Origin of the sequence: Bacillus sp. NEAU-242-2 (assembly GCF_027853835.1) — a bacterium.
Taxonomy (GTDB): Bacteria; Bacillota; Bacilli; order Bacillales; family Bacillaceae; genus Bacillus; species Bacillus velezensis.
The window spans coordinates 345,477-460,819 of the sequence record NZ_JAPNNY010000001.1; the positions used below are offsets into that span (position 1 = coordinate 345,477).

The 115,343-nt window shown below is 47.4% G+C and carries 112 protein-coding genes and 2 riboswitches (2 of these 114 cut by a window edge); of the genes, 2 read left to right on the forward strand and 110 right to left on the reverse strand.

What is annotated here, in order from left to right:
* The 48 genes from OWN49_RS01145 to OWN49_RS01380 form a co-directional block, all read right to left on the reverse strand.
* Positions 1-205, reverse strand: the 5' portion of a protein-coding gene (locus OWN49_RS01145) for a flagellar FlbD family protein (RefSeq protein ID WP_003154243.1). 11 nt of this gene lie to the left of the window's left edge; the window shows 205 of its 216 coding nt (coding positions 1-205); its start codon is at positions 203-205; its stop codon lies off the left edge, out of view.
* A 39-nt stretch (positions 206-244) separates the two neighbouring features.
* The gene (gene flgG, locus OWN49_RS01150; RefSeq protein ID WP_003154244.1) at positions 245-1,021 is read right to left on the reverse strand and encodes a flagellar basal body rod protein FlgG; all 777 of its coding nucleotides are present in this window, start codon (positions 1,019-1,021) and stop codon (positions 245-247) included.
* A 24-nt stretch (positions 1,022-1,045) separates the two neighbouring features.
* Positions 1,046-1,486 (reverse strand): flagellar hook assembly protein FlgD, encoded by a 441-nt coding sequence (gene flgD, locus OWN49_RS01155; protein WP_003154247.1) that lies wholly within the window; start codon positions 1,484-1,486, stop codon positions 1,046-1,048.
* Entirely contained in the window at positions 1,487-2,830 is a 1,344-nt protein-coding gene (locus OWN49_RS01160) for a flagellar hook-length control protein FliK (protein ID WP_077722195.1), read from the reverse strand. It lies immediately after the preceding gene.
* Positions 2,831-2,836: 6 nt separating this feature from the next.
* A complete protein-coding gene (locus OWN49_RS01165) occupies positions 2,837-3,451 on the reverse strand; it encodes a MotE family protein (RefSeq protein WP_015388236.1) in 615 nt (204 codons plus the stop codon).
* 11 nt (positions 3,452-3,462) lie between these two features.
* Positions 3,463-3,906: a flagellar export protein FliJ gene (gene fliJ / locus OWN49_RS01170; protein ID WP_003154253.1), complete on the reverse strand. Its 444-nt coding sequence runs from the start codon at positions 3,904-3,906 to the stop codon at positions 3,463-3,465.
* Between the two features lie 5 nt (positions 3,907-3,911).
* A complete protein-coding gene (gene fliI / locus OWN49_RS01175; protein WP_031379121.1) occupies positions 3,912-5,228 on the reverse strand; it encodes a flagellar protein export ATPase FliI in 1,317 nt (438 codons plus the stop codon).
* Positions 5,225-5,980 (reverse strand): flagellar assembly protein FliH, encoded by a 756-nt coding sequence (gene fliH / locus OWN49_RS01180; protein ID WP_077722194.1) that lies wholly within the window; start codon positions 5,978-5,980, stop codon positions 5,225-5,227. Before fliH ends, fliI begins: the two co-directional genes overlap by 4 nt.
* A complete protein-coding gene (fliG, locus tag OWN49_RS01185; protein WP_003154256.1) occupies positions 5,973-6,989 on the reverse strand; it encodes a flagellar motor switch protein FliG in 1,017 nt (338 codons plus the stop codon). The genes fliH and fliG overlap by 8 nt, the downstream gene beginning before the upstream one ends.
* A 12-nt stretch (positions 6,990-7,001) precedes the next feature.
* Complete coding sequence (gene fliF, locus OWN49_RS01190; protein ID WP_062623353.1) at positions 7,002-8,612, reverse strand: flagellar basal-body MS-ring/collar protein FliF; 1,611 nt, start codon at positions 8,610-8,612, stop codon at positions 7,002-7,004.
* Between the two features lie 42 nt (positions 8,613-8,654).
* Entirely contained in the window at positions 8,655-8,975 is a 321-nt protein-coding gene (fliE, locus tag OWN49_RS01195; RefSeq protein WP_007409777.1) for a flagellar hook-basal body complex protein FliE, read from the reverse strand.
* Between the two features lie 10 nt (positions 8,976-8,985).
* Positions 8,986-9,438: a flagellar basal body rod protein FlgC gene (gene flgC, locus OWN49_RS01200; protein WP_003154259.1), complete on the reverse strand. Its 453-nt coding sequence runs from the start codon at positions 9,436-9,438 to the stop codon at positions 8,986-8,988.
* A complete protein-coding gene (flgB, locus tag OWN49_RS01205; protein WP_176283317.1) occupies positions 9,438-9,827 on the reverse strand; it encodes a flagellar basal body rod protein FlgB in 390 nt (129 codons plus the stop codon). Before flgB ends, flgC begins: the two co-directional genes overlap by 1 nt.
* Before the next feature lie 351 nt (positions 9,828-10,178).
* Positions 10,179-10,958 carry a GTP-sensing pleiotropic transcriptional regulator CodY gene (gene codY / locus OWN49_RS01210; RefSeq protein WP_003154263.1) on the reverse strand — a complete coding sequence of 260 codons (780 nt, stop codon included), beginning with the start codon at positions 10,956-10,958 and terminating at the stop codon, positions 10,179-10,181.
* 37 nt (positions 10,959-10,995) lie between these two features.
* On the reverse strand, positions 10,996-12,399 hold the full coding sequence (gene hslU, locus OWN49_RS01215) for an HslU--HslV peptidase ATPase subunit (protein ID WP_069448731.1): 1,404 nt from the start codon (positions 12,397-12,399) through the stop codon (positions 10,996-10,998).
* 16 nt (positions 12,400-12,415) lie between these two features.
* Positions 12,416-12,961 carry an ATP-dependent protease subunit HslV gene (gene hslV, locus OWN49_RS01220; protein ID WP_003154267.1) on the reverse strand — a complete coding sequence of 182 codons (546 nt, stop codon included), beginning with the start codon at positions 12,959-12,961 and terminating at the stop codon, positions 12,416-12,418.
* A gap of 15 nt (positions 12,962-12,976) precedes the next feature.
* Complete coding sequence (gene xerC / locus OWN49_RS01225; RefSeq protein WP_007409774.1) at positions 12,977-13,894, reverse strand: tyrosine recombinase XerC; 918 nt, start codon at positions 13,892-13,894, stop codon at positions 12,977-12,979.
* 69 nt (positions 13,895-13,963) lie between these two features.
* The gene (gene trmFO / locus OWN49_RS01230; protein WP_012117550.1) at positions 13,964-15,271 is read right to left on the reverse strand and encodes an FADH(2)-oxidizing methylenetetrahydrofolate--tRNA-(uracil(54)-C(5))-methyltransferase TrmFO; all 1,308 of its coding nucleotides are present in this window, start codon (positions 15,269-15,271) and stop codon (positions 13,964-13,966) included.
* A 64-nt stretch (positions 15,272-15,335) separates the two neighbouring features.
* Positions 15,336-17,411, reverse strand: coding sequence for a type I DNA topoisomerase (gene topA / locus OWN49_RS01235; protein ID WP_176283316.1), 2,076 nt, complete (start codon positions 17,409-17,411; stop codon positions 15,336-15,338).
* Between the two features lie 181 nt (positions 17,412-17,592).
* The gene (gene dprA, locus OWN49_RS01240; protein ID WP_165409041.1) at positions 17,593-18,492 is read right to left on the reverse strand and encodes a DNA-processing protein DprA; all 900 of its coding nucleotides are present in this window, start codon (positions 18,490-18,492) and stop codon (positions 17,593-17,595) included.
* Between the two features lie 64 nt (positions 18,493-18,556).
* Positions 18,557-19,459: a succinate--CoA ligase subunit alpha gene (gene sucD, locus OWN49_RS01245; RefSeq protein WP_003154281.1), complete on the reverse strand. Its 903-nt coding sequence runs from the start codon at positions 19,457-19,459 to the stop codon at positions 18,557-18,559.
* Positions 19,460-19,487: 28 nt separating this feature from the next.
* Positions 19,488-20,645, reverse strand: a complete 1,158-nt coding sequence (sucC, locus tag OWN49_RS01250; protein WP_003154283.1) for an ADP-forming succinate--CoA ligase subunit beta — start codon at positions 20,643-20,645, stop codon at positions 19,488-19,490.
* Between the two features lie 174 nt (positions 20,646-20,819).
* Positions 20,820-21,101 carry a FlhB-like flagellar biosynthesis protein gene (locus tag OWN49_RS01255; RefSeq protein WP_007409769.1) on the reverse strand — a complete coding sequence of 94 codons (282 nt, stop codon included), beginning with the start codon at positions 21,099-21,101 and terminating at the stop codon, positions 20,820-20,822.
* Positions 21,098-22,801, reverse strand: a complete 1,704-nt coding sequence (locus OWN49_RS01260) for a glycosyl transferase (protein WP_077722192.1) — start codon at positions 22,799-22,801, stop codon at positions 21,098-21,100. Before OWN49_RS01260 ends, OWN49_RS01255 begins: the two co-directional genes overlap by 4 nt.
* 16 nt (positions 22,802-22,817) lie before the next feature.
* Complete coding sequence (locus OWN49_RS01265; protein WP_007611398.1) at positions 22,818-23,585, reverse strand: ribonuclease HII; 768 nt, start codon at positions 23,583-23,585, stop codon at positions 22,818-22,820.
* 72 nt (positions 23,586-23,657) lie between these two features.
* Complete coding sequence (gene ylqF / locus OWN49_RS01270; RefSeq protein ID WP_070081818.1) at positions 23,658-24,506, reverse strand: ribosome biogenesis GTPase YlqF; 849 nt, start codon at positions 24,504-24,506, stop codon at positions 23,658-23,660.
* A gap of 142 nt (positions 24,507-24,648) precedes the next feature.
* The gene (gene rplS, locus OWN49_RS01275; protein WP_003154288.1) at positions 24,649-24,996 is read right to left on the reverse strand and encodes a 50S ribosomal protein L19; all 348 of its coding nucleotides are present in this window, start codon (positions 24,994-24,996) and stop codon (positions 24,649-24,651) included.
* A 140-nt stretch (positions 24,997-25,136) separates the two neighbouring features.
* Positions 25,137-25,868, reverse strand: a complete 732-nt coding sequence (gene trmD / locus OWN49_RS01280) for a tRNA (guanosine(37)-N1)-methyltransferase TrmD (protein ID WP_003154289.1) — start codon at positions 25,866-25,868, stop codon at positions 25,137-25,139.
* Positions 25,865-26,389: a ribosome maturation factor RimM gene (gene rimM / locus OWN49_RS01285; protein ID WP_003154290.1), complete on the reverse strand. Its 525-nt coding sequence runs from the start codon at positions 26,387-26,389 to the stop codon at positions 25,865-25,867. Before rimM ends, trmD begins: the two co-directional genes overlap by 4 nt.
* Before the next feature lie 4 nt (positions 26,390-26,393).
* Entirely contained in the window at positions 26,394-26,780 is a 387-nt protein-coding gene (locus OWN49_RS01290) for a YlqD family protein (protein WP_003154291.1), read from the reverse strand.
* 90 nt (positions 26,781-26,870) lie between these two features.
* The gene (locus tag OWN49_RS01295; RefSeq protein WP_007611392.1) at positions 26,871-27,116 is read right to left on the reverse strand and encodes a KH domain-containing protein; all 246 of its coding nucleotides are present in this window, start codon (positions 27,114-27,116) and stop codon (positions 26,871-26,873) included.
* Entirely contained in the window at positions 27,116-27,388 is a 273-nt protein-coding gene (gene rpsP / locus OWN49_RS01300; protein WP_003154296.1) for a 30S ribosomal protein S16, read from the reverse strand. Before rpsP ends, OWN49_RS01295 begins: the two co-directional genes overlap by 1 nt.
* A gap of 105 nt (positions 27,389-27,493) precedes the next feature.
* Positions 27,494-28,834 (reverse strand): signal recognition particle protein, encoded by a 1,341-nt coding sequence (ffh, locus tag OWN49_RS01305; protein ID WP_003154298.1) that lies wholly within the window; start codon positions 28,832-28,834, stop codon positions 27,494-27,496.
* A 13-nt stretch (positions 28,835-28,847) separates the two neighbouring features.
* Entirely contained in the window at positions 28,848-29,180 is a 333-nt protein-coding gene (locus OWN49_RS01310; RefSeq protein ID WP_003154299.1) for a putative DNA-binding protein, read from the reverse strand.
* A 119-nt stretch (positions 29,181-29,299) separates the two neighbouring features.
* Entirely contained in the window at positions 29,300-30,070 is a 771-nt protein-coding gene (locus OWN49_RS01315; protein WP_070081816.1) for a phosphotransferase family protein, read from the reverse strand.
* 83 nt (positions 30,071-30,153) lie between these two features.
* Complete coding sequence (gene ftsY / locus OWN49_RS01320; protein WP_003154301.1) at positions 30,154-31,143, reverse strand: signal recognition particle-docking protein FtsY; 990 nt, start codon at positions 31,141-31,143, stop codon at positions 30,154-30,156.
* A gap of 19 nt (positions 31,144-31,162) precedes the next feature.
* Positions 31,163-34,723 carry a chromosome segregation protein SMC gene (gene smc, locus OWN49_RS01325; protein WP_070081815.1) on the reverse strand — a complete coding sequence of 1,187 codons (3,561 nt, stop codon included), beginning with the start codon at positions 34,721-34,723 and terminating at the stop codon, positions 31,163-31,165.
* Between the two features lie 101 nt (positions 34,724-34,824).
* The gene (gene rncS, locus OWN49_RS01330; RefSeq protein WP_003154303.1) at positions 34,825-35,574 is read right to left on the reverse strand and encodes a ribonuclease III; all 750 of its coding nucleotides are present in this window, start codon (positions 35,572-35,574) and stop codon (positions 34,825-34,827) included.
* Positions 35,575-35,712: 138 nt separating this feature from the next.
* On the reverse strand, positions 35,713-35,946 hold the full coding sequence (acpP, locus tag OWN49_RS01335; RefSeq protein ID WP_003154310.1) for an acyl carrier protein: 234 nt from the start codon (positions 35,944-35,946) through the stop codon (positions 35,713-35,715).
* Between the two features lie 84 nt (positions 35,947-36,030).
* Positions 36,031-36,771 (reverse strand): 3-oxoacyl-[acyl-carrier-protein] reductase, encoded by a 741-nt coding sequence (fabG, locus tag OWN49_RS01340; RefSeq protein ID WP_003154312.1) that lies wholly within the window; start codon positions 36,769-36,771, stop codon positions 36,031-36,033.
* Positions 36,764-37,717, reverse strand: coding sequence for an ACP S-malonyltransferase (fabD, locus tag OWN49_RS01345; protein WP_077722189.1), 954 nt, complete (start codon positions 37,715-37,717; stop codon positions 36,764-36,766). The genes fabG and fabD overlap by 8 nt, the downstream gene beginning before the upstream one ends.
* 18 nt (positions 37,718-37,735) lie before the next feature.
* Complete coding sequence (gene plsX / locus OWN49_RS01350) at positions 37,736-38,734, reverse strand: phosphate acyltransferase PlsX (protein WP_003154319.1); 999 nt, start codon at positions 38,732-38,734, stop codon at positions 37,736-37,738.
* A 13-nt stretch (positions 38,735-38,747) separates the two neighbouring features.
* Positions 38,748-39,314 (reverse strand): transcription factor FapR, encoded by a 567-nt coding sequence (gene fapR, locus OWN49_RS01355; protein ID WP_003154320.1) that lies wholly within the window; start codon positions 39,312-39,314, stop codon positions 38,748-38,750.
* A gap of 106 nt (positions 39,315-39,420) precedes the next feature.
* Positions 39,421-41,469 carry an ATP-dependent DNA helicase RecG gene (gene recG, locus OWN49_RS01360; RefSeq protein WP_176283315.1) on the reverse strand — a complete coding sequence of 683 codons (2,049 nt, stop codon included), beginning with the start codon at positions 41,467-41,469 and terminating at the stop codon, positions 39,421-39,423.
* Positions 41,447-42,349 (reverse strand): L-serine ammonia-lyase, iron-sulfur-dependent, subunit alpha, encoded by a 903-nt coding sequence (sdaAA, locus tag OWN49_RS01365; protein ID WP_003154324.1) that lies wholly within the window; start codon positions 42,347-42,349, stop codon positions 41,447-41,449. The genes recG and sdaAA overlap by 23 nt, the downstream gene beginning before the upstream one ends.
* Before the next feature lie 20 nt (positions 42,350-42,369).
* Positions 42,370-43,032, reverse strand: a complete 663-nt coding sequence (sdaAB, locus tag OWN49_RS01370; RefSeq protein WP_003154325.1) for an L-serine ammonia-lyase, iron-sulfur-dependent subunit beta — start codon at positions 43,030-43,032, stop codon at positions 42,370-42,372.
* 142 nt (positions 43,033-43,174) lie between these two features.
* The gene (locus tag OWN49_RS01375) at positions 43,175-44,842 is read right to left on the reverse strand and encodes a DAK2 domain-containing protein (protein WP_070081813.1); all 1,668 of its coding nucleotides are present in this window, start codon (positions 44,840-44,842) and stop codon (positions 43,175-43,177) included.
* 15 nt (positions 44,843-44,857) lie between these two features.
* Positions 44,858-45,220, reverse strand: coding sequence for an Asp23/Gls24 family envelope stress response protein (locus tag OWN49_RS01380; RefSeq protein WP_003154327.1), 363 nt, complete (start codon positions 45,218-45,220; stop codon positions 44,858-44,860).
* Positions 45,221-45,478: 258 nt separating this feature from the next.
* Between OWN49_RS01380 and rpmB the strand changes: the two genes are divergently transcribed.
* On the forward strand, positions 45,479-45,667 hold the full coding sequence (gene rpmB / locus OWN49_RS01385; RefSeq protein WP_003154328.1) for a 50S ribosomal protein L28: 189 nt from the start codon (positions 45,479-45,481) through the stop codon (positions 45,665-45,667).
* A gap of 77 nt (positions 45,668-45,744) precedes the next feature.
* On the opposite strand, the gene spoVM is transcribed toward rpmB, so the two are convergent.
* The 17 genes from spoVM to OWN49_RS01470 form a co-directional block, all read right to left on the reverse strand.
* Positions 45,745-45,825 carry a stage V sporulation protein SpoVM gene (gene spoVM / locus OWN49_RS01390; RefSeq protein ID WP_003154329.1) on the reverse strand — a complete coding sequence of 27 codons (81 nt, stop codon included), beginning with the start codon at positions 45,823-45,825 and terminating at the stop codon, positions 45,745-45,747.
* A gap of 86 nt (positions 45,826-45,911) precedes the next feature.
* Positions 45,912-46,556, reverse strand: a complete 645-nt coding sequence (locus tag OWN49_RS01395) for a thiamine diphosphokinase (protein WP_031378749.1) — start codon at positions 46,554-46,556, stop codon at positions 45,912-45,914.
* 65 nt (positions 46,557-46,621) lie between these two features.
* Positions 46,622-47,275 (reverse strand): ribulose-phosphate 3-epimerase, encoded by a 654-nt coding sequence (gene rpe, locus OWN49_RS01400; RefSeq protein ID WP_003154331.1) that lies wholly within the window; start codon positions 47,273-47,275, stop codon positions 46,622-46,624.
* A gap of 1 nt (position 47,276) precedes the next feature.
* Positions 47,277-48,167 (reverse strand): ribosome small subunit-dependent GTPase A, encoded by an 891-nt coding sequence (gene rsgA, locus OWN49_RS01405; RefSeq protein ID WP_007409752.1) that lies wholly within the window; start codon positions 48,165-48,167, stop codon positions 47,277-47,279.
* Between the two features lie 14 nt (positions 48,168-48,181).
* Positions 48,182-50,125, reverse strand: a complete 1,944-nt coding sequence (gene pknB, locus OWN49_RS01410; RefSeq protein ID WP_077722187.1) for a Stk1 family PASTA domain-containing Ser/Thr kinase — start codon at positions 50,123-50,125, stop codon at positions 48,182-48,184.
* Positions 50,119-50,880 carry a Stp1/IreP family PP2C-type Ser/Thr phosphatase gene (locus OWN49_RS01415; RefSeq protein WP_071391846.1) on the reverse strand — a complete coding sequence of 254 codons (762 nt, stop codon included), beginning with the start codon at positions 50,878-50,880 and terminating at the stop codon, positions 50,119-50,121. The genes pknB and OWN49_RS01415 overlap by 7 nt, the downstream gene beginning before the upstream one ends.
* A 5-nt stretch (positions 50,881-50,885) precedes the next feature.
* A complete protein-coding gene (gene rlmN / locus OWN49_RS01420) occupies positions 50,886-51,977 on the reverse strand; it encodes a 23S rRNA (adenine(2503)-C(2))-methyltransferase RlmN (RefSeq protein WP_003154339.1) in 1,092 nt (363 codons plus the stop codon).
* A gap of 3 nt (positions 51,978-51,980) precedes the next feature.
* Positions 51,981-53,324 (reverse strand): 16S rRNA (cytosine(967)-C(5))-methyltransferase RsmB, encoded by a 1,344-nt coding sequence (gene rsmB, locus OWN49_RS01425; protein WP_003154341.1) that lies wholly within the window; start codon positions 53,322-53,324, stop codon positions 51,981-51,983.
* Positions 53,311-54,264 (reverse strand): methionyl-tRNA formyltransferase, encoded by a 954-nt coding sequence (fmt, locus tag OWN49_RS01430; RefSeq protein ID WP_077722186.1) that lies wholly within the window; start codon positions 54,262-54,264, stop codon positions 53,311-53,313. The genes rsmB and fmt overlap by 14 nt, the downstream gene beginning before the upstream one ends.
* 4 nt (positions 54,265-54,268) lie before the next feature.
* Complete coding sequence (def, locus tag OWN49_RS01435) at positions 54,269-54,751, reverse strand: peptide deformylase (protein WP_003154343.1); 483 nt, start codon at positions 54,749-54,751, stop codon at positions 54,269-54,271.
* Positions 54,752-54,775: 24 nt separating this feature from the next.
* Positions 54,776-57,187 (reverse strand): primosomal protein N', encoded by a 2,412-nt coding sequence (gene priA, locus OWN49_RS01440; protein WP_176283314.1) that lies wholly within the window; start codon positions 57,185-57,187, stop codon positions 54,776-54,778.
* Positions 57,184-58,404 carry a bifunctional phosphopantothenoylcysteine decarboxylase/phosphopantothenate--cysteine ligase CoaBC gene (coaBC, locus tag OWN49_RS01445; RefSeq protein ID WP_176283313.1) on the reverse strand — a complete coding sequence of 407 codons (1,221 nt, stop codon included), beginning with the start codon at positions 58,402-58,404 and terminating at the stop codon, positions 57,184-57,186. The genes priA and coaBC overlap by 4 nt, the downstream gene beginning before the upstream one ends.
* Positions 58,405-58,494: 90 nt before the next feature.
* On the reverse strand, positions 58,495-58,698 hold the full coding sequence (gene rpoZ, locus OWN49_RS01450; protein WP_003154346.1) for a DNA-directed RNA polymerase subunit omega: 204 nt from the start codon (positions 58,696-58,698) through the stop codon (positions 58,495-58,497).
* A 3-nt stretch (positions 58,699-58,701) separates the two neighbouring features.
* Positions 58,702-59,316, reverse strand: a complete 615-nt coding sequence (gene gmk / locus OWN49_RS01455; RefSeq protein ID WP_025851320.1) for a guanylate kinase — start codon at positions 59,314-59,316, stop codon at positions 58,702-58,704.
* Positions 59,317-59,323: 7 nt separating this feature from the next.
* Entirely contained in the window at positions 59,324-59,593 is a 270-nt protein-coding gene (remA, locus tag OWN49_RS01460; RefSeq protein WP_003154355.1) for an extracellular matrix/biofilm regulator RemA, read from the reverse strand.
* A gap of 76 nt (positions 59,594-59,669) precedes the next feature.
* Entirely contained in the window at positions 59,670-60,545 is an 876-nt protein-coding gene (locus OWN49_RS01465; RefSeq protein ID WP_077723154.1) for a YicC/YloC family endoribonuclease, read from the reverse strand.
* Positions 60,546-60,626: 81 nt separating this feature from the next.
* A complete protein-coding gene (locus OWN49_RS01470; protein ID WP_077722185.1) occupies positions 60,627-63,299 on the reverse strand; it encodes a calcium-translocating P-type ATPase, SERCA-type in 2,673 nt (890 codons plus the stop codon).
* 119 nt (positions 63,300-63,418) lie between these two features.
* Here OWN49_RS01470 and OWN49_RS01475 point away from each other — a divergent pair, with 119 nt between their 5' ends.
* Positions 63,419-65,125: an Rqc2 family fibronectin-binding protein gene (locus OWN49_RS01475; RefSeq protein WP_077723153.1), complete on the forward strand. Its 1,707-nt coding sequence runs from the start codon at positions 63,419-63,421 to the stop codon at positions 65,123-65,125.
* A 106-nt stretch (positions 65,126-65,231) separates the two neighbouring features.
* On the opposite strand, the gene OWN49_RS01480 is transcribed toward OWN49_RS01475, so the two are convergent.
* From OWN49_RS01480 to OWN49_RS01700, 45 genes are all read right to left on the reverse strand, one after another.
* Entirely contained in the window at positions 65,232-65,540 is a 309-nt protein-coding gene (locus OWN49_RS01480) for a hypothetical protein (protein WP_229154048.1), read from the reverse strand.
* Positions 65,518-66,006 (reverse strand): precorrin-2 dehydrogenase/sirohydrochlorin ferrochelatase family protein, encoded by a 489-nt coding sequence (locus tag OWN49_RS01485; protein WP_077722184.1) that lies wholly within the window; start codon positions 66,004-66,006, stop codon positions 65,518-65,520. The genes OWN49_RS01480 and OWN49_RS01485 overlap by 23 nt, the downstream gene beginning before the upstream one ends.
* Positions 65,987-66,772 (reverse strand): sirohydrochlorin chelatase, encoded by a 786-nt coding sequence (locus OWN49_RS01490; RefSeq protein WP_077722183.1) that lies wholly within the window; start codon positions 66,770-66,772, stop codon positions 65,987-65,989. The genes OWN49_RS01485 and OWN49_RS01490 overlap by 20 nt, the downstream gene beginning before the upstream one ends.
* Positions 66,773-67,546, reverse strand: a complete 774-nt coding sequence (gene cobA, locus OWN49_RS01495; RefSeq protein ID WP_077722182.1) for a uroporphyrinogen-III C-methyltransferase — start codon at positions 67,544-67,546, stop codon at positions 66,773-66,775.
* Positions 67,547-67,670: 124 nt separating this feature from the next.
* Positions 67,671-68,264: an adenylyl-sulfate kinase gene (gene cysC / locus OWN49_RS01500; RefSeq protein ID WP_003154363.1), complete on the reverse strand. Its 594-nt coding sequence runs from the start codon at positions 68,262-68,264 to the stop codon at positions 67,671-67,673.
* A gap of 13 nt (positions 68,265-68,277) precedes the next feature.
* A complete protein-coding gene (gene sat / locus OWN49_RS01505) occupies positions 68,278-69,426 on the reverse strand; it encodes a sulfate adenylyltransferase (protein WP_024085289.1) in 1,149 nt (382 codons plus the stop codon).
* A gap of 48 nt (positions 69,427-69,474) precedes the next feature.
* Positions 69,475-70,539 (reverse strand): inorganic phosphate transporter, encoded by a 1,065-nt coding sequence (locus OWN49_RS01510; RefSeq protein WP_003154367.1) that lies wholly within the window; start codon positions 70,537-70,539, stop codon positions 69,475-69,477.
* Positions 70,540-70,551: 12 nt separating this feature from the next.
* Positions 70,552-71,253, reverse strand: a complete 702-nt coding sequence (locus OWN49_RS01515) for a phosphoadenylyl-sulfate reductase (RefSeq protein WP_003154369.1) — start codon at positions 71,251-71,253, stop codon at positions 70,552-70,554.
* Positions 71,254-71,380: 127 nt separating this feature from the next.
* Positions 71,381-71,485: riboswitch (SAM riboswitch) on the reverse strand.
* Between the two features lie 101 nt (positions 71,486-71,586).
* The gene (gene pyrE, locus OWN49_RS01520; RefSeq protein WP_007611309.1) at positions 71,587-72,219 is read right to left on the reverse strand and encodes an orotate phosphoribosyltransferase; all 633 of its coding nucleotides are present in this window, start codon (positions 72,217-72,219) and stop codon (positions 71,587-71,589) included.
* Positions 72,216-72,935, reverse strand: coding sequence for an orotidine-5'-phosphate decarboxylase (pyrF, locus tag OWN49_RS01525; protein WP_077722181.1), 720 nt, complete (start codon positions 72,933-72,935; stop codon positions 72,216-72,218). The genes pyrE and pyrF overlap by 4 nt, the downstream gene beginning before the upstream one ends.
* Positions 72,904-73,839, reverse strand: a complete 936-nt coding sequence (locus OWN49_RS01530) for a dihydroorotate dehydrogenase (protein ID WP_003154377.1) — start codon at positions 73,837-73,839, stop codon at positions 72,904-72,906. Before OWN49_RS01530 ends, pyrF begins: the two co-directional genes overlap by 32 nt.
* On the reverse strand, positions 73,839-74,609 hold the full coding sequence (locus tag OWN49_RS01535) for a dihydroorotate dehydrogenase electron transfer subunit (protein WP_003154380.1): 771 nt from the start codon (positions 74,607-74,609) through the stop codon (positions 73,839-73,841). Before OWN49_RS01535 ends, OWN49_RS01530 begins: the two co-directional genes overlap by 1 nt.
* Complete coding sequence (gene carB, locus OWN49_RS01540; protein WP_071391856.1) at positions 74,606-77,821, reverse strand: carbamoyl-phosphate synthase (glutamine-hydrolyzing) large subunit; 3,216 nt, start codon at positions 77,819-77,821, stop codon at positions 74,606-74,608. The genes OWN49_RS01535 and carB overlap by 4 nt, the downstream gene beginning before the upstream one ends.
* On the reverse strand, positions 77,806-78,900 hold the full coding sequence (locus tag OWN49_RS01545) for a carbamoyl phosphate synthase small subunit (protein WP_077722180.1): 1,095 nt from the start codon (positions 78,898-78,900) through the stop codon (positions 77,806-77,808). Before OWN49_RS01545 ends, carB begins: the two co-directional genes overlap by 16 nt.
* Positions 78,897-80,183, reverse strand: coding sequence for a dihydroorotase (locus tag OWN49_RS01550; RefSeq protein ID WP_176283312.1), 1,287 nt, complete (start codon positions 80,181-80,183; stop codon positions 78,897-78,899). The genes OWN49_RS01545 and OWN49_RS01550 overlap by 4 nt, the downstream gene beginning before the upstream one ends.
* Positions 80,167-81,081 (reverse strand): aspartate carbamoyltransferase catalytic subunit, encoded by a 915-nt coding sequence (locus OWN49_RS01555; RefSeq protein WP_070081798.1) that lies wholly within the window; start codon positions 81,079-81,081, stop codon positions 80,167-80,169. The genes OWN49_RS01550 and OWN49_RS01555 overlap by 17 nt, the downstream gene beginning before the upstream one ends.
* Positions 81,082-81,222: 141 nt before the next feature.
* A complete protein-coding gene (gene pyrP / locus OWN49_RS01560) occupies positions 81,223-82,533 on the reverse strand; it encodes a uracil permease PyrP (RefSeq protein ID WP_007409727.1) in 1,311 nt (436 codons plus the stop codon).
* Between the two features lie 154 nt (positions 82,534-82,687).
* Positions 82,688-83,233, reverse strand: coding sequence for a bifunctional pyrimidine operon transcriptional regulator/uracil phosphoribosyltransferase (pyrR, locus tag OWN49_RS01565; protein ID WP_003154392.1), 546 nt, complete (start codon positions 83,231-83,233; stop codon positions 82,688-82,690).
* A 188-nt stretch (positions 83,234-83,421) separates the two neighbouring features.
* A complete protein-coding gene (locus OWN49_RS01570; RefSeq protein WP_003154395.1) occupies positions 83,422-84,336 on the reverse strand; it encodes an RluA family pseudouridine synthase in 915 nt (304 codons plus the stop codon).
* A gap of 1 nt (position 84,337) precedes the next feature.
* Positions 84,338-84,799, reverse strand: coding sequence for a signal peptidase II (lspA, locus tag OWN49_RS01575; RefSeq protein WP_003154398.1), 462 nt, complete (start codon positions 84,797-84,799; stop codon positions 84,338-84,340).
* Between the two features lie 101 nt (positions 84,800-84,900).
* Positions 84,901-85,272 (reverse strand): TraR/DksA family transcriptional regulator, encoded by a 372-nt coding sequence (locus OWN49_RS01580; protein ID WP_003154399.1) that lies wholly within the window; start codon positions 85,270-85,272, stop codon positions 84,901-84,903.
* Between the two features lie 149 nt (positions 85,273-85,421).
* Positions 85,422-88,187 (reverse strand): isoleucine--tRNA ligase, encoded by a 2,766-nt coding sequence (ileS, locus tag OWN49_RS01585; protein ID WP_077722179.1) that lies wholly within the window; start codon positions 88,185-88,187, stop codon positions 85,422-85,424.
* A 341-nt stretch (positions 88,188-88,528) separates the two neighbouring features.
* Positions 88,529-89,023 (reverse strand): septum site-determining protein DivIVA, encoded by a 495-nt coding sequence (gene divIVA / locus OWN49_RS01590; RefSeq protein ID WP_003154406.1) that lies wholly within the window; start codon positions 89,021-89,023, stop codon positions 88,529-88,531.
* 94 nt (positions 89,024-89,117) lie between these two features.
* Positions 89,118-89,888 carry a YlmH family RNA-binding protein gene (locus tag OWN49_RS01595; protein ID WP_015388260.1) on the reverse strand — a complete coding sequence of 257 codons (771 nt, stop codon included), beginning with the start codon at positions 89,886-89,888 and terminating at the stop codon, positions 89,118-89,120.
* A 61-nt stretch (positions 89,889-89,949) separates the two neighbouring features.
* Positions 89,950-90,228 carry a YggT family protein gene (locus tag OWN49_RS01600; RefSeq protein ID WP_003154408.1) on the reverse strand — a complete coding sequence of 93 codons (279 nt, stop codon included), beginning with the start codon at positions 90,226-90,228 and terminating at the stop codon, positions 89,950-89,952.
* Positions 90,229-90,234: 6 nt separating this feature from the next.
* Positions 90,235-90,693 carry a cell division protein SepF gene (gene sepF / locus OWN49_RS01605; RefSeq protein WP_003154410.1) on the reverse strand — a complete coding sequence of 153 codons (459 nt, stop codon included), beginning with the start codon at positions 90,691-90,693 and terminating at the stop codon, positions 90,235-90,237.
* A complete protein-coding gene (locus OWN49_RS01610) occupies positions 90,690-91,382 on the reverse strand; it encodes a YggS family pyridoxal phosphate-dependent enzyme (protein ID WP_077722178.1) in 693 nt (230 codons plus the stop codon). Before OWN49_RS01610 ends, sepF begins: the two co-directional genes overlap by 4 nt.
* A gap of 4 nt (positions 91,383-91,386) precedes the next feature.
* Entirely contained in the window at positions 91,387-92,223 is an 837-nt protein-coding gene (gene pgeF / locus OWN49_RS01615; RefSeq protein ID WP_032868803.1) for a peptidoglycan editing factor PgeF, read from the reverse strand.
* Between the two features lie 154 nt (positions 92,224-92,377).
* Complete coding sequence (locus OWN49_RS01620) at positions 92,378-92,629, reverse strand: YlmC/YmxH family sporulation protein (protein WP_003154415.1); 252 nt, start codon at positions 92,627-92,629, stop codon at positions 92,378-92,380.
* Positions 92,630-92,689: 60 nt separating this feature from the next.
* Positions 92,690-93,970 carry an acetylornithine deacetylase gene (locus tag OWN49_RS01625; protein WP_032868823.1) on the reverse strand — a complete coding sequence of 427 codons (1,281 nt, stop codon included), beginning with the start codon at positions 93,968-93,970 and terminating at the stop codon, positions 92,690-92,692.
* A 73-nt stretch (positions 93,971-94,043) separates the two neighbouring features.
* Positions 94,044-94,151, reverse strand: a riboswitch (TPP riboswitch).
* 4 nt (positions 94,152-94,155) lie between these two features.
* Positions 94,156-94,953 (reverse strand): ABC transporter ATP-binding protein, encoded by a 798-nt coding sequence (locus tag OWN49_RS01630; protein ID WP_031378757.1) that lies wholly within the window; start codon positions 94,951-94,953, stop codon positions 94,156-94,158.
* Between the two features lie 128 nt (positions 94,954-95,081).
* Positions 95,082-95,864, reverse strand: coding sequence for an RNA polymerase sporulation sigma factor SigG (gene sigG / locus OWN49_RS01635; protein ID WP_003154420.1), 783 nt, complete (start codon positions 95,862-95,864; stop codon positions 95,082-95,084).
* A gap of 140 nt (positions 95,865-96,004) precedes the next feature.
* Entirely contained in the window at positions 96,005-96,724 is a 720-nt protein-coding gene (gene sigE, locus OWN49_RS01640; RefSeq protein WP_007409714.1) for an RNA polymerase sporulation sigma factor SigE, read from the reverse strand.
* A gap of 57 nt (positions 96,725-96,781) precedes the next feature.
* Positions 96,782-97,711, reverse strand: coding sequence for a sigma-E processing peptidase SpoIIGA (gene spoIIGA / locus OWN49_RS01645; RefSeq protein ID WP_003154422.1), 930 nt, complete (start codon positions 97,709-97,711; stop codon positions 96,782-96,784).
* A 215-nt stretch (positions 97,712-97,926) separates the two neighbouring features.
* Positions 97,927-102,222, reverse strand: a complete 4,296-nt coding sequence (locus OWN49_RS01650; protein ID WP_077722177.1) for a S8 family peptidase — start codon at positions 102,220-102,222, stop codon at positions 97,927-97,929.
* Between the two features lie 275 nt (positions 102,223-102,497).
* Positions 102,498-103,646, reverse strand: coding sequence for a cell division protein FtsZ (gene ftsZ / locus OWN49_RS01655; protein WP_070081790.1), 1,149 nt, complete (start codon positions 103,644-103,646; stop codon positions 102,498-102,500).
* A gap of 35 nt (positions 103,647-103,681) precedes the next feature.
* Entirely contained in the window at positions 103,682-104,995 is a 1,314-nt protein-coding gene (gene ftsA / locus OWN49_RS01660; RefSeq protein WP_077722176.1) for a cell division protein FtsA, read from the reverse strand.
* 548 nt (positions 104,996-105,543) lie between these two features.
* The gene (locus OWN49_RS01665) at positions 105,544-106,332 is read right to left on the reverse strand and encodes a cell division protein FtsQ/DivIB (RefSeq protein ID WP_024085278.1); all 789 of its coding nucleotides are present in this window, start codon (positions 106,330-106,332) and stop codon (positions 105,544-105,546) included.
* 129 nt (positions 106,333-106,461) lie between these two features.
* Positions 106,462-107,373 (reverse strand): UDP-N-acetylmuramate dehydrogenase, encoded by a 912-nt coding sequence (murB, locus tag OWN49_RS01670; RefSeq protein WP_015388267.1) that lies wholly within the window; start codon positions 107,371-107,373, stop codon positions 106,462-106,464.
* A gap of 25 nt (positions 107,374-107,398) precedes the next feature.
* On the reverse strand, positions 107,399-108,490 hold the full coding sequence (gene murG / locus OWN49_RS01675; RefSeq protein ID WP_003154428.1) for an undecaprenyldiphospho-muramoylpentapeptide beta-N-acetylglucosaminyltransferase: 1,092 nt from the start codon (positions 108,488-108,490) through the stop codon (positions 107,399-107,401).
* Between the two features lie 116 nt (positions 108,491-108,606).
* Positions 108,607-109,707 (reverse strand): stage V sporulation protein E, encoded by a 1,101-nt coding sequence (gene spoVE / locus OWN49_RS01680; RefSeq protein ID WP_003154430.1) that lies wholly within the window; start codon positions 109,705-109,707, stop codon positions 108,607-108,609.
* A gap of 58 nt (positions 109,708-109,765) precedes the next feature.
* Complete coding sequence (gene murD, locus OWN49_RS01685) at positions 109,766-111,121, reverse strand: UDP-N-acetylmuramoyl-L-alanine--D-glutamate ligase (RefSeq protein WP_015388268.1); 1,356 nt, start codon at positions 111,119-111,121, stop codon at positions 109,766-109,768.
* The gene (mraY, locus tag OWN49_RS01690; RefSeq protein WP_007409707.1) at positions 111,122-112,096 is read right to left on the reverse strand and encodes a phospho-N-acetylmuramoyl-pentapeptide-transferase; all 975 of its coding nucleotides are present in this window, start codon (positions 112,094-112,096) and stop codon (positions 111,122-111,124) included. It abuts the gene before it with no gap.
* Between the two features lie 107 nt (positions 112,097-112,203).
* Complete coding sequence (locus OWN49_RS01695; protein ID WP_014417717.1) at positions 112,204-113,676, reverse strand: UDP-N-acetylmuramoyl-L-alanyl-D-glutamate--2,6-diaminopimelate ligase; 1,473 nt, start codon at positions 113,674-113,676, stop codon at positions 112,204-112,206.
* Positions 113,677-113,871: 195 nt separating this feature from the next.
* Positions 113,872-115,343 carry the 3' portion of a stage V sporulation protein D gene (locus OWN49_RS01700; RefSeq protein WP_003154438.1) on the reverse strand. Its footprint extends 448 nt past the window's final position, so only the last 1,472 of its 1,920 coding nucleotides appear in the window; its start codon lies beyond the right edge, outside the window; it ends in the stop codon at positions 113,872-113,874.

Sequence of the window (115,343 nt, forward strand, 5' to 3'; positions counted from 1 at the left end):
CCTCTATTCCCTGATCCAGTGAAAATATTTGTATGCTATGGTAAAACGATATGACTTTTTTGAGAACTGCTTCTTCCGGTTCTTTCACTACGAACTTTTTGCCGTTGGACAGTGTAATCGTCGTGTCGGGGAAGCACTCAATCTGTTCGATAAACAGCGCATTCAGCGTAAAAGGCTGGCCGTTTAAACGGGTGACTTGAATCATGCAATCCGGAGAAGCGGCCTAACCGCCTCTCCTCCCTCCTTACCGTTTCAGATTAACCAGCTCCTGAAGGATTTCATCTGAAGTCGTAATGATTTTTGAGTTTGATTGGAAACCGCGCTGAGCAACGATCATTTCGGTAAATTCATCTGTCAGATCTACGTTTGACATTTCAAGATAGCCTGCCAAAAGCTTACCCGTTCCGTTTTCGCCCGGAGTGGTGACTGCGCTCGCAGCTCCTGAACTTAATGATTCTCTGTAAAGATTGCCTCCGATTTTTTCCAGACCGGCGCTGTTAGGGAACGTGACCAGACCGATTTGTCCGGCATCATGAACCGCATCCCCTGCATCAGTGTATGTAACGGTTCCGTCTGCACCGATGCTGTAATCTTTCGCATCAGTCGGAATATTGATTTTGCCGCCTCCGATTTTTTCAAGGTAGTACCCGTCAGTCGTAACAAGGTTGCCTTGATTGTCCTTTCCGAAATTCCCCGCACGTGTGTAAACGATTCCCGAACCTGTATTAATCTGAAAGTATCCGTCTCCGTCAATGGCTAGGTCGGTTTTATTCTGTGTAGCCTGCGGGGCGCCGGTTGAATGAACGACATCAATGGAAGAAGTCGCGGCACCCAAGCCGATTTGTTTTGAATTGGTCACGTTTGAACCGCCGGCGACTGTCTGGCTGATCATATCTTTAAATGTAACGCGGCTTTTCTTAAATCCCACTGTGTTGACGTTGGCGATGTTATTGCCGATTACATCTAGTTTTGTCTGAAAGTTTTTCATGCCGCTGATACCGGAATACAATGAACGTAACATGTTAAATTCCCCCTGGGTTTCTTTTTATTTAGATGTTTCGCTGACGGCCGTGACATTCCACGGACTGACCTCTTTGCCATTTTCAAGCACGAGCACGTAATTGCCGTTTGAATGCTTGACTGAATTGACTGGGCTTGTCTGATCCTTCCCGTCGCTGTCGCTGAATGTGACATTTTTGCCGATCCAGTTCACATACATCGTAAACGGATCTTGATTTTCTACAAATTTAGTCATCGTCGTATTCATATTCATCATTTGCTCCAATGAAGAAAATGTCGCCATCTGGCTGATGAATTCTTTGTCATCAACCGGATTGAGCGGGTCCTGGTTTTGAACCTGTGTCATTAAGATCTTCAGAAATTCGTCTTTCCCTAAATTCGTACTGCTGTTTACTGCGGAGGTGCTCTTCGCGTTTGAAGTGGTTGAAGCGCCCGCCGCGGCATAATCCGAGTTTACTGATGTCAACTATTCTTCCTCCATTTCATTGAGAGAAAGCTCCTCCAGCATATCTCCGAAATCGCCTGACTGCTGCTGGTTCTTCTGCTCTCTCTGTCCCTGATGCTGCTGTTTATTGTGATCTGCCGTCTGCCCGTAAACAGGCTGCTGATCCCCGCTTTGAAGCGGGACTGTAAAACGGTCGACCTGGACCGACATATTCGGAAGCGACTGTTTCAGCTGAGGAAGATGCTGTTCCAGCAGCTCTTTCGCGGACTGGCTGGATGCGATTATTTTGCTTTGAAACATCCCGTTTTCGTTTGTCACCTTAATTGTGACAAATCCGAGGTTCTCGGGATTAAGACGAATCGTAAAGCTTCCGGTTGCTTTCCCGAAAGGCGTGTATTTCATCTGTTTCCAGCCGCTGATAACCTGATCCGTTAACGGTTTATTTTCTGCCGGCTGCTGTTCAGCTCCTGCGGACGCTTGCTGAATGCCGGCAAGGCTTCTCGTTCCCGAAAACAGTATATGTGCAGACAATTTGCTGTCAGGCGCCTTTGCTTGAGAAACCGTGCCGCCGTTTTGCTGTTCCGTTTTCCCGGCTGACTCTTGGGATGATTCAGATGATTGAGATAACACAAAAGCTTTCAGCTCAGTTTCAGCCATATCCCATTCCTTTGTTCCCTTTTGAGAAAGGCCCGCAAGCTGCTCCGCGACGCTTTGAAAGCTCTTCAGCTCAGCGGCTGTCATGGCGTAAAGTTTAGATGCAGATTCGTTTTTCGGAAAAAATGTCTGCCGCAGGTCTTGAATCACGCGGTCCGGAACGCCTTGTTTTTTCAATGCCTCTAATAAACGGGCGCCTTCCCGGTAAACCGCCTTTGCCTGCGTGCTGTCAGGCAGTTCCTGCTGAGATGTGAAGAGCTGGGATACGGCTTCTTGAATGAAAAGCAAGCCCTTCTCAAGCGCATCCTTGACGGAATCCCCGTCTTTTGCGGAAGAATCCGGCTCATTCGTTTCAGGCTTCGCCCCCTGCTGTTTTCCCGCTAACATGTCTTCAACGGATTCGGCAAGCTGTTTCAATAAAGGAAGAGCTGTTTCAGCCGTCTGCTTTCCTTCAAGAGCTTTTACCGCCTCAAGCAGCTGTTTAAGCTGCAATTCTTTATCTTCCGGGCCGGCTTTCAGCCAATCACCGATTTTCGATAGGGCATCATTCAGCTCTGCGTCACTTGTTTTTGTTTCATCTCCGGGCTGCCGGGGAGAAGTGATTTCCGACAGGAGCCAGTTCTGAAATAGACCTAAGCTGTTTACATTCGTCTTCACATTGCTGTTTTGCGCAGTCTGCGTACGATTACCCGTTAATTCAAGCAGCTTCAACTTACATCACTCCTTATTTCCGTCAGCGGATAGTTTTTCTGTATATTTAGCCGCTTGTTCAGGAGTCATTTTCGTCAAGATTTCAGCAAGTTGCTTTTTACTTAATCCATTTAAAATATCGAGGGCTTCTTTTTCTTTCAGCTTTACGATAATGCTTGCCGCTTTACCGCTGTCCATACTTTTATAGATGTTGATCATTTTATCTTTTCCGGCTGAATCCGAAGCGTCTTTTTTTGTTTCATCCGTCTTCGTTTTCTGCTGCTGTTCAGCTTCCTGTTTCAGCGAACGGATTTTCTGATTCAGATTATCGATTTCGGACTTGCTTGTGTCTAAATCTTTATTCAAAATGTTAATTTCACTTTTTTGTTCCTTTATGGTCTTTTCAAGAGAAGCCGTTCTGTCTTCCTTCTGCTTTTCCGCCGCGCTTTTCATTTCTTTCGTTTCGGGAACCAATTCTTTTAAAACAGGCGTTTTAGCGGCTGTTTCCTGAATCGGCTTCATCACATCAACGCCGGCAGCCCAAAGGATGATGCTTGCGACGATGATCAGAAAAATCAGCGGGATCATGATAAAAAGCAGGATTGAACCGAACTTTCCAGATCTCTTTTCTTTATCGGCCATTTCATTCGCTCCTAATGCCCCTGAATCATAAACTGCTTGATTGAAATGTCGTCCATTTCCCTCATCTCTGCAGCTTTATCTTCAAGTGCGAACATATTAAATTGTTTTTCCCGCATTTTTTCAAATTTCTTTACTTCAATGTTTTTTTCGGTGAGCTGTTCCTGCTTCTCATTCATTTCATTTCGTTTCATAATGACAAGCTTTTGATAATGATAGATGGTGTTCTCAAGATTGGAAACGAATTGCTGATAATGTCTCATTTCCTGAACGCTCATCCCGCATTTCAGCTTTGATTCTTTGTCTTTTTCGAGCAATTCTTTTTTGCTCATATTTTCATATAGTTTTTCAGCCACTGTCTCAAATTCAGAAACCGATTGTCTGTATTCAGTCAATGTTTGGTCTTTTTCATTTTCTTTTAATTCCAGCAGCTTTTGAAATCTGAATTGGTAAGCCATGATGTTTATTCCTCATTTCCTGTCAGACTCGTCAATGCCGCAATGCTGTCTTCCAGTTGAGCAGGTTCTTCCGTTCCTTGTTTTAAAAATTGAATAAGCTGCGGATAAAACTGAATCGCTTCATCAATTTCTCTTGATGACCCTCTTTTGTAAGCTCCGATATTAATGAGATCTTCAGAGTTTTGATAAGTTGACAGAAGATCGCGGAATTTGTTGGCCGCCTCTATGTGCGCTGTATCTGAAATATTAGACATGACCCTGCTGATGCTTTTCAGGATGTTCACGGCCGGGAACTGCCCCTTGTTGGCAAGCGCCCGGTCGAGAACGATATGCCCGTCTAATATTCCGCGCACCGTATCGGCAATCGGTTCGTTCATGTCATCTCCGTCAACGAGAACCGTATAAAAAGCGGTTATCGTTCCTTGTTCATTCGCGCCCGTTCTTTCCAGCAAACGGGGCAAAATAGCGAACACAGAAGGTGTATATCCTTTTGTTGTCGGCGGTTCTCCCGCTGCCAGGCCGATTTCCCGCTGAGCCATCGCGACCCTCGTGACGGAGTCCATCATGAACATCACATTCCGGCCTTTATCGCGGAAATACTCCGCAATGGCGGTGGCCGTATACGCCGCTTTCAATCGCATTAACGCAGGCTGATCAGAGGTCGCGACTACGACTATCGAGCGTTTCAGGCCTTCTTCGCCTAAATCCTTCTCAATGAACTCACGCACCTCGCGCCCCCGTTCACCGACAAGTGCGATAATGTTTAAATCAGCTTCAGTCTGCTTCGCAATCATTCCCATCAAGGTGCTTTTCCCGACTCCGCTTCCGGCAAAAATCCCGATTCTCTGCCCTTTTCCTACCGTCAGCAGACTGTCAATCGATCTGACGCCGACACCCATCTTTTCCCGTATCGGCGGGCGTTTCATCGGGTTTGGCGGCTGCTGTTCTGTCGAAACGGGGGACAAACCTTTCGGAAGCGCCCGGCCGTCAAGAGGTTCGCCGAACGCGTCGACAACTTGTCCGATTAACCCCGCCCCTACTTTGATGCGGAGCGACTCGCCAGTGGCCTCCACAATGCTGCCCGGCGCGATACTGGCTGCTTCCAGATAAGGCATTAACAGAATGTTTTCATCCTGGAAGCCTACAACCTCAGCTTTAATCGCTTTTTTTGCATGGCCTTTCGGATAAATGAGACAAACATCTCCGATTGAGCTTTCGGGCCCTTTTGATTCAATCATCAGCCCGATGACCCGTTTAACCTTGCCGTAGCGTTTGTACGGATCCGCTGTTTCAATTGAGTCTATTAAATACTGTGTCTTCATTGCTCCGCTCCCGCCTCAAGCGCCGTTAAAAGCTTTTGCTTTAATTGCATCAGCTGAGTGTCTATGCCTGCATCAACACGTCCGAACGGAGTTTCTATCGAGCACGTTCCCTTCGCGGCTTTTTCATCGGCATATAAGCTTAATCTGCATTCTTTGTATAACAGCTGCTGAATTTCGTCCATATGCTGATGAACCGTCTCATAATATTCAGGGTCCACATAGATGGAGATGTCATCATAATCTTTTACTTCGGCTACTACCTGTTTGACCAGCAGAAGGAAAGCCTCTTTATCGTCACTTTTTTGCCGCCATACTTTTTTAGCGAGCGCAACGGAAAGCTCAATAATTTCTTCCTCAGCGCTTTCCAGTTTTTCCTCGACTGACTGTCTCGCCATTCCCATAACGGCATTGGCCCGGCTGATGAGATTGGCATATTCAGCTTGAGCCTCGGCTTTTCCCAATGCTATGCCTTCTTTATATCCTTCTGCCTTCGCTTCTTCCATCAATCTTTGTTTTTCTTCCGCCCAGCGGTTTTTCTCTTCTTCAATCTGCCGAAGAGTGTGATCCAATTGACTTTTCGCTTCTTCAGACACCCTGTCGGCTTCGGCCTTGGCAAAGGCCATGAGCGCCTCCGGATTTTCAAGTTCCTCCCGGTCTGGCTGGGAATGTGTTTTCCTGACTTCCTGCAAGGAAAGCTTGCGCCGTTTTTGTTCAGGAGAAAATGATGATTGCTGTTTAATGATATTAGACAATAATATCGTCTCCTCCGCCTCGCGCGATTACAATTTCTCCGGCTTCTTCCAGCTTGCGGACGACGCCCACGATTCTTGATTGCGCCTCTTCCACATCACGCAAACGCACAGGCCCCATAATTTCCATTTCCTCTTTAAACGTTTCAACCATACGCTGTGACATATTGCTGAAGACGATCTCTTTGACTTCCTCGCTCGCAACCTTCAATGAAAGCAGGAGGTCGTCGTTTTCAACGTCTCTGATCACGCGCTGAATCGCACGGTTATCAAGGGTGACAATATCTTCAAAGACAAACATCCGTTTTTTGATTTCATCCGCCAATTCAGGATCTTGGATTTCTAATGAATCAAGGATCGTTTTTTCCGTTCCTCTGTCTACGCCGTTTAACACTTCAACAACGGCTTCTATGCCGCCGGTCTGCGTATAATCCTGCGTAAAGGAGGAGGACAGCTTTTGTTCAAGGACCCGCTCCACTTCATTTATGATTTCGGGAGACGTTCTGTCCATAACCGCAATCCTTCTTGCCACCTCAGCCTGAACGTCCGGGTTCAGCTCAGACAAAATCTGTCCGGCCTGCACCGGGTCAAGGTAGGATAAAATCAGTGCCATCGTTTGCGGATGTTCCTGCTGAATGAAATTTAAAATCTGTTCGGGCTCCGCTTTTCTTGCAAAATCAAACGGCTTTACCTGCAAAGAAGAGGTGAGCCTGTTTAAAATGCTTACCGCTTTATCTTCTCCGAGCGCTTTTTCAAGCACTTGGCGGGCGTAATTTAAACCGCCTTGTGAAATATAGTCCTGAGCGATTGCGATATTATGAAATTCTTCAATGATTTCATCTTTTCTTTGATGATCGACGCTTCTGACTCCCGAAATCTCGAGAGTCAATCTTTCAATTTCTTCTTCAGACAAATGCTTGTACACAGAAGCTGATACATCAAGGCCTAAGGAAATCATGAGGATGGCTGCTTTTTGTTTTCCTGTAAGCTTGTTCTGATCACGTTTCGCCATTTTCCATTCCCCCTAATCCTCGTCCAGCCAGCTTCGAAGCAATTTAGCAAAGTCTTCCGGTTTTTCTTTAGCCATTTTTTCAAGCTGTTTTCGTCTGACTGTTTCTTCCGTTTCAATTTTCTCTTCGTTGATATCAGGCAATCGAACCGGCTCCGGCGGTGTTTCATATTCATATTCTTCGTATTCATCCTCTTGTGAGCGTTTCTTTCTGATGAGGAGAATAATAAGCAGAATAATGGCCGCAAGCAGTACGCCGCCTGTAATGTATACCCAGATCGGAAGACCTGAAGATTGTGCCGAATCTGTGTTCAGGCTTGTTTTTCCGTCAAACGGCTGAACGGATACAACGATTTTATTGTTGATATCATTGTCTGTCAGGTTTTGATTTTGCGTTTCGTTTTTATCAAGAGACGTTCTGACGACCGTTCCTAAAATCTTCTGTATATCAGCCTGTCTCTGTGCTGATAAGGAAGCGGCATTTTTCGGATTAGGCGGCTCCACCATGACCTGAATGCCTAAATCACGCACTTTATACGGGCTTTCCGCGATTTCTTTATGAATGCGGTTGACTTCATAGTTGATTTTATTGCTGCTTTTTTCGTAGTCCCCGCTGTTTGAACCGCCGTTTGTCTCGGCATAGTTCGCGGTGTCATTGCTTCCCGTTCCGGCCGTGCCGCCGTTGGCTGCGCCGTCGCCTTTATACGTTTCCGCAACTTTTTCGGCGCTTACCGCTATGCCTTCCATGTTATCTTTATCGACAGGTTCAACAGTGTCTTCAGTGCGTTTTTCCTTCGTAAAGTCAATATCCGCCGTTACGGAAACAACGACCTTATCCTGCCCCATCATTGTGCCGAGCAGTGACTGAACATGTTTTTGAATGTCCTTTTCGACCTGCGACTTAATACCTTGCTGAGATGCATAACTGTCAGAAACGGACCCTGCACCGCTGTCACTTTTGTCATAATATGTAGAATTTTGATCCATTATGACGATATTATCTTCTTTTAAGTTCGGAACACTTTTAGAAACGAGATGGTACAGCCCGTTGATCTGGTTTTGATCAAGCGAGTAGCCCGGTTTCATCTGCAAAACGATGGATGCGGACGCTGCCGGCTGATCTTCACCGACGAACACGGCTTCTTTCGGCATATTGATCATGACCTTCGAGTTTTTAATACCGTCCATTTCATTTATCAGGTTTGACAATTCGGTCTGAGTCGCCTCAACCTTTAAAACGTCAAACTCATTATCTGTCAGGCCGAAGCCCGCATTTTGTCCGAAAAACGAATAATCAATTGATCCCGTTTTCGGCAGGCCTTCCGCGGCAAGCTGGACTTTAAGCGAATCCACTTGGCTCTCAGGAACCTTTATGACCGTGCCGCCGTCAGCAAGTTCAGAAGACACCTTTTTCGTATCGAGCTCTTCTTTAATCTTCCCCGCTTCTTCCGCGGACAAATCTTTATAAAGAGGCACCATCTTTTCAGACGAAGTAAAAATAATAACGACGATGAGTAAAATAATGAATGCGGCCAAGCCGCTTACCATGAGTATCTTCTGTGTTTTTGATCTGTTGTTCCAAAACGCTGCCGTTTTGGTTTTCATTTGCATTAGAGTACGATTCATGTTAACCCCCGGTCATTCCAGTCATTCTCTTCAATCTGACCACTACATCTGCATTCTCATGATTTCCTGATAGGCTTCCACGGCTTTATTGCGGAATTCGGTAGCGGCCGTCAGAGAGATATTTGCTTTTTGGGCAGCGATCATGACCTCGTCAAGGTTTACATCCTTTCCTGCAGCCAGTTCGTTCGTTATTTGGTCAGATTTTACTTGTGACTCATTTAACGAATCAATAGAGTTTTTTAAAAGCTCCGAAAAGCTTGTTTGGTTTGAAGAATCAGTTTTTTGAGTTTGGTTTAATTGATTCGTTACGTTTTGAGTGTTTTGGGTTTGTTGAAGCTGAAAAGGAGTAATAGCGTTAACCACTTACATCACCTTACTTTCCGATTTCTAAAGCCTTCAAAAGCATGCCTTTGGAGGCGTTTAATGCAGTTACGTTTGCTTCATATGATCTCGTGCTGCTGACAAGATCCACCATTTCTTTTAATGGGTCTACATTTGGTTTTTGCACATATCCGTCTTTATTCGCATCAGGATTCTCCGGATCATAAACGAGATTAAAAGCGGACGGGTCTTCCGTAACGCCAGATACCTTTACGCCATTTCCAGCGCTTCCTGTTCCGTTCATCTTGGAATGTAAAAGGGACGAAAATGACTCGCCTCCCGATTGGAGAGATACCAGCTTTCTTCTGTAAGGCACCCATTCGCCATTTACCTGCTTCGCTCTCGTTGTATCCATATTGGCCAGGTTGGACGATACGACGTCCATCCGGACACGCTGTGCAGTTAAAGCGGAGCCCGAAATATTTAAGCTTTGAAAGCCACTCATTATTTTCCTCCTGTCAAGACGGTTTTCAGAGAATTGAATTTGCCGCTCATTCTTTCAACCAAAGCCTGATAATTAATTTGGTTTTCGGCTAAATCTGTCATTTCTTTGTCGATATCGACATTGTTTCCGTTTTGCTGGTACGATGTATCACTGCTGGACACGATAGAATAATCGTCCCCTGAACCCGTAAAGTCAACGTGCCGATAGTCGGTTTTTACCGCCTCACGATTGGATGTTTCCTGATCTAACAAATTTCGGAAAGAGACTTTTTTTGCCTTATAGTTCGGTGTATCTATATTGGCGATGTTATTAGTTAAGACTTTTTGCTTAATGTCCGCTCTCCCCAAGGCATTCTCAAGATTTTGTATAGTTCCAGAAAATAAGTCCAAATCCACTTACCTCCATTTCAGATATTTTTCTCCTAAAAATCCTTGTCGAGAATTGTAAAACCATATGCTTATTGTAAGAAATAACAGGCTTAAAGTCTATGAAGTTAGGCTAAAAAAAGTGCTCAATTATATCTATTTTGCATGTAGGTATTAAGTCCTAGAGTATTTGGACTACAAGCATTTGTTTAATATAAGACTGAAAATAGCAGAATTTCTGTATCTTCCTCCTTTTTTCACACAGCAAGATGGATTATCTCAGATCAGCTTCCAATAAGCAACTTTAAACTGCAACTTTTCACCTATTGTCCATAAAAAAAGCAGGACCCCATTTTCAGGGATCCTGCTTTTGTCTTAATGAGATTTAAGGTTTTCCAATTCAATAAGGAATTTGTTGTTCAGAACTTTAATGTACGTCCCCTTCATTCCCAGTGATCTGGATTCAATGACGCCTGCGCTTTCCAGCTTTCTCAGCGCGTTAACGATTACTGAACGCGTAATGCCGACACGGTCCGCAATCTTACTTGCCACGAGCAAGCCTTCGTTTCCGTCAAGCTCTTCAAAGATATGCTCAATCGCTTCAAGTTCACTGTAAGACAGAGAACTGATCGCCATTTGAACAACCGCTTTGCTTCGCGCCTCTTCTTCGATTTCTTCCGCTTTTTCTCTTAAAATCTCCATTCCTACAACGGTTGCTCCGTATTCAGCAAGAATGAGATCATCATCTTCAAATTGATCCTGCAGACGGGACAGAATCAGCGTGCCCAGTCTCTCTCCTCCGCCGATGATCGGCACGATCGTTGTTAAGCCCGCTTGGAACAGGTCTCTGTTTTCCACAGGAAACGCCGTGTATTCGCTGTTGATATCAAGGTTTGAAGACGTCTCCGGAACATTGAACAGATTTCTCGTGTACTCTTCCGGGAACTGGCGGTCTTCAAGCATTTTTTTCATGCGGTCATTTTCAATCTGCTGATTAATAGAGTAGCCCAAAAGCTTTCCTCTGCGGCTGACGACGAAAATATTAGAATCAATGACGTCACGAAGCGTTTCAGCCATTTCTTTAAAGTTTACGGGTTTGCCTGCCGCAGCCTGCAGCATGCTGTTAATAATTCGTGTTTTTTGTAGTAAAGCCATGATAAATAATCCTCCTAGAATTCCTCTTATTAAATTTTCACAATATAAATTGACTTAGATCTTTGTTGTTTGCAATCGTTCCGAGCTTTTCTTCAACGTATTGCGGCGTGATGGCGACTTTTTCCATCGTCACGTCCGGCGCTTCAAACGACAGGTCTTCCAAGAGACGTTCCAATATCGTGTGAAGCCTTCTCGCTCCGATGTTGTCCGTGTCCTGATTCACATGATAAGCCACTTCGGCGATCTTACGAATAGCTTCGTCAGAAAATTCAAGAGATATACCTTCTGTCTGCAATAAAGCCTGATATTGTTTTAACAGCGCGTTATCGGGTTCGACGAGAATCTTCACAAAATCATCCACCGTCAGCTTGCTCAATTCTACACGAATCGGAAAGCGGCCCTGCAGCTCCGGAATCAGATCAGACGGTTTGGCCATATGGAATGCCCCGGCTGCGATAAACAGCACGTGATCTGTCTTGACGGAGCCGTATTTCGTGACGACGGTAGATCCTTCGACAATCGGAAGGATATCTCTTTGAACGCCTTCTCTCGATACATCTGCTGAGGAAGAAGCCCCTCCGTTTTTTGCGATTTTATCTATTTCGTCAATAAAGATAATGCCGCCCTCTTCAGCTCTTAACACGGCCTCTTGGCCGACTTCATCCATATCGATTAATTTGCCTGCCTCTTCATTGGTCAGAACCTTCCTTGCTTCTCTGACCGTCATTTTGCGGCGTTTTTTCTTTTTCGGCATCAGATTGCTCAGCGCATCCTGCATATTCATGCCCATCTGCTCCATCCCGGAGCCTTGCAGCATGTCAAACATCGACGGCTGCTGCTCTTCCACCTCTACGGAGACGTAATGGTCTTCGAGCTCTCCCAATGCGAGCTGATGCGCCATGCGTTTTCTTTTTTCTTCAAGGCTTGCTTCTTCCTGCTGGTCGGCATCATCATCATTTGCCGTCTGGCTTCCTCCGAAAAGCATTTCAAACGGATTTTTCACACCCGCTTGTTTTTTCTTTCCCGGAACGAGAAGCCGCACTATACGTTTGTTTGCATTTTCTTCAGCCTGTTCTTTCACTTCGCTGATTTTTTCTTCTTTAATGAGCCGCACGGATGTCTCAACAAGGTCTCTGACCATTGATTCGACATCTCTGCCTACATAGCCGACTTCTGTAAATTTTGTCGCTTCAATTTTTATAAATGGCGCACCGGTAAGCTTGGCGATCCGTCTGGCGATCTCTGTTTTCCCCACCCCGGTCGGGCCCATCATCAGGATGTTTTTGGGAACGATCTCGTCTCTCAGTTTTTCATCAAGAAGACTTCTGCGATAGCGGTTTCTTAATGCCACGGCGACAGCTTTTTTCGCATCCTGCTGTCCTACAATGTATTGATCCAACCGATCTACGATTTGTCTCGGTGTTAACGGTTTGTTTTCCATGCGCCTCAAGTCCTTTCTATTCAAGTTCTTCCAAAATGATCTGATCGTTTGTGTACACACAAATCTCGCCTGCGATTTTCAAAGCGGCTTTTGCAATATCTTTGGCGGACAGATTCTCTCCGGCATAGGTTTTCAGCGCTCTTCCTGCTGACAGGGCGTAGTTTCCGCCGGAGCCGATTGCCAAAATGCCGTCATCCGGCTCAATCACTTCACCTGTTCCCGATACGAGAAGCAAGGTATCCTGGTTCATGACAATCAGCATGGCTTCCAGCTTGCGCAGCACTTTATCGCTGCGCCATTCTTTCGCAAGCTCAACCGACGCCCGTTTTAAATTGCCGTTGTATTCTTCAAGCTTCGCCTCAAACATTTCAAAAAGTGTGAAAGCGTCTGCAACAGATCCCGCAAATCCGGCCAGAACCTTTCCGTTAAACAGCTTTCTCACTTTTCTCGCAGTATGTTTCATGACTACAGCCTGACCGAATGTGACCTGGCCGTCTCCTGACATAGCGCTTTTCCCGTTATGCTGGACGGCAAAAATCGTTGTCGCATGAAAAGATGACATGAGAAGGGCCTCCTTTTAATTTTCTTTAAAAGCTCTCGGGTGGTGGGACATATATGTGTTTCTCAGCATTTCCTTCGATACATGCGTGTATATCTGCGTAGAAGACAGATTGGAATGGCCCAAAAGCTCCTGGACGCTTCTTAAATCAGCCCCTTCATTCAGCAGATGAGTCGCAAACGTGTGCCGAAGCATATGCGGGTGTATATGTAAAGTGCCGGATGCTTTTTTTACAAGCCCGCTTAAAATATACCGGATTCCTCTGGCGGTCAGCGGGCCGCCTCTTTGATTGACAAACAGCACATCATGAGGCTCTTTTGCTTTTTCAAGCAGGCACTGCCTTCCGCTGTTGATATACAGCTCCAGCGCATCACGGGCATATGAGCCGAACGGGATATAGCGCTGCTTCTTGCCTTTCCCGTGAACGAGCACCGTATCCATGAACAGGTCAAGATCGCCGACAGTGAGCGTACAGCACTCACTGACCCTCATTCCGGTCGCATAAAGAAGCTCAAGCAGGGCCTGATCGCGCATCCCTGACGGCTGACTTCTGTCTGAGACAGCGAATAGTTCCTCAAGTTCTTTTTCATAAAGAAACTTCGGAATCCGTTTCTCTTGTTTCGGCAGATGAACAAGCTGAAACGGATTCTCTTCAACAAGCTTTTCCCTCATTAAAAATTTATAGAAGCTTCTCAAAGCTGAAATTTTCTTGCTGATTGTTTTTCTTGACAGGCCTTTTTCATAAGCCTCTGTCAAAAATATTCTCACATCATGATATGCAGCTTCTTTCATTCCATTTATATTTTGAGCATGCAGAAACATCCCAAATTCTTCAATCGAATTAACATAATTCACAATAGTATATTGTGAATAATTTTTTTCAATTTGTAAATATTCAACGAATAACTTTAAAAAAAAGTTAACATTCTCAGTCATTATGAAGACCTCCCTCTCCGAAGGGCTTTTAAATGGTATCATATAATGCATCGAAGTTGCAATGAAAAGCTATATCGTTTTCGAAATAGTTTGAATAGTCTCAATTGCGCGTTTAGCGTATTCTTCATTTCGTTCTTTTTTGTTTTTAATTTTTACAGGCAATTCTTTTAAGAGGCCGAAGTTTGCATTCATCGGCTGGAAGTTCTTCTGATTTGTCGTCGTAATGTAGTGAGCCATGCTTCCGATCGCCGTCTCCTGCGGGAATGTCACAAGATCCTGACCGAGCACAAGTTTGGCGGCATTGATTCCCGCTACAAGACCTGAAGCGGCAGATTCAACATAACCCTCTACACCGGTCATTTGGCCCGCGAAAAACAGATCGTTCCGCTGTTTAAATTGATATGTCGGGTTCAAAAGACTCGGCGAGTTGATAAATGTGTTTCTGTGCATGACGCCGTATCTGACGATATCAACATTTTCAAGGCCGGGGATCAGTTTAAGCACTTCTTTTTGGTCTCCCCATTTTAAATGTGTCTGAAAACCTACAATATTATAAAGCGTTCCCGCCGCGTCATCCTGTCTGAGCTGAACGACTGCATAAGGGCGCTTGCCTGTTTTCGGATCTTCCAGTCCGACCGGTTTCATCGGTCCGAACAGCATCGTTTTCTTGCCTCTTTTCGCCATGACTTCAATCGGCATGCAGCCTTCAAAGAAGATTTCTTTTTCGAATTCTTTTAAAGGAACCGTCTCAGCCGTCGTCAATGCTTCATAGAAACGGTCAAACTCTTCCTCTGTCATCGGGCAGTTTAAGTATGCCGCTTCTCCCTTGTCGTAACGGGATTTTAAGTACACTTTCTCCATATCAAGGCTGTCTTTTTCGACAATCGGCGCCGCCGCGTCATAAAAATACAGATACTCTTCTCCCGTGAGCTCTTTCAGCTGCTGTGAAAGCGATTCTGACGTAAGCGGTCCGGTCGCGATAACCGTCGGGCCTTCCGGAATCTCTGTTACTTCCTCAGTAAGAACCGTTACGTTCGGATGGTTTTTCACGAGATCCGTCACGCTTTGCGCAAATTCATGGCGGTCAACTGCAAGCGCTCCCCCTGCGGGAACCGAGCATTTATCAGCAGATTGAATGATTGCTGAGTCAAGCGCCCGCATTTCTTCTTTTAATACGCCTACCGCATTGGCGAGTGTATTTGAACGGAGGGAGTTGCTGCATACCAGTTCAGCGAATTTATCAGTATGATGGGCTGCCGTCTGCCTGACGGGCCGCATTTCGTATAGTTTTACTTGAATTCCTCGTTTTGCAAGCTGCCATGCCGCTTCACTTCCGGCAAGGCCTGCTCCGATTACATTAACTGTTTGCTGGTTCATTTCTTTTCATCTCCTGTTGTTTGTCCCTTCCACACAAAGAAGGTGAGCAAGGCTCTGCTCACCGCTACTTCTGTGGTTCTTCCTTATAATCGCATTCGACGCATTGGACTTGTATGCCTTTTTTAAGCTTTTTCTCTACGAGCATATTTTCACATTTCGGGCATTTTCGTTCAATCGGTTTGTCCCAAGATACGAAGTCGCATTCAGGATAACGGTCACAGCCGTAAAAGACGCGTTTCTTTTTTGATTTTCGTTCGACAATGTTTCCTTCATGGCACTTCGGACATTTTACGCCGATTTGTTTGACAATCGGTTTTGTATTCCGGCAGTCAGGGAAGTTGGAACACGCCATAAATTTACCGTATCGGCCCATTTTATAAACCATCCGGGAGCCGCATAATTCACAATCTTCATCTGCGTATTCAGGTTCAATTTCCACTTCTTTCATTTCAGCTTCCGCTTTTTTCACGCGTTTTTCGAAATCGGTATAGAAGCTGTCAATGATTTGAACCCATTCTGTCTGGCCATCTTCAACATGGTCAAGGTCTCTTTCCATTTTAGCCGTGAATTCAACGTTGATGATTTCCGGGAAAAACTCCATGATAAGATCCAGCACGATCTGCCCAAGCTCAGTCGGCACAAACCGTTTATTGTCTAATCCCACGTAACCGCGGCGCTGGATGGTGTCAAGAGTCGGCGCATATGTCGAAGGACGGCCGATCCCCAGTTCTTCAAGCGTTTTAACCAGGCGCGCCTCTGTATAACGCGGAGGCGGCTGAGTATAGTGCTGCTCAGGCTCAATATCTTTTGATAAAACCGTGTCTCCCTCTTTAAGGTCCGGAAGCATGCGGTCTTTTTCTTCCAGCTGATCGTCTTTACCCTCTACATAGACTTTCATGAAGCCGGCGAATTTGACTTTACTTCCGTTTGCCCGGAATGTCAATCCGTTATTGCTGAGATCGACACTCATCGTATCAAGGACGGCAGGCGCCATCTGGCTTGCAACAAAGCGCTCCCAAATCAGCTTGTATAGTCTGAGCTGGTCTCTTCCAAGCACCGCTTTTAAGTCGGCAGGTTTTCTGAGTACTGAAGTCGGGCGGATCGCTTCGTGGGCATCTTGAGCGTTTTCATTTTTCTTTGCCGGTTTCCGTTTTCCCGCTAAGTACTCTTTTCCGTACGCCTGATCAATAAAAGCTGACGCCTCTTCAACGGCTGTATTGGAAATCCGCGTTGAGTCCGTTCTCATATACGTGATGAGTCCGACTGTCCCTTCTTTGCCGAGATCAATTCCTTCATATAATTGCTGAGCGATCATCATCGTTTTCTTCGCTCTGAAATTCAGCTTCCTGGCAGCCTCCTGCTGCAGAGTGGACGTTGTAAACGGCAGAGCGGGATTTCGTTTGCGCTCTTTTTTTGTCACCTTGTCAACTGTATACTTATTGCCTTTCAGCTGAGCAAGGACGGCTTTTACGTCTTCTTCGCTTTTTAAAGGAAGCTTTTTGCCGTTTTTCCCGAAAAATCCGGCTTCAAACGTCTCTTTTCCCTTTAAAAATGAGCCGGTAATCGTCCAGTACTCTTCAGGTTTAAAGTCATTGATTTCCTTTTCCCGGTCGATGATCAGCCGGAGCGCAACGGATTGCACACGGCCCGCACTGAGGCCTTTTTTTACTTTTTTCCAAAGAATCGGGCTGATTTTGTATCCGACGAGTCTGTCTAGTATGCGGCGCGCCTGCTGCGCATCGACAAGATCCATATTAATCATGCGCGGATGTTTAAATGATTCTTTAATGGCGTCTTTCGTTATTTCATTAAAGACGACCCGGCAGTCCGAGCTGAGATCCAGATCAAGGCTGTGTGCGAGATGCCATGCAATCGCTTCCCCTTCTCTGTCGGGGTCGGCTGCGAGATAGACTTTTTTTGCTTTCTTTGCCGCTGTTTTTAATTCTTTTAAAACAGGGCCTTTTCCGCGGATCGTAATATATTTCGGTTCAAAGTTCTGTTCGATGTCAACTCCCATTTGACTTTTCGGAAGATCCCGGACATGTCCCATTGAAGCTTTGACTTTATATTTCTTCCCTAAATAACGTTCAATCGTTTTCGCCTTTGCCGGCGATTCCACGATGACTAGATAATCAGACATTTTCATCCCCCTCAAGAGGTGTTCTCTCTCTTTTCAAGTATCAATTCATTTTAGAGCTGCCTTTTTATGGCTTTCAACATTTCATTCTTTATGATGAACGTCATTTTATACATGAAAATAATATGCAACTTTAAATCCTCACTATTATTAAATATTACAATACCGTTTGTCAAACGATATTTCAAAAGGGTTCCGTATACTGAACGCATCGGGCGGTCAGCTCTCCGTCAATATCCTCTGCGCATAATACAGCTTTCGCCCCTTCTTGAATGAGTTTTATAGGTCCTCCGGAATATGGATTAAATATGGAACCTGGAACGGCAAATACCTCTCTGCCTTGATCGAGGGCCTGGTAAGCTGTGATTAATGAACCGCTTTTTTCTTTTCCCTGTACGACCACAATTCCTTCACTTAGTCCGCTGATTATGCGGTTTCTCATCGGAAAATGCCATTTTTTCGGCTTTGTTTCAGGAGGATGTTCTGAGAGTAGGAGATGGTGTTCAGCCATGTATTCTGCTAACAGGAGATTTTCCCGGGGATAGATGTGATGGAATCCGCCGGCTATCACGCCGATCGTAAGCCCTTTTGCCCTGATGCTCGCCTTATGAGACAATCCGTCTATACCGGATGCAAGCCCGCTTACAATGACCCAGCCTTTTTTTGAGAGTTCGGCGGAAAGATGCCCAGCCGCTTTTATTCCGTCTTCCGTCGGTTTCCGCGTTCCTACAATCCCGATTTTTCTGCCTTTTTCAAGAAGCGGCGTGTTCCCTTTTGCATACAAGACAGCCGGCGGATCATAAATCGATTTAAGCCATGTTGGGTAGCGGCTTGATGAAATCGGAATGACAGTAATGCCTTCGCGGCGGTAATCGGACAGAACTTCATCAAGTTCCGGATCCTTGCGCTCTATTTCCCGAAAAATTGCTTCGGGCACTGTTTTCCCTTCTGATAAAGCAGTTAATGGATGCGGATCCGGTAAAAAAGACAGAGAGTGATCAGCTTTCCACCATTTTAATAGAAGAGACGGGGAAATGATTTGATTAATACTGCAGACCATTAAACAGCGCGATGCTTGATCCAAATCTGGCAACCTCCTCTTTTTTCAGCAAAAACAGGAACAGCCGTTACGGCTGCCCCTGCTTCGATCAGTGCGTTTTGCACGTTTCAAATAAGCCTTTTTCTTTTAACACCTTAATCAGCGTTTCACCCATTACAGAAGGGGTTTCCGCGACTTCAATTCCGCAGGCGTTCATCGTTTTGACTTTTTCTTCTGCCGTGCCTTTTCCTCCGGAGATGATGGCGCCCGCATGGCCCATGCGTTTTCCCGGAGGGGCGGTTTTACCGCCGATAAAGCCGACAACAGGCTTCGTCATGTTTGCTTTCACCCACTCAGCCGCTTCTTCTTCAGCTGTGCCGCCGATTTCTCCGATCATGATAACGGCATGTGTTTCAGGATCTTCATTGAACGCTTTTAACACGTCAATAAAGTTCGTGCCGTTGACCGGATCGCCGCCGATCCCTACAGCGGTAGACTGGCCTACGCCGGCTTCTGAAAGCTGATGGACGGCCTCGTATGTCAATGTTCCTGAACGGGATACAACGCCGACATGACCCTTTTTATGAATGTATCCCGGCATAATGCCGATCTTGCATTCTTCAGGTGTAATAACACCCGGGCAGTTCGGCCCTATTAATCTCGTTTTCTTGCCTTCCATAAAGCGCTTCACTTTCACCATGTCCAAAACCGGAATGTGCTCAGTGATACAAATGACAAGATCAATTTCCGCGTCAACCGCTTCCATAATTGCGTCCGCCGCAAACGGAGCCGGAACGTAGATGACTGACGCATCAGCGCCCGTTGTATGAACCGCTTCTGCGACCGTATTGAATACCGGTACGCCTTCCGCTTCCGTTCCGCCTTTTCCAGGTGTTACACCGCCAACGATATTCGTGCCGTATTCCAGCATCTGCTTTGTATGAAATAAAGCGGTAGAACCTGTAATCCCCTGTACAATAACTCTTGTATCTTTATTGATAAAAACACTCATTATCTGGTCCCCTGCCTTTCATTCTTTCCTAAACTAAGGATACGATTTTCTGTGCGCCGTCTGCCATTGATTCCGCAGATGTGATGTTTAAGCCTGATTCATTCAGGATTTTCTTTCCTAAATCTACGTTTGTCCCTTCAAGGCGCACGACCAGCGGCAATGTCAATCCGACTTGTCTCGTCGCTTCAACAACGCCCTCGGCGATAACATCACACTTCATGATGCCTCCGAAAATATTAACGAAAATTCCTTTTACGTTTTGATCGGAAAGAATGATTTTAAAAGCTTCCGTCACTTTTTCTGCGGTTGCGCCGCCCCCGACATCAAGGAAGTTTGCAGGTTCTCCGCCGTAGTGTTTAATGATATCCATTGTAGACATTGCAAGACCCGCGCCGTTTACCATACAGCCGATATTTCCATCAAGGGAAATGTAGCTTAAATCGTATTTTGACGCTTCGATTTCTTTCGGATCTTCTTCATCTAAATCTCTGTATTCCATAATGTCTTTTTGTCTGTATAACGCATTGCTGTCGAAGTTCAGCTTAGCATCCAGCGCCATGACGTTTCCGTCCCCCGTAACGACGAGAGGGTTGATCTCGGCGATGGAGCAGTCCTTCTCAACAAATGCTTTATATAAACCGAGCATAAATTTAGCGGCTTTGCCGACAAGCTCTTTCGGGATGTTAATTGCGAATGCAATTTCCCTTGCCTGATAGCCCTGTAGGCCGACAGCCGGATCAATTACCGCTTTTTTAATTTTTTCAGGTGTTTTTTCCGCTACTTCTTCAATCTCCGTTCCGCCTTCTTCAGACGCCATTAAAACGATTCTTGAAGTAGCGCGGTCAAGTACAAGCCCGACATAGTATTCCTTTTTAATATCGCAGCCTTCTTCAATAAGTAAGCGTTTTATTACTTGTCCGTCCGGACCCGTTTGATGTGTGACGAGCGTCTTGCCTAACAGTTCTTCGGCATACTCTTTCACTTCATCTTTTGTTTTTGCAATCTTTACCCCACCAGCTTTGCCGCGGCCGCCAGCATGGATTTGCGCCTTTACGACATAAACCGAGCTTGACAGGCTCTCTGCTTTTTCAACTGCTTCCTCTGCTGTAAAAGCCACTTTACCTTCAGGAACAGACACCCCGTATTTTCTGAGGACTTCTTTTCCCTGGTACTCATGGATATTCATTTCCCATCCTCCTAACTTATGTAGCAAAACTAAAAATAGACTGCGCTTTCATTCTATATAATACTGGAAGAATTGTCTAGGGTTCAAAACAAAATCTTTATATCCTTCCAAACATTCTAACTTTTATTTTATTGAAAATATAAATTTAAACGGAGTCCGGGAAATGAATGGTCCTTATTTTTCGTTTTTCAGGGTTTCGTCCAGTCTGTAAACAAATGAAAAAATTTCGGCCACGGTTTCATAGAGCGCCTCCGGTATCTGATCGTCAACCGTCAAATGGCGCATTAATTCGACAAGGGTTCTGTCTTCCTGAATGGGGACCCCAGCCTTCTCAGCTTCTTTTATAATATTTTCCGCCACATGCCCCCTGCCTGTTGCGACAACCTTCGGGGCTTGGTCTTTCTGCCGGTCGTAATGCAGGGCGACAGCTCTTCTTAACGGCGTTTGCTCTTTCATATTTTCACATCCACTTTTCTTCCGCCGTCTTTTTCTATAAACTCTTCCACAAGAGCGCTCTGGTCTTTCGGGCGCCGTTTTTTAGCCGTGACGCCTGACAGGCTGAAGCCCGTTTCTTTTACGGCTTCTTTTAAAGCCGGTACGAGAGGATCGATGGCCGACTGAAGCTCAAAATCAGTCTCAACCGTAATGGTCATTACATTTTGCTGAATCATGCAGTCCACAACGGTTTCTTGCAGTGTTTCAAGATGCAGCAAAAACAGGAGCCTGCAATGTGACGGATCGAGTTTTCCGTCCGGCTTCTTCCGTCCTTTAAAGAGAACTGTGATATCATTCTCATACGCGGACGCTCCCAGCGGAAATGACAGCACCATCTGCGTAAAAGAAGGGTTATGCTGCTCAATAAACAGCTGGCCGTTTAATTTATGAATAAGCGGTTCAGCCTCTTGTTTAACGGATTGGGGCGCTTCTTGAAGCGTCCGGACGGCTTGGAGGGCGGTTTTCAGCGCTTGTTTCTCCGGCTGAAGAGATACGCCTTTTTCAAGCGCTGTAATGAATGATAATTCATCACGCGTGCCCAATCCTTTTTTGATTTTCTGCAAAAGGCTTAATACATCATGTTTTTCCGCATATTTCAATTCGGTGAGCTGAACGGCTTTTTCGAAAACAGCCGCCTCCTGTTCTGTCAGATGTGCTTTTTGAAGAACAGGTGCTGTTTTAAATGTTTTTTCTTGAGAAATGAAAGCCTTAATGATCTCCGCCGTTACTTTTACGGGGCGGTTTTCAGTTTTTTCTGCCGATGTCATTAATTTCTCTATAATCTGTTTTGCCGTTTTTTCAGGAAGTTCCGGATCTGTCCGCGCACTCGGAGGAGAAGGTTGGCTTGAGACTGCCTTTCCGTTTTCACGAGTCTCTCGGACAAATGGTGATTGTTTGGATTCCGTCCGTTCTTCTTCATCCATCAGCCCGGTTTCTGGGATCGGCATGCGTGCAGCCTCGGCAAGCTTCTTCAAGAGACGTTCTGCATGAAGATCCGTTTCCGCGTTTAATACGTCAGAAACCGCCTCTTTGAGCACAGACAGCTCTTTTGCCGATTGCGGAGCCTGATTGATTGCCTGAAGCAGTCCTGAGAGGAGGCGACGGGTCGGAACCGGATATTTAACGGCATGAATGGCTGACAAGACTTCCGGATGTGCGGGCAGTTCCCGTTTCAGCGCAAATACGATTGTTTCCGCCGCTTTTTTCAATTCGGCGGCCGGAAGCGATTCAGCCCAGCGGATGCAGGCTTTGAGGCTGTTTTCCGTCATCGGCAGCTTCTGCTGCATAAACGTTTCGGCAATCTGCAGAGACACAGGGCCCGGTTTGACGGAAAGAGCGTTTAACAGTCTACCCGCTGCTTCCTGAACGGTTTTCGGGCTTCCTTCGAATTGGTCGATGACATGAAGCCGGCCCGTTTTTTCCGCCGGCTGTTTGTCATAAGAAAACCAGTAATACGCCTGCGGACGAAGGGCGGTTTCAAGTTTTCCCTGCATCGTCCGGCCGCCGATCTGGATAAGAGCGCTTTGATCGTCCAGCAAACGGAGAACCTTCCCTAACAGCAGCCTTTGAGTACCGCTGTCTTTATCGCCGTCCTGCCGGTCCGGAGGGATTTCCGCCGTCAGCTGTCTGAAAGCCGCTTGGATTTCGCCGCTAATGTTCATGTCTTAAGCCTCTTTTCTAACAATAAGATTGAACGGGAGCGAACGTTTTTCGGTGAATAGTTGTCGGTCCGTATGCCTGAAGAGCTTCAAGATGTTCTTTCGTTCCGTAGCCTTTATTTTTTTCAAAGCCGTACATGGGGTAGGTTTTGGCGTACTCAGCCATGAGACGGTCCCGCGTTACTTTTGCTATGCAGGCTCCGGCGGCAATTGACACGCTTTTGGCATCCCCTTTTATAACTGAAGACTGCGGAATGTCAAGCGGAAGGGTCATGGCATCAACAAGCAGATAATCAGGTGTTTCCGTTAAAGCATTGACGGCTTTTACCATCGCCAGTCTCGCGGCCTCATAAATGTTGATCCGGTCAATGACGTCCGCATGGACAATGCCGACTCCTACAGCCGCCGCTTCTTCCGTGATCCGGCTGTAATACTCCTCGAGCTTCTTTTCCGACAATTTCTTCGAGTCCGTGAGACCGAGAATCTCGCATTCTGCCGGCAAAATGACGGCGCCGGCGACAACCGGTCCGGCAAGCGGCCCTCTTCCGGCTTCGTCAACACCCGCAATCAGGCGGAAGCCCTTTTTGGATGACAGTCTTTCGTATGCCGTCATGTTCAGCCATTGCTCTTTAAGAGCTTTTTCCTTCGCGTGCTTTTTCAGCCATTGCTCTAAAAGCGTCTGTACGCTTTTTCTCGGGTCTTTCTCACATTGGGCAAGGAAGGGGTCGCTTTCGTCCCTGACCTCTTGCAGGCGTTCTTTTACGCTTTTTACGGTTAATGTATTCACGTTCTCTTCTCCCTTACATTATGTATATCGGTATTCTGCGGAAAAAATAAAGACCCGCATCGCTGCGCGTCTTTATTCTGATGGTGCTTCAAATGAAAGCCTGCCGAATTTTTCCGTACGGATGTCCCGAATGATGACTTCCGTTGTTTTATCATAGTCAACCATTCCGCCGCCCATCAAACAGCCGCGTTTTTCACCGATCGCGTCGAAAAGAGCGGCGATATCCTCAGGGATTTCCTGAAGTCCGTAGCGCTCCTTCAAACGGTCGGGATAATGCTCTTCCAGAAAGCGCAGCCCGAAAACAGCCACATCCTGCAGGTTGATAATCGTATCTTTAATCGCCCCGGTGATCGCCAGGCGCAAGCCGACAAGCTCATCTTCAAATTTAGGCCATAAAATTCCCGGTGTATCGAGCAGCTCTAATTCCTTGCCTACCTTTACCCACTGCTGTGAAGTGGTAATGCCGGGCCTGTCTCCCGTCTTGGCAATGTTTTTTTTGGCCAGCCGGTTAATGAGCGTAGACTTGCCGACATTCGGAATGCCGATGATTAATGCGCGGATTGCTCTCGGCCTAATGCCTTTTGCTTTCATTTTATCGAACTTATCCTTCAGCAGCTCTTTCGAGGACGGCACGATTTGATGCAGTCCCTGCCCGTTAACGGAGTTTATTGAAAGAGAGGGAATGCCCTGTTCCTGAAAGTGGTCCTTCCACTGGGCAGTCACAGCCGCATCCGCCTTATCGGCTTTATTTAAAAGCATAATGCGCGGCTTATTTTTTAAAATCTCCTCAATCATCGGATTTCTCGATGACATCGGGATTCTCGCATCCACCAATTCGTATACGATATCAATTAATTTCAGTTTTTCTGTTACTTCCCGTCTCGCTTTAGCCATATGGCCCGGGAACCATTGAATGGTCATGTGACTTCGACACCTGCCTTATTTACCGGAACCGGATGTTCCGATGATCTCTTATGTATTTTACGTTGCTTGTTCCGCTTTTACAAATTTCATATAAAAAAAGAGCCTGTTACGGGTAACAAGCTCTTTTCGTTCGTTATCATTATCGTCTGATTTCTTTAATACGAGCCGCTTTTCCGCGAAGTTCACGCAGGTAGTAAAGCTTAGCGCGACGTACTTTACCGTAACGTACAACTTCGATTTTCGCGATTTTTGGTGTGTGTACAGGGAATGTACGTTCAACGCCAACACCGTAAGAAATCTTACGAACTGTGAACGTTTCGCTGATTCCACCACCACGACGCTTGATCACAACACCTTCGAAGATCTGGATACGCTCACGGTTACCCTCAACAACTTTTACGTGTACACGTAAAGTGTCACCAGGACGGAACGCAGGAAGATCAGTGCGAAGCTGTTCTTTTGTGATATCTTGAATTAGTTTTTGCATCGTTTTCAACTCCTTCCAACAGATGCTCTTGGCCACAACTGCAAGGCACAGCGGAACATCGTTTTCAAGCTTCTGAAGGATAAGCCTCCTTAAGCCACAAGTAGTATCTTATCATATCTTCATCACCTGCGCAATAGAATCTATTCGTTTTCCCACTCGGAAATCCATTTTCTTTGCTCATCAGTGAGAGGATAGTTTTCAAGAAGATCCGGACGTCTTAAAAAGGTTCTTCTGATTGATTCTTTATTGCGCCATTCTTGTATTTTGGCATGGTTGCCGGACAGAAGGGTCTCAGGCACTTTTAAGCCTTTATAATCTGCTGGCCTCGTATAGTGCGGATGCTCTAAAAGCCCCGTGCTGAAGGAATCCTCCACGTGGGATGCTTCTTTTCCGAGGACGCCCGGCAAAAGCCTGACAACGCTGTCGGCAATCATCATGGCAGGGAGCTCTCCCCCGGTCAGCACAAAATCCCCGATGGAGATTTCATCAGTGACAAGATGTTCCCGGATCCGTTCATCATACCCTTCATAATGTCCGCAAATAAACATGAGATGTTCCTCTTCCGCCAGCTCCTCGGCTTTCTTCTGCGTATAACGCTCACCTTGCGGGCAGACGAGAATAATGCGCGGCTTGGCGTCCGTACCGGCTGTCAGCTTTTCAACCGCATCAAATACAGGCTGCGGCTTTAACACCATCCCGGCTCCCCCGCCGTACGGGTAATCATCAACCGTTTGGTGTTTATTATCCGAAAAAGCCCGGAAATTGATGACGTCAAAACGGACAGCCTCTTTTTCCTGTGCTTTTTGCAGAATGGATGAGCCGAGCACCCCTTGAAACATTTCGGGAAACAGTGTTAAAAAGTCGATTTTCATTCGTCTATTAACCCTTCCATTACATGAATCTTAATTTTCTTCTCATTTATATTAATATCCTTTACCACAGAAGCAATATACGGAATGAGCGCATCTTTTTTGCCTTTTCTTGCAACCACCCATACGTCATTAGCCCCGGGCGTCAAGATTTCCTTCACTGTGCCAATCAGTTCCCCGTCTTCTGACACAACCTCGCAGCCGATGATTTCATGAAAATAAAATTCATCTTCTTCAAGCTCTCCCAAGTCTTCTTCAGGGACTTTGATCACCATGTTTCTTAAGTGTTCGACTTCATTGAGACTCGGCATTTCTTTGAATTGCAGCAGGTGAAACTGTTTGTGGAGCCTGTGGGCGCTGACCGTTACTTTGATTGGCTCCGCAGCCCCTTCCGCAAACAAATAGAGCGTATTGCCGGGCTTGTACCGTTCTTCGGCAAAGTCCGTTTTAGAAATGACCCGCACTTCGCCTTTAATGCCGTGGGTATTTACAATTTTGCCTACATTAAACCATCTGTTTGTCATATTATCACCTCGGGCGGATTTCAATTACTACCCCGTCTTTTATGACGATGGTATTTGCCGCTGTTTTTTCATGCCAGTTATCACCGACATTGATTGAAAGCAGCGCATCGATCTCCTTTTCCTTCACTTCGCTTCCAAGCGGGAGCGACTCTGTCTGGCTTATTTGGAAATCGATCATTTTGATTTTGTCTTGTCTTTTTTCAATGGCTTTTTTAAAAGATTCCGCTACATCGGGATTCTGCTGATCTTTTTCATGTTTTCTAAGCTGAAAATAGAGCTGGCTGCATTCTCGTTCAAGCGTTTGCTTTTTTTCTGCAAAAGAGGCCAAAAGCTTTTCCTTGCTTTGCTCGGTCAGAACCTGCATAACGGTTACCCTGTGAATAATCTGCATAGGACCAGACTCCCCACTCTTCCAACATATTTCTGTTCATTTGCCTTTTTTACGTGTAAAAAAAGGGGAGGTGCCGGCCCTCTCCCTTTTTCAGTCAAATATTTCAAATTGAACTTTCTTAGAAGACTGTGCGCCAGCTGCAAAAACGACGGTTCGAATCGCTCTTGCAGTCCGGCCTTGCTTTCCGATAATCTTACCGGTATCTGACTTATTGACAGATAAGCGCAGCGCAATCTTTTGATCAGTCTCTTCCTTTGTGACCGTTATGTCTTCCGGATGGTCGACAAGCGGAGCCACAATGCTGACAATCAAATCTTCCAAGTTCTGATCAGTCATTACTTGCCTTGTTTAGCGTTGTGGAATTTTTCCATAATTCCTTGGCTTGAGAACAAGTTGCGGACTGTATCAGAAGGTTTAGCTCCTGTTTGAAGCCATTTAAGAGCAAGCTCTTCGTTGATTTTCACTTCAGCCGGCTTTGCAACCGGGTTGTATGTGCCGACTGTTTCGATGAAACGGCCGTCACGCGGTGAACGAGAATCTGCTACAACAATACGATAGAAAGGAGATTTTTTTGCTCCCATACGTTTTAAACGAATTTTTACTGCCATTTTACTAGCACCTCCGAAAATATTTCAACAAGATAGTATATTAACAATGATAAAAGTGTTTGTAAAGTGTTTTTTCTTAACAACGGTTTTATCATGTATAACCGATTACATAAAAGGTAATTTAAAGCCTTTTTTCTTCCCTTTTGACATGTTGGTCATCTGCTTCATCATTTTTTTCATTTCCTCAAACTGCTTTAAAAGACGGTTGACTTCCTGAACGGATGTTCCGCTTCCTTTGGCAATCCGCTTCCGCCGGCTGGCGTTAATAATATCCGGCTGTTCTTTTTCAAGAACAGTCATTGATTTAATGATCGCTTCCACATGATTCAGCTGTTTTTCATCGACTTGGATGTTTTTTAAGCCTTTCATTTTGCCTGCGCCGGGCATCATTTGCAGCAGTTCGTCAAGAGGCCCCATGTTTCGGACCTGGCCGAGCTGCTCCAGAAAATCATCCAATGTGAAGCTCATCGTTCTCATTTTCTGCTCAAGCTCTTTGGCTTTGTCTTCATCAACGGTCGCCTGAGCTTTTTCAATCAGCGTCAGCACGTCACCCATTCCGAGAATCCGGGATGCCATCCGTTCAGGATGGAACGCTTCAAGAGCATCGAGCTTTTCTCCCATTCCGGCGAATTTAATCGGCGTTTCGGTGACCGCGCGGATAGAAAGCGCCGCACCTCCGCGGGTATCCCCGTCAAGCTTTGTTAAAATGACGCCCGTTAAACCGAGCTGGTCATTAAAGCTTTTGGCGACGTTTACCGCATCCTGACCGGTCATTGAGTCGACGACAAGGAAAATTTCCTCAGGATTTGCGACTTCCTTTACACCGGAGAGCTCATCCATCAGTTCATGATCGATGTGCAGCCGTCCGGCGGTATCTAAAATCACATAATCATGATGCTCTTCCTTCGCTTTTTCAATCGCCTGTCTGGCAATTTCCACCGGGCTGACCTGATCGCCAAGCGAAAAGACCGGCATATCAAGCTGTTTCCCCAGTGTTTCCAGCTGTTTAATCGCGGCGGGGCGGTAAATATCCGCAGCCACGAGCAGCGGTTTGCGGTTATGTTTTTTGCGCAGCAGGTTGGCAAGCTTCCCCGTGGTTGTCGTTTTACCGGCACCTTGGAGCCCGACCATCATAATAACGGTCGGCGGGCGTTTGGCGGCGGCAATTTTGCTTTCTTCGCCGCCCATCAGCTCGGTAAGCTCTTCTTTTACGACTTTAATAACCTGCTGACCGGGTGTCAGACTCTGCATGACGTCCTGTCCGACAGCCCGTTCACTTACTTTTTTCACAAAATCCTTTACGACTTTAAAGTTAACGTCAGCCTCAAGAAGCGCAAGACGGACTTCACGCATCATCTCTTTTACGTCTTGTTCGCTGACTTTTCCTTTTCCGCGGATTTTTGAAATCGTCTTTTGCAGTCGGTCGGCTAATCCTTCAAATGCCATTGTTTGCCGCCTCCTAATCTAATTTCTCAAGCGCTTCAATCAGAGCCGTCATTTTTTCCTCTTCCTGCAAGCCGGAAGCAAGCTCTTTCAGCTTTGTAAACATTTCTTTACGCTCCTGAAACTTTTTAAAAAGGAGCAGTTTTTCTTCATATTGTTCAAGCATCGCTTCAGTCCGTTTGATGTTATCGTAAACGGCTTGCCTTGAAACGTCATACTCTTCGGCTATTTCACCAAGGGAGAAATCGTCCAGATAATAAAGCGACATATAGCTCTTTTGTTTTGACGTCAGCAACGACTGATAGAAGTCAAACAAATAGTTCATTCTCGTCGTTTTTTCGAGCGACATTTGAGCTCTCCCCTTTGTTAAGTCAAATCCCTTTACAAAAACTTAGTTTACATGGTTTCAGAGCGTGTGTCAAGTTTTTATCTTGTCAAAGCATGATGCTCTTTTTACATAATAAGTTTTCAAAAAAATTCATACAGACCGTCGTTAAAATACTCGAATTCTTGTTTTGATACACGATAGCGGCAATAACCTTCGTAAAAAGCATTGAGGCATGCTTCATTTGTGACAAAACGACTGATCGCTAATGATTCATCATAACGCGGATCTCCCGCCGATATTCCCGCAGCATCGATAAACAGATAGACCTCTCCGTCTCTCACCAGCACATTATCAGTCGTGCAGTCACCGTGAATCATTGTCTGCTGAACAGGAACAGGCCTGTACCTGTCCAATTCCTTCAAAAGCTCTGCACTTCCTTCAGCTTGTCCTTTTTTGACATATTCCCCGGCTCGTTTGATTTGCAGATCGAGCCAGTCTGTTTCCGGCTGTAAACCAGAGACCATTTCGGTTTCATGCAGCCGCTGCAGAAACTGGCCGAAACTTTTGATCAGCTTTTTCTTTTCAGTATCCCCTTTGGCTTTTCTTAAAGCCGAAGTCAGGGTGATTCCATCCTCAAATGACATGATGATATGGCTGGCATGCTGTTCCTGTATCATCCCATAATAAATAGGAACAGGCAGACGACGAGTTTCCGTCAGTTGTTGTAAAACGAAGGCTTCTCTCATTAACCATTCCCGATACTTCTGTTGAAAAGAACTTTTCAGCAAAAATGCGTCTTGACCGGTCACTATTTTTCGAACGGTTGAAGTGCCTCCCTGTTCATCCAGCAGCAACATATGGTTTATCGCGCCGATCTTACTTTCCAATTCAGCTTTCAGCCATTTGTCCAACAACTGTCCCCTCCATTCCGATCTATCAATGCGTATAAAAAAACGAGTATAAAACCGTCCATTTTATACTCGTTTTTTATTCATTAATCCTCGGCTTTTTCAACTAAATCCGAAAAGAGACCGTATACGTAAGATTCTGCATCAAACCGCTGGAGATCGTCAACCTTTTCTCCAAGGCCGACCAGTTTCACGGGGATGTGAAGCTCATTGCGGATCGCCAGGACGATACCGCCTTTTGCGGTGCCGTCAAGCTTCGTTAATGCGATACCCGTCACATTCGTCGCTTTGGAGAATTCTTTCGCCTGCGCCATCGCATTCTGACCTGTCGTCGCGTCAAGCGCGAGGAGAACCTCATGCGGAGCCTCAGGCACTTCGCGTTCGATGACGCGTTTGACCTTTTCAAGCTCTTTCATTAAGTTAACTTTATTCTGAAGGCGGCCGGCCGTATCACAAATCAGCACATCCGCTCCTCTTGCTTTAGCCGCGTGTACGGCATCATAAATAACCGCCGCAGGGTCGCTTCCGGCAGCCTGCTTAATGACAGGCACGCCTGTACGCTCTCCCCACACTTCAAGCTGTTCAATCGCCCCGGCTCTGAAGGTGTCTCCGGCAGCGAGCACAACCGATTTGCCTTCATTCTTCAGCTTATGGGCAAGCTTTCCGATCGTTGTCGTTTTTCCGACGCCGTTTACCCCGACAAGCAGAATAACGTTCAGGCGCCCGTCCTGAATATTTAATTCAGAAATCTGTTCGTCACCGCTGTTATAAATGTCGACAAGCTTTTCAGAAATGACGGACTGCACTTCCTGAGGGTCCTGGATATTTTTCAGCTTCACTTCTTTTTTGAGCTCATCAATCAGCTCCATGACGGTTGTAAAACCTACGTCAGCGCCAATCAGCACTTCCTCAAGCTCCTCGAAGAAATCCTCGTCGACTTTCCGGTAGCGGGAGACGAGTTCGTTCACTTTATTTGAGAAGGAATTTCTTGTTTTTTCAAGACCATCTTTAAATTTTTCAGAGACGGAGTCTGTCTGTTTCGTGATTTTCTCTTTTAATTTTTTAAAAAAGCTCATCTTTCAACCTCTTTCCTCGTTACTGAACGAATTCTTTTGTTTCTTCCAGTTTGACCGAAACCATTCGGGAAACGCCGGATTCCTGCATCGTAACACCGTAGAGGACATCCGCTTCTTCCATGGTGCCTTTTCTGTGGGTGATGACGATAAACTGGCTGTCGCCGCTGTATTTTTTTAAATATTGCGCAAACCTGAATACATTGGCTTCATCAAGCGCAGCTTCCACTTCATCAAGGACGCAGAACGGCACGGGCCTTACTTTCAGAATAGAGAATAAAAGGGCAATGGCAGTCAGCGCCCGTTCTCCCCCTGACAAAAGATTTAAGTTTTGCAGTTTTTTGCCCGGAGGCTGCGCGATAATGTCCACCCCGGAATTAAGAAGATCATTCGGATCAGTCAGCTTCAGTTCAGCCCGTCCTCCTCCGAATAAAGAACGGAACACATCGTTGAATTGAGAACGGATCTGGATAAACGTTTCATGGAATCGCTTCGTCATTTCAGAATCCATTTCTTCAATGACTTGAAACAGTGTGTTTTTCGCTTCCGTCAGGTCATTTTTCTGCTCTGTTAAAAACTGATACCGTTCGTTTACTCTTTCAAACTCATCGATGCTGCCGAGATTGACCGTTCCGAGCTCTTCAATTGAAAGCTTGATCAGTTTGACTCGTTTTCTCGCCTCTTCAGGCTCGAGTTCAAGCTGATATTGTTCTTTTGCCCCTTCAAAGGATAAGCTGTACTCCTCGCGTAAATATTGCAAGAGATTATCAAGCTCAACTTCCATCCGGCCGAGTTTTACCTCTTCATCTTTCAGAATGTCCGTTTTTTGCTTGTACAGACGCTTCATCTCTTTCAGCTCAAGCTCGTTCGTATCAAGCGCCCGCTGGAGCTTCACACGCTGGTCGCGCCGGCTGGCGATCAATTCGATCGTTCTCGTTTTATCGTGAAGCTTATGATGGGCTGCTTCTTCAAGCTGCTCCTCTCCGCTTGTGCTGGACGTCATCTCTGAGGTCAGGAGGCTTAAATCTTCCCGTGTTTCTTTCAGAGCGAGCTGCGTTTCTTCAAGCTCTTTTTTCAGCCTTTTGAGATTGTCTTCCTCACTCGAGCACGCCTGTTCTTTTTTCGCAGCGGCCACTTTACATTCCGTCAGTTCATGAGAGAGCGTTTCTTTTGTTGAGGATAGGGTCTGCTTTTGTTTTGTCAGCCTTTCCATCTCTTCCTCAAGCTCTTTCAGCTGGCCGGATGCCTCACTCAGCTGTTCTTCCAGAGCTGATTTGCGCGTCTCTTTTTCCCGGCTGCTTTCCGTCAGTGATGCTTTCTCCTGATCGTAAAGCTCCAGATGGGTATTGATGTTCTTTTCAGCAACTTCGAGTTCATACAGCCTGCCTTTTACATCCTGCTGCTTTGTTCTGAAAGCTTCACCGTCTTCACGGAGGCCGCTCAGCGTATGTTCAAGCTCTTGAATGGCCTGCTTCAGCGCTTTGACCTCTTTTTCGAGCAGAGCTGTTTTTTCTTCCATTTCGGCAAGCCGCGCAGTCACCGTCTCAAGCTCGCGGCTTCTGCCGAGCAGAGAATTGTTTTTCTTTTTGACCGCGCCCCCTGTCATTGATCCGCCTGGATTGACGACATCGCCCTCAAGCGTCACGATGCGGTAGCGGTGCCCGAGAAGCTTGGCCAGTTCATTCGCGCCTTTTAAATCTTCAGTGATCAGCACGGTGCCGAGAAGGTTTTGAATGACATTCCGATACGCCGCATCATATGTGACAAGCCCGCTCGCTGTGCCGAGGAAAGACGGATGCTTTGAAGCCGTCTGTTCATCACGGGTTTGGAGCTGGCGCGGTTTCATAACCGTAAGCGGCAGGAACGTCGCGCGGCCGAAGGAATTCTGTTTTAAATATTGAATCGCTTTCCGCGCCGCCTGCTCATCGTCTGTGACAACGTGCTGCGCCGCTGCGCCGAGTGCAATCTCGATCGCCGTCTCATATTTTTGTTCGGTGGCAATCAGTTCGAGAACGGCGCCGCGGATGCCGCCAAGCTGCTCTTTCTGCTTCAGCACTTCTTTTACGCCTTGGTAAAATCCTGAAAAATCGCCTTGCATCGTTTCAAGCATATCTTTTTTGGATCTGGCCTGCTGGACGAATTGATATGCCTGATACAGCGCTGATTCTTTCTTTTCATACTGGCGTTTTTTCTGTTCATATGCTGTCTGGACTTCGCGAAAGCGGACGACCTGATTGTGAATATCCTCTTCAACGGCGGCCAATTCTTCTTCGCACGCCGCTTTGCGGACTGCAATATCGTTACGTTCTTCAAGGTATTTTTCATTGTTTGCGGTCAGTCTCGCCTGCTGGACCGCAGATTGGGACATCTGATCATCTAAAAGCTGCAGCTCGTTGCGAATCGACGCCTGGCTGTTTAACAATTCAAAGTAATCGCTTTTTAATTGTTCGATTTTCTCTTCTACATTTTCATTATGCAGACTGAGAGCCTGCTGCTTTTCTTTCACCTGGGCGTTTAACCGCTTCACTTCCGCACGAAGTTTATCATAGACGGCAGACTGCTTTTCAATGTCCGCTTTCAGTTCGGCTTCTTTGTTCGTGTAATGTGTAACGGATTCCTCTAGCTGTTCCCGGTTTTGCGCGGCGTTTTTTTTACGCTCTTTCAGCACTTCTTTCCGGCCTTCCAGCTTTTCCAGCTCTTCACTTGTCACGAGCAGAACCTGCTGCAGTTCGTTGACGGATTCATCAAGCGCGTGGATTTTATCTCTCGTCTCTTCTATCATCGCTTCTTTTGCGGACAGAGCCGATGATTCCGCCAATTCTTCTTCTTTAGCAGCCTGCACCTTGTCTTTTAAACCCGACCATCTGCCATGCAGTTGTTCGATGTCAAAGGCGGTAAGGGCGATTTCGACATGCTCAAGCTCTTTCTTTTTTTCTAAGTAGTCTTTGGCGATTGATGCCTGGATTTTCAGCGGTTCAACCTGATCTTCAAGCTCGTGGAGAATATCTTCCACCCTGTTTAAGTTATCCTGCGTCTCAAACAGTTTGTTTTCCGCTTTTTTCTTTCTTGTTTTATATTTCAGCACGCCGGCAGCTTCTTCGAAAATACTGCGGCGGTCTTCCGCTTTGCTACTGAGAATCTCTTCGACTTTTCCCTGGCTGATAATAGAGAATGCTTCTTTTCCGAGCCCGGAGTCCATAAATAAGTCAATGATGTCTTTCAGGCGGCACTGCTGATTGTTGATGAGAAATTCACTTTCTCCGGAACGATACACCCGTCTCGTCACGCTGACTTCATGATAATCGATCGGGAGAAATTGATCTTCATTATCAAGCGTTAACGTGACTTCGGCAAGGTTCAGCCGCTTGCGCGAATCACTTCCCGCAAAAATGATATCTTCCATTTTTCCGCCCCGAAGCGAGCGTGCCGATTGTTCGCCGAGCACCCAGCGGATGGCTTCGGTAATGTTGCTCTTTCCGCTGCCGTTCGGACCGACAACGGCCGTGACGCCTTTTACAAAGTCAACGGATATCCGTTCTGCAAATGATTTAAATCCTATAACGTCTAAACGTTTGAGGAACATCCCAGATCCTCCTTATCGTATAAGTATCTCAATATTATCATAATCACCCGCTTATATCAGGCGCAGACATACTGAAATCCCCCTAGGGATACAGGGGGATTTTATTGTTTCGTATGATGTTTTTGCAATTTTGCAAGAGCTTCCTGTGCCGCATGCTGCTCGGCTTCTTTTTTGGAACGTCCGTTCCCGATGCCGAGCGCCTCACCTTTAAGAGAGACCAGCGCCTCGAATTCCCGGTTGTGGGCAGGCCCTTTTTCATTGAGAATTTTGTACTCAAGCGATCCTTTTCCGTCCCGCTGTACAAATTCTTGAAGCTGGCTTTTGAAATCCATCACATGAGAAAAAGCACCATCGTTTATTTTAGGGAACACGTACTCTTTCAGGAATTGCTGAACCGGCTCAAGGCCCTGATCCAGATACAGTGCGCCGATAAACGCTTCAAACACATCCGCTAAAAGCGCAGGACGCTTTCTGCCGCCCGTCATTTCTTCTCCTTTTCCCAAGAGAACAAGATCGCCGAATGACAATTCGTGGGCAAGTGAGACGAGTGACGGCTCGCATACGATAGCGGCTCTCAGCTTCGTCAAATCTCCTTCACTCATGGCCGGATATTTGGCAAATAAGAATTGGGAGATCGTCAGTTCCAAAACAGCGTCACCTAAAAATTCAAGCCTTTCGTTGTCTTCATACGGCTTTTTCCGATGCTCATTCACATAAGATGAATGTGTAAATGCTTGATACAAAAGTTTCTCGTTTTGAAAATGAACCGAAATCCGTTCTTGGAACTCTTTAAATTGCTCTATTTTTTTATAGAACTTTTTTTTATCTTTAAAATGTGAGTGTTTTGACATAGTAACCTCCATAGGCACATCAGGTTCACCGCGCTCCCCGCCGTAAACGGAATCGGCAGCGCGTACAGCGTCAGACGCCGGTAACCGAACGATTAAAGGGCTAAAGCCCCGCTGTCAGGCGGGACTTTTAGCATCAGCTTATTGCTGGTTTTGTATGTAGTTCACAGCGTCGCCGACTGTTGCGATCTTTTCAGCATCTTCGTCAGAAATCTCCATATCAAACTCATCTTCAAGTTCCATAACAAGCTCAACTACATCTAGGGAATCAGCACCTAAGTCTTCCTTGAAAGAAGCTTCAAGTTTGACGTCAGCTTCATCAACGCCAAGGCGGTCTACGATGATTTTCGTTACACGCTCTAATGTATCTGCCATAGCAATTCACCTCCCCTCAAGTATTATAGAGGATTCGTTTTTAAAAAACTAGAGAAACTAGGATGAAATTTTAAAAACAAATCTTTACATCACCATTCCGCCGTCAATATGAAGGGTTTGGCCCGTCATATAACGCGATCCTTCAGAAGCAAGGAACGTAACAACGCTGCTGATATCGGAAGGATCACCGAAACGCGCGAGCGGAATCTGCTTCAGCATTTCATCTTGGACTTCTTTAGAAAGCTTGTCCGTCATATCCGTGGAAATAAAGCCCGGAGCAATGGCATTGACCGTAATATTTCGGCTCGCAAGCTCTTTGGCTGATGACTTCGTTAAGCCGATTACTCCGGCTTTTGCCGCCACATAGTTTGCCTGGCCGGGGTTTCCGCTGACGCCGACGATTGATGATACGTTGATAATCCGGCCGGAGCGCTGTTTCATCATCTGTCTTGTAACGGCTTTCGTGCAGTTGAATACACCTTTTAAGTTAATGTTGATGACATCATCCCATTCATTTTCTTTCATTCTCATCAGAAGATTGTCTTTGGTGATCCCCGCATTGTTCACGAGAATGTCGATTGAAGAAAATGCAGCGACAGCCTCTTTCATCATGTTTTGTACTTCTTCGGAATTTGATACATCGGCTTTTACCGCGATCGCGTTTCGGCCCAAAGATTTGATCTCATCTACGACTTCGTTCGCTTTCGCTTCATTCCCGGAGTAGTTGACTACTACGTTACAGCCGTTTTTCGCAAGATCAAGCGCGATCGCCCGCCCGATTCCGCGGGACGCCCCCGTTACCACTGCTGTTTTTTCATTAAGCATCCTGATTCTCCTCCTTCAGCGTTTGAATCGCCAGTTCGATGGTTTCATGGTCAGAAACCGCGATTGTTTTAAGGCGGCGGTTCACTTTTTTCACAAGGCCTGAAAGCACTTTTCCGGGCCCGATTTCAACAAACGTCGTGACGCCTTCGTCAATCAGTTTGTTAATGGTTTCTTCAAAGCGAACAGGCGAATACAGCTGTTCGATCAGTTTTTTCTTGATATCGTCTTTTTCTGTCATAACGTCAGCCGAAACGTTTGAAATCACGGGAACAGCCGCATTTTTCAACTCACAGGCGCTGAGCACCTCCTCGAGTTTTTGCGCTGCCGGCTTCATTAATTCAGAATGGAACGGTCCGCTTACTTCTAATGGGATCGCCCGTTTTGCTCCGTTGTTTTTCGCTTCCTCTGAAGCCAGCTCCACGCCTTTTGCCGTTCCGGAAATGACGATCTGGCCGGGGCAGTTCAGGTTTGCAAGCTGTACGAGATGACCGTTTTCCGTCACTTGATCCGTCACCTTTTTCAAGGACTCCGCATCCATTCCGAGAATAGCTGCCATGGCGCCTTCTCCGGCCGGCACGGCTTCATTCATGAATTCTCCCCGTTTTCTTACCGTGTAAACGGCATCTTTAAATGTCATCGCTCCCGCCGCAACAAGCGCCGAATATTCTCCGAGGCTGTGGCCGGCGGTGAAATCAGGGGTGATGCCTGATTCTTTAAACTTTTCCAATACGGCGATGCTCGTTGTCAACAGCGCGGGCTGCGCATTGTATGTAAGGGTCAATTCTTCAGCGTCACCTTCAAAAATGAGCGAGCTCAGCTTTGTTTCAAGCGTTTCATCCGCTTCATCAAAAATACGTTTTGACGTTTCTTCGCGTTCGTACAGGTCTTTTCCCATACCGATATATTGTGATCCCTGTCCGGGAAATAAAAATGCAATCTTACTCATGATGCGGTAACCTCCAGACTACTCATCTGTTTTTTCTTCTTTTACTTCTTCTTCTATAAATGCGGCCACGTTTTGGCTGACCATTTCTCTCGCCTGGCGCAGCGCATGGTAAACAGCGCGTGCGTCAGAAGAGCCGTGCGCTTTAATGACGGGCGCTTTCAAACCGAAAAGACTCGCCCCGCCGTACTCAGAATAGTCCATTTTCAGTTTCATTTCCATCAGCTTCGGCTTCAGCACTCCCGCTGCGAGCTTAGAAACAAAACTTGAAGTCAGTGTATCTTTCAGCATTTTGAAAATCGATAACGCTGAACCTTCCAATGTTTTCAACGTGACGTTGCCCGTAAAGCCGTCTGTGACGATGACGTCAGCAGCGCCTTCGAGCAAGTCTCTCGCCTCAACGTTTCCGACAAAATTCACGTTTGTTTCTTTTAATAATTCAAACGTCTTTTTTGTCAGGTCGTTTCCTTTCTTTTCTTCCGTGCCGACATTTAACAAGCCGACGCGGGGCGAGCTGATTCCGAGAACCTGCCGGGCATATACAGATCCCATAATTCCGTACTGGACGAGATGCTCCGGTTTGGCATCGACATTGGCTCCCACGTCCAAAAGAAGGAAACCGTCGCCTGAAACGGTCGGAAGCGTCGGCGCAAGCGCAGGCCGGTCGATTCCTTTAATTCTGCCGACAATAAACAGTCCCGCTGTCATGAGTGCGCCTGTATTCCCCGCTGAGATGCAGGCGTCCGCTCTGTTTTCAGCCACTTCCTGCGCCATCAGCACCATAGAAGAGTTTTTCTTTCTGCGTACGGCGCGGACCGGTTCATCCGTCGGTTCAATCACTTCATCGGCGTGCAACACAGTGATGCGGTCTGATGTTGTTGGCAAGTGTGATTCTATTGTTGTCTTGTCACCGACCAGCGTAATATGAAGATCGTCAAATGCCTCAATACTCTTCATTACTCCGTCAATAACAGCTTTGGGTGCGTTGTCGCCTCCCATTGCATCTACAGCTATTCTCATGCATGCTCCACCTTTATGATTGTTTTGAACGGTACATGTCAAAGCTGCCGGAGAACACGACTTCTTCTCCCACATAGCTGTTGACTTCAACTACCGTTCTGCCTTTTTCTTTTTCGACTGCCGTCACTTTGGCTTTCGCAACGACGCGCTCGCCTTCTTTCACCTGTCTTGTAAAGCGGATATTTGCGCTTGCGGTCAGCGCCAGCTCATCATCAATGACGGCTACGGCGAGTGAGTTCGCCTGCGCAAACAAATGATGCCCCCGCGCAATTTGATTGCGGCTGAAGACATGTTCGCGTCTTACTTCTAATATGGAAATGGCCTGGCCGTCAAGCTCCAGATCAATGATTTCACCGATCACTTCGTCTAAAGACAATGATTTCACTTCATCATCAAGCGTTTGTTCTGCCACGTTTTTAATTCTTTCCCTCAGCTCCGGTATTGAGAGCTCTAAGCGGTCTAAACGGATCGTCTGAATGCTGACGCCGAATTTCCCCGCTAATTCTTCATCTGTGATGAAGGGTGTCGATTTGATCGTCTGCTGCAATAATTTTTGGCGTTCTTTCTTGCTTCTTCTCATCTGTAAACACCATCCGGACAATTAAGACTAGGTACTAATAGTAGTATATAATCTCATAGATTGGAATGCAATGATTGTTTTTTGAAAGCCGCCGAATTTTACAGAATCAGCTTAATTTCTCCCCTTCTAGGACGCCGCTTGAAAGTAATTGACCGCGCAGCATGCGGTATTCGTCATCTTTCCAAAAAGCCTCTGAAGACACCAGGTTGACCGCATCCTGGCGGGCCGTTTCCAAAGCTCTGTAGTCATGAACCATATCCGCCACCTTGAACTCGGGCATACCGCTCTGTTTTTTTCCGAAGAAATCACCGGGGCCGCGCAGTTCAAGGTCCTTTTCAGACAGCTCAAAGCCGTCGTTTGTCTCTGACATGATTCTCATCCGTTCCTTCCCGGTTTCGGATTTCGGATCGGCCATCAAGATGCAGAAAGATTGGTGGTCTCCCCGCCCGACCCGGCCGCGGAGCTGATGGAGCTGAGATAATCCGAAACGGTCGGCGTCATAGATGACCATAATCGTCGCATTCGGCACGTTCACCCCGACTTCTACGACGGTTGTTGACACAAGTACCTGACATTGATTGGCGCTGAATTCTCTCATCACCTGATCTTTTTCATCAGAATGGAGCTTCCCGTGCATCAGGCCGACATTCCATTTACCCCGGTATACGTCAGACAGCATGTTATATACGTCAATCGCATTCTGTACATCCAGTTTATCCGACTCTTCAATGAGCGGGCAGATAATATAGGCTTGCCTTCCCTGCTTCAGCTCTTTTTCTATAAAAGCCAAAATCCGCTCCAGCATGTCGTGTTTCACCCAATACGTTTCGATTTGTTTTCGCCCCGCGGGCATTTCATCTATCACGGAAACATCCATTTCTCCGAAGACGGTAATGGCCAACGTTCTCGGTATCGGGGTGGCTGTCATAAACAGCACATCCGGATCCTGACCTTTATTCTTGAGTTTTTTGCGCTGTTCGACCCCGAACCGGTGCTGCTCGTCCGTAATAACAAGACTCAGCGCTTTGAATTCCACTTCATCCTGGATTAAAGCATGGGTCCCTACTAAAATATCAATCTCTCCGAGAGCAAGCCGCTCCAAAAGCTCCCTGCGCCGCTTTCCTTTTACAGAACTCGTCAAAAGCGCGATATTTACATCTTCATTTGCAAACAACGATACGAGAGAATCTGCATGCTGTTCGGCCAGAATTTCAGTCGGCACCATTAATGCCCCCTGATACCCCGACAGAATCGCAGCGTACAAAGCGATGGCGGCGACGGCTGTTTTCCCTGAACCGACATCACCTTGCAGCAGACGGTTCATTCGGTAAGGGGATGTCATATCAGCGGTAATTTCCCGAAGCACGCGCGTCTGTGCGGTCGTGAGTGAAAACGGCAGGCTGTCTGTGAAAGCGGCGAGCTTTTCAGCAGGAAACACATGGCTGATGCCTTTTGACTGTTCCCTTTCCGCTTTACGGAACGCCTGCATTTTCAGCTGAAATAATAAGAATTCCTCGTAAACAAACCGGCGTCTTGCCTGCTGTAACGATTCCCTCGTTTCAGGCTGATGCATCGTCTGCAGGGCATGTTTGTAATCAGGCAGCTTATAGCGGATTCTCAATTTTTCAGGAAGCGGATCGGCTGCACTGTCCAAATGATGCTGCAGCGCTTCCTTAATAAACCGTCTCATCATTTTTACGGTGACGTTTTCTTTAACGGAATAAACAGGCTCAATGCTTTTATCTTCTTGATGAGGACCAGTTTTTAATTCCTGCACGGAAACGGTCTGTCTGTGTTTATCCCATTTCCCGGATATCGTGACGATAGAACCTAACGTCAGTTTCTTTTTTAAGTAGGGACGGTTAAAGCAGACCGCGGTAATTAAATAATTGCCGACAAGCACCCTGAATGTCAGCCTGTTTCGTTTTTTGCCGTAATAGGTAAGAGAAGGTTCTGAATGAACCTTCCCTTCTACCGTCACTCTTTCTTCATGTTTTACTTCTTCTAAATCCCTCAGCTCATAGTCGTCATAACGGTAAGGGAAATAATTCAGAAGATCAGAAATGTCATAGATACCAAGTTCGTGCAATGTTTTTTCTGTTTCCGGCCCAATGCCCTTAATTTCCGCTATACTAGTTTGCTGATGGTGTGTCACTTGATTTCAGCGCTCCTCCGAAAATTTTTTTCTCTAATTCTCTTCCCGTCGGTGTCGCAGCTAAACCGCCTTGTCCCGTTTCACGCAGTGCTGTCGGCATCGTCTGGCCGATTTTGTACATCGCGTCAATCACCTCATCGCAAGGAATGCGGCTTGTAATCCCGGCCAGCGCCATATCCGCCGCGATCATCGCGTTGGATGCTCCCATTGCGTTTCGTTTGACACACGGCACTTCTACCAATCCGGCGACCGGGTCACATACGAGACCGAGCATATTTTTCAGTGTAATCGCCATTGCTTCCGCTGATTGCTGAGGCGTTCCGCCCGCCATTTCCACAATCGCAGCCGCTGCCATGCCTGATGCTGACCCGACTTCCGCCTGACAGCCTCCTGCCGCTCCTGAAATACTCGCATTATTTGCTACGACAAAACCGAACGCGCCGGCTGTAAACAGAAAACGGATCATTTGTTCTGTCGTAGGGTTCAGCTTATGCTTTACGGCGAATAACGTTCCCGGCACAACCCCGGCAGAGCCGGCGGTCGGTGTAGCGCAGATCGTTCCCATCGCCGCATTGACTTCATTTGTCGCCACAGCTTTAGAAACGGCGTCTAAAATCAGATTGCCCGACAGGCTTCTTCCCGATTGGATGTATGCCTGAAGTTTCACGGCATCTCCGCCTGTTAAACCGGTCTGACTCGTGACGCCCTTCAGCCCTTTTTCAACAGCTGCTTCCATGACGGAGAGATTGCGCTCCATTCCTTGAAAGATTTCTTCCCGTGTTTTTTGCGTCACTTCCATCTCTTGGGTGATCATCACTTCCGAAATCGGAATTTGTTTTTCTTGAGTGATTTCTATTAATTCTTTTACATTACGAAACATGTCATTTTCCTCCTGACTTTTTAGTCAGCTATCTTAGTAACCTGTATAATATTAGGAAGTGTTGAAAGTTCGTCAAGCACTTCTTCTTCAATATTCTGATCGACCTCAATCGTCATCAGCGCAAGCTGGCCGACGTCCTTACGCGCCACTTCCATATGCCCGACGTTGATGGAGAATTTCGCAAGCACATTGGCAACGCCTGCAATCGTGCCGAATTTATCATTATGAACGACTAAAATAGCCGGGTGGTTTCCGGAAAGTCGCAGCTCAAAGCCGTTGAGCTCCGTGATTTCTATTTTTCCGCCGCCGATGGAAATACCGGTAAGGGCAAGCTCTCCCTCATCATCAGAAATGACGATACGCGCCGTATTCGGATGAACGGGCACGGCATCCTCTGTACGGAACTCTACATATATGCCCTTCTCTTCCGCAATTTGAATCGCTGTTTTAATCCGTTCATCAAATGTATCAAAATCAAGCAGGCCGCCGATAATCGCGACATCAGTGCCGTGACCCTTATACGTTTCTGCAAATGATCCGTAAAAAGACACAACGATCCGGCGGGGCTCCCGCCTGAATAAGCTTCTGGCCACTCTGCCGATCCGGGCGGCGCCTGCGGTATGTGAACTGGACGGACCGATCATGACCGGGCCGATAATATCAAAAACGCTTCTATACTTCATGCTGGTTTGCTCCTCCTTAACATCACTTCATTCAGCGCTTTTCTTTAGACTAATTGAACATTTCTCAATTGGCAAGCAGGCACACTGCCGCACTGCCGCAGGTAAATAAAGGCATAAGAATAGAAGGGCCTGATAAGCCCTTCTATTCTGCCGCAAATATATATGGATACAGAGGCTGTCTGCCGTTATGGATTTCAACCTCGATATCTTCACAGACGCTAGCAATATACTCAGCGAGTTTCTCAGCTTCTTCTTCCGGCGCGTCCTCTCCGTACAGGATGGTGACGATTTCATCTTCTTCCCCGATCATTTCATCCAGCAGCAATTTCGCCGCACTTATCCGATCTTCGGCGCTGCCGATAATTGAACTGTTTAAAATGCCGATAAAATCACCTTTTTTAATATCTTTGCCGTCAATATGGGTGTCTCTGACTGAATATGTCACCTGGCCGCTTTTCACATTCCGGATGGCCTCAAGCATATTGGCTTCATTTACATCAGCCGGCTGGTCAGGGTTAAACGCAAGCAGGGCGGTCATGCCTTGAGGGACCGTTTTTGCCGGAATGACAATGACATTTTCTTCAGCCACGCTCGCCGCCTGATTGGCAGCCATCACAATATTGGAATTGTTCGGAAGAATGAAAACCGTCTCCGCATTGACAGACTGAACGGCTTCAACAATATCTTCCGTGCTCGGATTCATTGTCTGGCCGCCTTCGATTACGTGTGAAGCGCCGATGCTCGTAAACAATTCAGAAATGCCCTCTCCCATTGCCACAGTCACGATGCCAAAAGGCTTGCGGGCTTCTTTCATAACGCCGGCCGGCTTTTTTTCATCATGTTCTTGGCTGATGATTGAAGTATGCTGTTCCCTCATGTTTTCAATTTTAATTTTAATCAAATCGCCGTAACGCTGTGCGAGATTGAGTACGTTCCCTGGTTCTTCGGCATGAATATGAACTTTCGCCAGCGTATCATCAGCCACGACCAGCAATGAATCGCCGAAACGGCTCAGTTCGTTTCTGAACGCCTCTTCCTTGAACGTCCGTTTATCTTGATCCAGCCTCACCATCACTTCCGTACAAAATCCGAATTCAATGTCTTCTGTACTCAGCATGCTCTGCGCGCTTTTATGATGCTCGGCATTCACCATATCATCGAGTGCCGGAAGAACCGCTTTTTTCGGTACGGCCTCTCCTTTTAAAGCAGCCAAAAAGCCTTCATATACACAAAGCAGACCTTTTCCGCCGCTGTCAACGACACCGACGTCCTTTAAAACAGGAAGCAGATCCGGCGTGCGGTTGAGCGACGCTTCCGCTTCTTCAATAACGGCCTCCATGACCGAAATAATATCGGTTTCTTCTTTGGCCGAGGCGACCGCTTTTTTAGCCGCATCCTTGGCCACGGTTAAAATCGTTCCTTCAACCGGTTTCATAACCGCCTTATATGCCATATCCACTCCCGCTTGGAGTGCTGCGGCAAACTCTCGGGCATCTATTTGGTTTTTGTTTTCAATGCTCTTTGTGAAACCTCTGAACAATTGGGACAAGATCACCCCTGAGTTTCCTCTCGCTCCCATAAGCAGGCCTTTTGACAGGGCGATGCCGACTTTGCCGATGTCGGGTGAGTCAATGTGCTCTACCTCTCTTGCACCGGATGACATCGATAAATTCATATTTGTTCCGGTATCGCCGTCAGGCACGGGAAACACGTTCAGCGCATCCACCGCGGATGCATTTTGAGACAATGTCTCAGCCCCCGCCAGAATCATTGCCGCAAAAGCTCTCCCATCTAAGTTTCGTCTAGACAATACTCATCCTCCTCACTACGGGTTCGTTACTCGTACGCCTTGGACATAAATATTTACAGAATCAACTGCAAGTCCGATTGTTTGATTTACTGTGTATTTTACCTTCGTCTGAACATTGTGGGCTACTTCGGATATTTTAGTGCCGTAGCTGACAATAATGTACATGTCGATATGTATTTGTTCGGCTTCCTGACGGACATGTACGCCTTTTGCGAAGTTCTCTCTCCGGAGGATTTCAGACAAACCGTCTTTAATCTGGTTTTTTGAGGCCATCCCCACTATTCCGTAACAGTCAATGGCAGCGCCTCCGGCAACCATTGCGATGACTTCGTTGGATATATCAATCTGTCCGTATTTTGTCTTCATTTCAATGGACACACAGGTTCCTCCTTCAGATGCATAGAGTTATCATTATTCTACTATATGTATCCCATTATGAAAAGAAAAGATACAGACAGCGGCCTTCAGCGCGGAAATGTGATTGGTTTTACATGTCAAGTGATTTTTCTTGAAAGTAAGGGAAACAATAGTTGCAAACGGTTTTTAGCTGTGGTAAATTATTTAAAGTATTGTATAACGAAAGCATCTGAGACACTATGTTTAAAAAGATGTTTCGCGCAGTTAGGAGGGAAACAAATGGCACGTAAATGTTTTATTACAGGTAAAAAAACAAAAGCCGGAAACAACCGTTCTCACGCAATGAACGCTTCTAAGCGTACTTGGGGCGCCAACCTTCAAAAGGTCCGCATCCTCGTTGACGGCAAACCTAAAAAAGTGTATGTATCTGCCCGGGCTTTAAAATCCGGTAAAGTTGAGCGTGTATAAGCAAAAATGAACGCCTGCCCTTTTATGCGGCAGGCGTTTTTTATGCGTTCAAAGAGGGCAATTTCAGCTTCTTGGGCTTACTCTTTTCTAAATGAGCCCAGCATCGCCCGGACAATTCCTCCTAAAAACTTCGGCAATTTAATGGTATAAAATTTCATTTTGTCCCCTCCTATAAGTCCCGTATCCGCTGCGTTCATCACTTTAGGATTCATGGTTTTTTCCGCATATGGCAGAAGCCGCTTTTCTAATCCGCGCTCCTTACCATTATTAATATGCCTTTTGCAAACGAAAAAGTACCTCGTGAATGAATGAGTTCGTTACTAATACATAGTGTGGAACCCAGAGGAATATGACAATTATCAAGGGGATATTTAAAACCGTCGAGTGTCAGGCCGTCTGCCGCTTCCGTAAACGGAATGAAAGAAATATAGCGTCTGCGCGCTTTTTTTTCAATTGTATAACGGCCGGGCCCGAACATCTGAATGTCATTCTGCCGGTCGATCAGCTCGACATCGGTATGCTTATGTAAGGCTTTATACAGCAGCTGGATGTTCCCTAAAAAGTGATCGGCTCTTCCGCCCGTCACACCGAATACCCGAATGTTTTCCGGTTCTTTTTGTAAAGCCCAGTCAAGAGCGAGTTCAAGATCGGTATAATCTTTTTCCGCCTGATACACATGGAGGGCCGGCGCCGCTTTTTGAATCTGCATGAGCTCCTCTTCCGTAATGCTGTCAAAATCACCGAAAGCTTCCTGCGGAATGATTCCGGCCTCCAAAAGAGCAACCGTCCCTTTATCAACTCCGACCCACGTCGTATCTCCGTCTGTGTATTCGGATAGATCGGGAATAAGCTCCCGCGGGCCGCCCGCAACGATATTGATTGTCTTCATATGCTATCCTCTCTCTTAGACGCGAAAAGAGCCGGCGGCTTTCACCGGGCTCTTTTTCAGCATGTTTATGATGCGTTTCGGATGTCGGCGATGGCTTTTTTCCGATCCGGCTGATTATATACGGCAGACCCGGCAACAAGCAGATTGGCGCCCGCTTCAGCGCATAAAGGGGCTGTTTCTTTATTAACGCCTCCGTCCACCTCGATTAAAAGCTCAGACAGGCCTTTCTCCTCAGCCAGCTGTTTGACCTGACGGATTTTCGGCAGAACCGAATGAATGAAGCGCTGTCCGCCAAAACCGGGGTTAACCGTCATTAACAGCACAAGGTCAAGCTCCTCGATCACATGTTCAATCATTTGGACGGGCGTATGCGGATTAAGCACAACTCCCGCTTTTACCCCTTGCTCTTTTATCAATTGAATAGTCCGGTGAAGATGCGGACACGCTTCAGCGTGAACGGAAAGGATGTCCGCACCGGCTTTTGCGAATGCCGGGATGTAGCGGTCCGGGTTTTCAATCATAAGATGGACATCCAGCGGCAGATCAGTCACCGGACGGACGGCTTCAACGATAAGCGGCCCGATTGTAATGTTAGGGACGAAATGGCCATCCATGACATCAATATGGATATAGTCCGCCCCTCCTTTTTCCACGTCTTTAATTTCCTCGCCCAGTGAAGCAAAATCGGCGGAAAGAATTGATGGCGCAACCTTAATCATATTAATACCTCGGCTTTCTCTCTTTTATTTCCTGCATAAATTCTTTGTAATGCTCATAGCGGTACGGCTGAATCTCTCCTTCTTCCACCGCTTGCTTTACCGCGCATTTCGGTTCTTTAAGATGCAGACAGCCTCTGAATTTGCAAGAGGCGCTTATTTCTCTGATCTCAGGGAACGTGCTGCCCAGCTCTTCTTCCTCAATGCCGGTAAATTCAAGCGAACTGAACCCCGGAGTATCCGCAACCAGACCGCCTGATGTATGAATGAGCTCCACATGGCGCGTCGTATGTTTTCCGCGTCCCAAATGCGCGGAAATCTCGTTTGTTTTCAGCTCAAGCTCCGGGCTGATCGCATTTAAAAGCGAAGATTTTCCGACTCCCGACTGACCGGCAAACACCGTCGTTTTGTTCTCGAAGTGTTTCACAATGCCTGTTAAGCCGCTGTTTTCTTTTGATGACGTCACATATACGTCATAACCGATCGCCTGATAGTCTTTCACGTAAGAAAGTATCGCCTCTTTCGATTCCCCGTCTGCAGCTAAGTCCATTTTGGTTATGCAGATGATCGGGTGAATGCCGTTGGCTTCCACAAGGACGAGAAAACGGTCCAATAAAGACGTGCTGAACGCCGGCTGAACGGCAGAAAAGACGAGAACGGCCTGATCGACATTTGAAATCGGCGGCCTGATCAGCTCATTTGTTCGTTCTTTGATTTCCAGCAGGTAGCCTTCTTTATCATTTTCAGCCTGATAAACGGCATAATCGCCGACCAGGGGCGTTATTTTATTTTTTCTGAAAATGCCCCGGCCCCTGCATTGAATGATCTTGTCCTGTGATTCATCCAAGACATAATAGAATCCGCTTAACGCTTTTATAATTTTGCCCTCAGGCATAGGGTCCCTCCTTGTCAGTCATTATCTTTCGGGTATTCAATCGTTTTGTAGCTGACCACTTTATGATCGACCATCACTTGATAATACCCCTTCTGTCCCTGATCAATCTTCAGTTCAATTGTTTTTTCAGTCGGCTCTTTTATTTTAAATGAGTCATACGTATCAGAGATGCTGTGGTCCTTATCATCGATGGCGATTTGCACTTCAAGCTCGTCCCCTTCATGTTCAGGTTCGTAAGGAATGCTGATTTTTTCTTTTACCGTTTTCGCCGGTTTTTCTTCAGGTCCGAGCGAGAACGTCACTTCAACATTACTTCCCGGCTTAACCGCAGTGCCGGCTGACGGCTCTTGTTTCATGACTTGTCCTTCCGGCACGTCATCTGAATGGGCTTGTTTTTCAACAAGCTGCAGGCCGTTATCTTCAAGATACCCTGAAGCCGCTTCTTTGCTGTAAGTCTTTAAGTCCCTCAGCGTAACGTCCGCCGGGCCGAGGCTGACCGTTAGATTGACTTCATCGTCGCTTGCGACCATATCGGTGCCGGCTGACGGGTCCTGATCAATTACGGTGCCGGCCTCGCTGTCATCGTTTTCTTCTTTTACATTAACATGTTTGAAGCCTTTTTCCTTCAGCGCTTTTTTTGCGTCGCCGATCTGCCGTCCTTTCACGTCGATCAGCTGGGTTTTCGGTTTTCCGATGCTTTTGTACAGTTTTACAGAAGAACCTTCTTTAACGGTAGACCCCGCTTTTGGGTCCGTTTTGACCATTAATTCCTCTTCTATTTTTTCATCTTCAATGTCCGTTATATCAGGATCAGCCCGGAGCCCGTTCTTTTCAAGCAGGGCTTCCGCTTTTTCGTACTTCATGCCCCGTACGTCGGGGACGCTTACATCTTTAGGCATAAATAAAGACGGGAACACGGTGACCGCAAGAACAGCCGCCATAATGAAAATGAAACAGACGGCCAGCAAAACCCACGGCCATTTCCGTTTTTTCTTTTTGGCTGGCTGCTGTTCCTTATCATCCGTCTCCCCCGGCGTTTCCGCCTGAGGAGCGGCTTTTGCGCCGTCAGTAATAACGGGAATGGCTTTTGTCATTTCCTCATCATCCTGCACGGAAAATTTTTGTTCATTCAGCCTGCCGGCGTCAAAAGCCGTTCTGATGTCCGCCTCCATGTCTTCGGCGCTTTCATAGCGGTGAAACGGATCTTTAGCGGTTGCCTTTAAAATAATGTTTTCAACGCTCTGCGGAATGGAAGGGTTCCACTTTCTGGCGGAAGGCGTTTCTGTTTGCAGGTGCTTTAGCGCTATGCTGACGGCTGATTCTCCGTCAAAAGGGATTTTGCCTGTTAAAAGCTCAAACAGCACGATGCCGAGCGCGTAAATATCTGATTTTTTCGTTGCCAGGCCGCCTCTCGCCTGCTCCGGAGACAAATAATGAACCGAGCCCAGCACAGAATTCGTATGTGTGATTGTCGTAGATGTAAGTGCTGTGGCGATGCCGAAATCCGTCACCTTGATATGCCCTAAATGATCTATCAATATATTGTGCGGTTTAATATCCCGGTGCACGATATGGTTTTGATGGGCATGGGCGATGGCCGAGACGATCTGCTCCATAACGGACAGCGCTTCTTTCGGATGGAGCGGTCCGTGTGCGGTTATGTATTCCTTTAATGTCATGCCTTCCACATATTCCATGACAATGTAATAAATATCGCCTTCCTCCCCGATATCGTAAATACTGACGATATTCGGATGATCGAGGCTTGATGCCGACTGTGCTTCTCTTCTGAAACGCCTGATAAAATCAATGTCATTCACAAAGTCAAACCGCAGAATTTTAATTGCGACTTCACGTTCGAGAATGATGTCCTCAGCTAAAAAAACGTTTGCCATTCCGCCGCCGCCAATGGGCCGGAGGATATGATAACGCCCGCTGATCCGCTTGCCGGTTAGCACTTGTCTTCACCCTCTTTTTCATCTGCGGAAAACTCAATCAACACAGCCGTGATGTTATCTTCGCCGCCGTTTTGATTCGCTTTGCTGATGAGAAGGTCTACTTTTTCCTGAGGATCAGATTCGGCTTGAAGCATTTGTTTGATCTCGTGATCTTCTATTTTATTTGACAGTCCGTCAGAGCATAAAAGCAGCTGATCGCCGTCAGACAGTTCAAAAGAACGGGCGTCGGGGCTGATGGTTTCATCTGTCCCCAGCGCTCTCGTCAATACATTTTTCCGCGGATGGTGCTCGGCGTCCTCTTTCGAAATTTCCCCCGTCTTGACCAGCTCATTCACAAGCGAATGGTCCTCAGTCAGCTGAGTGAATTCCCCCTCTTGAAGCAGGTAGCACCGGCTGTCTCCGATATGAGCCACAGTGACAAACTTCCCCGTGAATAAGGCGCAGACAATGGTGGTGCCCATTCCCCGGCATTCTTCATTCGCTTTAGCGTGGTCATGTACTTTGACATTCGCCTCATGAATCCGGTCTTTCAGCCAATCCTCGCAAGCGGACGGCAGAGAAGGAACCGTTTCGGTCCGGTTCCACTGCTCTTCCATCGCCGCAACCGCCATCCTGCTCGCTACATCTCCGGCAAGATGACCGCCCATGCCGTCGGCGACAACCGCAAGCACCGCGTCTTCTTTTGTGAAAATGCCCGCCGCATCTTCATTATGCCGGCGGACTTTACCTGTATCTGTTTTCAAGGCTGTAATCAACCTCTTCACCTCGTCTCGTCTTGACGCTCCTTCGCGCGAAGCTGACCGCAGGCCGCGTCAATGTCATGGCCTTGCTCTCTTCTGATCGTGACATTTACACCGCGGGATTTTAACGTTTTTTCGAATGCAAAAATCTGATCTCTCGGTGTACGGACGTAATCCCGTTCAGGCACATAGTTTACCGGAATTAAATTGACATGGCATTTCACGTCTTTTAACAGTTCTGCAAGCTCTTCTGCATGTTCGACCTGATCATTTACGCCGCCGAACAGCCCGTATTCAAAGCTGATCCGTCTGCCTGTTTTCTCGATGTAATATTTGACGGCCTCCATAAGGTCAGGAAGCTTATAGGCTTTGTTAATCGGCATCAGACGGCTTCTGATTTCCGTATTCGGAGCATGCAGAGAAATCGCGAAATTGATCTGCATTTTTTGATCGGCGAAATCGTAAATCTTCGGAATGATTCCGCTGGTGGAAACTGTGATATGACGCGCTCCGATGTTCAGCCCTTTATCGTGGTTAATAATTTTTAAGAAAGCGAGCATTTCATTGAAATTATCAAACGGCTCTCCGATTCCCATGATGACGACTGAGCTGACGCGTTCATCCGTTTCATCAAGCGCCTTTTGCACTTTCACGACTTGAGCGACGATTTCTCCCGCTTCAAGATTCCGTTTCAGACCGCCGAGCGTTGACGCGCAAAATGTGCAGCCGATCCGGCAGCCGACCTGTGTCGTTACACATACAGAATTACCATACTCGTGTCTCATTAAAACCGTTTCAATCGTATAACCGTCATGAAGCTCAAATAAAAATTTCATCGTGCCGTCTTGAGATGTCTGTTTTACAGCCGTTTTCAGCGTTGTCAGCACAAAATTGCTCTCGAGTTTTTCACGCAGGCTTTTTGAGAGGTTTGTCATTTCATCAAATGAAGAAACCCGCTTTTCATAGAGCCATTCAAAAATCTGTGCTGCGCGGAACGGCTTTTCGCCATTCTCGGTCAGCCATTGTTTGATTTCATCTAATTCAAAAGAGTAAATGGACGGCTGCTCAGTCCGCAGCTCTTTCCGTACGCTTGTCTTTTTTAATTGTGTCATTTTTTATCCCTTCTTTCTCATGCTGCTAATAAAGAAACCGTCTGTTCCGAAATAATGCGGAAGAATTTGAAGGCTTCCATCCTGAACAAAGGGTCTCGCCTTTTCAGGCAGCCGCTTTTCAAGAGACAAATCGGGTTCAAACTCAGGGTGTTCTTGTATAAACGCATGCATAACTTCTTCATTTTCTGTCCGATCCATTGTACACGTACTGTATACGAGTGTGCCACCTTTTTTTACTAATGGGGCGATTTCCCTTAAAATGCCGAGCTGGATTTCTGACAGCCGTCTGCTGTCCTCCGGCGTCTTCGTATATTTCATATCGGGTTTTCTTCTGATGACACCGAAACCTGAGCAAGGCGCATCAACGAGAATACGGTCAAACCGTTCTGCTCCAAAGGCCTCTCCCGCTTTTCGCGCATCCATCGTTTGCGCGTCGATGATCGTAAGTCCGAGCCGTTCTGCGCCCTCTTTAATCAGCTTCACTTTATGGCGGTGAAGATCAAGCGATGTGAGGCTCCCCTCGTTCTCCATCAGTTCCGCAATGTGAGCCGACTTTCCGCCCGGTGCGGCGCATGCATCTAAAACGGTTTCGCCCGGCTTCGGGTCCAGCGCCCGCGCGACAAGCATTGAGCTTTCATCCTGTATGGATACCCGGCCGTTTTGGAAAAATGCCGTGTTCGCGATGCTTCCTTTCAAAAGCTTAATCGCATCAGGAGAAAGGTCTCCGGCTTCCGCTTCCAGACCGGCATTCTCCATCTCATTCAGCACCGTTTCCCTGTCGCTCTTTATGTGATTGACACGGAGCGTCTGCTTCGGCGGAATGAGATGAATCCGGCAGATCTTTTCAGCCGCCTCAAAGCCGTACGCCTCGACCCACTCTTTTACGAGCCATTCGGGATGGCTTGTCTCTGTAGAAAGACGGAGAACCGGGTCTTCAATTTCAGCGAATGACGGCGCCCCCTCACGCTGCAGGGAGCGGAGAATGCCGTTGACAAAGGACGCAATGCCCTTATGCCCGCGTTTTTTGGCGATTTCAACCGCTTCATGGATGGCGGCGCGATCCGGAATTTTTTCTAAATACTCCATTTGATACGCGGACAGACGAAGCAGCTGAATCACCCACGGCTTCACCTTATTCGGCTTGCGGATAAAAGGCTTCAGCATATAGTCTAAGGCGATTTTATTTTGCAGCGTTCCGTAGACAAGCTCTGTCAGCAGTCCTCTGTCCTGATCGCTGAGCGTGTTCGTTTTGATAACAGATGTAAGAAGCAGGTTGCTGTATGCCTGATTTTGCTCAAGCTTCTCAAGCGCTTCAAGGGCGAGCTCCCGGACATTAATTTTCTTCATTTGCTGCTCCTAACACGTCACCGGACTGCACATTTTTGCCTCTTGCAAAATCTTCGCCCTTCATCCGTTTTTTTCCCGCCGGCTGCAGCTCAGTGATTAAAAGGGCGGTGCTGTTTCCTGATGCGACGACAATGCCGTTTTGCTCCGTGCGGATGACTGTTCCGGGCGCAGCATCAGTTTTTGCAGCAACTTTTTCAGAAGCCCATACTTTAATAGTTTGACCGTTCAAAGTTGTATAGGCGACAGGCCAAGGGTTTAAACCTCTGATCTGGTTGTAGATCTCTTCTCCGGGCTTTGCCCAATCAATCCGCTCCTGCTCACGCTTAATGTTAGGCGCGTAAGTCGCTTTTGATTCGTCCTGTTTGATCGGTTTAATATTTCCAGAAATGACGTTCGGGACGGTCTCTGACAAAAGCTTTGCCCCTGCTATGCTTAATTTGTCGTGCAGCGTGCCGACGTTATCCGTTTCATCAATTTCCACTTCGATTTTAGAAATCATATCGCCCGCATCAAGCTTTTCAACCATATACATGATCGTCACGCCTGTTTTCTTCTTGCCTTGGAGAATCGAATAATGTATCGGCGCTCCGCCTCTTAATTCAGGCAATAGTGACGCGTGTACGTTGATACAGCCGTATGTCGGGCCGTCCAGCAGCTGCTTGGGCAGGATCTGTCCGAATGCCGCCGTAACAATCAGGCCCGGCTTCAGGCTGAGCACTTTTTCTATTTCTTCTTCGAGCCTTACTTTTTCGGGCTGAAGCACGGGAATGCCGTGACGTTCAGCTTCAGCCTTTACAGGAGGGGGCGTCATGATTTTCTTTCTGCCTTTCGGGCGGTCAGGCTGCGTAACGACACCAACCACTTCATACCCGTCTTCAATAAGCGTGCGCAGGACGGGAACTGAAAAGTCGGGCGTTCCCATAAAAACGATCCTTGTCATCCAATCATCCTTCCATTTCTGCCAGTTCTTCTTCAGTGTAGTAAGCCGTAATTTTTGATGTGAATAAAATGCCGTCTAAATGATCCATTTCATGCTGAACGGCTCTGGCCAAAAAACCCTCCGCTTCTAAAATAAACGGTTTTCCTTTACGGTCGTGGGCTTTTACCTTTACGTAATCCGGGCGGGTGACATCACCGAAAACCCCGGGAAAACTTAAGCAGCCCTCGACTCCGGTCTGTTCACCGCTCTTTTCAAGAATAACCGGATTTACAAGGTCGATCCGGCCGCTTTCTTCACCGATGTCCACGACGGCCGCTCTTTTTAAAATGCCGATTTGCGGCGCGGCGAGACCGACGCCATCCATTTCGAGCATCGTATCGTACATATCGTCAAGCAGTTTTTTTAATTTTTTATCAAACACTGTCACTTCATCGGCGGGTGTTTCCAGAACCTCCGCCGGGTGTGTGACGATTTTTTTTACAGCCAAAATTTTGCCCTCCAAAAACTAATGTTACATCAGCATGTACGGATTCATATCGATTGAAATCATTACATGCTTTTGCGCAATGTCGCGTTTATAGTGCTCCAGTATCTTTTTCAACTGAATCTGCAACTCGTTTTCCTGTCTGTATTTTATCACGCATTGATAGCGATATCTATCTTTGATCCTGGCAATCGGGGAAGCCGCCGGCCCAAGAATTTTCGTATCAGGCCCGCATCCCGCTCTTAAATAGTTTGTAATCTTTTCTGCGGTGACCGCGGCTTTTGCCGCTTCTTCATGAGAAACGGTCACCAGCGCCACGTAATAATACGGCGGGTATGACTGGGCCCGTCTGTGCGCCATTTCCTGCTGAAAAAAAGTTTCATAGTCGTGCGTTTTCGTCAGCTGAATGCTGTAATGAGACGGTGTATACGTTTGAATGACCACCGTTCCCGGCTTTTCATGCCGCCCGGCCCGTCCGCTTACCTGCGTCAGCAGCTGGAATGTCTTCTCCGCGGCCCTGAAATCTGGGATGTGAAGCGTCGTATCTGCGCTTAATACTCCGACAAGCGTCACGTTCGGAAAATCAAGCCCTTTTGCGATCATCTGCGTACCGAGCAGGATATCCGCCTTCCCTTCACCGAACGCTGACAACAATTTTTCATGGGCGCCTTTTCTTGAAGTGGTATCCACATCCATCCTGATCACACGCGCCTGAGGCAGCACTTTGGTAAGCTCCTCCTCCACACGCTGCGTGCCCGTGCCGAAAAAGCGGATATGTTCGCTGCCGCATTCCGGGCATGTTCCCGGGACAGGTTCCTCATGGCCGCAGTAATGGCATTTCAGCCTTTGTCCGTAGCGGTGATAAGTCATGGAAATGTCGCAATGCGGACATTGCGGCACATAACCGCAGTCCCGGCACATCACAAACGAGGAATACCCCCGTTTATTCAGAAAAAGGACGGCCTGCTCTTTTTTTGCAAGCTTCTCTTCCAGCTGTTCCATCAGCTCTCTTGAAAACATTGATCTGTTGCCATTTCTCAGTTCTTCTCTCATATCAACGAGAGAAACGTCAGGCATGAGCTGGCGGTTTACGCGATGTTTTAACGGAAGCAGCTCATAAACGCCTTTTTTCGCCCGCGCAAATGACTCCAATGTCGGCGTGGCGCTCCCGAGGACGACCGGACAGCTGTGATGCTCGGCCCGGCGGATGGCTACATCCTTTGCATGATACCGCGGCATTTCCTCCTGCTTATAGGAAGATTCGTGCTCTTCATCAATAATGATCATGCCGAGATTTTCAAACGGGGCAAAGATGGCCGATCTGGCTCCGACGACAAGCCGGACTTCCTTGCGCTGAATCTTCCGCCATTCATCGTATTTTTCACCTGTGGATAATCCGCTGTGCATGACCGCAACCTGTGAGCCGAAGCGGCCTTTAAAACGGTTCACCATTTGCGGTGTCAACGAGATTTCCGGAACGAGCACGATCGCTTCTTGTCCTTTTGCCAGCACTTTTTCAATGGATTGCAGGTAAATTTCCGTTTTGCCGCTTCCCGTGACGCCGTGAAGCAGAAAGACGTGGTGGACATGATCGGCTACGGCTTGTTTAATCGGCTCAAAAGCGGCCTGCTGCTCTTCTGTAAGAGAGAGCGGCTCTGTTTTTTTGAACATTCTGTCCTGATAAGGATCGCGGTAAACCTCCTCAAAGCTTTCCGTAAGAAGCCCCTTTTTAAGAAGCGTTTTCAGCGTCGCGGAACTGGAATCGGTCTTTTTGCAAAGTTCAGCCGCGGAAATCTTTTCTCCCCCGCCGATAAAATAAGTAAGCACGGCGAGCTGTTTAGAAGCCTGCTTTGTCAATGAATCTGCGTGCCGGGCGAGTTCTTCTTTGTCTGCCCCCGCTTCGATCATGCGGATCATTTTTTTATTCGTTTTTTGGGCGACTTTATATGTGACATCAATGCTTCCTTTGCGCACGAATTTCTGAAGTGACGAAAGAATGCTTTCATCGGTAATATCCGAGTACAGAAGACTTTTTTGATTCCTGAAAAGCTGTTTGATGTCCGGGGTCAGCGCTGCTTCGTCAACGACTTTCAGCTCTTTCTCGTACTTCGCCTTCAGTGCGGCGGGCAGCATTGCCTGAAGCGCCGTGATTTTAAACGACAGCGTTTTGTCAGAAAGCCATGAAGACAGCTGCATCAGTTCCTCAGTCAGAACTGGCGTCAAATCAAGAAGCTTCTCGACTTCCTTCATTGAGCCGCCGTTTAATTCGGACGAATCTTTCAAACCGGTCACAAATCCTTGAAGCTTGCGCGGGCCAAACGGGACAATCACCCGCATGCCGACTTCGATCATCCCTTTTAAATGATCGGGAATTTTGTAATCAAAGGGTCTGTCAATGTTTTTGGAGCTGACATCGACAATGACTTCTGCTACATTCATACGGGTTTTCGGTCCTCGACTTTCAAAGCGGTCATTTCCTTCAGCATTTCAAAGGAAACGTCAAGTTTAGACATAAGCGCAAGCTCCCGTTTTCTTCCGTCTCGGAAATAGAAGGTGACGACATTCGTATCCGTGCCAAATCCGGCCCCTTCCGCTTTCACATCATTCGCAACGATCATATCAAGGTTTTTCTGTTCGAGTTTTCTGCGCGCATAGCGTTCGACGTCTTGCGTTTCAGCCGCAAATCCGACCAGCAGCTGGTGTGTTTTCCGTTCGCCGAGTTCTTTCAGTATGTCTGCTGTACGGTTGAATTCGATCACGAGCGAACCGTCTTTCTTCTTCATTTTGTGATCGGAAACAGCCGCCGGCGTAAAATCGGCCACGGCCGCCGTCTTAATCACCATGTCGCATGAATCAAACACAGAAAGCACGGCTTCTCTCATATCAGCTGCCGATTGCACAGGAAGAAACTGATACAGCCCGACTGGTGCCTCTATTGACACCGGGCCTGAAATCAGCGTCACCCGCGCCCCGAGACGGACGGCGGCTTCAGCAGCAGCGTAGCCCATTTTGCCGGTGGATTTATTTGTGAAGAATCGGACAGGGTCCACGGCTTCGCGCGTCGGACCGGCCGTAATGACAATATGTTTTCCTTTCAGCGGCGCATCGTCTTCAGGCTCCTTAAAATGCTCTCTGACACGTTCAACAATAAGCTCCGGCTCCTCCAGCCTTCCTTTGCCGACATATCCGCATGCCAAATAGCCTTCACTCGGCTCGATAAAGCGGACCCCGTCCTGATAAAGCACAGAGATGTTCCGTTTCACCGCCGGATGATCATACATATGGACATTCATCGCAGGCGCCACCCAGACCGGGGCCTCAGCCGCCAGCACCGTCGTTGTGAGCATATCGTCAGCAATTCCGTTGGCAAGCTTGCCGATGATATTTGCCGTAGCGGGCGCGACAATAATTAAATCCGCCCAGTCAGCGGCATCAATATGAGAAATCACCTTCGGATTTTGTTCATTAAATGTATCTGTATACACTTCATTCCGGCTCAGCGCCTGAAATGTCAGCGGAGAAACAAACTCACGCGCGGACTCAGTCATAATCACTTTGACGTTTGCGCCGGCCTGAACCAGCTTGCTCGTGAGTGCGGAAGCTTTATAAACGGCAATTCCCCCGCTTACGCATAGCAAAATGTTTCGGTTTTTCATGAAGTCTTCTCCCCTTTATGAAAGCATTGGACAAATCCCAAACGGAAAAAAATAACAACCTATGTAGAGATAGGTTGCTACGTGTGCTTGTTATTCGCTGTCTTCTCTTTCAAACGAAAGCAGGCCCGCGTCAATTTCTTCTAAAGCTTTGCCTACATATTTGTGAGAAATGGTATGTTCAATCTGCTGGTCCTTTTTGATCTGCATTTCACGCGCGCGTCTTGCAGACACAGTCACCAGCGTATATTTAGAATCTAATTTATTCATTAAAGAGTCAATTGACGGATCTAACATAAGTTATTCTACCTCCAGCATTTTCTTATATCTCGGAGCGACGCGTTCACGTTTTAAGTGCTCGGCGAGAACGATTGCGTTAATCTTATCACAAGCCGTTTGGATATCGTCGTTTTCAACGACATAATCATACGCGTCCATCATTTCGATTTCAGCTTTTGCGGCATTCATTCTGTTTTCGATTAAATCGTCGGTTTCAGTCCCTCTTGTCACGATTCTGTTTTTCAGCTCAGAAAGACTCGGCGGCGCTAAGAAGATAAACAGGCCTTCCGGAAATGCATTCCGCACTTGGAGCGCGCCCTGCACTTCAATCTCTAAGAAGACGTCTTTTCCTTCTTGAAGCGTCTGTTCGACATAATCAACGGGCGTTCCGTAATAGTTGCCGACATATTCTGCCCACTCAAGCAGTTTGTTGTTTTCAATCATGCGTTCGAATTCTTCTCTGGATTTAAAGAAATAATCGACGCCGTCGACCTCACCCTCTCTCGGGTTTCTCGTCGTGACTGAAATTGAGTATTCAAATTTCGTGTCCTGTTGTGAAAATATTGCTTGCCGAACCGTTCCTTTTCCAACTCCGGAGGGACCTGAGAGAACGATTAATAACCCTCTTTCTTTCATGCGGCAATTACCCCTGCCCTTCATCCATAATTTCTTCTTTCACAGAAAGTCTGTGTGCAACTGTCTCAGGCTGGACGGCAGATAAGATAATGTGATCACTATCCATGACGACAACTGCACGGGTTCTTCGTCCGTATGTAGCGTCTATTAGCATTCCGCGGTCTCTTGCATCCTGGATCATTCGCTTTATTGGCGCAGACTCCGGGCTGACAATCGAAATCATCCGATTGGCGGAGATGATATTGCCAAATCCGATATTAATCAGTTTAATCGTCATCTTCTACGTTCCCCCTGTAAAATAGACGTCTCTAGTGTAACCTGAAGAGACCGTCTGTAAACAATACGCACAGTCGCTATTCTATATTTTGCACTTGTTCCTTCAATTTTTCAATAGAACTTTTCATTTCAACGACAAGCTTTGTGATTTGATGATCATTGGCTTTTGAGCCGATCGTGTTCGCTTCCCGGTTAAGCTCCTGAACAAGGAAATCAAGTTTGCGGCCGACTGCCCCGCCTTCTTTTAATATATCACGGAATTGAACAAAATGGCTCTTTAATCTGGTAATTTCTTCCGTTATATCAGAACGATCGGCGAAAATGGCGCATTCCGTGATCAGCCTGCTTTCGTCGAGCGCGTCCTCCGTCCATTCCTTCATTCGGGCGTAAAGACGCTCGCGGTATTGAATAACAACGGCCGAAGCGCGCTCTTTCACCTGTTCGGACAGCGTCTCAAGCCGCTCAATGTGCAGAAAGCAGTCTTCCGCCAAAAGCCGGCCTTCTTTTTCCCTCATATCACAAAGTTCCTTTACAGCCAGCTCAGCGGCTTCCCTGATGACTTCTTCAAGCTTGTCATCACGCATCTGTTCTTCGTGAATCTGCGCAATGTGTTCAAATCTAAAGAAATCCATTGCATCGGGTTCTGCGGCCAGGCTGTAGCGCTCTTTCATGACGTGTGCGGCGCTCACATATTCATCAAGGAGCTCCCAATCGATGTTCAGGCTTCTTTTTATGAGCGCGTCACTGTTTACAGTGAGAAACAGCTCTACTCTTCCGCGCTGTATATGCTGCAATATCGTTTGTTTCAGCTTATCCTCTACATATAGCAAAGGCCGTGGCAGGCGGGCGTTCACTTCTTTGAACCGGTAATTGACGGATTTCAATTCAACGGTTGCCGAGAGATCGCCTTTTGTGCTGCTTGCGCTGCCGAAGCCTGTCATACTCCGTATCATATGAAACACCCAATTCTTTCCCGTTATCAAAATAAAAGGGCAATAGACATGCTATTACCCCTAAGATTATATCATATGGAATTATTTTTTTCTTGTCAAAAGTGAACCCGCCAGCAAAAAAGTAGGTATGCCAGACATCCCGATAATCAGCATCCAATCGCCCGGCGTAATCGGCACTGTTTTGAAAATCGGCTGCAGCGGCGGATAATAGATGACGATGACCATCAGGAAGATAGAAGAAATGATGGCGCCGAGCAAATAGATATTTTCAAACGGATTCCGGGAGAAAACAGACGTTTCGCTCCGGCAGTCAAACACGTGTATAAGCTGAGCCAGGACAAGAGTCGCGAATGCAACGGTCTGTGCGTAGGGCAGATTTTCAGGATTGCGGTGATAGACGATGATAAACGCAAAAATGGTTGCGGCTCCGATTAAAAACCCTCTTGATACGACTTTCCAGCCCAGTTTTCTCGCAAACACTCCTTCTTTCGGATGCCGCGGCTTCCGCCTCATCAGGTCTCCTTCCGGCTGATCCATACCGAGGGCCATCGCCGGCAGTCCGTCAGTGACTAAGTTCACCCACAATATCTGAATCGGAACGAGCGGCAGCGGCAGAGCGAGAAGCATCGCAAACAGCATCACTAAAATTTCACCGACGTTGGAGGCGAGCAAATACCGGACGAATTTTCTTATATTTTCATAGATATTCCGTCCCTCTTTTATGGCTGATTTAATCGTAGCAAAGTTATCATCCACCAGAATGAGAGAAGAGGCTTCCTTTGCCACATCCGTTCCCGTCACGCCCATGGCAACACCGATATCTGCCTGCTTTATGGCCGGCGCGTCATTAACCCCGTCTCCCGTCATGGCGACGACGTGTCCGTTTTCCTGAAACGCTTTGACGATTTTCAATTTATGTTCAGGTGACACGCGTGCGAAGACGTAGACATCATCGACCGTTTCGATAAGTTCTTTCTCCGTAAGCTCATTCAGCGTCTTGCCGTCCATCACACGTCCCTTTTTCGGAAGAAGACGCAAATCTTTTGCGATGGCCTTTGCCGTTTCGACGTGATCTCCTGTGATCATAACCGTTTTAATGCCGGCCTCACGGCATTCTTTAATGGCCTGTCTGACCTCCGGACGGGGCGGATCAATCATGCCTGACAAGCCGAGCATCGTCAGATTTTTTTCCGCCTGCTCCATTGTCGGCTTTTCTCCGGCCTTAAGCGGTTTATAAGCAATCGCAATCGTACGCAAAGCTTGCGACGCCAGCTCTTTCAGAACCGCTTCCGTTTCTGCTTTCTTTTCTCCTGAAAAAGGCGTACTTCTTGCGCCGTGCATCAGATGTGACGAGCGGTCAATCAGCACATCGGGCGCTCCTTTAGTGATGACGAACTGCTTTTTTTCCTTATCCTCTATAATGACGGTCATCATTTTGCGGACGGAGTCAAACGGAAACTCGGCAACCACGCGGTATTGCCCGCTGAGCCAATCGTTTGAATAGCCGCCCTTTCTTGCTGCCGTCAGCAGCGCTCCTTCTGTCGGATCACCGTCGAGTACATAACGGCCGTCTTTCAGTGCGATTTCGGATGTGTTGCACAACGCGCCGAAAACCAGCATCTGTTCAAGAATTTTCTCATCTTTCGGCTTGATTTCCCGCTCATCTCGGGTGAAAACGCCCTCCGGCTCATAGCCGATGCCTGACACTTTATAAATTTTGCCGCCTGACCACATATGGGTGACGGTCATTTTGTTTTGTGTCAGCGTGCCGGTTTTATCAGAACAAATGACAGAGGCGCAGCCCAATGTTTCAACCGCCGGGAGCTTTCTGACAATTGATTTTTGTTTGATCATGCGCTGGACGCCGATTGATAATGCCACCGTAACAATGGCGGGAAGCCCTTCCGGAATCGCGGCGACGGCCAATGACACCCCGGCCAAAAACATGCTGTAAAGATCATGTCCCTGTAAGACGCCGACTGCAACGACCAATACCGTTAAAAGGAGCGCGACGATAATTAAAATTTTGCCGAGCTCTTCAAGTCTTCGCTGCAGCGGTGTTGAAAGGCTGCCGGCGGATTCCAGCATATCGGCGATTTTCCCCATTGCCGTATTCATTCCTGTACCGACGACAACGCCGACACCGCTGCCGCGCGTTACGATCGTACCCATAAACGCCATATTGCTGATGTCGCCTAACGAAACATCCGGCTTTCTCAGTTTATCAGCTTGTTTAACCACCGGAATTGATTCCCCGGTCAGCGCCGATTCCTCAATTTCAAGGCTTTTCGCTTCAACGATCCGCACATCCGCGCCAATCCGGTCGCCGCTTGAAAATTTCATGATATCGCCGGGAACGAGCTCCTTGGACTGAATTTTCTTCCAGCTCCCGTCCCGCAACGCTGACACATACGGCGTTGACAGCTCTTTTAGTGCATGTAATGACTTTTCCGCACGCCGCTCTTGAAAAAAACCGAGAACCCCATTGACAAATACAATCGCCATAATCGCTACGGCATCTACATATTCGCCTAAAAACCCGGATATTAAGGTCGCCGCCAGCAGCACGAGCACCATAAAATCTTTAAATTGGGCGAAAAACACGACGATCGCCGGTGTCCTCTTGCCCTCCTGAAGCTCGTTCGGTCCGTGCTTTTCAAGGCGTTTTTTCACCTCTTTTTCGGTCAACCCCTGTTTAATGGACGTATTTGTTGCTTTCAGCAAATCGGTTTGTCCCATTTCATGAAACTTCATTCTTCTCGTCCACTCCCCTGCCTCGCTTTAGAGATGTCACTCTGTAAACAAGCTTATTCTGACTCGCCCCTTTTCATGCTATAATTATCGAATGCAGGAAGAAGGAAAGGGTGTTTTATATGTCTTTTGATGGCATGTTTACATACGGAATGACACATGAATTAAACAGCCGGATTGCCGGAGGCCGGATCACGAGAGTCCATCAGCCTTTTAAGCACGATGTGATATTCCATATCCGCGCCAACGGAAAAAACCACAAATTATTATTGTCGGCGCACCCGAGCTATTCACGGGTGCACATGACAAACCAGGCCTATGAAAATCCGAGCGAGCCGCCGATGTTTTGTATGCTGCTCAGAAAGCATATAGAAGGCGGATTTATTGAGAAAATAGAGCAGGCCGGATTAGACCGGATTATGATATTCCGCATAAAAAGCAGAAATGAAATCGGCGACGAAACCGTAAGAACGCTGTATGTTGAAATTATGGGACGGCACAGCAATATTATTCTGACTGACGGAGAAGGAGCCATCATCGACGGGCTGAAACATTTATCTCCGTCGATGAACAGCTACCGGACCGTTCTGCCGGGATATGATTACAAGCTTCCTCCCGCTCAGGAAAAAATTTCGCCGCTTGCCGCGGATGAAGAGGACGTTTTGCGTTATCTCAGTTTTCAGGAAGGACGGCTTGACCAGCAGATCGTCAGACATTTCTCCGGTGTTTCTCCGCTGTTTGCAAAAGAAGCCGTTCACAGAGCGGGTCTCGCTAACAAAATAACGCTGCCGAAGACGCTGCTTGAAATGTTCCATGCCGTGAAAGATTGCAGGTTTACACCGAACATTACGACAGCCGGCGGAAAGGAATACTTTTATCTCCTGTCTCTCACACATGTAAACGGAGAGGAGCGCACCTTTCACTCACTGAGTGAGCTGTTGGACCGGTTTTATTTCGGCAAAGCGGAACGCGACCGCGTCAAACAGCAGGCGCAGGATCTCGAGCGGTTTGTCGCAAATGAACGGAAAAAAAACGCCAATAAGATAAAAAAGCTGGAAAAGACGCTCGACTACTCAGAGAATGCGAAGGAATTCCAGCTATACGGCGAACTGCTGACGGCGAATTTGTATATGCTGAAAAAAGGTGACAAAGAAGCGGAAGTCATCAATTATTATGATGAAGAAAGTAAGACGGTGACCATCCCTTTAAATCCGAACAAAACACCGTCAGAAAATGCACAGATGTATTTTACAAAGTATCAAAAGGCGAAGAATTCCGTCGAGGTGGTAAAAGAACAGATCCGTCTGGCCGAGGAGGAAATCGCTTATTTCGATCAGCTGATCCAGCAGCTCTCCTCCGCCTCCACAAAGGATATTCACGAAATAAGGGAAGAGCTTGTGGAAGGCAAATATCTGCGGCCGAAACAGCAGAGAGGACAGAAAAAACAGAAGCAGCACGTTCCTGTTTTGGAGCAATATGAATCTTCACAGGGATTGACGATTCTTGTCGGCAAAAACAATAAACAAAATGAGTACTTAACGACAAAAGCTGCCGCAAGGGATGATTTATGGTTCCACACGAAAGACATTCCGGGTTCCCACGTTGTGATTAAAAGCAGCGATCCGGATGAACAATCCATACTGGAGGCGGCTGCGATCGCCGCTTATTTTTCCAAAGCGAAAGATTCCGGCTCCGTTCCGGTTGATTATACAAAAATCAGACACGTGAAAAAGCCAAACGGCGCAAAGCCCGGATTTGTCACCTATGACAGCCAGCATACCGTATTTGTCACACCTGATGCCGACCTTGTCATACGGCTGAAAAAATAAACGCACCTCCAAGCTGAAACCCGCGCTCAGCTTGGAGGTGTTTTTTATTACGTATAAACGGAGACGAAACTCTCCCAGCCGTCAGAATCATCTTTACAATATCTGATCAGTTTCCCGTCATGTCTGCCTGATCCGCCGGGCCGTCTGTGATTAAAACGGTCACACCTGATTTGGCGGCGGATACTTTCACCTTCCCTCTCCGAACCTGAGCACATCCGGGCGGGTCTCTGACCTTTCCTTTGTATGCGGGCGGAATCCAGGCGGCATCGGGATCACATACATATTCCTCATCACTTCGCAATCCTGACCGCTTTCGTTTTGAATTTTTCACATTCGGCGGACTGTCAGGACAGTATAAAAAACACCCTGCCTGATGACAGACAAGGTGTTTTTTATGATCTTCTTCTTTTCTCAAATAATTGATCCACTTCTTCAGCCAAATCAGCAGTAATGAGAGGCTTTATGTCCTCAGCCAGTCTTTTCGTATGTGCCGGGCTTGCGCCGCTTGTTGATACGGATACTTGAATGCGCCCTTTGCGGATGATCTTCGGCATATACACGCTGCCCCGTTCAGCCTCGCTTACACAATTGACCAGCTGCGTTTCAGAAGCGCCCGCGGCTATCTCCCGATTCACGCTGCGGTCATTTGTCGCGGCAATGATGAAAAAAGCGGGCGCGAGATCCTTCATTTCAATTTTACGGGAAACCCAGCGGATACGTCCTTCATCTGCCAGCTGTTTAATTTCAGGCAGGGCCTCGGGACTGATTACAGTAATATCCGCGCCTTCCGGAAGCACTGTTTTGAGCCTTCTTAAGGCAACATTGCCTCCGCCCGCGATGATAATTCTTTTTCCGCTTAAATTAATGTGCAGAGGCAGCATACTGTCCCCCCTTAAAATCAAACTGACCGCCGGGGTTTCGGACAGCTTCTGTCACACGGTTCAAAAACGCCTGCTTAATATGCGGGTGAAAACCTAAGTATGAAGCGAGATGAACATTTTGATTGATCGTTTGAAGCTTTTGAACTTCCCGTTCAATCTCGGTCATTAAAAGCCCGGTAAACAGAAGATATGGAACGATAAAAACGGGTGCTCCGTCATCCTCTTCAAGGCCGGCAAACACTTCTTTATAGTGCGGGTCACATGCTGTTAAAAAACAAGGGATGACTTCTTTAACAGGTGTAATCGCCTCAAGTTTTCCGGCAATCTCACTGACTGCGTTTTTAACGGCCGGATCTGTGCTTCCTCTTCCGATCAGCACCACTTTCGCCTGCTCAATGGGCACTCCGGTATCTTCAATGCGATGATGGACCGCTTTTACGACTTCATCGTCCACTCCGATCGGAACACCATATGTCACTTTTATACCGGGATGCAGGGCCGCCGCACGGTCGATTTCAGCCGGAATGTCATGTTTTGCGTGGGCAGCGGTCAACAGCAGCAAAGGCACGGCCGCAATATGAGTGGCGCCTTGTCTGACACAAGCTTCAAAACCCGCTTCAATAGACGGTTCCTGCAGTTCTAAAAAACAGATTTCCTGAATGGGAGCGTCAGCGTGCGGCAGACACCCTTTTAAAAACGCCGCCGACTCTGTCTGCGCTTTTTTAAGCCTGCTTCCGTGCCCGATGTATAAAATCGCCTGCTTCATTTACAACGCCTCGCTCAAATCCGGATTTTTCTGTTCAGATGCATACCAGTCCAGTTTGCAGTGATAATTGACGACATCACCGATAACAATTAAGCTCGGGTTTTTGATTTCTTCTTTTATCACTGTATCTGAAAGCGTGCCGACGGTGCAGACGACTGTTTTTTGCCTGTCCGTCGTTCCCCAATGAATAAAGGCTGCCGGAGTGCCGCCGTCTCTGCCGTTTTCCAGCAGCATTCTTTCAATCTGCCGGATATTTTTAATTCCCATATAAATCACCAGCGTATCAATGCCCGTCGCCAGCGCTTTCCATTTTTCTTCAAAGTCGTCTTCTTGTTTATAATGCCCCGTAACGAATGCAACATTGGAGCTCGCCTCTCTGTGCGTCACCGGAATGCCGGCATAAGCAGCAGCCGCGATTCCTGATGTAATGCCGGGAACGATCTCAAACGGAATGGCGTTTTGTGCGAGAGCCTCCGCTTCTTCGCCTCCGCGGCCGAAAACAAACGGGTCGCCCCCCTTGAGCCTTACAACGGTTTTCCCCTTTTTCGCATACTTCACAAGGAAACGGTTGATCGTATCCTGTTTCATAATGTGAAAATCCGGGAGCTTGCCGCAGTAAATCAGATCCGCTTCTTCTCCGGCGTACTGTAAAATCTCTTTGCTTACCAATCTGTCATATAATATAACGTCCGCTTTCTGTATGGCTTTCATTGCCTTCACCGTTAATAAGTCCGGATCTCCCGGACCGGCTCCAACGATAAATACTTTCCCCATAGCATGTCTCCCCGATCCGTTTTGAAATCTTCCCAGAACAGCCGCGAGGCCGCACTTCAGCTATTTTACCATATCCCGCCATTGCGGGGGATATCCGGCTGATTGCGCGGCCTTTTTGGACCTATTATGCTAAGCTGTTTTTCACAAAGTCAACCAGTCTTCCGGTGCATTCTTCACGTTCAAATTTGCCTGAATCAAGTACGAGCTCAGGCGCTTTCGGCTCTTCATACGGTGAGTCGATCCCCGTAAAGAACGGAATTTCACCATTTCTTGCTTTTTTATATAAACCTTTCGGATCGCGCTTTTCACATATATCGAGGTCGCATTTCACGTAGATTTCATTAAATTCGCCCTCTGCCACAAGCTCTCTCACCTGATCTCTGTCCTCACGGAAGGGAGAAATAAAAGCCGTGATGACGATGGTTCCCTGCTGAACGAAAAGCTTCGCCACTTCCCCGATGCGGCGTATATTTTCCTTGCGGTCATCATCGGAAAAACCTAAGTCCTTGTTTAAGCCGTGGCGGATGTTATCACCATCAAGCACAATGACTTGATAGCCCTGTTCAAACAACTCGCGCGCTGCGGCGTTTGCAATTGTGGATTTCCCTGAACCGCTTAAGCCCGTCAGCCAGAGGATAGAGCTTTTATGCTTGTTTTTCTGCTGGTATTCTTCTTTCGTTATTGAGGCTTCATGCCATACGATATCACGATTTGTCACTCTATTTTCCTCCTTAAGAAACGCCTGCTTCTTCTTTCGTTTTCAGCCCTTTAATCAACACCTCGACAACTTCAGGACGGCTGAATTCCGCCGGCGGCATGACGCCGCTTCGCAGCATTTCTCTGACCTTTGTTCCTGACAGAATGACGTGGTCTTCTCTGTCATGAGGGCATGTTTTGGCCGTTCCCATGTTGCCGCATTTCTGGCAGAAGAAGCTGTGCTCGAATTTCATCGGTGTAATCCCGAGTTCATCCGCTGTAAATTGATCAAACAGCTCTTGCGCTTCATATGTGCCGTAGTAATCACCGACGCCGGCATGATCGCGGCCGACAATAAAATGCGTGCAGCCGTAGTTTTTGCGGACAAGCGCGTGGAAAATGGCTTCTCTCGGCCCCGCATACCGCATAGCCGCCAAAAACACGCCGAGGAAAACGCGGTCTTTCGGATAATAATGATCGAGAAGCACTTGGTAGCTTTCCATTCTGACATCCGCCGGAATGTCATCTGATTTTGTTTCACCGACGAGCGGGTTCAAAAACAGGCCGTCAACCGTCTCAAGCGCGGTTTTTTGGATATATTCGTGGGCGCGGTGGACCGGATTTCTCGTTTGGAAACCGACGATGGTTTTCCAGCCCTTTTCTTCGAAGCTTCGTCTTGTATCGGCAGGTTCAAATGTAAACTCAGGAAACTGCTTTGACGCTTTTTTAATTAATGTGATCGGCCCGCCGACATACGTATCGCCGCGTGAAAATAATTTTTTCACGCCCGGATGCGCGGCATCATCGGTTTTATATACGTGAACGGCTTCTTTTTGTTTATCCGGCGTATAAATATCTTCGATGTCGACGACGCCGTATGTTTCTCCGCCGTAAGTCAGTTTCACCGTGTCGCCGACGGCAAGCTCAGCCGCTTTTTCTGAATCGACCGGAAGCGTGATCGGCAGGGACCAGACAACCCCTGATGCCAGACGCATATTTTCAACGACTGATACGTAATCTTTTTCTGTGAAAAATCCTTCAATCGGGCTGTACCCCCCGATCCCGATCAGCTCTAAATCAGCGAACGAAATCAAATCAAGCTCAATTTCTTTGTGGACGGATGTAAGATCATACTGCTCATTCACCCGATTAATTAATGTTCCTCCGTGCGGTGCTAAACTCATAATACATGATTCCTCCCAGTTAACAGATAAATAAACTCAGATTAATAGTTAAATGCCCCCGCCTTGTTCATGGACAGAGCGTTTCTCTTTTCGGATGGCTTTCATCAGACTGGCGGCTCCGCCAGCTGCCAAAAGTACGCTGGCCATCATAAAGATGGAATAATAATCTCCTTTTAACAGCAGGGAAACAAGCAGATACGAAATCGACAGTGACAAAAACGGTGAAACGACCCAAACTTTGAGCATCGTTTTCACGACTTCTTTATGAAAAACGTTCGGCCCGTTTTTGGCCATTCCGATACCGATAATTGATGATGATGTGACTTGCGCCAATGGGACCGGCAGACCGAAGACGGAACTGATAATGACAAGCCCCGCGCCGGTTCCTGAAAGCAGTATGCCTTCTCCGGCTGAAAACCTCGTAATCTTTTTCCCGTTGGTTTCAAGCACTTTACGTCCTAAAAGCAGAGCGCCGAGAGCGACAAAGATGCCTCCGTACAGCGTTCCTTTTGACACGCTGAGTACGCCCGCTGCCACCAAAGGGCCCACCGCATTTGCGACATTGTTCATTCCGGCTGAAAAAGCTTCCCAAAACCCCGCAAAAAGCAGCACAATCCCTAAAATCTTCTGTTTCCGTTTCGAAATGACTCGAATATTCAGAGAACTGAATACCTTCGATACGAGAAAAGTGAAACAGAACGCGACGAACGGTACGAGCACCCAAAAAATCACGATGACCAAAAGATGCTGTAAAAACAATACTTTGTACGCGACGCCGACACCGACAATCGCCCCGACAGTGACCTCACTCGTCGACAGCGGAATGCCGAGCACATTCGCCGTGAATAACGATAGCGCCGCCGCTCCGATTATAATGCAGACAATGGTGAGCGTAATGGTTTGTTCGGGAATGATTCCGCCGCTGATCGTCTTAACGACTTCACCGCCGCCGATAACCGCCCCTGACAGGACTCCGGCCGCGCAGATGATCAGCGCATACGTTTTCTTTTTAACGGCGCCGGACCCGTAAGCAACTCCCATTGATGCCGCGGCTCCGCTGGCTCCGATATTCATGGCAAAAAACAGACAGAATAAAATAGCGGCTAATTCCATCGGGCAGCTCCTTTATTCATGCAGTCCGCATTCTGTTTTCGCCATGCCGTTCCATCTGCCGCTCCGCAAATCTTCCGCGGTAAACGCAGGTGAAGTGCACGGTTCACAGCCGATGCTCGGATACCCCTGATCATGGAGGATATTGTAATCCAGCTCATGCTTGGAAGTATATCTCCAGATGTCTTTCCATGTCCAATGGATCAGCGGGCATACTTTAATCGATTGAAACTTGTCGTCTTTATTCAGGAAATTCGTATTCGCCCGGCTCGGCCCTTGATCCCGGCGAAGGCCGGACAGCCATGCCGGATGCCCTGCGAGTGCTTCTCTTAACGGCAGAATTTTTCTGATGTAGCAGCACTGGTTCGGTTCTCTTTCCCACAGTTTATCTCCGTGAGCCTCGGCCTGTTCCTCGAGAGTAAGGCTGGGCTTTTTCAGGATAATGTTCAGCCCCGGGTAACGTTCTTTCACTTTTTCGATCGTTTCATATGTTTCTTTAAAGTGAAGACCCGTATCGAGAAACACGATTTCCGCGTCTTTCTTTACTTTAGAAATTAAATCGATCAGGACGATGCCCTCAATCCCGAAGCTGCACGCGTAAACAAGCTGGTCTCCGTAGTGGCCGTATGCCCATTTTAAAACGGACAGCGCGCCTTTATAGGAATCGTCTTCCGGAAATGTAATCGCCGGCTCTTCCCATGTGTCATACGTTAGCATTTTTTCTTTCCTCCTCCCGGAGACAATCAAACAGCTGTTGTTCTCTGCCGGTTGTCTTATCCCTCAATCTTTTTTTTATATAAAAAACTTTCAATCCAGCGGAATGAAAGACAGTGACCCGGTATAGCCCTTATCTTCAAAATGCTGTGCATTTTTCTGGATGCGGCACCTTGCAATACACGCAGGTTGCCGGGCGTCATCGGTCCAGTCCCTCAGCCGCTCTTGATAAGCTTTTTAGATTTGTACTAAATTTTAGCACAATTCTAACAGAAGTCAACCCGAGTTTTTTGATAGGAATAATAAAACAGGCCCTGAGGCCTGTTTTTATTGTCATTATTTTTTAAACCAATCTTTTGACTCGGGATTCAGTTTCCATGATTTCAGTTTTTCAATGTCAGCTGAATGAATCGTTCCGTTTTCAAGCGCGACTTCAATCAGCGTGTCATAATCGGTTAACGAGTAATAAGGAAGACCCGCTTTTTTAAAGGCTTCTTTTGCTTTCGGCAGTCCGTATGTAAAAATGGAAATGACGCCGAGGACTTCCGCGCCCTCTCTTTGAAGGGCCGCCGCTGCTTCAAGCACGCTGCCTCCGGTAGAAATCAAGTCTTCAATCACGACTGTTTTTTGTCCTTTCTTAATGGCGCCTTCTATTTGATTTCCTTTGCCGTGCGCTTTCGGTTTGCTTCTGACGTAGCACATCGGCGCGCCTGTACGGTCTGCGAGAAGCGCAGCATGCGGAATGCCCGCCGTTGCAGTGCCCGCGATCATCTCCGCCTCGGGGAAATGCTCCTTCAGCAGTTTGCCGAGCCCGTCCGCCACATCATTTCTCACTTTTGGATACGACAATGTCAGACGGTTGTCACAATAGATCGGTGATAAAATGCCGCTCGCCCACGTAAACGGCTCATTCGGACGTAAAAAGACAGCTTCAATGTGTAATAGATGTTTTGCGATAGCCTGTTTCATCGGCGAACGCCCTCCCATTCCAGTTTAATTGCTTCATATGCTTTAACGGGGTTTTCCGCTTTTGTAATTGAGCGGCCCACGACGATGGCTGACGAACCGTTTTCTTTCGCAAATGACGGAGTCGCCGTCCGGACTTGATCGTCAGCTGCGTCACTGGCCGTGCGGATGCCCGGCGTGACTGTCAGAAATGAAGGCCGGACCGCTTCATAAATGGCTTTTGTTTCATGGACCGAACATACCACTCCGTCCAGCCCGCACTCTTCCGCCATTTTGCCGTAATGCACAACCGTTTCTAACAGCGGCTTATGCAGCAGAAGCTCTTCCTTCGCCACCTGCTCTGAAGTGCTGGTCAGCTGAGTCACCGCGATTAAAGACGGGCGTTTTCTGCCTGCCGGCGTGCCTTCTTCAAGCCCCTCAAGGGCCGCGCGCATCATGCGTGCGCCCCCTGCCGCATGCACATTGACGAGATCAACGCCGAGGCGGGCCAGCCGCTTCATCGCTTTATTGACCGTAGTCGGGATATCATGAAGCTTTAAATCTAAAAATATATCACAGTTCCGTTCTTTTAATTGGTGAATGATGGCGGGGCCTTCCTGATAAAAAAGTTCCATCCCCGTTTTGACAAAGAGCCTTTCCTTTTCAAACAAGTCTAAAAACGTTAAAGTCTCTTCCCCTGATGCAAAATCAAGCGCGATGATGGGCAGGTTGTTTTTCATGTTTCCAGCTCCTTCCGATGCATTCACTTACAGATTGAAAGCCGTGTTGGCGCAGCACACGGGGGAGCTGTTCTATGATTTCCGGGCAGACGAACGGATTGACGAAGTTCGCCGTGCCGACGGCAACCGCACTCGCTCCCGCAAGAAGAAATTCTAATGCATCCTCTGCGGTCTGAACGCCGCCCATCCCGATAATCGGAATTTGAACGGCCTGGCTGACTTCGTATACCATCCGGATGGCGACCGGTTTGATCGCCGGGCCTGACAGTCCGCCCGTTTTATTTGCTAAAATCGGCCGGCCCGTCTTGAGATCGAGCCTCATCCCGATGAGAGTATTAATCATCGTCAGACCGTCAGCACCGGCCGCTTCAATCGCTTTGGCAATTTCGGTTATGTTTGCGACATTAGGCGAAAGCTTCACATACACAGGCACTGCGGAAACTTCTTTCACCGCTTTTGTCAGTTCGGCCGCCATGACGGGATCAGTACCAAAAGCAATCCCCCCCGTTTTGACATTCGGACATGAAATGTTAAGCTCAAGCGCATGCACATTCGGCGCTTGGCTGATGTGCTCGGCCACTTCTTTATAGTCGTCCACCTGAGAACCGGCGACATTTGCGATAATCGGCGTGTCAAATTGTTCGAGCCAAGGCAGCTCATGATTGAGCACATGCTCAAGGCCGGGATTTTGCAGTCCGATGGCATTCAGCATTCCCGCGCTTGTCTCCGCCACTCTCGGTGTCGGATTTCCGAAGCGGGCTTCGTTCGTCGTTGCTTTAATCATAATGCCTCCGAGGCATGATAAATCGTAAAATCCGGCATATTCTTTCCCGAAACCGAAACATCCGGAAGCGGGGATGATCGGGTTTTTCAATTGGAGACCCGGCAGATTCACCTCTAACATTACAGCGCCACCTCCTCAGCTTTAAATACAGGCCCGTCCAGGCAGACCTTTACATAGGATGTATCGCTTTCACCCGTGCGGCACACGCAGGCGAAGCAGGCCCCGATGCCGCAGCCCATCCGCTCTTCCATCGAAAGATAAACCTCTTTATGGCCGTACTGCTGCTTCAGAGCTTTCAGCATCGGTGTCGGTCCGCAGCTTAGCAGGACATCGAATTCGAGCTGCTTTTCACGGATGACATCGGTGACAAATCCTTTCTCTCCATATGTTCCGTCAGCCGTCGCCACATAGGTGTCTCCGTACGCACGGCATTCCTGTTCGTAAAAAACATCCTTTGCTGATTGAAATCCAAGCACATGAATGACGTTTACGCCTTTTTCCGTCAGGCGCTTTGACAGTTCCTGCAAAGGCGGAACCCCCACTCCGCCTCCGACTAACAGCGCGGTTTTGCCGGGTTCAATCCGCCGGACGGGAAATCCGTTGCCGAGAGGGCCGAGAACGTCTATCCTGCCGCCCTCTTTTTTCCCGGACAAAAGACGCGTTCCCTCACCGTCAGCTCTGTAGATAACGGATACTTCATCCGCGGCGAAATTGACGTCCGCAATGCTGAGCGGTCTTCTTAATAGCGGTGTGACCGCGTCACTCACCTTCAGATGAAGAAATTGACCCGGCTCGGTAAGGTGCCGGACAAGCTCTCCTTTCAGCACCATCTTATAAATCCGGTCGGCAATTTCTAAGTTGGATTGAACAGTCAAATGCGCTTTTTTCATATCGTGACTGCCGCCTTTTGATTGGTTTCGGATGCAGGCATATGATCCGCCCGGAATGTCATGCTTTCCAATACCCGCAAAATGGCTTCGGCCGTATCTAAAGATGTCAGGCAGGCGACTCCGTTCTCAACGGATTCGCGGCGGATTCTGAAGCCGTCTCTGGCCGGCTGTTTGCCCTTTGTCAGCGTATTGATGACAAATTGCGCTTCGCCGTTTCTGATCACATCGAGCAGATTTTTCCCTTCTTCGCCGATTTTCCCGACGACTTGAGCCGGAATCTGAGCGTCTTTCAAATAAGCCGCCGTTCCTTCCGTCGCCAAGATTTTATAGCCGATGGCGTGGAACCGCTTGGCGATCAGCAGTCCTTCTTCTTTATCTTTATCAGCAACGGTCAACAGCACTGAGCCGTAGTTCGGGATTTGAATGCCAGAGGCAATCAGCGCTTTATAGAGCGCTTTTTCCAAGGTTGAATCTTTGCCCATGACCTCTCCCGTCGACTTCATTTCAGGGCCTAACGTAATATCCACTCTTCTCAGCTTCGCGAATGAGAAGACAGGCGCTTTCACGAATACCCCCTGCTGTTCAGGCTGCAGCCCCTCTTGATAGCCGAAATCAGCAAGCTTTTGGCCGAGAATGACCTTTGTCGCCAGATTCGCCATCGGAATCTTAGTGATTTTGCTTAAGAACGGCACGGTTCTGCTTGACCGCGGATTTACCTCAAGCACATACACCTCACCTTGCGAAAGTACGAACTGGATGTTCAGCAACCCGATGATGTTAAGGCCTTTTGCCAAGGCTACAGTGTATTGTTCGATTTTTTTCTTAATGTCTCCGCTTAAAGACTGAGGCGGATAGACGGCGATTGAATCCCCTGAATGGACGCCGGCCCGCTCGATATGCTCCATAATTCCCGGAATAACGACTGTTTCGCCGTCAGATACGGCATCGACTTCGATTTCTTTCCCCGTCAGATAACGGTCGATTAACACCGGATGCTGCGGGTTGATTTTGACCGCATTTTTCATATAGTGAAGGAGCTCTTCTTCGTGATAGACGATTTCCATCGCCCGGCCGCCGAGCACATACGAAGGGCGGACAAGTACCGGATAGCCGATGGATGCAGCGATTTTGACCGCTTCGTTCACCGACACGGCGGTTTTTCCGAGCGGCTGCGGCACATTCAGCGCCTCAAGCGCCTGCTCGAACTTATCCCGGTCTTCCGCACGGTCTAAATCTTCAAGTGATGTACCGAGGATTTTGACGCCGCGGGCGCTCAATTCTTCCGCAAGGTTGATCGCCGTCTGGCCGCCGAATTGGACAACAACGCCTTCCGGCTGTTCCAAATCGATGATGTGCATGACATCTTCTACCGTCAGCGGTTCAAAATACAGTTTGTCTGATATGCTGAAATCAGTGGACACCGTCTCAGGGTTGTTGTTGATAATAATCGCTTCATAGCCTGCCTGCTTGATGGCCCAGACAGAATGAACGGTCGCATAGTCAAATTCGACGCCCTGTCCGATGCGGATCGGGCCGGAACCGAGGACGACGACGCTTTTTCTTGATGTTACCTCAGACTCGTTTTCTTCCTCATATGTGCTGTAAAAATACGGGGTTTCTGATTCGAATTCCGCCGCGCATGTATCCACCATTTTATATACAGGCTTGATGGCTGCTTCTTTTCGCATTTGATACAGCTCTTGTTCCGGCATATTCCATTCCCGGCTGATATATTTGTCGGAGAAACCGAGTTCCTTCGCTGTCTGCAGGACGGCGAGGCTGCCTTTTTCCGCTTTCAGCTCGGTTTCAAAAGCGACCAGCTTAGAGAGCTTGTGCAAAAAGAATACGTCAATTGCGGAAAACTCATGAAGCTGCTCCACTGTGTAGCCTCTTCTGAACGCTTCTGCGAGATAAAACAGCCGTTCATCTCCGGCCTTTCTGATCCGTTTTTCCAAAAGCCCGTCAGAAATCTCTTCCGCATCCTTCAGTTCCAGGTGATAGACATCGGCTTCCAGTGAGCGGACCGCCTTTAACAGCGATTCTTCAAGGGTGCGTCCGATGGCCATGACCTCTCCGGTGGCTTTCATTTGCGTCCCGAGCCTGCGGTTTGCCGACTCAAATTTGTCGAACGGCCAGCGCGGGATTTTAGAAACGACATAGTCAAGCGCGGGCTCAAAAGCCGCATATGTTTTTCCCGTTACGGGGTTCATCATTTCATCAAGAGAAAGCCCGACTGCGATTTTCGCCGCAAGCTTTGCGATCGGGTAACCCGTCGCTTTTGAAGCGAGGGCAGATGAGCGGCTCACCCGCGGATTCACTTCGATAATGTAATATTGGAAGCTGTCGGGATCGAGCGCGAGCTGAACATTACAGCCGCCTTCAATGCCGAGCGCGCGGATCAGCTTTAATGAAACATTGCGCAAAAGCTGATATTCCCGGTCGCTCAAAGTCTGGCTCGGGGCAACGACGATGCTGTCGCCCGTATGGATGCCGACCGGATCGATATTTTCCATATTGCAGACGACGATCGCGTGATCTCTGCTGTCTCTCATGACTTCATATTCGATCTCTTTGTAACCGGCAATGCTTTTTTCCAGAAGGCACTGATGAACGGGGCTGAGCTTTAATCCGTTTTCGACGATCTCTTTCAGTTCTGCTTCATTAGAGCAGATGCCGCCGCCCGTTCCGCCTAATGTGTAAGCGGGGCGCACGATAACCGGAAACCCGATCCGGCCGACAAATTCCTCGGCTTCCTGTAAAGTGCGGATGATCTCACTTTCCGGCACCGGTTCATTCAGCTCATTCATCAGCGTACGGAATAAGTCGCGGTCTTCCGCCTGCTGGATGGCGGACAGCTTTGTGCCGAGCACTTCCACTCCGCATTCCTCAAGAACCCCGAGTTCAGACAGCTCGACGGCAAGATTCAGTCCGGTCTGTCCGCCCAGAGTCGGCAGGATGGCGTCCGGCCGTTCTTTTCTGATAATACGCGTGAGAAACTCCGGCGTCAGCGGTTCTATGTATACCCGATCAGCCATTTCCGTATCCGTCATAATCGTTGCCGGATTCGAGTTGACGAGAATAACTTCATAGCCTTCTTCCTTTAAAGCGAGACACGCCTGTGTGCCCGCATAATCAAATTCCGCCGCCTGTCCGATAATAATCGGGCCTGATCCGATCACTAAAATCTTTTTAATATCTACGCGTTTTGGCATACCGCTTCCCCTTCTTTCTCAGTTGTTTCGATCAAGTCAATGAATCTGTCAAATAATTGATTGGCGTCTTCCGGCCCCGGTGAAGCTTCAGGGTGGTACTGAACCGTAAATGCCGGCAATGTTTTATGCTTGAGTCCTTCGATCGTTTGATCATTGATCGCAATATGCGTCACTTCAAGCTCTGTCTCATCTATTGAAGAAACTGTATATCCGTGGTTTTGGGCTGTTAAAGCGACTTTCCCTGTCGCAAGCTCTTTAACCGGATGATTGGAACCCCTGTGTCCGAATTTCATTTTTTCCGTTTCCGCTCCCGATGCCAGCGCAAATAATTGGTGGCCGAGGCAGATTCCGAATAACGGCACCTTCCCGAGTATGCCTTTTATCATTTCAATGGCTTCCGGCACATCTTTCGGATCTCCGGGTCCGTTAGAAAGCATGATGCCGTCCGGCTTGAGCTGAAGCACTTCTTCCGCCGTTACATTGTACGGTACAACGATGACATCGCATTTTCTTTTGTTTAACTCTCTTAAGATGCCGTGCTTCATACCGAAATCGACGAGCACGATGCGTTTGCCGCGGCCCGGACTCGGATATGCCGTTTTCGCCGATACTTGAGCGACTTGATTTCTCGGCAGTTCCGTTTCTTTCAGCCTTGCAAGAACCTCTCCGACATTCTCCTCACTTGAAGCAAACGTTCCTTTTAATGCGCCGGCCGTGCGGATCATTCTGGTGAGTTTTCGCGTGTCGATCCCTTGTAAGCCGGGGATATTTTTCATTTTCAGATACTCGTCAAGCGTGTAAGCCGAACGCCAGTTGGAAGGCAGCTCGCACAGTTCTTTTACGATCAGCCCTTTTACAAAAGGAGTGATGGATTCAAAGTCATCTCTGTTAATTCCGTAGTTGCCGATCAGCGGATACGTCAGCGTCACGATCTGCCCGCAGTAAGACGGGTCTGATAAAATTTCCTGATAACCGGTCATTCCCGTGTTGAATACGACTTCACCCGCAGTATGCTCCAGGCTCCCGAATGCTTCACCCTCAAATACCGCTCCATTTTCCAGCACTAGTCTTCTTTTCATTTGACGAGTCTCCCTTCTTCGTATGCAAGTTTACCGGCAGCCATCGTTGCAACAGGCCAGCCGAAGCACTTCATCTTGTTGAATGGCGTATTTTTTCCTTTAGATAAAAATGTATCTTTGTCAATGGCCGCTTCTTTTTCCAGATCAATCAGGGTGATGTCAGCCGGCGCCCCCGGTGCAAGCGTTCCGTACGGAAGACCGAATGCCTCGCAAGGTTTTACCGTCATGAAATCAACCAGCTGCTTCAGCGTCCACGCCCCGTTTTTCACAAAATGTGTGTACAGAAGCGGAAAGGCAGTTTCTAAACCGACGATACCGAAAGGCGCAAGCTTCATGTCCGTGTTTTTCTCTTCTTCTGTATGCGGCGCATGGTCAGTGGCGATGAAATCAATCGTACCGTCTAAAAGCCCTTCAATCAGCGCCTCTCTGTCCTCTTTGCTGCGAAGCGGCGGATTCATCTTAAAATTGGTATCAAGTCCCGGGATATCTTCGTCACAAAGCAGCAGGTGGTGCGGCGATACTTCGGCCGTCACGCGGATTCCCGCTTTTTTTGCGTCTCTTACGGCTCTGACGGATTCTTTCGTGCTGATATGACACACGTGGTAATGGCAGCCCGCCGCTTCCGCCAGCAGGACGTCACGGGCAATATGTACCGCTTCACAAATGGAAGGTATGCCGTTCAGGCCGTTCGCTTTTGAAAAAGATCCTTCATGCACGCTTCCGCCGTAAATAAGCGAGTTATCCTCACAATGAGCGACAATCGCTTTATTTATTGAAGCCGCCCGTTTCATGGCTTCATACATCATTCCGGCCGTCTGAACGCCGACGCCGTCATCGGTGAAGGCGAATGCGCCCGCTTCATGAAGCGCCTCAAAATCTGTCATTTCTTCGCCGGTTTGTCTGATCGTAATCGATGCGTAAGGAAGGACCCTGACAGATGAGGTTTCTTTGATCCTGTTTTGCAGCCATTCCATCTGCTCTTTCGTATCCGGCACCGGTCTTGTATTCGGCATGGCGGCGACTGTGGTAAAACCGCCGCGCACCGCGGCTTTAGAGCCCGTCTCAATGGTTTCTTTTTTCTCGCCGCCCGGTTCTCTGAAGTGGACATGAAGGTCTACGAGCCCAGGTGAAACGAACAGTCCCTCAGCGTCGATCACCGTTTCTCCGTCTTTCGCTGTCAGAAGCCCGGTTTCCGAAATGAATTCACCCGTTACCCGGATATCCTGTGCCGCTTTTTCTCCCTGTTCATTTAACATCCAGCCGTTTTTAATGAGATAAGACATAAGCCGCTTCTCCCCTTTTCACATTGGTTTGCAGTGCTCTTTTTAATACTGCCATTCTGATATACACACCATTTTCCATTTGTTTAAAGATTCTTGATTTTCCGCATTCCACTAATGTTGTGTCAATTTCGACTCCTCTGTTCACCGGTGCGGGATGCATGATGATGGCATGCCGCTTCATGCTCTCCGCCCGCTTTGCGGTCAGCCCGTATGCTTCCAGGTAGCCTTTTTGGTCGGCTTCTGTCTGATGCCTTTCATTTTGGATGCGGAGCAGCATGACGACATCTGAAGCTTGTATGGCTTCATCCGTCTGAACACAGGTGCCGAAGGCGTTTTTCTCATCCTGCCACTGCGGCGGACCAGAAAACAGCACACGTGCGCCGAGCCTTGTCAGCACCTCGGCATTTGACCTTGCCACCCTGCTGTGTTTGATATCGCCATGAATGGAAACCGTCAGGCCCTGAAAGGTCTCAAATTCCTCTTGAATCGTCATTAAATCGAGCAATGACTGAGTCGGGTGCTGGCCGCAGCCGTCGCCGGCGTTTAAGATCGGAATATTGACTCTGCCGGTCAGATCTTTGTAATATTCATCCGTGCTGTGCCTGATGACGCAGGCATCCGCTCCGATTGATTCCAGTGTTTTGACCGTGTCGTATAAGGACTCGCCTTTTTGAACGCTTGTGCTCGTGCCGTCTAAGCTGAGCACGTTCATCCCGAGTTTCTTTTCCGCCACTTCAAAGCTGAACCGCGTTCTCGTGCTCGGTTCAAAAAACAGATTCGCAACGAATTTTCCCGCGAGATCGGGACGGACTGCACCCTCTTTTATCGCTTTTGCCTCTCGCAGCAGTTCTGTAATTTCAGCCGCGCTCAGTTCAGACATCGCCGTTAAATGATTCATGTTTTTTCTCCTCCGTTTCCGCTTGAAGGCCGTAAAAAACACCCCGGTCTATAGACTCGGGGTGCGGTTAAAGAGAGAAGAGCCGTACAGCTTCTTCCCGTTATAACCCTTCCAAGCCTCTCTGGACTTTCTTTAAAAGGTTTACATATGATTTTGTTTTTCTGATGCAATCGCGTCTTCTTCATTTGCATGCGGCAGGATAAGGTTCAGGATGACTCCGACGATTGCCGCAAGCGCCATGCCGGATATTTGGAACCCGCCTTTTGATACTTGAATAAAAGCCCCTCCGACGCCGATCACGAGGATGACGGATGTGATAATTAAATTCCGCTTGTTTTCATAATCAATGTTGTTGTCAATCAGCATTCTTAAGCCGCTGGAGGCGATAATTCCGAAGAGCAGGAAGGAAACGCCTCCCATAACCGCGGACGGAACAGAGCTGATCAGCGCTGAAACTTTGCCGATAAATCCGAAGCACAGCGCAATCACTCCCGCGCCGCCGATGACAAAGACGCTGAAAACTCTCGTAATTGCCAGGACACCGATGTTTTCGCCGTATGTTGTCGTCGGCGGGCCGCCGATTAACGAAGCGATGATCGTCGCTACGCTGTCCCCCATTATGGAGCGGTGCAGTCCCGGCTTTTTAATGAAATCCTGTCCGACAACTTTACTCAGCACCATTTGGTGGCCGATATGTTCTGACATCGTCACGAAAGCGACCGGCACCATCGCAGCGGCAATGCCCAATGTCACTGACGGCGTGTAGTCTTTGAAAGGGATGATAAATTCAGGAACGGCGAACCATTTTGCATCAATGACCGGCTGAAAATTGACGATGCCCTGTGTCAGCGCAAACAGATATCCGCCTATAATGCCGATCAATACCGGAATCAAGCTTAAAAATCCCCGTAAAAAGATGGCGCAGATAATGGTGATGGCCAAAGTGACGCCGGCTACACTGAAATGTTTCAGGCTGTAGACGAGTTCCTTCGCATTCGGATCAGCATACATTGCCATATTGACGGCTGTGCTTGCCAGTCCGAGGCCGATGACGATGATGACCGGCCCGACGACCACGGGGGGCAGCAGCTTCATCAGCCACCCCGTTCCAAGCTGCCTGATGAGCAGTGCGATCAGGCCGTACACAATCCCCGCCAGGAAAGCGCCGACCATGGCAGCCCCCGGCCCTCCCGTCGCCTTCACCAAGATAATCGGTGATATAAAGGCGAATGATGAGCCGAGATAAGCGGGAATCTGGCCTTTTGTCACCAAGAGATAGGCGAGTGTCCCGATTCCGCTCGTGACAAGCGCCACTGCCGGGCTCATTCCGACCAGTTTCGGCACGAGTATGGTTGAACCGAACATGGCGAATAAATGCTGCAGGCTGAATGACAGCCAGGACAATGGATTGGGGACGTCCCTGACTCCCAGGTTTACTTTTTTCTTACTCATGGCGTTTTCCTCCCGGTTGACTTTCAAATGGTATAAAAAAACCTCTTTGCTTTTTGCGCAAAGAGGCATACAAAGCCCGGCCGCGTCGATCCGCCCGGCTTTGTGTTTTAAAATCCTCTTTGCAAACTCTCTGGAATGCATTTAAAAAGGGTGATTATTCATTTTCGTAAATGGCGACCATATCAGTCTGATCAACTTCGCTCAGCTGAACCATCACTTTTTCAGCTTTTGAGGTCGGAATGTTTTTCCCGATATAGTCCGCTCTGATCGGCAGCTCCCGGTGTCCTCTGTCGACAAGCACGGCAAGCTGTATCGATGACGGCCGCCCGACATCAACGAGAGCATCCATCGCAGCTCTCACCGTCCGGCCGGTATAAAGCACATCATCAACCACAATGACCTTTTGGTCTGTGATATCGGCCGGAATGTCCGCGCCTTTTACAAGCGGCTCTTCATTGCTCGTTTTTTTTGTGAGATCGTCACGGTAAAGGGTGATATCGATTTCCCCGACGGTGACCGGATTTCCTTCAATCTGTTCGATCCGCTCGGCCAGCCGCTTCGCTAAATAAATACCTCTTGTTTTAATCCCTACAAGAATGCAGTCATTCATTCCTTTATTCCGTTCGATCATTTCATGAGCTATCCTTGTCAGCGCCCGCCTGATCGCCTGTTCGTCGAGAATAACAGCTTTTTGATTCACTCGTGACACCTCTCCATTCGTATATAAGAAGAAAAAACCCCTCCTGCCAGAGCATAGAGGGGTTCCTTTCCAGGACGAAGACACACGTGTATCTCTTCTGTCCTATCCGTTATCCTTCTCAGCCTCTCTGGACTGTGTTAAAGAATCTATTCAGCTTGTTTTTATTATTCCAGAAAAGAAACTCGCTGTCAATGGCTATTTCTCAAATGTTCAATGAGTTTTTTCATATCTTCAGGAAGGGGCGCTTCAAACTCCATGTATTCGCCCGTCCGCGGATGGTCAAAACCTAATATTCCGGCATGAAGCGCCTGACCGTTGAAATCAATGGTTTTTCTCGGTCCGTACTTCGGGTCGCCTGCCAAAGGAAATCCGATATATTTCATATGAACACGGATCTGATGCGTTCTTCCGGTCTCAAGACGGCACTCTACGAGCGTGAAGTCTTGAAAACGCTCAAGCACGTGGAAATGCGTGACGGCATTTTTGCTGCTTTCTCTTGTTACGGTCATGCTTTGACGGTCTTTCTTATCTCTTCCGATCGGAGCGTCAATCGTTCCGTCATCATGTGAAATCAACCCGTGGACAACCGCTGTGTACTTTCTCGTCACGGTTTTATTGACGAGCTGATTAACGAGTGATTCATGCGCCATATCGTTTTTGGCGACCATTAACAGGCCGGAGGTATCTTTATCAATCCGATGGACGATTCCCGGGCGCATGACGCCGTTAATGCCGGAAAGATCATTGCAGTGAGCCATCAGTCCGTTTACGAGCGTCCCTGTCACATGGCCGGGCGCCGGATGTACGACCATGCCCCGCGGTTTGTTCACAACCAAGACATCCTGGTCTTCATAGTAAATGTCCAAATCCATCGGCTCTGCAAGCACGTCCAATTCTTCCGGTTCAGGAATGGTGACGTTTACCTGATCGCCGGGCTGCATTTTATAATTCGCTTTTACGGATTTGCCGTTAACGGATACCAGTCCCTCTTTTACCCATTGCTGCACTTGAGTGCGTGACCAGTTTTCTCCCGTTGAAGCCAAAAATTTATCAATCCGTTCGCTCTTTTGTTCAGGCTGAACGGTTATCTCAAATTGATTCATGTTATTGCTCCTTCTTTTTCCCGCTGTCAAACAGCATATGAATAAATAAAAGTATTACACCGACGCACAGTGAGGAGTCCGCGATATTAAAAATCGGATAGTGATAATCCACGATGATGACATGAATAAAATCCACCACTTCCTGGCGCGCCGCCCGGTCAATAAAGTTTCCGGCCGCACCTCCCAGCATTAAGCCGAGAGAAATTCCGAGTAACATCTGCCCTTTTGCATAACGCTGTATGTAATAAACGATTCCGATAATCACGGCGATGGTAATGACGTAGAAAAACCACATTTGGCCGGCTAAAATCCCCCACGCCGCTCCCGTGTTGCGATGAGATGTGATATAAAGCACCTGGTCGATGACAGGTATGCTTTGTCCCAATTCCATATGGCTGACGACAAGCCATTTGGTCAATTGGTCGGCAATAATAATAAAAAGAGCGATAAGATAATAAAGCACACACGTTCCTCCAGTATACAGTTACTTTTATCCTTTATGAATTTTATCAGTAAAAGATGCCAGAGTAAAGGCAGATCATAAGCGTATACAAACAGACGCTGTCACTCATACAGCGCCTGATCATATGCATAATCTCCGGGTTCCCAATATGGAAGGGTTTTCTTTTCAAATTGAGCGGGATAATAAAAATCATCAGCGGTTCTGGCCGTCGGCAACACCGCAAGTTTTTCAATCGGAATGGGGGCGCCTGTTTTTTCACAATAACCGTACGTATTGTTTTCAAACTTAGACAGGGCAAGAAGAACATCCTGAAGTTCTTCTTTTATATGATAGATCAGAGTTGCTTCTTGGTCGTTCATTGAAGGTTCAACAGATGCTGACATTTGAAAGCAAGAATATTCGAATAATCTTGATTGAAGTTCTTCTTTCATCATGAGAAGCTCCGTGTGGATTGCGGTCAGTTGATCATTCATTCATCACAACTCCTGCTTTTGATGTTATAGCTTTATTGTTGCCCTCAGAGCGCCATTTGAAGCCCATAAGAATTTTCCTGCCGTTCTAATCGATGACATTGCTGGCATGTAAAAAAGCGCCCGGCTGACACCGGGCGCTTTCTCATTTATTATTTTTGATAATATTTTTCAACGATTTCCGCATTGCGCAGTGATAATGTCGGATATTTCGGATTGGCTCCGACATCTTTAGAAATTATGCGGGAACGCTCACACATCTGGCCTTCCGCTTTTTCTACGGTCATTTTTCCTGTTGTGAAGCTTTGCGCGTTTTCCGGCGCTTCACTTTCGTCTTTTACTGTCAGTTCTGAGACGATAAACAGCTGCGCGATGTTTTCTTTAATGGATGACAAGAGGTCGCGGTTTTCTTTGTTCGGATACAAAGTCAGGCTCGCTTCCAATGATCTTCCGATAATTTTTTCGTTACGGGCTGTTTCCAAAGCTTTCAGCACGTCGTTTCGAAGCTCCATGAAGCGATCGAATTTTTCTTCTGTCGCTTGACTGTCCGGAACAGCAATGGTTTCCGGCATATCTGTCAGCTGCACGCTCGCTTCTTCAACAAATGATAAGTGAGACCACATTTCATCCGCCGTATGCGGGAGAATCGGCGCCGTCAGTTTCACTAACGCCAGCAGCGTTTCATAAAAGACAGTCTGCATGCTGCGGCGGTCCGGATGATCCGCATGCTCGATGTACACAACATCTTTTGCAAAATCAAGATAGAATGAGCTGAGCTCGATCGTACAGAAATTGTGAATGCTGTGATAAACAACCGCAAATTCGTATTCATCGTACGCTTTTTTCACCTTATCGATCAGCTTATTCAGCTTGATCAGCATATATTGATCCACTTCGCGGAGATCTTTTACATCCACGGCATTGACGCTTGGTTCGAAATCGAACAGGTTGCCGTGAAGGAAGCGGAACGTGTTGCGGACTTTCCGGTATACTTCCGCGACCTGCTTCAGAATATCTTCAGAAACCGGGTGATCGGCCTGATAGTTTACGGAAGATACCCATAAACGCAGAATTTCAGCTCCAAGCTGTTTTGCGATTTTTGTCGGGTCAATCGTATTGCCGAGTGATTTACTCATTTTACGGCCGTTTGCATCAAGTGTAAATCCGTGGCTTAATACGCCTTTATACGGCGCTTTGCCGGTGACTGCAACAGCGGTGGAAAGAGATGAGTTAAACCAGCCGCGGTATTGGTCAGAGCCTTCAAGGTATAAATCAGCCGGACGGACAAGATCATCTCGTTCTTCAAGAACGGCCTGATGGGAAGAACCCGAATCAAACCATACATCCATAATGTCTTGCTCTTTCGTGAAGATTCCGTTCGGGCTTCCCGGATGTGTAAATCCTTCCGGCAGGAGGTCTTTTGCCTCTCTTTCAAACCAGACGTTTGAGCCGTGCTGTTTGAACAGCTCAGACACATGTTCAATCGTTTCGTCAGTGATGATCGGCTCACCGTTTTCTGCATAAAATACCGGGATCGGAACACCCCACACGCGCTGCCTTGAGATACACCAGTCACCGCGGTCGCGAACCATGTTGTAAAGGCGCTGTTCGCCCCACTCCGGCACCCACTTCGTTTGTTTGATGGCATCAAGCAGATCGGATCTGAAATCTTTAATTGACGCAAACCATTGCGCTGTCGCTCTGAAGATGGTCGGTTTTTTCGTTCTCCAGTCATGCGGATAGGAGTGTGTAATAAACTCGAGTTTCAAGAGCGCGCCGTTTTCTTCAAGCTTCTCCGTGATCGGTTTATTGGCTTTATCGTAAAACATTCCTTCAAAGCCCGGCGCTTCGTCGGTCATGTTTCCTTTTTCATCAACAGGGCACAGTACTTCTAAGCCGTACTTTTGGCCGACGATAAAGTCATCTTCCCCGTGGCCCGGGGCAGTATGAACACAGCCTGTTCCGGCATCGGTTGTGACGTGGTCACCGAGCATGACGAGTGAATCTCTGCCGTACAGCGGATGTTCTGCAGTGATGTATTCTAATTCTCTGCCTTTATATGATGCGACAACTTCAGGATTTTCAAAGCCGCATGCCTCCGCTACATTTTCGATCAGTTCAGCCGCCACTACATAACGCTTGTCTCCAACCTTGATGACATTGTATTCAAGATCAGGATGAACGGAAATTCCGAGGTTGGCAGGCATCGTCCACGGCGTCGTCGTCCAGATGATGAAGCTTTCTCCGTTTTCCAGAACGCCTTTACCGTCTTTCACCTTAAACGCAACATAAATAGACGCGGAACGTTTGTCCTGATATTCAATTTCCGCTTCTGCTAAGGCAGATTCACTTGAAGGCGACCAGTTGACCGGCTTCAGACCTTTATAAATATAGCCTCTTTTCGCCATCTCGCCGAAAACGCGGATCTGCTGCGCTTCAAATTCAGGCTGAAGCGTAACATACGGGTTTTCCCAATCGCCTCTGACGCCGAGACGCTTGAATTGTTCGCGCTGTCTTTCGATCTGCTGCCATGCATAATCTTCGCAAAGCTTGCGGAAATCAGCGACGGACATTTCTTTCCGGTTTACTTTTTTGTTTTTCGTCAGCGCCGTTTCAATCGGCAGTCCGTGCGTATCCCAGCCCGGCACGTACGGTGCGTTGTAGCCGCTCATTGATTTATAGCGGACGATGAAGTCTTTCAGGATTTTGTTCAGGGCATGGCCCATGTGGATGTCTCCGTTTGCATAAGGAGGTCCGTCATGCAGCACGAATTTCGGGCGGTCTTTCGTCCGTTCTTGAACAAGACGGTAAATATCCTGCTCCTCCCAGTCTTTTTGCATGTCCGGCTCACGATTCGGCAGATTTCCCCGCATCGGAAAATCTGTTTTCGGCATTAACAGCGTATCTTTGTAATCCATTTTCATTCCTCCACAACATTTTTCAGAAAATAAAAAAAGCCCTCTCATCCCATAAGGGACGAGAAAGCTTATCTCGCGGTACCACCCTTTTAGAAAAAACGGATCATCCGTCTTTTCCTCTCGAACATCGTAACGTGATGGAACGTCCTTTCCTACTCTCGGTTCAGAAAGGAAACTAAAGGGCTGATCTGCATGATTCCGGCCATCCCGGGCTTTCACCTTCCCCGGTTCGCTTTATAGCCTGTTTTGAGTCATGCCGGTCCCTTTCAATCGTCTTTTCATCTGAATTTATGAACGTATTATATTCGAACGGGCCGAAGAATGTCAAGAAAATCAGAAAATTATTCTTTTTCCTCAAATACCGCGTCGACTTCGTATTCCAGCAGATGATCCCAATCATCGTTCTTCAGCAGGTCGAGCTGCGCTTCAATCAGCATTTGGAAACGTGTTCTGAAGACTTTAGACTGTTTTTTCAGCTCTTCGATTTCCATTGCGATTTTTCTTGATTTGGAAAGCGACTCATTGATGATGCGATCGGCATTTTTTTCTGCTTCACGGACGATCAGCTTCGCTTCTTTCTGCGAGTTGCGCTTTACGTCTTCTGCGGCTTCCTGGGCTACGAGAATTGATTTATTCAGCGTTTCTTCGATATTGGCAAAGTGGCCGATTTTTTCGTCCAGCTCGTTCACTTTCGCCTCAAGCTCCGTTTTTTTACGGAGTGCGATTTCGTAATCTTTTCTGACCTGCATTAAAAATTCATTTACTTCATCTTCATCATATCCGCGAAAACCTTTTGTAAACGTTTTGTTATGGATATCATTCGGCGTTAATGGCATATTGCCACCTCCATTTTTACATTTCAGTACGGTTATCTAGTTCACATTATAAAACAAATACGGCACAGATGGAGAAAAAAACTGAAAAAACGACTCATTTTTGCCGTTCAAATGTAACTTTCCATTTGTCTTTTTTCGTTTTTCCGTCAACTTTTGCCAAACTGCATCGTCCGAAGCCGCGAATCGAGAGCATGTCCCCTTCAGCAACCTGATAAGACGGATCTTCAATAGCTTTCCAATTCACCTTAACGAGCCCGTTTTTCACAAGCGCCTGCGCTTTCTGCCGGGATTGCCTGCTCATTGAAGCGCAGACGGCGTCGAGACGCAATGAAGAAACCGTGTCATCCCTTATTTCGACATCTGAAGCGGGAATGTGAAGAGCGGAAAGCTCGATTTTCTCAAGCTTTACCGGCGCTTTGCCCGCCTTGGTCAGCTGAGTGCTGACAAAATCGGCGATTTCACCGGAGACGATGAGCTGCACGGCTTCCTCTGAGAAAATCAGATCGCCGTATTTCTGCCGCTTTAAGCCGATCCCCATTAATGATCCGAGAAGAGAGCGGTGGTCAATGCTGACGAATTTTTCAGCGTATTGAACGTCAAAAGCCCGGAGCTCAAAATCATCCTGTTCAGGTTCCATATATTCAGGGTATAAAATCGCGCGTTTGCGCTCAGCTCTGTCATATCCTCCGAAAAACGCAAGACCGCAGGCGTCGCCGATAACGGCTTTTACAATCACCTGTTCCCTGGGATCTAAGAAATCAGTCAGCTTCATCCGATACTGATCCAGGACAATCTGTTTCCATTCAAGCACCTGATCAATAAAAGGCCGCTCGTCTTGTCTGAAGTGCTGGTAAATATCGCTCATGTTCTTTCCTTTCTATGTAAAGAGGCTTGGCTGGTGCCAAGCCCGTATCAAACTGTCGCATTCAAGTATACATTGCGATCATGCGGTATAGGCCCCAAAGCCCCGTCGTGGCAAACCGAAGCACGATAATCGCTACAATTGGGGATATATCCAGCATGGCAATGGGCGGAATGATCCTTCTGAACGGCTCTAAATACGGTTCGCAAATCGCTGCGAGAAACCGTCCGACCGCCGTTTCTCTCGTACTCGGCACCCATGACATAAAGATATAGATGATCAGGGCAAACGAGTAGATGTAAATTAAATAACTCAGAACGGAAAAAATTTGATAAAGAATCATCCTGCTTTACCACCTCTGATGTTCGTCTTCATTTATAAGCTCCGAAATCGTGCCGGAAACGTCGACATTATCAGGCGTGCACAGAAAAATATCTGAACCGATTCTCTGAATGTCGCCGCCGATGGCGTAGACGGTACCGCTTAAAAAGTCGACGATTCTTTTCGCCTGATCATGCTGGATGCGCTGCAGATTGACGACAACCGCCCGCCTGTTCTTTAAATGATCGGCGATTTCCTGCGCTTCCGCATATACACGCGGTTCACTCAACACCACTTTAGAGGATTTCTGAACACTTTGCAAGCTTACTACGTTCTGCTTGCCCTGCGGCTTCTGAGCGTAAGCAGGCTGTTTATCTTTCTGCTGTTCATGCTCTTCCTGATGATCCTGCTCCGTTTCAATGTATTCGTACTCATACTCCTCCTCATCCATTGAGAAAAAGTTTTTCAGTTTATTTTTCATGCTCATTTGTTTACACCCCCCGGTTCATTTCCGACTAATGAAGAGCCGATTCTGATAAAAGTGGCGCCCTCTTCAACAGCGATTTCATAATCATTTGACATGCCCATCGACAGTTCCCGGCACGGCGCGTTTGTCTGATTCAGTTTTTGCACCTGATCCCTCAGATCACGCAATTGCCGGAAGCAGGCTCTGATCGTTTCTGTATCGTCTGTCAGGGGAGCCATCGTCATCAGGCCCTCTACAGAAATGTTTCTAAACTCAGCAAGCTCTCTGATAAAGGGGATGACCTCCTCTGTTTTCAAACCGTGCTTAGACGGTTCAAGCGAAGTATTCACCTGCACAAAACAGCGAACCGCATGCTGCGCCCGTTTTTCAATCTCTTTTGCCAATGACAGTCTGTCTAAGGAATGAATATAAGATACACGGTCAACGACGGCCTTCACCTTTCTGGACTGAAGACTGCCGATAAAGTGCCACTCCGGGCTTCCTTTGATGACTTCCTGCTTATGGATAAGCTCGGCATCCCGGTTTTCTCCCAGACTTGTAATACCGGCATCAACGGCCTCTTGAGCCCTTTCAGCTGATACGTATTTTGTAACCGCGATGACGGTTACATCTTCGGGGCTTCGGCCCGATCTGTTACATGCTTCGTTTATTCTTTCGTTTATATGTCGTAATTGATCAGCAACACGCAAGATCTTATGCCTCCTTCATTCCGATAAAGGACATCATGCGTCCCGTTTTCCCTTTGTCGCGGCGGTGTGAAAAGAATAGTTCATGCTCTCGTTCGGTGCATAAACCGCTGACTGAAATGTTTTCTTCCGGAATGCCGCAATGTATCAGAAGAAGACGGTTGACCTCTTTTAAATCAAGCTGATACTGGCCTTTTTCCGTTTCGCATATGGCGGATTCAGCCGTAAAGGGCAGCGCCCGCACTTCATTGATGACGCGGTCGTCGACTGTATAACTTCCCGCGCTGATGGACGGACCGATGACAGCCTGAATATCTGTTAAACGGGAGCCTTCTTCGTTTACCCAGCGTTCCGTCATGATGCGTCCGATTTGTTTGACCGTCCCCTTCCATCCGGCATGGGCAGCGCCGATAATGGATTTCACCGGGTCATAAAAATACAAGGGCACACAGTCCGCAAAACAAAGGGCCAAAAAAAGATTCGCATCTTTCGTGTAGAGCCCGTCCGTCCCGCGGAATGCGGAAGAATAGTCTCTCGCTCCTTTTCCTTTATCCCCGGCTGTCACGCGCCGGACGCGGTTTTCATGTGTCTGGTCGGCGAACACCCAGGAATCCAGATCAGTACCGCATAAGGACGCTATGACTTCACGGTTTGTCACAACATCATGAGCTTCGTCCCGGACGTGCAATCCGGTATTTAATGACTCATACGGAGGATTGCTGACACCGCCGTTTTTCGTTGTGAATCCGGCGATGACCTTTGTGTTAAGCTGATTCACACAGTTCCAGTCTTCTATCATGAGTGCCGAGGGGGTGGTAAGACTAAACGGGTGATATGTATTCATGGAGATCCAACCTTTCGACAAACATTAAAAAAGCGTAATTTCCCACTCATTTTAACACAATTTTAAGCATACGTTTAGCGGCTGATTGAAAAATGAGATAAATAAATGTGCCGGAAACATTGAGATTTCCGGCTTTTTACAAGTAAAGGGAGGATTACGCTCCCCCCTTTGGTTCATTTACACGCACTAAGATGACATCTTCCCCAATTTTAACTATATTTCGCCAAGGAATGATCATTTCCTCTTCTTTTCCGAAAAAACCGAGAACTTTTCCGCTGCCGCCTAAAATAATCGCCTGAATTTTTCCCGTTGTCACGTTAATATCAATATCCCCGATGCTTCCGAGTTTTTTTCCGTTCGACACGTTTACCACATCTTTTATTTGAAATTCAGATATGCTGATCATCCGTATCACGCCCTTTGCCCGTTCTTTTTCCTATTATATGAACGGCCGGGCTGAACCTTGTCACATCGGGCAATCTTTTTTGCGGCTGCACCAGTCGAGAATAAATCTCAGCATGATTTTCGTATAGTCCATAAGCTCATCAACGGACACTTCCTCGTTTACGGAGTGGGCGTTTTTTAAATCGCCGGGGCCGTATATGACGCTCGGAATCCCGGCCTGATAAAGCCACCCTCCGTCTGTTACCGTTTGGGAAACATCAATGACGGGCTCCTGTTTTTTGACGGCTGAGTGTGATGCAGCCAAGACAGAAACTGCCGGATGATCCGGATCGATTTCCAGCGCCGGGAACACCTCTCCTCTGTCTTCAATCATCGAAGATCCGCCCCATTTGAACACCGGCCTGTTTTCTTTGAGCCACAGATCACTGTCAGCGACACGATTAATATAGTCTTCGATTTCTGCGGCTGCTTGTTCGTGCGTTTCGTTCGGATAAAAGTGGACGGTGATCCATAACCGGCATTCATCGGCGACAAACGCTGCGTGTCTTCCGCCTTCAATGACGGCGGGGTTGATCGTATTGGTGCCGGGCGCAATGCCGGGATAGCTTTTCGTTACCGCCCAGTGGCGCTCCAGCTCTCCCAAGGCAGTGATGATTTTCGCCATTTTTTCGATGGCGCTCGCTCCGAATGTGCCTCCGCCCGCATGAATCATATTGCGCCTCATGCCGTCATGAAATGTTTGTTTGCTTTTCAATTCTATCCAGCCGGTGATGACACCGCCCTGCCCTTGAATATGCAGGCTGCTCGTATCCGCGACAACCGCAAAATCCGCGTGATAGCCGCGTTTGCAGCATTCCAGCGTCCCCGCCTCGCCGACTTCTTCTCCGATTACAGACTGTACAATGAGGTCGCCCGGAAGCTTAATGCCGGCATCATGGATCAGCTTCAGAGAGAAAAGAACACACGCCAAACCCCCTTTCATATCAGCGGCGCCCCTTCCGATCAGCATGCCGTCTTTTACGAGCGGCTGAAACGGGTCAGAGTTCCAGTCTTCGCCCCCGGCTTCTGCCACATCAATGTGTCCGTTTAAAATCAGGCTTTGATGCCTGCTTGAATCTGTCCCTTTTAAAACACCGACTACATTCGGATCTTCCGGATACACATCCCACATATCGACCGAGCAGCCCGTTTCTTTTAAAAAGCCGGCCACCCACTTTTGGGCTTCTGTTGTATTTCTTGCAGGCGGAGCCGGTGTCGGAAAGGCGATCAACCTTTCAGCTATTTGTATTAAATCGCCCCGCCGTTTATCCGCCTGGTGTAACAGCATATCAATCTGATGCATTGGAAATCTCCCCTTTGGCTGTATCAAAAAACCCGTTTCATTAAAATGAAACGGGTAAAAAACGGATCTTCCTCCGCTTTTTTCACCGCTTCCCTCCGCCGGCATGATCCGGATCAGGTCCGTTAAGGGTTGAGACAACGTCTCTCTCAGCTGCATGTCAGCAGCACCCCCAGGGTGAATTGATGTTATTTGACGGATGATACCGCTTTTGCACGTGTTAAAAACGGGCGGCCATTGTTCCATAAGACATTGACAGGCGTATCGAAAAACGCTGTAAGCCGCTCGTCAGAAAGCATGTCCCTGATTTTCCCGGAGGCGAACACCTCGCCTTGTTTTAAAAGCAGCGCCTGATCAAATACCGGCAGAATTTCTTCAGCGTGATGGGTGACATAAAGGATGGACGGCGCATTTTCTTTTTCGGCGATCGACGTAATCGTGTCCAGCAGCTGCTCCCTTGCCATAAAATCAAGACCCGTCACGGGTTCGTCCAAAATCAGCAGTTTGGGATCAGCCATAAGCGCCCGCGCAATCAGCGCTCTTTGTCTTTCCCCTTGTGATAATGTTTCATACCGTCTGTCGGCGTAACTGATGGCGCCCAAATCCTTCAGAAGACCGATCGCTTTTTCCCTTACCTGCTCACTCGGAGTTTCGTACAGCCCGATTGAGGCGTACGCGCCGCTGAGGGCGATTTCAAAAGCCGAGTCCGCGGCATATAATTTGTGCTGAAGACCTGCCGAAACAAGGCCGATTTTCCTCCTGAGCCTGTCACCGAGCTCTGTTTTGCCGAATTGATGGCCGAGCACCTGCATCTCTCCTGAAGTGGGGAAGTAATAAGAGCATAACATATTCAGCAAAGCCGTTTTTCCGGCTCCGTTTAATCCGTACAGCACCCAATTTTCGTTTTTCTCGACGCGCCAGTTAATATCTTTCAAAATCCATTTCCCGTTTCTTTTTAATGACACACTGTCCAGCTGTAAAATCATTGCAGTTTCCCCCGTTTACTTTATTTAAATTTTCTAAAAACTTTTACACATTAGAATACATCACTTTTTTGCAAACGTAAACCATCGCATGAAAAAAGCCTTTAAACAAGGTTTAAAGGCTTATTCCGTTATTGATGGATATTCTTATTCATTTGTTTAATGGCTGCCTTTTCAAGCCTTGAGACCTGAGCTTGGGATATCCCGATTTCTTCAGCGACTTCCATTTGGGTTTTCCCTTGGAAAAAGCGCTTTCGCAAAATCATTTTTTCCCGTTCGTTCAGTCTTCTCATGCCTTCTTTCAGAGCGAGCTCCTCAATCCATTGTGTATCCTTGTTGCGCTCATCGCTGATCTGGTCCATCACGTAGATCGGATCGCCGCCGTCATTATAAATCGGCTCAAACAGTGAAACCGGATCCTGAATGGCGTCAAGGGCAAACACAATTTCTTCATGGGGCACTTCAAGAACTTTGGCGATTTCCTCTGCTGTCGGCTCCCTGCTTGTCTCACTGATTAACCGCTCTCTTACTTGAAGCGCTTTATATGCGATATCGCGAAGCGACCTCGAGACGCGGATCGGATTGTTATCCCGCAAATATCTGCGGATTTCTCCGATGATCATCGGTACAGCGTATGTTGAAAACTTAACATTATGGCTTAGGTCAAAATTATCAATGGATTTCATTAGTCCGATGCAGCCGACCTGAAATAAGTCATCAACATACTCTCCTCTGTTGTTAAACCTCTGAATGACGCTTAAGACAAGGCGCAGATTACCGTTTACAAGCTTTTCCCTCGCTGAATCATCGCCCTCATCCTGCAATTGCCTAAACAGCTTTCTCATCTCTTCATTCTTGAGCACCGGTAATTTGGAGGTATCCACCCCGCAAATTTCGACTTTATTTCTTGACACGTTTTTCCCTCCCACTAGGAGCTGCTGTACAACGTTAAGTATCTCCTCGGGTGGGAAAAATATGCACCGCCATTTTACAGAAATAAACATCCGGCGGCGGCAATCCTTGCAGCAGTAAGGGCTGTCAGATGGAAAAAATTTTACACCATTTTGTTAAACTCTTTTCTCAGTCTTTTGATAATCCGCTTTTCGAGCCGGGAGATATAAGATTGTGAAATCCCCATCATGTCGGCTACATCTTTTTGGGTTTTTTCTTCTTCTCCGACAAGCCCGAAACGCAGTTCCATAATCTGCTTTTCTCTTTCGTTTAATTGCTCAAGCGCTTTTTTCAAAAGTTTTTTATCCACATTGGCTTCAATGTCTTTCGTAATAATATCATCATCTGTGCCGAGCACATCCGAAAGCAGCAGTTCGTTTCCGTCCCAATCAATGTTCAGCGGTTCATCAAAGGACACCTCTGAACGGATTTTATTGTTTCGGCGCAAGTACATTAAAATTTCGTTTTCAATACATCGCGATGCGTAGGTGGCGAGTTTGATTTTCTTTTCCGGATTAAACGTGTTTACCGCTTTGATCAAACCGATGGTGCCGATGCTGATTAAGTCCTCGATATTGATGCCGGTGTTTTCGAATTTGCGGGCAATGTAAACGACAAGACGTAAGTTTCTCTCAATCAGGATGGCCCGCGCCGCCTGATCCCCGCTCGGCAGCTTTAATAAGAGCACCTGCTCCTCTTCTTTAGACAAAGGCGGCGGCAGCGCCTCGCTTCCTCCTATGTAATACACTTCATCGCTTTTCAGTCCGAGTTTCATCAGCCATTTATACCACAAATATGTCAGACGCAGCTTAAGTTTTTTCATCTTCCTCCCCCTTCTAAATACAACGCGTTTTGAGTATGATGAATAACAGACTTTTCGTCAGGAAACATGTTTTACAGCCTTCCCTGTCAGCATCTTCGGGTGAACGATTCCGTCAAATTCACCGTCAGCGGATAATGGCTTCGTGCTGATGCCGATCAGGCATTTTTCACATGCGATCATCTCGTCTTTTGTTAAAATCGTGACGTAATCCGGCTTTAAACAGAGTAAAAATTGATTGTCCTGGCCGACGCCCCTGTATGGAATCAGCCTCAGCTTATCCGCATGACGGAACGAATCATCAAGCTGCTCTATCACTTCAAGCGGACTGGCGGATTTGATGAGGTCCGTTTCCTTTTCGCTGAGAATCGGAGCGAATTTGTCAATGTGAAGGATCATGACCGGCGTTTTCGTCAGCGGATCATACAGCTGATTCCCGGAATCCACCAATCCTTTCGCGCGGATTGTCTGTCCGCTGAATTCCGCCTGCACCATGACAAGTTCATCGTACTGAATGGACTTCGTCTCGATGTCTTCAATTCTCTTTTTCGAAAAAAACCATATGGCCGGAAATCCGATAACTACAAACATCCAGCTGATCGGGTCGCCGAATCCGGTCTGGCTTGTGACCATTACGCCTTGCTGCACAATTGATTCTGTTTGCAGCAGGGAATGTACGCCGATCATTCCCCCGCCGACGAGAAAAGTCGCGAAATAAAAGGCGAACAAATTTTGAAAAAAGTATCGGAACCGTTTAAAGCCAAAAGCCGTAAGCACGATGACTACCGAAAACGCCATTTTTCCCGCCGGATGCTCCACAAAGGGAGAAACAGGCGTAAACATCAGAAGCACAATGGCTGACCCGATAAAACCGCCGGCGGCCACTCTTCTTTTTTTCACTTGGCGTTTTAAAATAAAGGCGGTCAATAAAAGCAAAAGAGAATCAAAACAAAAGTTCAACAGCCAAATGACATCCAGATAGATTTTCACATCTGACCCCTTTCCTCTTTTGTCTTACATATCTGTTTCTCTCTCTTGTTTCATAAGTATAAAGCAAGCTCTGTGGGAAAGTCTGTCAATTAATGTTGAGGGTAAAGTACAATTTTTAAGGGATAACCGTTTTATTTGTCGAGGGCCGAAAAGGTCGATTTTCTATTGTCCCCTTCAACTAAAAAAGCGCTGCCGTGATCTGGCAGCGCTCTGTTTTACTCATTGATATAAAGTTTTCCTTTAGCAGTCTGTCTTGTTTCATTTCCGTAGTCATCTCTTGCGATAACGTCAATTTTTGCTCCGCTTGCTTTGATGGAAGAAGCCGCCGTCCAGTAACCCTCATATCGTCCCGGAGAAATTTCTCTCAGCGGAAGCTCTGTTGCGTTTTGGCTCCCTGCCCGGGCGTTTGTCAGAGGCAGACGGATCACGAAGGAAGCGTCTAATTTCTTTCCGCTTGAAAAAGCGATTTTCACTGATTCTCCGGCTTTTAATTCCTTATCCGCTCCGGGAACCAATCCGGAAATGACGGGAGCATTGTAATTGACATCGATTACCGTCTTTTTCGTTGTTTTGTTACCCGCTTCATCTGAGGCCGTGACCTTGATCTCATTGCTGCCGTTTTCCAGAAGGGTTCTCGCTTGATAAGAACCGTTATTTACTTCAGCTTTTTTTCCGTTCACCTTTACCCATTTTAAATGGTCGTCGTGCACTTTTCCTTTTACAGTCACTGCTTCTTTATTTGTTTTATCACCGTTTGCCGGACTGTCAATCGTCACATCAGGCTTATCCTCATCCAGTATGACCGTGACAGGGCGTGACTCGTCGGTTGACCCGCTGTCTGTCACAGATGCCGCCGTCAGCCGATTGGCATCTTTAGTGAGTGTGACACCGGCCTGGAAATTGCCGTCTGCATCTGCTTTCGTTTCTGCGGCGGTTTTACCGTTATTGGTAAGACGGACAGCGCTTTTTGGTGAAGCCGTTCCTTTCACCGTGATTGACTTCTTGTTTGTAAATGACCGGTCTTCAGGCGACGTTATCTCAGGCACAGAAGCTTCGTAGTCGACCAAAGCCCTGATCATAAAGTTTCCGTCTGATTTATCGGCTTTTGACCAGCGGCCGTCGAGGTATTGCCAGTTTCTATTCGAGTACGGACTGCCGTCATCAGATGACAGGGCAGGTGTATAAGGATCGGGTTTCGTCTGACGGAACACAAGATAAAAATCCTTTCCGACCGCGATTCCTTTTGAGCTGAGATCCACATTGGTCCACTCGCCGTTTCGAAGCGCTTCAGCTTGGAACGGGCCGGCAATTTTGCTGCCAGGAGCTCCAGCAGGGCCGGATGAATCATATACTTCTGCTTGAAATTCGGTACCGCCCGGATCAGGCCAGTCGGCGCCCCAAAATTTAAAAAGGCCTCCCGTCAGCATACCGTGTTCTTTTCCGTCTTTGAGGGTCATCTTAACGGCAGATTTGCTGCCGGCTTTAAAATATGACAGCGCGGCTTCTTCCGTCCCGTTATCATAGGCGATTTCCCCTTCATAACCGACATACGGCTTAAGCTTGACGTTTTTTTCAGCAACTCCTTTGATATCGACAGAAAATTCGCTATTGTAAAAGCCTTTTGCCGCTACTTTGATTGTGTAGGAGCCTTCGTACGCCTTAAGCGAGTATTCCCCTTTATCGTTTGTCACCGCCGGTTCAATTGCGGCATCCTCGGCCACATAAAGCGCAGCCCCTTTTACCGGTTCGCCTGTGGACTGATTGGTGATGGTTCCTTTTAGCGTGCCGGACGGCATTTGCTCCAGTGTAAAGTCTGCCTGTGCGGTTTTGTCTGATTGAATAGAAACTTGTTTCGAAGCGGACTTAAATCCGTAAGCCTCGGCTTTCAGCGTATAGCTTCCCGCCTTATGTGACATGCTGTAGCTTCCGCTTGCAGGGTCGGAATATACGGATTTCCCCGTCTCGGCGACACTGATTTGCGCTCTGAGCGGCAGGAGGTTTGTTTCACGTTTCACTCTTTTTCCGGGCGATTTCACTGCCGGTTTGGCCTGTTTCGGACTGACGGCCTTTTTCTTCAGGTGGCCGGGAGGTGTTTGTCTATTGTGTTTACTTTTTTTAGCCGCATTCCCGAGAGGGCTGCTTGAAAGCCGGACATCATCGATATACCATCCGTCTTCATTGAGTACTTCGTCAGACTGCATATTAAACATGAGCTTTATGTTTTGGCCTTTATACGCAGATAAATCCGCCTCTTCATCATTCCATCCTGCGGAATCACCATTGTAAACGGCCGCCTGCTCCCAATTTGATTTCCCTTCCGGCAGAACGAACACATACCCGTAATCAAAAAATTCTTCGAGCTTGTGCCAGCTTTTAAATTGTAAAAACAGCCGCCCTGTTTCCGGAACTTGTATCGGAGGCATCACCAGATTCATGTTGGCCGAATCAGCATAAGGGCCGGACAGATTCGTCGCATACACTTTTTCTCCGGAAAATGCGGCGCCTGGCCCTGAACCCGGGATACCCCATTCCCATTGGTCATGTGTCCCGTAACTTGACCAGCCCGCCGGCTGTGATTCAAAATCCTCTTTGTATCCCGCCGTAATGCTCGGTTTCACGTCAGCCCGGTACGTATCAGATTCTACAGAATGACCTCCGAAATCTTTTATGGTCCATTTATAACTTATCTTGCTTCCCGTTATGTCCGGAATCTCCGCCTGGTATGTTCCCTTTTTTTCATCACCGCTTTTTTGAACGGCGGCTGTCGTTTTCCACTCTCCTTCATCAAACTGATAGGAGAGGATCACCTCAGTTACGCTTACATCATCTTCTGCTGTAACCGTTAACGGAAGGCTTGTCCCTTTGTAAGCCTCTGAGACCGGTTCATGACGAAAGCTGGGCGGATTGTGATCTTCGCCCGCAGAAGATACCTTGCCTTCTACGCTTCCGATTCCGTCCGTTACGGCAGAAACGGCATCAAAAGCGTTAACGAGACCGTGGCCGTAACCGTTATTCGGTGATTCCGGAAAAACGGAATCTGTCAGCTTTTCGGCGGTGCGCGTCAAAACGTCTTCCATTTCATCGACCGTAATAGAGGCGTTCGCCTGCCTTAACAAAGCCGCCGTCGCCGCCACATGCGGCCCGGCCATTGAAGTTCCGTCCCAGCCGCCTTCGTATGTTCCTCCAGGAATAGAAGAACGGATATTCACTCCCGGAGCCGAAATGTCCGGTTTTGTTTCATGATACGGGGAGGGGCCTTGAAGTGAGAAATCAGCGAGTTTCTTGTCGATGTCAGTCGCACCTGTCGCAAATGCTTCAGGATAATTGGCCGGATTTGCGATTGAACCCGGTCCTCCCGGTGTAAATAAGTCTTCATTCCCCGCAGAGAATTCAGGAAAAATCCCTGCCGCTCTCCACGCATTCACCATATCGCGGTACCACTCGTCCATTCCCGAACCGCCTGCCCAGGAATTATTGACAACATCCGGCGCCATCTCGGGATGCGGCGTGCCGTTTTTATCTTTAGGCGCGAGCACCCATTCACCGGCATCCAAAATATCGGCATCGGTTCCTCCGTCATCTGAAAATGCTTTTACTGCGATCCATTTCGCCCCCGGAGCCACACCGATTTGATTTGAGCCGTCAGGTTCTGAACCCGTCATGGTCCCTGTTACATGAGTGCCGTGTTCAAGATCATCATAGGGAGCGTCTTTATGGGATACGGCATCATACCAGTTCATTTCATGATTCGGCGCTGCGGGATTTTCAGGATCGTAACCCCGGTATTTTTCCTTAAGCGCGGGATGATCCCACTGAACTCCCGTATCAATGGAGGCGACAACCGTCCCGGTTCCGTCGTATCCTGAGGCCCAGGCCTGCGGCGCATCAATTTGGCTGATATTCCATTCGATGCCTTCCTTTGCTTTAATCTCTTTTTGTTTTTTCTTCATTTGAAAAGGAGCTTTTAAATGCCGTTGAGTAAGCTGACGTTTTTCATTCGGAAGAACTTTTTCTACTTCAGGAAATGAGGCGGCTTTTTCCATTACCTCTTTCGAAGCAGTGACTGCCATTCCGTTGACAATATAATAGGAATGGATGTGATCAGCCTTTCCTTTCTTTTTTTGTTTTTCCAAATATGTTTTCAGATTCTGCTGCGCATCATGAGCCGCCAGTTTTAAAGAAGAAACGACGGCTGACCGCTTTTGATATTCGGTTTTTGCTGCGGAAAGCGATTGAGACTCGGCATTTTTTTCTGCTTGTTTGACCGCTTTTTTCGTATTGGCTTTCTCTTTAAATTTGATAAGAAACGTGACTTTATCATTTTTTTCAAAACGCTTCTTGACTGAATCGGAAATCTTATGCTGAATGCTCTTAGAGGAAGAAAGATCTTTGGTGAAAGAAACTGCCCCCGGTGTGCTGTTCGCTCCGGCTCCACCCGGAAACAACAGTGAACTGACGACAATCGCGCTTAAAACGGAGCCTGTCCATCTGTTTCTTGTTTTTTTCTTCAATCGTATCCCCCCCTTATTTGGTAACGACCTATAAAATGTGTATCCCTCCTTCATAATTGGAATCGTTTGTCATTTCGATGCTGTACGTTAAATGTAGACAATCTTCCATTCAGATATTGTCACATTCTGTAGAAAGCCGTATGAAACTAAAAAACAATCAATTCGTCATAGGTATAAAGTTTCTTTTTTCACTGTATAGATCATGGGGGATAGGAAGGAAGACTGTGCACAAAAAAGAAAAAGGACAAAACCATGTAGTCTTGTCCTTTTTTACATCAGCCGCGTTTGTTGCGGTTTCTTAAAAATGTAGGAATGTCGAGAGCATCATCCGCCGGCTGTGATGTATGGCGGTTCACCGTGTTTTGATGCTGTGTTTCTTCTCGTTTCGGCTCACGTTTCGCAGCGTTTTGGCTTTGAGACTTCAATCCTTGGTTTAAATTCGGACGCTGCGGTTTTGAGTCATCTTTTTCCTGTTCGATAAAACCGGTCGCAATAACGGTGACGACGATTTCATCTTTCAGATTTTCATTGATAACTGAACCGAAAATCATATTGACATCAGGGTCAGATGCAGAAGCGACGATGTCGGCTGCTTCCTGCACTTCGTAGAGGCTCAGGTTTGTACCTCCCGTAATGTTCATCAAAACACCTTGCGCTCCGTCGATTGCCGCTTCCAGTAACGGACTGGAGATCGCCTTTTTGGCGGCTTCAGCAGCACGGCTTTCTCCTGTAGCGATCCCGATACCCATCAATGCTGAACCTTTGTTGGACATGATGGTTTTGACATCGGCAAAGTCCAAGTTGATTAAACCAGGCGTTGCGATGAGGTCAGAGATACCTTGCACCCCTTGGCGAAGCACGTTATCAGCTTCACGGAATGCTTCAAGCATCGGTGTGTTTTTATCGACAATTTCAAGAATGCGGTCATTCGGAATAACGATCAGTGTGTCAACGGCTTCTTTCATTGCCGTGATACCGCCTGCAGCCTGCAGCTGGCGTTTTCTTCCTTCAAATGTAAACGGTCTTGTTACGACACCGACAGTCAAAGCGCCTAAGTCCTTTGCGATTTGCGCGATCACCGGTGCGGCTCCCGTTCCGGTACCGCCTCCCATTCCGGCTGTAACGAACACCATGTCAGCGCCTTTTAGCGCTTCTTCGATTTGTTCCTTACTTTCTTCAGCGGCTTTTTTGCCGACTTCCGGATTCGCTCCCGCTCCGAGACCGCGGGTCAGCTTTTCCCCGATCTGCATTTTCACTTCCGCTTTTGACAGGTTAAGAGCTTGCGCGTCCGTGTTTACCGCAATGTACTCTACACCCTGCACTTCATTTTCAATCATTCGGTTGACCGCGTTATTACCGCCGCCTCCTACTCCGATTACTTTAATTGATGCTAAGCCGTCTATGTTTGTTTCGAAATCCAACATGCTAAATCCTCCTAATCTGCCGAATGACTATCAATCTATTCCCAAAACATGCTTAATAGTTTTTTCATTTTGCTCGGTTTGTTGTGTTCGGCTTGTGTTTTTTGTTTTGCTTTTGGACGCTGCTGCGCCTCAGGCCGCTGATGATGTTCTTCTTCGTGAGAGACCGCGATTTCCTGCACGGCTTCTTCCGGCATATGAAAGCCTATTTTTCTTCCCTGAATTCTGGCATTTCGGCAGGCAAATTGTATCAAGCCGACACCCGTCATATACTGAGGGTCTCTTACACCGATATAATTCGGGCTTGCGACCCTTACATTGTGCCTCAGCACTTCCTGTGCCAATGAAAGCACTCCGGGCATTGCGGCCTGTCCGCCGGTCAGCACAAAGCCGCCGGGCAGATCTGTAATTCCCATATGCTCAATTTCGGCTGCGGCAATCTCAAGAATCTCTTCCACTCTTGCTTCAATAATATTGGCAATTTCCTGCTGTGTAAAAGATTGCTTTTGATTCGTTCCTATGACGGTGACTTCAAATACTTCATCTTCTGAAGCCTCATCGTAGAATGCATGTCCGAATTGTTTTTTTACTCTTTCAGCCTCTTCGGTGGAAGTGCGCAATCCGATCGATACATCTTTCGTGATGTTTTCGCCTCCGAGCGGAATGACGGCTGTCTCCTTCAGGTGCCCCTGTTCAAATACCGCCACCGTCGTCGAGCCGCCGCCGATATCAATCATGGCGACTCCGAGGTTTTTTTCGTCTTTTGACAAAGCCGCCGAACCGGCCGCAAGCGGCTGCAGGCAGATATCAGTAATTTCAACGCCCGCTCTCTCCACACAGCGAAGTAAATTATGTAAGATCGTTTTGGAGCCGGTAATCAGCGTGCCTTCTACTTCCAGGCGCACACCGAGCATTTTTTTCGGATCGGTAATTTCGTCTCTTCCGTCAACGATAAACTGTTTCGGAATGACGTCAACGATCAGCTGCTCGTGCGGAACCGACACGACCTGTGCCGCTTCCATTACCCTGCGGACGTCTTCAACGTGAATTTCTTTGTTTTCACTGGAAACAGCGACAACGCCGTTCGTATCTTGAATATGAATATAATTTCCATTAACGCCGACAATGGCTTTTTTCAGCGGAAAACCTACCATTCTTTCAGCTTGGTCAAACGCTTTTCTTATAGAATGAACGGTTTCATCTATATCAACGATTGAGCCTTTTTTCAACCCTTCAGACGGTACATTTCCCACTCCGATAATGTTAAGGGAATCATCTGTCATTTCTCCGACGATCACTTTTGTATTGGACGTACCGATGTCAAGACTGACGTAAAGTTCATTGTTGTTCATTCTATGGCACCTCCTCACATTTCGATCAAATTCTATTCTATTATTTGCGGAACAACAATACAATGGATGTGGCTTTACAAGTGTGTAACAAAAACAACAGCATCAACAAATTTCTATCTGATTTCTCACAATTTATGTTTAATGAAACTATTCGTTATATTCTATGTATATCCTCTTTTATATCGCATTTTTTTTATTTTTTTTAGAGACGGACCACCTTACCGTAAGATTTCCTGTCACGGTGCCATAATGTGTAAACCAGATGCAAATATACCCGCTTTCCATTAGTCTACACTAAGATGAACCTCCAGAAAAGCTATAGATATTGCCAGAAACATCCGAAAAAAGAAGAAACAGGAGGAAAATTCCAAATGCAATGCTCATTAAAGAAGACACGCCCATTGCATTGAGAATTTTCCGCTTGTCCGGCAGCCTATCCCAGGCAAAAACAAACATAGTCATAATTATTCCGCTATCGGTTATATCGGCTGCCCCGCTGATTATAATAGATTCTTTTGAATCACCTCTAAATTAGTTCTTTAGAACTATTAATCATTTTCTTTTTTCTTGCCGGATTTACCTTTGTTAAATTCTTCAAAATACGTAGCGACTTCTAAGTGGATAATCCCCTTTTTCCCGCCGTCCAGCTGGGAAACGATAGAAGGATAGGTCTTCATCCGGTCGGCAAATGTTTTAATAGAAGCGGTAACTACATACCCGTCGTTCATATACAGCTTGATCCGGTCCTGATCCATTTTTACCGGTGTATAATAGATTTCAGAAATCGACTGCTTTAGCGAACCGGAAAGCTTATCAAGCTGTTCCGCCATTTTGACCCGCTTTTTCGCGTTTGTCCAGTCAACCAAAATCGGGCCCGCGTCATCCGGCGTGACTTCGTTCGGCAGCACGGTGCCGTTCTCCAGCACTTCATAATACACATCATTCCGCTGCAGATACGCGATCGTCTTGTATTCTTCAATGTGAATGCTGACTTTATTAGGAAATACTTTTGAAAGATCCGCCTTTTTCACCAGTTTATTCTGCTCAATCTTTTCTTCTGTTTTTTTCTTGTTCAGACTCCAGAACTCGGTTTGTCCGTTATGTATATCAGAAAGCGCGTTGATCTCTTTTACAGACACGTTTTCGTTTCCGGAAACGGTGACAGAAGACACTTTGCTGATCGGCATCTGCAAGTACACGATGATCAGCACCATCATAAAAAAGAGCACAATGAATGAAATCAGCCGGCGGTTTGCTTTTTGTTTCCGCTGCTCTTTGATTTTCGGAATCCGCTCTTCAATATTTACGATTTTTTCTCTTTCATGATTTGGGTTCACTGCCTGTCCACCTCACTAAGAATGAAACAGCTTGACATTCGTCTGATTGAAAAACAAACGGCATGCTGTGATGCCGTTTGACATTTGTTAAAAGTATATCACATGAGCTCATGTAAATCAGAGAACCTTTTAACGATTCCCTCCGATGATTTCAACTTCTGTATGCATGTCAACATCATACTGCTCACGGATTGTCTTTTTCACATACTCAATCAGGTCGAGAACGTCCTTGGCAGTCGCTCCGCCGGCATTGACGATAAAATTCCCGTGCATTTCGGATACTTTCGCTCCGCCGATCTGATGTCCTTTTAATCCCGCTTTTTCAACGAGGTTTCCGGCATGATTCGGCAGCGGATTTCTGAATATGCTTCCGGCGCATGGGCTTGAATACGGCTGCGTATTTTTTCTGTAATCTTTGTTCTGCTGCATTTGCGCCGTAATGGCTTCCCGTTCCTTTTGCTCAAGCTGAAGAACTGCCTCGAGACAGACGCCGGGGCGTTTTTTCTGCAAAACAGACGTTCTGTAGCTGAAATCCATCTCTTCGTTTGTCAGCCATTCGATTGTGCCGTCTTCAAATAAGATACGGGCTTTCACAAGAATCTCACTCATATCAGATCCGTGCGCCCCGGCATTCATATAGACGGCCCCGCCGATTGATCCGGGGATGCCCGCTGCAAATTCGAGACCGGACATTCCTTTTTTACTCATGGAAGTCGCAAGCCGGACGACCGAATAGCCGCCTCCGACCGTCACCTGATCACCGTCAATCTCCAAATGATCCAGACCCGCCCCCAGTTTGATGACAACTCCTCTTATGCCTTCATCAAGCACGAGCAGATTTGAACCGCGGCCGATAACCGTCCATGGCAGATCATGTTTCTTCACAATATCCATAATATCTTTGACCGCTTCCACACGGTTGGGGATGATTAAAATGTCCGCCGGACCGCCGATTTTCATCGTTGTATGGTTCGCGAGCGGTTCTTGTTCCAGCACTTTGCCGACTTCGCGGTCTCTTAATTCCTGAATTACGTTCTCCATCATAAACCTCCGCATTCCATTTGCTCTATTTTTTTATGTCTTCCATGATACTGTACAGTCTGGCTGCCGCATCCGGAACACCGAGTGATTTTGTCCGCTCACTCATGTCTTTTAAGGTTTCTTCATTCATGACGATTTTGTCCAGCGCAGCGATCAGTTTTTCTCCGCTGAGCTCGGTTTCCTTCAGTACGATTGCAGCGTCATGCTGGCTGAGCGCCTTCGCATTGACTTCCTGGTGATTGGCTGTCACATACGGGCTCGGAATAAGCACGCTCGGAATGCCGAGAGCGGTGATCTCCGCAATCGTCGTCGCTCCGGCTCTTGCCACAATGACATCAATTGATTGTAAGTACTCCGGCATTTGGTGCAAAAACGGTTTTGTCACCATATTATCAGCGGCTTTTCCGCCTTTCAGCTCAGCCGTTACCTTCTCGTAATGCACTTCCCCGGTAATATAAAGCACTTGGTAAGGTCTCGTTTTCAATTCTTCCTGCATATCTATAACGGCACGATTAATGGGAGCCGCGCCTCTGCTTCCGCCGAAAATGAGCACCGTTTTTTGATTATCTTTCAGCCCGAACTCAGTTAATGAGCGGCCTGTCTTAATTGAGACGACTTCAGAGGCTCTCGGGTTTCCCGTAAACACAACTTTTTCAGCAGGAAAATGTGATTTTGCCTCTTCAAAGCAAATTGCCACCTTATTAACATATTTCGAGAGAAACTTATTTGTGATGCCTGGAAGGCTGTTTTGCTCATGAATGATCGTCGGAATTCCCATTTTTGCGGCCGCGTATACAACCGGACCGCATACATAGCCGCCTGTACCGATAACGGCATCCGGTTTAAACTCTTTTAAATATGATTTGCTTTTCTTCACGCCTTTTAAGAAACGCATGACGGTTTTTACATTTTCAAAAGAAAGTTTTCGTTTGAAACCTGTAATTTCAATGGCGCGGAACGGGATATTTTCCCGTTCAACAATTTTTTTCTCAAGACCGTTCTCTGTTCCGATATACAAAAATTCCACATCCGGATGCCGGCGCTGAACTTCTTTAATAAAGGCCAAAGCCGGATAAATATGTCCTCCGGTTCCGCCTCCGCTTACTGCAATACGCATTCGTATGTCCCCCTTAATCACATAGCGATAACCCTGTTTTTTAGGACAGGGTTATTGATGTTGTCTGTTTTTTTATAGATAACGAATAGATCATGAGTGATGAGGCAAGATACAGATCAATACCTCGAGTACCGGCTGACATTTAAAAGCACGCCGACCGCTGCGAGCATCAGCGTCAGTGATGAGCCTCCGTAGCTTAAAAACGGCAGCGTAATTCCTGTTACCGGGATCAGCCCCGTCACAACGCCGATATTAATCATGACTTGAATAGCTATCATAGAAATAATACCGATGGCGACAAAGCTTCCGTATAAATCCGGCGCGCCGAGGGCAATCCTGACGCCCCGCCATAATAAAATACTGAACAGCAGCAATATGAGCGAACCGCCGATAAAGCCGAGTTCCTCAGATAAAATAGCAAAAATGAAATCGGTTTGCGGCTCCGGCAGGTAAAAAAACTTTTGCCGGCTTTGGCCGAGCCCCATCCCGAACAGTCCGCCCGGACCTACGGCATAGAGCGACTGAATGATCTGAAATCCGCTTCCAAGCGGGTCCTCCCACGGGTTTAAGTAAGAGGTAATCCGTTTAATCCGATAAGGAGCGGACAGAACAAGCGCCGCAAATCCGCTTAAACCGATGAGTCCGAGAAACGCGAAATGAGCGATTCGCGCACCGGATACAAAAATCATCACGATGCACGTGCCCACCATTACCGTCCCCGTTCCCAGGTCCGGCTGGCACATAATAATAATAAATGCAGAAAACACGATTCCGAGCGCGGGAACGAATCCGCGTCTGAATGACGTAATATTCTTCTGTTTTTCAGAAAGAAATTTAGCCAGAAACGCAATCATCGCGAGTTTCATAAACTCCGAAGGCTGAATGCTGAACGCTCCCACTCCGATCCAGCTTCTTGAACCGTTCCGCACCATTCCGACTCCCGGAATCAGCACAAGCACAAGCAGAAAAAAACAAATGATCAGAAGCAGCTTCGACCATGTGCGCCATGTCCAATAATCCACATTCATAATGAAAAACATGGCAATGACGCCGATCCCCGCAAACAGCAGCTGCCGTTTTGCGAAGAAAAACGAGTCGTCAAATTTATAATCCGCCCATACCGCACTTGCACTGTAGACCATAATTAATCCTATTGTTAAAAGCAATAACGTAATAATAACTAATAACAAATCAGGCGCTGTTTTTTTAGTAGTCAAAGCAATCGACACCCCAAGCATAAGTCATTTAGGGCTGCCGATGAACAGAGACAAGCCCTTACTTAAGCATATGCACGGCATCTATAAACATGTCACCGCGTTCTTCAAATGTTTTGAACTGATCCCAGCTTGCACACGCGGGTGACAAGAGGATGACGTCTCCTTCATTTGAGAGCGCAAACGCCGCAGATACTGCTTGTTCAACATTATCGACACGTTTGACATGTTGTATTCCCAGCTCATTGCCCAGTTTTTCTATCTTCGGCGCTGTCTGTCCGAACGTCAGGACCGCTTTGACATTGTCCATATACGGTTTCAGATCGTCAAAACCGTTGCCGCGGTCCAGTCCGCCTGCAAGCAGAATAACCGGTGCTTTGAACGCGGAGAGCGCTTTGCTTGTGGCCAAAATATTCGTCGCTTTGCTGTCATTATAAAATTTACGATTCCGGATCGCTGTTACATACTGCAGACGGTGTTTGACACCGGTAAAGCTTGTCAGCACCTTCTGAATCGCTTTATTAGACGCGCCCGCCGTTTTTGCCGCGGCTACAGCGGCCAATATATTTTCTAAATTGTGCGCGCCCGGCAGCACGATGTCATCAACAGGCAGAATCGCTTCATCGCCGAACATCAGCATTCCGTCTTTAATAAATGCGCCGCTTGACAGTTCCTGGTGAACTGAAAACGGAACGGTGCCGGCTTTTCCGCTTTCGGCAAGCCGCACGACTGTTTCATCGCTTTGATTCACGATGGCCGTATCACTCTCAAGCTGATGAAGATACACGTTCTGCTTGGCTTTTTCATAGTTTTCACGGCTGTGATGGTAATCCAAATGAGCGTCGAACACATTTAAAATCAGGCCGATTTCAGGTCTGAACGCATGAGTCCCCATAAGCTGGAACGAAGAAAGCTCTGTGACGATCCATTCATCACCGTCAGCATGATAAGCCACTTCACTGGCGACAGTGCCGATATTCCCTGCGATCAGCGCCTTTATCGAGTCAGCTTTCAGCATTTCATAAATCAGGGTCGTCGTTGTTGTTTTCCCGTTTGAACCTGTAATGCCGATGAATTTTGCATTGGTGATATAATACGCAAGCTCAATTTCCGTCCAGACCGGGATGCCTCTTCTTTGCGCTTCCTCCACCATGATATTTTCATATGGGATTCCGGGGTTTTTGATCAGAATGGTAATGTGGTGCTGATCAAAAAGTGACGTCGGATGCTCACCGCAGATGACCTCGATTCCTCTTTCTGAAAGCCTTTTGGCAGGTTCGTTCTCTTCAAAGGCTTTTTGATCATTCACGACGACGTTAATGCCTTTTTCATGAAGAATCGACGCAGCCGCATATCCGCTTTTCGCCAGTCCGAGGACCAGAAAGTTTTGTTTTTGCAAAAAAAGTTCGTTTTCCACTTATAACCACACCTCGATGTAAATTCCTAAAACGGCAAGCAGCAGTCCCGCAGTCCAGAATGTGACGACAACTCTCCATTCAGACCATCCGACCAATTCGTAATGGTGGTGAAGCGGACTCATCTTAAAGATTCGTTTTCCTGTCGTTTTAAAGCTGATGACTTGTAAGATAACAGATAAGGTCTCAATAACAAAAACTCCGCCGATAATGACGAGCAGAATTTCAAGCTTCGTCAGAATGGCAACAGTCACGATCGCTCCTCCGAGCGCAAGCGAACCGGTATCCCCCATAAATACTTTGGCGGGATGGGCGTTGAATACAAGAAAACCGAGAACGGCGCCGACAACGGCAACCGAGAAAATCGCAACGTCATATTGTGACTGGTTCCACGCAAGGATGGCGAAAGCGCCGAATGCGATAGCCGCGGTACCGGACAAGAGACCGTCCAGACCGTCTGTCAGGTTGACGGCATTTGAACCTCCGACAAGCATAAAGAGAACGAGGATAAAGTATCCCCAGCCGAGATCGATTGACAGATGTGTGCCCGGCACCCTGATGCCGGTTGAAAAATGGCAATAATGATATACTCCGTAAAATACAATGGCAATAATGATCTGGCCGATCAATTTCTGCTTCGACGTCAATCCGAGATTCCGTTTCATTACTACTTTAATATAGTCATCCAGAAAGCCGAGCAGGCCGTATCCGATCGTAACAAACAGCAGAAGAAACATTTCCGCGCTCAGATGCGAAAATTTCTGCGTCATGACAATCGCCGTAATGGCGATGGATACGATAATCATGACCCCGCCCATCGTCGGCGTCCCTGATTTTTTCATATGTGATTTCGGCCCCTCTTCCCTGATACTTTGGCCGAATTTTAAACGTCTTAAAAACGGGATAAGAATCGGAGATATCAGAACACTGATTAAAAATCCCATTATTATTGTAAATAAAATCACTTGCTCAAGCATTGCTCTTTTCTCCTCCCGTTTCGTTCAAACGACATACGTATTTATCATATTCACATTGTGTCCCCGTAATTCTTTTCATTTCCCTCATTCTAACACTCTTTCCTGTTTTACTTTTTATTCAGCTCAACAATAGCTCTTCCCGCTACTTCGGCGTCATCAAAGTCGAATGTTTCATTGCCGATCTGCTGATAGGTTTCATGCCCTTTCCCGGCAATCAGAACCACATCTCCCTTTTTCGCGTTGGCAATGGCAAAAAAGATAGCCTGCTCGCGGTTTGCGATACTGTGATAGTAGGTGCCTTCTACCCCTCTTTCCATATCTCTTAATATGGCCAGAGGGTCTTCGCTTCTCGGGTTATCTGAAGTGAAAATCGGTTCGTCGGCAATCCGCACCGCAATTTCCGCCATTTTCGGGCGTTTCGTTTTATCCCGGTCTCCGCCGCAGCCGACGACGACGAAAAGCTTGCCCTCTGTCATGTCTTTGCATGTATTCAGAACGTTTTCCAGACTGTCAGGCGTGTGCGCGTAATCGACGATCACAGGAAACGGCTGATTATGATTCACCAGTTCAAACCGGCCTCTGACACCTTGCAGCTCTTCAAGAGCGCTTGTGATCGTATCAAACGGCAGACCCGCTGCGATCGCTGTCGCCGCTGCAGCCAGTACGTTATACACGTTGAAGCGGCCGACGAGTGAAACCGTGATCTGCTTTGTTCCTTTTGGCGTAACGAGTTCAAAACTTGTGCCTTGCGCAGAGATCTCGATTTGTTTCGCCATGACATCGGCATCGTTCTCGATTCCGTATGTAAGGATGTGCGCCGCCGTCACTTTTTCAAAGTAAGCACTGGCTTTGTCATCTGCGTTTAAAACGGCCCGCTTCGGCTTTTCATGGTTAAAGGAGCCGCCCAGCTGGGAAAACAGGAGGCTTTTAGCCTGTCTGTAGTCTTCCATCGTCTTGTGATAGTCTAAATGGTCCTGTGTCAGGTTCGTGAATACGGCAATATCATAATCGCAGCCGTGAACCCTGCCGAGTGACAGAGCGTGAGAAGACACTTCCATAATAGCTGTGTCAACATGCTCATCATTCATTTTCTTGAACGTTTTTTGCAGTGTGACGCTTTCGGGCGTTGTATTTTTGACCGGGAATGTCTCATCCCCGATTTTAATGTACATCGTTCCGATTAAACCGGTCTGTCTTCCCGCTTTTTTGAAAATCTCATCAACCATGTGCGTCGTTGATGTTTTGCCGTTTGTGCCGGTGATGCCGATAAGCTGAAGCTGCTTTGTCGGCTGCCCGTAAAACGCGTCAGAAAGAACGCTGAGCGCCCGCTGTGACCGGCGGACGATAATGACAGGGACATCGACGTCAAGCTCTTTCTCGGCAACGATGGCCGCTGCGCCGTTTTCTGCGGCTTTTTGAGCGAAATCATGTCCGTCTACCGTATACCCTTTTATACACACAAAAAGACTCCCTTTTCTCACTTCCCTGGAGTCCATCTCAATTGAAGTTATGTCAGGGTCATGAAAGTCATTTTGAACAGGTTCGGCCATTAAATATGTAAGCAGCTTTGTAAGTTTCATTGTATCAAACCTCTCAGAAATTCTATTCATTCTTTTATCATGATAACCGTTTATAAAAGTCAGAATGGCTTTTAAACATACAGTTCATATTTTAGCGTAAATAAAAGGATACATCCAGTTAATCTTAAAAGTTATCTTCTTTTTTTCTCTTTATGATAAAAGGCAGCCGAAAACAATCGGCTGCCTCAAAAAGACTCATTCTTCACTCAAGTAAACACGGATCTTTGAGCCTTCTTTTACTTTCGTTCCGGCTGCAGGTGATTGTTTCACAATTTTGCTTCCTTTTCCTGAGGAGTCAATATTCAAATTGACAAGCAGCGACTCAAGATCAGAGACAGACATCCCTACAACATTCGGAACCTCTATTGTTTTTGTGTCGTTCCATTGATATTTTTTCTCGATTTGATTTTTTCGCGGTTTCACGCCGAGCTCCGGCAGACTGTCTCTCATCATATTTCCGACAATCGGCGCGGCGACGGTTCCCCCGAATTGAATCGTGCCTTTCGGATTATCAACCGCGACATACACGACAAGGCTCGGGTCATCAGCCGGCGCAAAACCGATAAAGGAGACGATATGGTTGTTTTCGAGATATTTGCCGTCTTTGACCTTTTGTGCGGTACCTGTTTTTCCGCCGACGCGATATCCTTCCACAAAGGCATTCCGCCCCGTTCCCTGAGCGACGACGCTTTCTAAAGCATATCTGATCTGCTTTGACGTTTCCTGGGAAATAACTTGTCTTTTCGCAATCGGCGATTGTTTCTTAACGGTTTTTTTCGTAACGGGATCAACCCACTCTTTGGCGATAAACGGAGTATAAAGCGTTCCGCCGTTTATTGCTGCGGAAACGGCTGCCACCTGCTGAATCGGCGTGACGGAAACTCCTTGTCCGAAAGCGGTTGTCGCCTGTTCGACCGGGCCGACTCTGTCAAGCGGGAATAAGATCCCCGTTCCTTCCCCTTGCAGATCAATGCCTGTTTTCTTTCCAAAGCCGAAGTCCTTAATATATTGAAACAGCTTTTGTTTTCCGAGCCGTTCCCCCAGCTGTACAAACCCAGGGTTGCAGGAATTTTGAACGACTTCAAGATAAGATTGCGAACCGTGGCCGCCCTTTTTCCAGCATCGGAGGCGGGCGCCGTCAACCTCGGCAAATCCTTTGTCATAAAAGTGGTCTCTTTGCAAGTTTACTTTTTGCTCTTGGAGAGCGGCCGCAAGCGTAATAATCTTAAAGGTCGAACCCGGTTCATATGTGCTCCATACCGGCAGGTTCCGGTTGTAAACGGACGGATCTACGGATTGATAGTCAGCCGGATCAAAATCAGGACGGCTTGACATACCGAGCACTTCCCCGTTTTTCGGATTCATTGCGACCGCAATCATTCCGTCCGGGTTATATTTCGCCGCTGCATTGTCGAGCTCTCTTTCTATAATCGTCTGAACCTTGGCGTCAATCGTCAATTTCATATCAAGTCCGTCTTTCGGAGGGGTATAATCATCCGCTTCATCAGGCATTTTCTTCCCCTTGGCATCCGTATAAAATTTCACTGATCCCTTTACACCTTTTAAGTCATCATCATAATAAGCCTCCAATCCGAGAAGGCCCTGGTTATCAATACCGGCAAAACCGAGAACATGGGACAAAAAGCTTCCGTACGGATAATGGCGGA

Excerpts from the sequence above, each read along its gene's own strand:
- ftsZ (WP_070081790.1), bottom strand. The coding sequence starts at position 103,646 with ATGTTGGATTTCGAAACAAACATAGACGGCTTAGCATCAATTAAAGTA.
- OWN49_RS01535 (WP_003154380.1), bottom strand. The coding sequence starts at position 74,609 with ATGAAAAAAGCGCATTTGACTGTTCAATCCAACTTAGAAATTGCCGAC.
- OWN49_RS01570 (WP_003154395.1), bottom strand. The coding sequence starts at position 84,336 with ATGAATCAATTTGAGATAACCGTTCAGCCTGAACAAAAGAGCGAACGG.
- smc (WP_070081815.1), bottom strand. The coding sequence starts at position 34,723 with ATGTTCCTCAAACGTTTAGACGTTATAGGATTTAAATCATTTGCAGAA.
- fmt (WP_077722186.1), bottom strand. The coding sequence starts at position 54,264 with ATGACAAGGATCGTTTTTATGGGAACGCCCGACTTTTCAGTTCCCGTC.
- OWN49_RS01470 (WP_077722185.1), bottom strand. The coding sequence starts at position 63,299 with ATGAAGTTTCATGAAATGGGACAAACCGATTTGCTGAAAGCAACAAAT.
- mraY (WP_007409707.1), bottom strand. The coding sequence starts at position 112,096 with ATGCTTGAGCAAGTGATTTTATTTACAATAATAATGGGATTTTTAATC.
- ylqF (WP_070081818.1), bottom strand. The coding sequence starts at position 24,506 with ATGACCATTCAATGGTTCCCGGGCCATATGGCTAAAGCGAGACGGGAA.
- sdaAA (WP_003154324.1), bottom strand. The coding sequence starts at position 42,349 with ATGTTTCGTAATGTAAAAGAATTAATAGAAATCACTCAAGAAAAACAA.
- acpP (WP_003154310.1), bottom strand. The coding sequence starts at position 35,946 with ATGGCAGATACATTAGAGCGTGTAACGAAAATCATCGTAGACCGCCTT.
- gmk (WP_025851320.1), bottom strand. The coding sequence starts at position 59,316 with ATGAAAGAAAGAGGGTTATTAATCGTTCTCTCAGGTCCCTCCGGAGTT.
- rncS (WP_003154303.1), bottom strand. The coding sequence starts at position 35,574 with ATGTCAAAACACTCACATTTTAAAGATAAAAAAAAGTTCTATAAAAAA.
- OWN49_RS01595 (WP_015388260.1), bottom strand. The coding sequence starts at position 89,888 with ATGAGCGATATTTACCAGCACTTCAGACAAGACGAGCGGCCTTTTATT.
- hslV (WP_003154267.1), bottom strand. The coding sequence starts at position 12,961 with ATGTCATCTTTTCATGCGACAACGATTTTTGCCGTCCAGCATAACGGG.
- OWN49_RS01165 (WP_015388236.1), bottom strand. The coding sequence starts at position 3,451 with ATGGCCGATAAAGAAAAGAGATCTGGAAAGTTCGGTTCAATCCTGCTT.
- OWN49_RS01310 (WP_003154299.1), bottom strand. The coding sequence starts at position 29,180 with ATGTCGCTCGAAAAAACGACGAGAATGAACTATTTGTTTGACTTCTAT.
- sdaAB (WP_003154325.1), bottom strand. The coding sequence starts at position 43,032 with ATGAAGTATAGAAGCGTTTTTGATATTATCGGCCCGGTCATGATCGGT.
- fliJ (WP_003154253.1), bottom strand. The coding sequence starts at position 3,906 with ATGGCTTACCAATTCAGATTTCAAAAGCTGCTGGAATTAAAAGAAAAT.
- rpsP (WP_003154296.1), bottom strand. The coding sequence starts at position 27,388 with ATGGCAGTAAAAATTCGTTTAAAACGTATGGGAGCAAAAAAATCTCCT.
- ftsY (WP_003154301.1), bottom strand. The coding sequence starts at position 31,143 with ATGAGCTTTTTTAAAAAATTAAAAGAGAAAATCACGAAACAGACAGAC.
- sat (WP_024085289.1), bottom strand. The coding sequence starts at position 69,426 with ATGAGTTTAGCACCGCACGGAGGAACATTAATTAATCGGGTGAATGAG.
- OWN49_RS01475 (WP_077723153.1), top strand. The coding sequence starts at position 63,419 with ATGTCTTTTGATGGCATGTTTACATACGGAATGACACATGAATTAAAC.
- OWN49_RS01515 (WP_003154369.1), bottom strand. The coding sequence starts at position 71,253 with ATGCTAACGTATGACACATGGGAAGAGCCGGCGATTACATTTCCGGAA.
- spoVM (WP_003154329.1), bottom strand. The coding sequence starts at position 45,825 with ATGAAATTTTATACCATTAAATTGCCGAAGTTTTTAGGAGGAATTGTC.
- OWN49_RS01260 (WP_077722192.1), bottom strand. The coding sequence starts at position 22,801 with ATGAACATTAGCGGCGAAATCCAAGCGGCTTTCAGACAGCTGACGGCG.
- trmD (WP_003154289.1), bottom strand. The coding sequence starts at position 25,868 with ATGAAAATCGACTTTTTAACACTGTTTCCCGAAATGTTTCAAGGGGTG.
- carB (WP_071391856.1), bottom strand. The coding sequence starts at position 77,821 with ATGCCAAAACGCGTAGATATTAAAAAGATTTTAGTGATCGGATCAGGC.
- sepF (WP_003154410.1), bottom strand. The coding sequence starts at position 90,693 with ATGAGCATGAAAAATAAACTGAAAAACTTTTTCTCAATGGATGAGGAG.
- rimM (WP_003154290.1), bottom strand. The coding sequence starts at position 26,389 with ATGACAAACAGATGGTTTAATGTAGGCAAAATTGTAAATACCCACGGC.
- flgG (WP_003154244.1), bottom strand. The coding sequence starts at position 1,021 with ATGTTACGTTCATTGTATTCCGGTATCAGCGGCATGAAAAACTTTCAG.
- pyrF (WP_077722181.1), bottom strand. The coding sequence starts at position 72,935 with ATGAAAAACAACCTGCCCATCATCGCGCTTGATTTTGCATCAGGGGAA.
- fapR (WP_003154320.1), bottom strand. The coding sequence starts at position 39,314 with ATGAGAAGAAGCAAGAAAGAACGCCAAAAATTATTGCAGCAGACGATC.
- remA (WP_003154355.1), bottom strand. The coding sequence starts at position 59,593 with ATGACGATTAAACTGATTAATATCGGATTTGGCAATATCATCTCCGCC.
- murG (WP_003154428.1), bottom strand. The coding sequence starts at position 108,490 with ATGCGTATTGCAGTAAGCGGAGGCGGAACCGGAGGACATATTTATCCG.
- sigE (WP_007409714.1), bottom strand. The coding sequence starts at position 96,724 with ATGAAAAAACTTAAGCTGCGTCTGACATATTTGTGGTATAAATGGCTG.
- sucD (WP_003154281.1), bottom strand. The coding sequence starts at position 19,459 with ATGAGTGTTTTTATCAATAAAGATACAAGAGTTATTGTACAGGGGATT.
- xerC (WP_007409774.1), bottom strand. The coding sequence starts at position 13,894 with ATGACTGAGAATGTTAACTTTTTTTTAAAGTTATTCGTTGAATATTTA.
- fliG (WP_003154256.1), bottom strand. The coding sequence starts at position 6,989 with ATGGCGAAACGTGATCAGAACAAGCTTACAGGAAAACAAAAAGCAGCC.
- ftsA (WP_077722176.1), bottom strand. The coding sequence starts at position 104,995 with ATGAACAACAATGAACTTTACGTCAGTCTTGACATCGGTACGTCCAAT.
- OWN49_RS01395 (WP_031378749.1), bottom strand. The coding sequence starts at position 46,556 with ATGAAGACAATCAATATCGTTGCGGGCGGCCCGCGGGAGCTTATTCCC.
- sucC (WP_003154283.1), bottom strand. The coding sequence starts at position 20,645 with ATGAATATCCATGAGTACCAGGGAAAAGAAGTCCTCAGAAAATACGGG.
- trmFO (WP_012117550.1), bottom strand. The coding sequence starts at position 15,271 with ATGAACCAGCAAACAGTTAATGTAATCGGAGCAGGCCTTGCCGGAAGT.
- OWN49_RS01695 (WP_014417717.1), bottom strand. The coding sequence starts at position 113,676 with ATGAAACTTACAAAGCTGCTTACATATTTAATGGCCGAACCTGTTCAA.
- plsX (WP_003154319.1), bottom strand. The coding sequence starts at position 38,734 with ATGAGAATAGCTGTAGATGCAATGGGAGGCGACAACGCACCCAAAGCT.
- pgeF (WP_032868803.1), bottom strand. The coding sequence starts at position 92,223 with ATGAATACATATCACCCGTTTAGTCTTACCACCCCCTCGGCACTCATG.
- fliI (WP_031379121.1), bottom strand. The coding sequence starts at position 5,228 with ATGAAGACACAGTATTTAATAGACTCAATTGAAACAGCGGATCCGTAC.
- cobA (WP_077722182.1), bottom strand. The coding sequence starts at position 67,546 with ATGGGGAAAGTATTTATCGTTGGAGCCGGTCCGGGAGATCCGGACTTA.
- OWN49_RS01530 (WP_003154377.1), bottom strand. The coding sequence starts at position 73,839 with ATGTTAGAGGTGAATCTGCCGGGTCTCCAATTGAAAAACCCGATCATC.
- rsgA (WP_007409752.1), bottom strand. The coding sequence starts at position 48,167 with ATGCCTGAGGGCAAAATTATAAAAGCGTTAAGCGGATTCTATTATGTC.
- divIVA (WP_003154406.1), bottom strand. The coding sequence starts at position 89,023 with ATGCCATTAACGCCGAATGATATCCATAACAAAACGTTTACAAAAGGT.
- rsmB (WP_003154341.1), bottom strand. The coding sequence starts at position 53,324 with ATGAAGAAAATTAATGTCCGGGAGCTCGCCCTTGAAGCGCTTGAGAAG.
- OWN49_RS01625 (WP_032868823.1), bottom strand. The coding sequence starts at position 93,970 with ATGCATCAGATTGATATGCTGTTACACCAGGCGGATAAACGGCGGGGC.
- rpmB (WP_003154328.1), top strand. The coding sequence starts at position 45,479 with ATGGCACGTAAATGTTTTATTACAGGTAAAAAAACAAAAGCCGGAAAC.
- flgC (WP_003154259.1), bottom strand. The coding sequence starts at position 9,438 with ATGAGTGGCTTTCAAAGCTTAAATATTTCGGGCTCCGCTTTAACTGCA.
- OWN49_RS01490 (WP_077722183.1), bottom strand. The coding sequence starts at position 66,772 with ATGAAGCAGGCGATTTTATACATCGGGCACGGAAGCAGGCTTAAAAAA.
- OWN49_RS01550 (WP_176283312.1), bottom strand. The coding sequence starts at position 80,183 with ATGTCTTATCTCATTAAAAACGGCTGGATGTTAAATGAACAGGGAGAA.
- murB (WP_015388267.1), bottom strand. The coding sequence starts at position 107,373 with ATGGAGAACGTAATTCAGGAATTAAGAGACCGCGAAGTCGGCAAAGTG.
- ileS (WP_077722179.1), bottom strand. The coding sequence starts at position 88,187 with ATGGATTACAAAGATACGCTGTTAATGCCGAAAACAGATTTTCCGATG.
- OWN49_RS01580 (WP_003154399.1), bottom strand. The coding sequence starts at position 85,272 with ATGAATGATCAACTGACCGCAATCCACACGGAGCTTCTCATGATGAAA.
- codY (WP_003154263.1), bottom strand. The coding sequence starts at position 10,958 with ATGGCTTTACTACAAAAAACACGAATTATTAACAGCATGCTGCAGGCT.
- OWN49_RS01620 (WP_003154415.1), bottom strand. The coding sequence starts at position 92,629 with ATGATCAGCATATCTGAATTTCAAATAAAAGATGTGGTAAACGTGTCG.
- rpe (WP_003154331.1), bottom strand. The coding sequence starts at position 47,275 with ATGATTAAGGTTGCGCCATCAATTCTTTCCGCCGATTTTGCTTCACTG.
- OWN49_RS01555 (WP_070081798.1), bottom strand. The coding sequence starts at position 81,081 with ATGAATCATTTAACGGCGATGTCTGAACTGAGCGCGGCTGAAATTACA.
- OWN49_RS01255 (WP_007409769.1), bottom strand. The coding sequence starts at position 21,101 with ATGAAAGAGCAAACGCCGTTAAGAAGAGCTGTCGCCCTGCATTACGAC.
- coaBC (WP_176283313.1), bottom strand. The coding sequence starts at position 58,404 with ATGAAAAACCGAAACATTTTGCTATGCGTAAGCGGGGGAATTGCCGTT.
- OWN49_RS01465 (WP_077723154.1), bottom strand. The coding sequence starts at position 60,545 with ATGATACGGAGTATGACAGGCTTCGGCAGCGCAAGCAGCACAAAAGGC.
- hslU (WP_069448731.1), bottom strand. The coding sequence starts at position 12,399 with ATGGAAAACAAACCGTTAACACCGAGACAAATCGTAGATCGGTTGGAT.
- rlmN (WP_003154339.1), bottom strand. The coding sequence starts at position 51,977 with ATGACACAATTAAAAAAGACAAGCGTACGGAAAGAGCTGCGGACTGAG.
- OWN49_RS01545 (WP_077722180.1), bottom strand. The coding sequence starts at position 78,900 with ATGAAAAGAAGACTAGTGCTGGAAAATGGAGCGGTATTTGAGGGTGAA.
- OWN49_RS01630 (WP_031378757.1), bottom strand. The coding sequence starts at position 94,953 with ATGATTTTACAGCTGGACAGTGTGTCATTAAAAAGAAACGGGAAATGG.
- pyrE (WP_007611309.1), bottom strand. The coding sequence starts at position 72,219 with ATGAAACAGGCTATCGCAAAACATCTATTACACATTGAAGCTGTCTTT.
- OWN49_RS01485 (WP_077722184.1), bottom strand. The coding sequence starts at position 66,006 with ATGCTGCCTCTGCACATTAATTTAAGCGGAAAAAGAATTATCATCGCG.
- OWN49_RS01290 (WP_003154291.1), bottom strand. The coding sequence starts at position 26,780 with ATGCAGATTATTCACAGGGTAACCGTTATGCAGGTTCTGACCGAGCAA.
- fabG (WP_003154312.1), bottom strand. The coding sequence starts at position 36,771 with ATGCTTAATGAAAAAACAGCAGTGGTAACGGGGGCGTCCCGCGGAATC.
- priA (WP_176283314.1), bottom strand. The coding sequence starts at position 57,187 with ATGAATGTAGCAGAAGTCATTGTCGATGTCAGCTCCAAAAACATTGAC.
- ffh (WP_003154298.1), bottom strand. The coding sequence starts at position 28,834 with ATGGCATTTGAAGGATTAGCCGACCGACTGCAAAAGACGATTTCAAAA.
- fabD (WP_077722189.1), bottom strand. The coding sequence starts at position 37,717 with ATGAGTAAGATTGCATTTTTATTTCCCGGACAGGGATCACAATATATC.
- fliF (WP_062623353.1), bottom strand. The coding sequence starts at position 8,612 with ATGAATCGTACTCTAATGCAAATGAAAACCAAAACGGCAGCGTTTTGG.
- rpoZ (WP_003154346.1), bottom strand. The coding sequence starts at position 58,698 with ATGTTAGATCCGTCAATTGACTCTTTAATGAATAAATTAGATTCTAAA.
- topA (WP_176283316.1), bottom strand. The coding sequence starts at position 17,411 with ATGTCTGATTATCTAGTCATCGTGGAATCGCCGGCAAAGGCGAAAACG.
- OWN49_RS01600 (WP_003154408.1), bottom strand. The coding sequence starts at position 90,228 with ATGATTCTTTATCAAATTTTTTCCGTTCTGAGTTATTTAATTTACATC.
- rplS (WP_003154288.1), bottom strand. The coding sequence starts at position 24,996 with ATGCAAAAACTAATTCAAGATATCACAAAAGAACAGCTTCGCACTGAT.
- pyrP (WP_007409727.1), bottom strand. The coding sequence starts at position 82,533 with ATGAGTAAGAAAAAAGTAAACCTGGGAGTCAGGGACGTCCCCAATCCA.
- OWN49_RS01510 (WP_003154367.1), bottom strand. The coding sequence starts at position 70,539 with ATGGAATTAGCCGCTATTTTATTCTGTCTGTTTTTTGCCATGAATATC.
- OWN49_RS01295 (WP_007611392.1), bottom strand. The coding sequence starts at position 27,116 with ATGACTGATCAGAACTTGGAAGATTTGATTGTCAGCATTGTGGCTCCG.